Source organism: Thermus composti, assembly GCF_014647535.1.
GTDB lineage: Bacteria > Deinococcota > Deinococci > Deinococcales > Thermaceae > Thermus > Thermus composti.
On record NZ_BMPJ01000008.1, the window covers coordinates 1 to 88,044 of the forward strand.

The following is an 88,044-nucleotide window of genomic DNA, read 5'->3' on the forward strand; positions in this document are numbered from 1 at the left end:
ATGAAGTCACCCAAGAACTCTTGAAGCAGGCTAAGGGAGGGCGAGGAAGGAGTTTTGGGTAAAGCCCTGATGGAGCGCTTGCACCGGTTGAGGCCGTCATCTACCTCTTCGCCGGCGTCCTGATGGTGTTGGGGGCCGCTTACATTCTGCTTGGGGCCGTGGTGGAGGGGATTGTTCTCCTTGGTACGGTGGGATGGGGTATAGTCTCCCCGTGCGGTTTGCCGTTTCCATCTTGACGGCGGACTTTGGCCGGCTTCGGGAAGCGATCCAGGAGGCCGAGGCGGCGGGGGTGGACTGGATCCACCTGGACGTGATGGACGGGGTCTTCGTCCCCAACCTCACCTTCGGGCCCCTGGTGGTGGAGGCCATCCGGCATGCCACCTCCTTGCCTTTGGACGTCCACCTGATGATGGTGGAGCCGGAGCGCTACCTCGAGGACTTCGCCCGGGCCGGGGCGGACCACATCACGGTGCACTTTGAGGCCACCTACCACCCCCACCGGGCGGTGCAGAAGGTGAAGGAGCTGGGAAAGAAGGCGGGGCTTGCGGTGAACCCGGGGACGCCCCTGGAGGCCTTTGAGCCCCTTTTGCCCGAGCTGGACCTGGCCCTCCTCATGAGCGTGAACCCGGGCTTCGGCGGCCAGCGCTACATCTCCACCGCCACGGAGAGGCTTCGGCGCCTCAAGGCCCTGCGGGACCGGTTGAACCCCACCTGCCTCATCGTGGTGGACGGCGGCATCAACCGGGGCACCGTGGCCGAGGCCCGGCGGGCGGGGGCCGACGTGGCCGTGGCGGGGAGCGCCCTCTTCAACGAGAGGCCCTTGGCGGAGAACCTGCGGGCCCTGCGGGAGGCCCTGGCGGATGGCTGACCGGTCAGTATTATAGGGGTATGGAACCCCAAGTCCTCTACCGGATCACCTTCCTCTCCGGGCTTACCGAGGGGCCTGAGGGTTTTCCCCTCCTCTTGGTCACGGACATCCAGGAGGAAGACCCGCCCCGCTACCGCACCCGCCTCGCCCTCTTTGACGGCGGGCTCCGCTTCCTCACCCAAGAGGAGGCCCAGAAGCCCCGCTACGCCCACCCCTACGTCTACTTCCTGCGCCGGGTGGGGGAGAGGCAGGAGCTCTTCCGCCTGGACCTTAGGGGCGGGGAGGCGGAAAGGCTCACAAAGACCCCCGGGGTCCTGGACTACTGGGTGGGGCCGAAGGGGGAGGTGGCCTTCCTGGCCTTGAAGGAGGCGCCAAAGCCTGGCGCGCCCCGGGTCTACGAGGGCTGGCCCTTCAAGTTTGACGGCAAGGGGCTTTTGCCCGAGGGGAGGGTGGCCCTCTACCTCCTGGAGGAAGGCGAACCCCGCCTCCTCCTGGACCGCTACCCGTCCCCCAAGGAGCTGGCCTTCGCCCCGGAGGGGCTTTACCTGGTGATGCCCGAGGACGCCAAGGCCCAGGCCGAGGGGCGGGACACCCTCTACGCCCTGCGGGAGGGGCGGCTTGAGCGGGTGTGGGGCGGGGTGGGGCCCATCTTCGGCCTGGAGTGGAGCCCGGAGGGGCTTTTCTTCCTGGGCCACGCTTTTGAGCGGGGCGGGGGGACGGAGGCCAGGCTCTACCACTTCCGGGATGGGGAGGCCCGGGTCCTCTTCACGGGGAGCCTCTTAAACTCCCTAAATAGCGACCTCCGTTTTGGCCACCACTTCCAGGGGCCTAAGTGGGGTGGGGACGGAGTCTATCTGGTGCGCACCGAGGAGGGGAGGGCGAGGCTTTACCGGGTGGGATTGGACGGTAAGGCCCTGGCCTTAACCCAGGAAGGAAGCGTCCTTTCCTTCGCCCTCACCCCCAAAGGGCTTTTCCTCCTCAAGGAGGACTTCACCCGTCCGGCCCGCCTCGAGGGGCCCTTGGGCACCTACGACCCCAACGCCGGGGTTTTGGACCTGGCCGAGCCCCTTTACACCGAGTGGGAAAGCCCCGAGGGGCACCGGGTCCCGGGCTGGGTCCTCCTGCCCGAGGGGGAGGGCCCCCACCCGGTGGTCCTCTACATCCACGGCGGCCCCCACACCGCCTTCGGGGCCGCCCCCATGCTTGAGCTCCAGCTTTTCCGGGCCCAGGGCTACGCCGTGGCCTTCTGCAACCCCCGGGGCTCCACGGGCTACGGCCAGGACTTCGCCCTTCTGGAAGGGGCCTGGGGGGAAAGGGACGAGCGGGACCTCCTGGGCTTTTTGGACCACGTCCTTTCCCGCTTTCCCTTAGACCCCAAGCGGGTGGGGGTGGCGGGGGGGAGCTACGGGGGGTATATGGTGAACTGGCTCACCGCCCGCCACCCGGAGCGGTTTAAAGCGGCGGTCACCGACCGGAGCATCTGCAACTGGCTCAGCTTCTTCGGGGCCAGCGACATCGGGCCCCGCTTCACCTACCTGGAGCTTGCCGCCACCCCCTGGGAGCGCCCCGAGGTGCTCTGGGAGAAAAGCCCCTTGCGCCTGGTCCACCAGGTTAAGGCGCCCACCCTGGTGGTCCATTCCGAGGCGGACCACCGCTGCCCCATAGACCAGGGGGAGACCTGGTACACCGCCCTCTTCCACCTGGGGGTGAAGGCTCGCTTTCTTAGGGTCCCCGAGGAGGGGCACGAGCTTTCCCGCTCCGGTAGGCCCGACCGCCGCCTGGCCCGGCTTAGGGCCTATCTGGACTGGTGGCGGGAAAACCTCTAAGCCGAGGGGGCCGGGTGGAAACCCGGCCCCCCATCCCGGCCGAAGCGCCTTTCAGGGCTTAGGCCTGGTTTTCCGCCACCGGCTCGGGGATGGGGCCGAAGGCCTCCTCGTAGCGGGCCACGTTCTCCGCCAGGCTCCTAAGGAGGGCCTTGGCGTGCTGGGGGCTGGTGACGATCCGGCTCACCACGATGGCCCCCCCTTGGGGCTGGAGAAGGGCGAAGTCCAGGATGAACTCGTTCTTGGTGTGGGCGATGAGGGCCAGGTTGGTGTAGCGGCCCAGGGCCACGTCCTTGTCAATCTGAATGTCCAGTTTTATCTCGCTCATCTGAGGGCCTCCTCTAGCTTGGGTAGCGCCTTCTTGAGGGCGAGGCGCACCCGGCCCAGGCTCAGCACCCCGTCCAGGAAGAGGAGGAGGTGGTGGCCAGGCAGGGGCACCAGCACCAGCGCCCCTTCCGGGTACTCTACCATGACCTCCTCCACCTTTTCCTCCCCTAGGGTCTGGGCCAGGGCCTTGGCGGCGCCCAGGACCGTGGCCGACCGGGCGGAGAGGAGGGTGGCCTCGGGGGCCGTTTCCTCCCTTCGCTCCTCCACCACGAAGCCGTCCTCGCTGAGGAGGGCTACCGCCAAAACCCCCCGGGTGGCCTTGAGTTCCTTGAGGATCTCCTCCACGCCGGACCTCCTTAAAGGTTCTGCACCTTGAGGGCGATGCGGGATAGCTCCTGGCCGATGGCCTTGCGGTCCATGCCCCGCTCCACCACCGCCCCCAGGACGTAAGGCCCTATCCGCAGGGCCAGGACCTCCAGGTCGTCGGTGGCCAGGGTGAAGCGGCGCACCTCCCCGGCGAGGGCCTCCGCCAAGGGGGTCATGTGCCGCACCAGGCTGGCGAGCTCCGCCGCCAAGACCTCGGCAGGAGGGCTTCCCCGGCCCAGGGCCTCAATGACTAGGCCGTCCAGCCCGGTGAGCACCGCCCGCCGCACGCCCAAAGGGGCTAGGCTTTCTAGGTAGGCCATCCCACCACCTCCAGAAGCCGCCCGGCGGTTTTGGCCGCCTCGAGGCGGGCCCGGCCCAGGTTGGCCTCGGGGCTTAGGAGGAGGAGGAGAAAGAGCTCCTCCCGGGAGGAAGGGCCCAGCATCCGGGCATAGCCTACCACGGGATGCCCCCCCACCAGGAGCTCCTCCACCCGGGGGCTTCCCAGGCTTCCCGCGTAGGCGGAGCGGGCCTGGCGCAAAAGGGCGGCGTGCTCGGCGATGGCCGCCTCCAGGTCCACCCGCCGGCGCCGCACCCCTTCCACCAGAAGCCCCTCCAGGGTGCCAAGCCCGGCGGCGAAGGCCCCCTCCACCCGGTCCAAAAGCCCCTGGAGCGCCTCCTCCATCAAAGGGGTTTCCTCCCTTCCAGGGCCCGGCCCAAGGTGACCTCGTCCACGTACTCCAGGCTTCCCCCCACGGGGAGGCCGTAGGCCAGCCGGGTGGCCTTCACCCCCCGGCGTTTCAGCTCCTCCGCCAGGAAGAGGGCGGTGGCCTCTCCCTCCACGGTCATGGAGGTGGCCAGGACCACCTCCTCCACCCCTTCCAGGCGGTCCCAGAGGCTTTCTAGGTTGAGGTCCTCGGGGCCCACCCCCTCCAAGGGGTTTAAGGCCCCTCCCAGGACGTGGTAAAGCCCCCGGAACTCCCCGCTTCTTTCCAGGGCGAAGAGGTCGGCCACCGTCTCCACCACGGCGATCACGCCCCGTTCCCGGGAGGGGTCTTGGCAGATGGGGCAGGTTTCTCCTTCCGCCAGGTTGCCGCACACCCGGCAGACCCCCAAGGCCGCAAGTCCCTCAAGGGCCTCCGCCAGCTCCTTGGCCTCCTCCCGGTGGAAGGCCAGGTGGAGGGCCAGCCTCTGGGCGGTCTTGGGGCCGATGCCGGGGAGGCGGGAAAGGGCCCGGGAAACCCTTAGGAGGCCTTCGGGGTAGCGCATCTAGAAGAGCTTCCCCAGCATCTGGCCCACGCTTCCAAGCTCCCGGGCCATCTCCTTCTCGGCGAGCTCCTGGGCCTTCTTTTGGGCGTCCTGGATGGCCACCAGGAGGAGGTCCTCGAGGCCTTCGGGGTCGTCCTGGAAGGTGGTGAGGACCTCGGGCTTGAGCCGAACCCCCAGGATCCTCCCCTGGCCGTTGGCCTCCACCTCCACCAGGCCCTGGGCGGAGCCCACCACGGTCATGGTTTCCAGCCGCTCCTGGACTTCCGCCGCCTTCTTCTGGGCTTTTTGGGCTTCCTTGAGCAGTTTCTGCAGGTTCATCGTCTCTCCCTCTCAAGTATAGTGGAAGGCATGGAGCGCCCAAGAAGGCTTCGCGCCCCCCTCCTCAGGCCCTTGGTGGCGGAGGTGGACCTCGCCCCCAGGCACCTCATCCTGCCCCTTTTCGTCAAGGAGGAAGGGGAGCGGGAGGAGGTCCCTTCCATGCCCGGGGTCTACCGCCACCCCTTGAAGGACCTCCCCCGGGTGGGGGAGGCGGCTCTGGCGGCGGGGCTTGGGGGGGTGATCCTCTTCGGCGTCCTGCCTCAGGAGGCCAAGGACCCCTGGGGCAAGGGGGCCTACGCCGAGGAAGGGGTGGTCCAGCGGGCCATCCGCCTCCTCAAGGGGGAGTTTCCGGAGCTTCTGGTCATCGCCGACACCTGCCTTTGCGAGTACACCGACCACGGCCACTGCGGGGTGGTGCGGGAGGGGCCTTTGGGGTTTTACGTGGACAACGACGCCACCCTGGAGCTCCTCGCCAAGACCGCCCTCTCCCAGGCCCGGGCGGGGGCCGACGTGGTGGCCCCTAGCGCCATGATGGACGGCCAGGTGCGGGCCATCCGGGAGGCCTTGGACAAGGAGGGGTTTACCCACGTTCCCATCCTTTCCTACGCGGTGAAGTACGCCTCCGCCTTCTACGGCCCCTTTAGGGACGCGGCCCAAAGCGCCCCCCAGTTCGGCGACCGCGCGGGCTACCAGATGGACCCCAGGGCGGGGCTTTGGGACGCCTTGCGGGAGGCCCGGCTGGACGACCTCGAGGGGGCCGACCTCCTCATGGTCAAGCCCGCCCTGCCCTACCTGGACGTCCTTTATGCCCTTAAAGGGCGCTTCGCCAAGCCCCTTTTCGCCTACCAGGTCTCCGGGGAATACGCCATGCTGAAGGCCGCGGCCCTAAGGGGCTGGCTGGACGAGAGGAAAGCCGTTTTGGAGACCCTCTACGCCCTGCGCCGGGCCGGGGCCCAGGGGATCCTCACCTACTTTGCCCTCGAGGCGGCCCGCTGGCTCAAGGAGGCGTAGCCCTTTGGCTCGGGGCGGGGATGCCCCCGGTGAGGACCTCCTTCACCCGGCCGAAGAAACCCCCTTGGGGGCGTTTTTCCGGCCGCAAGGGGGGAAGCCCCAAGAGGATGAGCCCCGAGAGGGGGTAGGTGAGGGCGTCCAGGTAGAAGGCGTAGGCGGGGCCTACCCAGGCCACCAAAACCCCCGCCGCCCCCACGAAGAGCACTATGAGGAAGGAGGCTATGGGCCTCGAGGAGGGGGATCAGGGCCACCAAGGGGGCCCTGAGGAGGTCGGAGGCCACGAGGAGGGTCTTGCGGTCCTGGGTGTCGGCCCAGGCGGAAAGCAGAGGGGAAAAGACCACGGTGCCGAGGAGCTGGGTGCCCAGCACCAGGGAGACCCGGAGGACGTTTCCCGTGAGGAGGTAGACCAGGACCAAAAGGGCCACCCGGAAAAAGCCGGGTTTCGGAGAACCTTCATACTCCCCTTTTGGGGGGATTATAGCCAAAAATCAGATCAAAATATAGGCCACCCGCCTCCCCTCCCGGGCCAGGAGGAGGGTGCCCTCGGGGAGGCGGTAGACCAAGAGGTCCTTAAGCCGCCTGGGCACCTCCCCTGCCTGGCCCACGTAGACCACCTCGTCCCTGAGGCGTAAGGAGACCACCTTGCCCCCCACCCGGATGGCCTGGGGCTCCGGGGTTAGGGAGAGGAGGTGGACCTCGCCCCCCAGGGTCTCCCGGGTGGGGGGGCGGCGGCCCGTGTATTCCCGCAGGGCCTGGGCCAAGGCCTCCGCCTCCTGGGGGAGGCCCAGGGCCTGCCCCACCTCCCGGAGGAGGGGGAGGGGGTCGGTGGGGCCCAGGCGCTTTAGGGTGAGCTCCAGGCCCTTCCGGGCGAAGTCTAAAAGGGCTTCCTCCTGGGCCTTTTGGTACTTCTCGGCCAGGTCCGGGCCGAAGGCCTGGGGCTGGAACTCCCCTTTGAGCCTTGCGGAAAGGGCCCTGAGGAGTCTCAGGTGGGCGTAGGCCCCTCGGGGGTTAAGGAGGAGGGCCAGGACCCTTCCCTCGGCCAGAAGCTCGTAGAGGCGGAGGCTGCTTCGGGCCTCGAGGCGCAGGTGGAGGAGGTTGCCCTCCCGCACCGCCCAGACCTCGAGGTCCTCCCAGGGGAGGACCAGGCGGTCCTCCAGGGGGTGGTCCTCCCCCCCGAGGCCCAGGTGCCAGACCCCCTCTACCCGGCTTAGGGTGAGGACCAAAGGCCCCAAGGGGATTTTGCCGGGGAAGGGCTCCAGGGTGAGGGCCTCCTCCCGGACCTCCCCGGGCCCGGGGACCTCGGGCAGGGGGGTTTCCCCCTGGGGGGCGGGGAGGAGGTGGAGGAGGGCCAGGACCTTTTCCGCCGCCACCCGGAAGCGCCGCCTTTCCTCCTCCAGAAGGAGCTCCCGCCGCCTCTCCTCCTGGGCCTCCCGCTTGAGCCTTTCCTCGAGGCGGGCGATCTCCTGGGCGGTGGCCCCCAGGCTTTTCGCCTCCTCCAGGGCCTTTCTTAGGGAGAGGAGGTCCCGCTTGGGGGGGAGGCCGAAGGCCTCGTCCCACTCCAAAAGGCGGTGGAGGAGGCGGCGGAAATAGGTGCGGGTCTCCTCGGGGGGCAAGGGGAGGTCCTCGGGGAGGTGGAGGGCGGTCTCCAAAAACTCCATGAGGAGGGCCTCGGCCACCTTGGGGTCCTCCAGGTCCAAAAGGCTTTCCGAGAGGGAGGGGATGGGGATCGTGGGGGCGAAGCGGGAGAGGTTGAAGTCCCGCTTGAAGGTGGGCGCTTCCCGGTAGGCCTGGTAGTTTTGCAGGAGGGCGTAGATGAGCCTGAGTTCCTCCCGCCTTCCTTGGAGGAGCTCTTTGGCTCTGCTCCTCACCTCCCTTTCGGCCCATAGGGTCCACACCTTGAGGGCGAGGCGCCTTAAGGTATCCCTTTCGGAAGGGGCTTCGGGGACCTCCTCGGGAAGTTCCAGGGGGAGGTCTAAGGGGAGCGCTTGGGGCGGGGCCTCTTGGCCCCGGTGGGCCCGGAAGCGGGCGTCCGCCTGGCGGAAGCGCTTGGCCAAAGGCCCTGTGAGCCTGGCCCCGATGAGGTAGGCCCGAAGCTCCAAAAGGGCCCGCTTGCCCCCTTTGGGGGTCTTCCCCTGGAGGAGGTCTTCTACCCGGTACTCGTAGAGGTCCACCAGGTGGGCGAGGGGCTCCACGGCTCCATCCTACACGCCGGGGGCGTAAAATGGTTCCGATGCGCCTTGCCCCCCGCTTCCGCATGGCGGCGGTCTCCCACGTGGGCCGCCGAAAGAACAACGAGGACTTCCACCGGGTCCTCCTCTTGGAGGTGCCCCAGGGACACCTGGTCCTCTTGGCGGTGGCCGACGGGATGGGGGGGCTTGAGGCCGGGGAGTGGGCCAGCAAGGCGGCCATAGAGGCCCTCTCCGAGGCGGTGCGGGCCTACGGGGAGCAGTTGAGGAGCGGCCGGCCCGTGGTGGGGCTTTCCCGGGTGATGGAGAAAGCCTTTTCCCTGGCGGAAAGGCGGGTGCAGAAGGCGGCCCAGGAGCTTGGGGCCAGGGGGGTGGGCACCACCCTCACCGCCTTTCTCTACGCCGACTGGCTCAAGGAGGGGGTGGTGGGCCACATCGGCGATTCCCGGGCCTACCTCCTCAAGGGGGGAAGGCCCGTGCGCCTCACCGAGGACCACTCCTGGGTGGCGGAGCGGCTTAAGGAGGGGGTCCTCACCCCCAAGGAGGCGGAGCGCCACCCCTACCGCCACGTCCTCACCCGGGCCCTGGGCCTCCCCGAGGCCCGCTTTGACCTCATCCCCGTGCGCCTGGCCCCGGGGGAAGGGCTTCTTTTGGCCACCGACGGGCTTTACGGGGCGGTTCCCGAGACGGAGTGGCACCTGGGCAAGGACCTGCAGGCGGACCTCGAGGCCCTGCTTTCCGAGGCGCTCCGCCGGGGCGGGGACGATAACGTCACCGCCGTGGCCCTGAGGTTGGACGGATGACGGGGTTGCTTTCGGTGCTTCTGGTGGTGCTGACGGCGGCCTTGGCCGTGCGCCTCGCCCCTTGGCCCTTGGCCTTCCTCCTGGCCCTCTTCCTGGGGGTGGGCTTCGCCACGGGGGTGCGGGGAGAGGCGGTCCTTCCCGGGCTTGCCCTCCTCTTCGGGGGGCTCCTCGCCCCCCGGGTGTACTTTGGGCCCAGGAGGCGGCCCCGGCGGCCCCCCCGGCCCAAGGCCCCGAAGAAAACCCTGAGGACCTCGGAGGAAGTTCAGGTTCTCTCCCAGCGGTACGAGCTCCTGGAGAAGGTGGGGGTGGGGGGGATGGCCACGGTCTACAAGGCCAAGGACAAGAAGACGGGCCGCCTGGTGGCCCTTAAAATACCCCAGGAGCGGTTCCTGGGAGACCCCCGCTTCGTGCGCCGCTTCCACCGGGAGGCCGAGGTCCTCTCCCGGATGGACCACCCCAACATCGTCAAGGTCTACGAGCACGGCCAGGTGGACGGGGTCCACTTCATCGCCATGGAGTTTCTGGAAGGGGAGGGGCTGGACCGGCTCATTGAGGAAAGGCGCCTCAACCTTCACCAGGCCGCGGCCATCCTGGCCCGGGTGGCGGACGCCCTCAAGCACATCCACGCCCAGGGGATCGTCCACCGGGATATCAAGCCGGGGAACATCATGGTCCTCAAGGGGGCCCTGCGGGAGAAGGGGGTGGACCCCAGGGGGGTGCGGCTCATGGACTTCGGCATCGCCGCGGGGAAGGTGCTCACCCGCCTCACCATCACCGGGGCCCGCATCGGCACCCCCGTCTACATGAGCCCGGAGCAGGCCAAGGGGCAGAAGCTGGACCACCGCTCGGACATCTACTCCCTGGGCATCGTCCTCTACGAGGCCCTGACCGGCCAGCCCCCCTTCACCGGGGGGTACGAGACGGTGATCCACCAGCAGATCTTCCAGGTGCCCACGCCCCCCAAGCAGCTCCGCCCCGAGATCCCCCAGGGCCTTTCCGACCTGGTCCTGAAGATGCTGGAGAAAGACCCCGCCAAGCGCCCCACCCTGGACGAGGTGATCCAGGGCCTCGAGGGCCCCTGGGAGGAGGAAAAGGGCCTGCCCAAGCCTTGCTACCTCCTCCTGGGGGTGGAGGCCAAGCGGGGAAGCGTGCGCCTTGTGGACCTGGAGGGCACGGCGGCCAGGCTCCTTTCGGGAATCGGCTCGGCCCCGGGCCAGTTCCCCGCCCCGCCCTTGGCCGTGGCCGCCGACGCCGAGGGAGGGGTGTGGGTGGCCGTCTTTGAGCACGGGGCGAAGCTGGTCCACCGCTTCTCCCCCGAGGGCCGCCTCCTCCTCTCCACCGCCCCTTACGGGATGAAGCCGGGGGAGGTGCTCCTGCCCGTGGCCCTGGCGGTGGTCCAGGACACCCTCTTCGTCCTGGACGGGGAGACCGCCACCCTGAGCCGCTTTGACCTCCAGGGGGTCTACCAGGGCCGCTTCGGGGGCCAGGGCCCGGGGCGGGGCACCTTCAAGGACCCCAAGGCCCTGGTGGCGGCGGACGGCTTCCTCTTCGTCCTGGACTACGGCAACCGGCAGGTGCAGCGGTTGAGCCTCGAGGGCCAGTACCTCTCCCGCTATGCCTTCCGCAAGGGCCGGGAGGACGAGGCTTTGCGCCTCCTCTCCGGGGTTGGGGCGGGGGAGGGGCGGCTTTACCTCTACGACGCCGAGGCGGCCAAGGTGCGGGTCCTGGACTACGGGGGGAAGCTTTTGGGCTCCCTAAGCCTTCCCCTTCTGGAAGGGGAGGACCCCCGGAGCCTCGTGGACCTCCTGCCCCTAGACGGCGTCCTCTACGCCGTTCGGCGGGGGGCAAACCGCATCCACCGCCTGGACCTAAAGACGGGGGCGGCCCTTCCCCCCTTGGAGGCCTACGCCCCCGTGCGGGCCCTTTCCCTTTGGAGGAACCCCCGATGAGGGTGCTTATGGTGGAGGACGACCCCGGGGTGCGGGAAGCCCTCGCCCTGGGGCTTTCCCTGGAGGGGCACGAGGTGCGCCACGCCGAGCGCCCCCAGGAGGCTTTGGCCCTTCTGCCCTGGGCCGAGGCGGTGATCCTGGACGTGCTTCTGCCCGAGGGGGACGGGTTTTCCCTCCTTAAGGAGATCCGGGCCCGCTCGGAGGTCCCCGTCCTCATGCTCACCGCCTTGGACCAGGTGGACTGGCGGGTGAAGGGCCTTAGGGAGGGGGCGGACGACTACCTGGTTAAGCCCTATAGTCTACAAGAGCTTTTGGCGCGCCTCGAGGCCCTCCACCGGCGGGTTCGGAGGCGGGAGGAGGTCTTGAACTACAAGGACCTTCGCCTCTACCCCCGGCGCATGGAGGCCTACCGGGGGGAAAGGCGGCTTAACCTTTCCCCCAAGGCCTTCCTCCTCCTCAAGGCCTTCCTGGAGGCCCCCGAGGAGGTCCTTTCCAAGGAGGCCCTGATGCTTAGGGTCTGGGGGGAGGTGGTGGAGCCCGCCACCCTGGAGGTCCACCTCTCGGCCTTGCGGAAGGCCCTGGGGGAGCCAAGCCCCATCCAGACGGTGCGCGGCCATGGCTACCGCCTTTTCCTCCCTTAAGGGAAGGCTTCTGGCCCTCCTCCTCTTCGCCCTTATCCTCTTCCTCCTGCCTTTGGCCTGGCTTTCCGTCCGGGAGGCCACCCAGGCCGCCAGTGAGGACCTGAGGCGGGCGCTTTTCACCCGGCTTTACCTCCTCAAGGAGGAGGCGCCTGGGGAGGAGGCCCTCCTTTTGGAGCTTTTCCGCCTGGCCCAGCTCTTTGGGGGCGGGGTGGGCTTTTGGGTCCAGGGGGAGCGGGTCCAGTTCACCCAGGTGGAGGCCTGGCCCCTGCCCCCAGGCCTCGAGGCGGCCTTGGCGGAGGGCCGCCCCTACCAGGGGGTCTGGCGGGGGGCGCTCTACGTGGTCCTTCCTTGGGAGGGTGGGGGGTTTGGCCTCGCCGTGCCCTTGGAGGGGGTTTCCGCCCTGGGCCAAAGGCTTTGGCTCCTCTACGCCACCTGGGGTGGGGGGCTTCTCCTCTTGGTCTTCCTGGGGTCGGCCTGGGCCTTCGCTTGGGCTTTAAGGCCCCTGGAGCGCCTGGAGCGGGCCTTGAGGGAACGGGCCCCCGGGGAGCTTGCCCCCCTCCCCGATCCGGGGCTAGCGGAGCTTAGGCCGGTGGTGGCCGCCTTGAACGCTCTTTTGGAAAGGGTGGCGGGGCTTTTGCGGGAGCTTGCCGAGAAGGAGGCCATGGCCCGCCGCTTCGCCCGCCACGCCTCCCACGAGCTCCGCACCCCCCTCACCGCCCTCAAGGGCTACCTGGAGGTGCTCCGGCGCAGGCCTGAGCCCAAGGCGCTGGAAGGGGCCTTGCGGGAGGTGGGCCGGCTGGAGGGGCGGCTTGCCGGCCTTTTGCGCCTTTCCCAGCTGGACGCCGCCTCCTTGAACCCCAGGCCCTTGGACCTGAAGGCCTTCCTGGCCGAGCGGGGGGTGGCGGTGGAAGGGGAGGGGGTGGTCTTGGCGGACGCGGAGCTTTTGGCCCTGGCGGTGGAAAACGTCCTGGAAAACGCCCGCCGGCACGGGCGCCTGCCCGTGCGGGCTCGTTTGGAGCGGGAAGGAGGGGGGGTGTGGCTATGGCTGGTGGACTCGGGGCCGGGGTTTCCCCCCGAGCTTCTGCCCCGGGTGCTGGAGCCTTTTGTCCACGGGGGGCAGGGGACGGGCCTCGGCCTCGCCCTGGTGGCCGGGGTGGCCCGGGCCCACGGGGGCAAGGCGGTGGCGGAAAACCGGGGCGGGGCGGCGGTGGGGCTTTACCTGCCTTTGGCTTCCCTTAAGGTTTCCCCTGGTGCGCCCTTTGGGGAGGAGGGCTAGCCTGGGACCCGGAGGTGATGGGAATGCAAAGGACCCTTTTAGGCACCTTCCTCCTTCTCGTGGCGGGGCTTGCTTTGGCCCAAGGCGTGGACTACCGGGAGGCGGCCCGGGCGGCCTCGGCCTTGGCCCGGGTCCAGGCGGTGGCCCAGGGGGCGGGGGGCGAGGCGAAGCTTTTGGCCTGGGCCAAGGAGGTGCAGGCCCGGGCGGAGAAGAGCTACGAGGCCAAGGCCTACTTCAAGGCCACCCGGGAGGCCCAGGCGGCCCTTTTCCTCTTCCGGGCGGCCCAAGGGGAGCCTAAGGCCCAGGCCCCCGCGCCCCGTTGGGGCTTCCGCTGGGCCCCCCACATGGGCCTGCGCCACGGCTTCGCCCCGGGGCTTCGCCAGGGGGAGGGGTGGGCCGCCCGCCTGGCGGCGAGGGCCCAGCGGGCGGTGGACCGGGCGGAGAAGGAGCTCGGCTACTACCGGGGGCAGGACGCCTTGGTGAAGGAGCTGGTTGCCGAGGCCAAGGGGCGCCTGGACAAGGAACCTGGCAGGGCTTTCCTCCTGGCCCGGGCGGCCTTGGCCCTCATCTCGGCGGAGCGGGGGTTCTAGGCTAGGATGCGCCGGCTCGGGCCCCTCTTTCTCGCCCTTCTGGGCTTGGCCCTGGGGGAGGGGTCTGGGCCGGAGGCCGTTTTGGGGCGATGCTTCGGGGTGTTGCGGGGCCTCGAGGTCCAGGCCCTTTACCAAGGAGAAGGGGCCCTTCTCGTTCTCCTGGGTCAGGAAAAGCCCCTCCTCCTTTTGGCCTTGGAAGGGGGGAGGCCTTTCCCCTACCTGGGCCCGCCCCGCGGCAGGCACCTGGCTAGGCGCCCCCTGCCCTTTTTGCGGGAGCTTTCCCTGGCCCGGCGGGTGGTGGTCCTGCCCAGGGAGTACCGCTGCTTCGTCCTCCACCGGGGCCGGGTGGTGGGGGTCTTGCGCCTGGGGGAGGACCTTAACCCCCTCCCCTTGCCCGATCTCCCCTAGGAGAGGGCGCCCTCTCCTAGGCGGGAATACAATGCCTTTCATATGGAGCCCGGCCTGTATCCCGTCCTGGGTCCGCCCGCCTCTGGGAAGACCACCTTCGCCCTAGGGCTCGCTCTAGAGGCTTTGGGGGAGGGGAAGCGGGTCTACTGGGTGGGGCTTCCCCACCAGCGCCCCTATGTCCTCCGTCTTCTGGGGGAAAAGGGGGCTTTCTTAGGGCTAGAGTTCCTCTCCTTCCAGGCCCTTTACTACCGGGTTTTGGCCGAGGCGGGAAGGCTTGGCCCCCTGTTGCCGGGGGCGGGCCGGGTGGCCCTGGTGGGGGAGGCCTTGCGGCTCCTCTACGGGGAGCCCGCCCCGGGGGAGGCCCGCCTCTTCGCCCGGGCCATCGCCGAGCTCAAGCGCTTCGGCCTCTCCCCTTTCGCCCTGCCCAAGGAGGGGGAGGTGGGGCGGCTTAGGCGGGTCTACCTGGCCTACGAGCGGCTTAAGAGGAAGGCCTTGGACTACGACGACGTCCGCCACCTGGCGGGCAAGGTGCCCCTAAGGCTTTTCCCCGAGCCCGGGCTTGTGGTGGTGGACGGGTTCCGGGAGGTGGGGCCTTTGGACCTGGTTTTTCTGAAGCGGCTTTCCCGAAAGGTGCCCGTCCTCCTGGCCCTGGAACTCCTTCCCGAAGGGCTTAGGCCCTGGAAGACCCTTTCCCGAAGGCCCCTGAGGCAGGAGGTCTTGGCCCTGGCCAACCCCGTGGAGGAGGTGCGCCACCTCCTCCGGGCCCTGAAGCAGGCTCTGGCCCCCAAGGACTTGGGGGGCGAGGGGCTTCGGCCCGAGGAGGTCTTGGTGGTGGCCCCCGAGGCGCGGATCCCCGGGCTTCTCCTCCTCAAGGAGGAGTTCGGCCTGCCCCTCTGGGACGGGCGGGAGCGGTCCTTGGGGGAGACGGAGGAGGGGGCGAGGCTTCTCGCCCTCCTCAACCCCTTCCCCACGGGAAGGGACCTTCTCGCCTTGGGCTTTTCCGCCTTGGGGCGGAAGGCCTTGCGCCTGGGCCTCGTGGGGGAGGAGGCCCTCTTCCGCCTGGCCCGGGAGGAGGGGCTTCTTGAGGAGTGGGAGGCCTTTAGGGCCTTGCGGACCCCCGGGGAGGACCCTTTGGCCTGGGCGGAAGAGGCCCTGGAAAGGCTTGGGATCCGGGAAAAAGAGCCTTTCCTGGACCGGCTCCGCTACGCCCTCCGGGTGGCCCCCAAGGATCCCTTGCCCTGGTGGCGGAGCCTCCTTTTGGACGAGGCCCTTTCCCCGGGGCCCCCTGGGGGCGTGGAGGTCCTCCCTCCCCTTCGGGCCATGGGGGTGCGGGCCAAGCGGGCCTACGTCCTCTCCTTCCTCCCCGGGGCCTACGCCCTGGGGGAGCGGGAGGACTACTTCCTCTTGGAAGAACTCCGGGAAGAGGGTCTCCTCGCCCGGCTTCCCAAGAGGCTTAGGGGGCTTGACCCCCTTTTCTGGGAGGCCCTGGCCACCCGGGGGGAGGAGAACTTCCTCCTTTACCCCGAGGCGGGGCCTGGGGGGGCCTACCTGCCCCTCCGGCGGGGAAGCCGCCCCGACCCCTTGCCCCCCAGCACCCCCCTCGAGGCCCTCCCCGGGGAGGGCTTCGCCCCCCCCTGGCCCTCGGGAGGGGATGGGCTTCCCCGCCTCGAGGCCCTGAGGCGTTTTCTGGAATGCCCCTTCCGGGCCTACCTGGAGCGCTTTCCCTGGAGGGAGGAGGGCCCCTGGAGGCGGCTTGCCCGGGAGGGGAAGGCCCTGGAGGCCGATCCCCAGGTGGGGCCCTGGCTTCGGCGCCACCGGGACCACCTGGAGGGGATGCGCTTCTACACCCCTTGGCCTAGGGAGCGGTTCCTCCTCCTTCTGGACGGGGTGCGGTGGGAGGGGCGGGTCCTCCACCTCTACCGCCTCCTCCCCCAGGGGGCGGCGCCCGACCTGGAGCGGCGCTGGACGGAGTGGTACGCCCTGGGGCTTTTGCTTAGGAGGGAGGACGTGGAGGCGGTCTGGCTTTGGAGCTGGCCCTTTCTGGAGGACCCCAGGCCTTACCGGGCGAAGCCTTTCCGCAAAGGGGACCCCCTGCCCCGGCTTAAGGAGGTGCGGGAGGAGCTTAAGCGGGCCCTTGCCGGGTGGAAGAAGGGGGTTTTCCCGCCGCGGCCCGGGAGCCGGTGCTTCGCCTGTTCCTTCGCCGACATCTGTCGGAAGGAGGCCCTATGAGGCTTTACGTGGCCTCGGCGGGGACGGGCAAGACCACCGCCTTGGTGGGAGAGATCCTAGACCGCCTGCGCCAAGGCGTCCCCTTGAGGCGCATGGCCGCCCTCACCTTCACCCGCAAGGCGGCGGAGGAGCTTCGGGAGAGGGCCCGCCAGGCGGTGGCCGCCTGGGTGGAGACCCACCCCCATGACCCCAAGGCCCAGGAGGCCGCCCGGGAGGTCTACGGGGCGGTCTTCACCACGATCCACGGCTTTTTCGCCGAGGCCCTCCGCCACACCGCCCCGCTCCTCTCCTTGGACCCCGACTTCGCCCTCATGGACGAGCTTCTGGCCGAGGCCTTCTTCCTGGAGGAGGTCCGGAGCCTCCTCTACCTGGAGGACCAGGACCCCGCCTGGGAGGAACTCCTCCGGGAGCTTTACCGCAAGCGCCCCCTGGCGGCAAGGTTCTCCCCTTTGCCCGGGGCCGAGGAGGTGGTGGCCCTTTACGAGAGGGCCCTGGCCGCCTACCGCAGGCGCTTCGCCGAGGCCCTGGGGCCTGCGGACCTCGAGGCCTTGGCCCTCCGCCTGGTGGAGCATCCTGGGGCGAGGAAGCGGCTTGCGGAGCGCTTTTCCCACCTTTTCCTGGACGAGTACCAGGACCTAAACCCCGTCCAGGCCCGCTTCTTCCAGGCCTTGGAGGAGGTGGGGGTGGAGGTGGTGGCCGTGGGGGACCCCAAGCAGTCCATCTACCTCTTCCGCAACGCCCGGGTGGAGGTCTTCCGCCAGGCCCTGGCCCGGGCCGAGCGCCGGGTCCTGGACCGCACCTTCCGCCACGCCAAGACCATCGCCCGCCTCCTCAACCGCTTCGTGGCCCTCTTCCCCGAGGCGGAGCGGGTCCCGGTGGTCCCCGAGCGGGCGGAGGAGGGGCGGGTGGAGGTCCACTGGGTGGTGGGGGAGGGGGAGCTTGAGGCCAAGCGGCGGCAAGAGGCGCGCCTTTTGGCCGGGCGGCTTATGGCCCTGGCCCAGGAAGGCTACGCCTGGAGGGAGATGGCGGTTTTGGTGCGGAACCGGGCGAGCCTTGCCCCCTTGGAGCGGGCCCTTAGAGAGGCGGGGGTGCCCTACGCCCTCCGCCGGGGGCGGAGCTTCTTCACCCGCCCCGAGGTGCGGGACCTCTACCACGCCCTAAGGCTTTCCCTTCTGGAAGGCCCCCCTTCCCCGGAGGAGCGGCTTTCCCTTTTGGCCTTTCTCCGGGGGCCTTTTGTGGGCCTGGACCTAGGGGAGGTGGCCGAGGCCCTGCGGGCGGAGGACCCCGTGCCCCTCCTTCCCCCCTGGGTCCAGGAGAGGCTTCAGGCCCTCAAGGCCCTTTCCGCCCTAAGCCCCCTCGAGGCCCTGCGCCGCCTGGCCCGGGACGAGGCCTTCCTGAGGCGGCTTACCCCCAGGGCCCGGGCCAACCTGGACACCCTCCTCCTCCTGGCCGCTTCCGAGGGCTTTTCCGACCTGGAGGCCCTTTTGGACTGGCTCAAGGTGCGGACCCAAGACCCCGAGGCCGCGGAGCTCCCCGAGGGGGGGGAGGGGGTGAGCCTCCTCACGGTCCACGCCGCCAAGGGGCTGGAGTGGCGGGTGGTGGCGGTCTTTGACCTGGCCCGGGGGGACCGCCCCGAGGCACCCCCCCTCCTGGTGGGGCCCGAGGGGGAGGTGGCCCTCAGGGGCACCCCCGCCTACCGGGACCTTAAGCGGGCCCAAGAGGCGGCCGATGAGGAGGAGGCCCTCCGCCTCCTCTACGTGGCCCTCTCCCGGGCCAGGGACGTCCTCCTCCTCACGGGAAGCGAAACCCCGAGGCCGGGCCCCTGGGTCAAGGCCCTGGCCCGGCTGGGCCTTGGGCCCAAGGGGCAGGATCCCTGGGTGCGCCGCCACCCCCTCGCCGAAGGCGCCGCCGACCTCCCCCCGCCGGCCCCAGAACCCCCTCCAAAGCCCGCCCCTTACGCCTTCTGGACCCCCGGGCCCTCCCCCTGGCCCAAGGTCTTCTCCCCGAGCGCTTTAAAGGAGGCGGAGGCCCCTTTGCCCTTGGAGGAGGCGCTGGAGGGGGTGGCCTCCGCCTACGCCCGGGCCCTCGGCACCCTGGTCCACTACGCCCTGGCCCGCCACCTGGACCCCGAGGCCCCCGCCCTCGAGGCCCTCCTCCTCCAGGAGGTGGCCTTTCCCTTTAGCCCCGAGGAGAAAAGAATCCTCCTCGCCGAGGTGCGGGCCCTCCTCCGGAACTACCGGGCCCTCCTTGGAAGCGCCCTTCCTCCCCTGGAGGCCCGGGCGGAGGACCACGCCGAGCTTCCCCTGGTCCTCCCCTGGGGGGGTACGGTCTGGTACGGGGTCCTGGACCGGCTCTACCGGGTGGGGGAAAGGTGGTACCTGGACGATTACAAAACCGACCGGGAGGTGGACCCTTCCCGCCACCGCTTCCAGCTCGCCCTCTACCGGGAGGCGGTCCGGCAGGCCTGGGGCGTGGAAGCGGAGGCCAGGCTCGTCTACCTCCGCCAAAAGGAGGTCCACCCCTTTTCCCCGGAGGCCCTGGAGGCGGCGCTAAAAGAACTCCCCGGCCTTAGGCCGGGGAGGGAAGACCAGGAGGTCTAGCGCTTGGAGTACTGGGGCGCCCGGCGGGCCTTGTGCTTGCCGTACTTCTTGGGCTCCACCACGCGGGCGTCCCGGGTGAGGAAGCCCAAGGGCTTGAGCCTGGCCCGGTAGTCGGGGTTGTACTGGACCAGGGCCCGGGCGAGGCCCAGCTTGATGGCGTCAATCTGGCCGCTCTTGCCGCCCCCGCGCACGGTGATGTAGGCGTCAAAGCGGTCCAGGGCGTCCACCACCCGCAAGGGCTCCAGGGCGGCCACCGCCCGCACGATCCCCTGGAAGTAGTCCTGGAAGTCCAGGCCGTTTACGGTGACCTTGCCGCTTCCGGGCCTGAGGAACACCCGGGCCACCGCCTCCTTGCGCCTTCCGGTGCCGTAGTACTGCTCCATCACTTGACCTCCAGCTTCACGGGCTTCTGGGCCTGGTGGGGGTGGTCCGGCCCGGCGTAGATCTTGAGCCGCTTGAAGAGCTTCCGCCCCAAGGGCCCCTTGGGGAGCATGCCCTTCACCGCGTGCTCCAGTACCCGCTCGGGGTGGGTGGCCAGCATCTTCTCCAGAGGGATCTCCTTGAGCCCCCCCGGGTAGCCGCTATAACGGGTGTAGATCTTTTGCTTGAGCTTCTTGCCGGTGACGCGGATCTTGGCGGCGTTGACCACCACCACGAAGTCGCCCATGGGGAGGTTTGGGGTCCAGTCGGGGCGGTGCTTGCCCCTGAGCAGGGTGGCGATCTGGGTGGCGAGCCGCCCTAGGGTCTTGCCCTCCGCGTCAATGAGGACCCATCGGGGCGCAACCTCTTTGGGCACGTAGGTCTTGTTCAACTCAGAAAGCATCTCCAAGGCCCTCCTCTAAGCGCATCCCCGTTCTTGACGGGGGATCGGGGGACCCCGCAAGAACGCCAAAGGAAACTCTACCACATCCCAGGCCCTTTTGCCAGATGTGGTAGGCTAGAGTCCCGTGAGCGGGGTTTCCCAAGGGGCCAAAAGGCCCAGAAAGTACGTGTTTATCACCGGCGGCGTGGTCTCCAGCCTGGGCAAGGGCATCCTCACCTCCTCCCTGGGGGCCCTTTTCCGAGCCCGGGGCTACAGGGTCACGGCCATCAAGATTGACCCCTACCTCAACGTGGACGCGGGCACCATGCGCCCCTACGAGCACGGGGAGGTCTTCGTCACCGCCGACGGGGCCGAGACCGATCTGGACATCGGCCACTACGAGCGCTTCTTGGACATGGACCTCTCCCGGGGCAACAACCTCACCACCGGCCAGGTCTACCTCTCGGTGATTCAAAAGGAGCGCCGGGGGGAGTACCTCTCCCAGACGGTCCAGGTCATCCCCCACATCACCGACGAGATCAAGGAGAGGATCCGCAAGGTCTCCGAGGAGCAAAACGCGGAGATCGTGGTGGTGGAGGTGGGAGGAACGGTGGGGGACATAGAAAGCCTTCCCTTTCTGGAGGCCATCCGCCAGTTCCGCTTTGACGAGGGCGAGGAGAACACCTTTTACATCCACCTGACCCTGGTCCCCTACCTGGAGACCAGCGAGGAGTTCAAGACCAAGCCCACCCAGCACTCCGTGGCCACCCTAAGGGGCGTGGGGATCCAGCCCGACGCCCTGGTCCTCCGCTCCGCTAAACCGGTGCCGGAGGAGGTGCGCAAGAAGGTGGCCCTTTTCACCAACGTCCGCCCCGGCCACGTGTTTTCCAGCCCCAACGTGGAGCACCTCTACGAGGTGCCCCTTCTCCTTGAGGAGCAGGGCTTAGGCCGGGCGGTGGAGAAGGCCTTGGGCTTGGAGCCCGTCTTCCCCAACCTCTCCTTCTGGCAGGAGGCGGTGCGCATCCTGAAGCGCCCCGAGCGGACGGTGCGCATCGCCATCGCCGGGAAGTATGTGAAGATGCCGGACGCCTATCTGTCCCTCCTCGAGGCCCTGAAGCACGCGGGCATCAAAAACCGGGCCCGGGTGGAGGTGAAGTGGGTGGACGCCGAGGCCCTGGAGGCGGGGGACCTGGAGGAGGCCTTCGCCGACGTTTCCGGCATCCTGGTCCCCGGCGGCTTTGGCGTGCGGGGGATTGAGGGGAAGGTGCGGGCGGCCCAGTACGCCCGGGAGCGCAAAATCCCCTACCTGGGCATCTGCTTGGGGCTCCAGATCGCCGTGATTGAGTTCGCCCGCCACGTGGCGGGCCTCAAAGGGGCCAACTCCACGGAGTTTGATCCCTACACCCCCCACCCGGTCATTGACCTCATGCCCGAGCAACTGGAGGTGGAGGGCCTAGGGGGCACCATGCGCCTTGGGGACTGGCCCATGCGCATCCGGGAGGGCACCCTCCTCCACCGCCTCTACGGCAAGGAGGAGGTCCTGGAACGCCACCGCCACCGCTACGAGGTGAACCCCCTTTACGTGGACAGCTTGGAGCGGGCGGGCCTTGTGGTCTCCGCCACCACCCCGGGGATGCGGGGCCGGGGGGCGGGGCTCGTGGAGGCCATAGAGCTCAAGGACCACCCCTTCTTCCTGGGTCTCCAAAGCCACCCCGAGTTCAAAAGCCGCCCCATGCGCCCCTCGCCCCCCTTCGTGGGCTTCGTGGAGGCGGCCTTGGCCTACCAGGGCTAGGCCAGGGTCTGGGCGAACTGCCGGGCCACCCGGCCCGAGAAGCCCCTCTGCAGGGCGAAGCGGAGGGCTTCTTCCTCCTCCCCTTGGGTCAAGGGGCGGCCCAGGTGGTGGGCCACCGCCTTGAGGTAAAGGGCCCGGTCAAAGGGCGGGAAGGTGAGGACCAGGCCGAAGCGCTCGGAAAGGGCCAGGGTGTCCTGGAGCTCGTCCCAGGCCTTGGGGTCCTCCCCCGGCAGGGGGTTTCCCCCCAGGCGGCGCACCAGGTGGCGGCGGTTGGAGGTGGCCAGGAGGAGGACGTTTTCCGGGGCGCCCTCGAGGCTTCCTTCCAAGAGGGCCTTGAGGTGGTGGAAGGCCTCCCCCTCCGGGTCCAGGGAGAGGTCGTCCAAAAAGAGGAAAAAGCGGTGGGGGAGGAGGGAGAGCCTTTCCAAAAGGCTCTCCAGGTGGCCTAGGGCCTTGGGCTCCACCTCCACCATCCGGGCCCCTTCCAGGTGGAGGAGGCTTTTGGCGGCGGTGCTTTTGCCCGTGCCCCGGGCCCCGTAGAGGAGGGTGTGGAGGGCAGGCCTGCCCGAAAGAAAGCGGCGGGCGTTTTGCTCCAGGGCCTTTCGCTGGGCCTCGTAGCCCAAAAGCTCGTCCGGGCGGGGGAGCCTGGGCCTAGGGATGGGGTGGAGCGCCCCGTCAAAGCGGAAGGCCCGGTAAAGGGCGAAGGGCCAGGGCCCGTGGGTCTTTAGGACCTGGACCAAAGCCTCGGGGTCCCGGGTGAGGAGGGCTTTTAGCGCCGCCTCCTCCGCCGGGGTGGGGGGGCGCTCCCCGAGGCTTCCTAGGGGAAAGGCTTCCCGTCTTTCTTGGAGCCTGAGGAAACCCTCTTCCAGGTCCAGCCGGATGAGATCCAAGATCCCCGGAGTAGGCCTTAGGGCCCGCCAGGCCCAGGGGGCCTTGAGGAGGCTTTGGGCGAAGGCGTAGCCCCAGGGTTCACCCTGGGGCAGGTCCAGGTCCAAAAGCTGGGTGGGGGTTTGGGGCCAGTCCACGCCCCCATCATAAAAGCCCCCGGGCCTTCCCCGGGGGGCTTTGGTGGGCCGCACAGGACTCGAACCTGTAACCCACCGATTAAGAGTCGGTTGCTCTACCGGTTGAGCTAGCGGCCCAAACGCCAAAGGTTAGTCTAGCCCCCCCCCTTCCCCATTGTCAAGCACCGAAGACGTAAAGGAGGGCCCGTCCCGAGGCTACTTCCACCCGGATGGGCCCTAAGGCTTCGTTTTCCAGGGTGAGGGTGGTGGCCCTTAAGGGGGTTAGGGGAAGGTTCCAGCGGGCGCCCTCCACCTCCAGGGTGGCCTCGAGGTGGGGAAGGAGGCTGAAGGGGGTTTTGGAGGCCAGGGGGAAGGTGTGGGTTCCGGGAAGGAGGGGGTAAGCCCAAGCGAGCCCGTCGCTTAGGACCACCCGGAGCCCTTGCTCCGCCAGGGCGAAGGCTAAGGCCAGGTGGGCCAGGGTGTGGTCCAGCCGCCCCCCCAGGGCGCCCAAAAGGAGCACCTCTTCCGCACCCATCTCCAGGGCCTTCCGCAAGAGGGCCTCCCCGTCCGTGAGGTCCTTCTCCCGGGGAAGGACCTCCTTGGGCGCGGGGAGGGCCTCCTGAAGCCAGGGAGGGCTTGAGTCAAAGTCCCCGAGCCAAAGCTCCGGGACAAGCCCCAAGGCGAGGGCGTGCCGCCCCCCGGAGTCCGCCGCCAGGAGGCGGTAGCCCTTAAGCCTTTCCTTCAAGGCCTCCGTGGCCAGGAGGGGGCCGCCTAAGAGGAGGGCGAAGCGCTTCATCCTTCCAAAGTTACCGCCTGGGCCAGGTCCAGGTGGAGGCCCACCTCGGCGCCTTCGGGAGGGCCTTCCTGGACCTCGAGGTAAAGCCTCACCCCCTGCACCCGCACCCATAGCCCCACCCGGCCCCCGAAGAAGAGCCGCTCCTCCACCACCCCGCGCCAGGGGCCGCCCAGGGCCATTGCCTTGGGGGGTAGGAGGTGGAGGTGGGGAGGGAGGCCGAGCCGGGCGCTTTCCCCGGGGGAAAGGAGGTTCTTGTGCCCCAGGAAGCGGGCGGTCCAGGCGTCCTTGGGCCGGGCGTAGACCTCCTCCGGGGTCCCCACCTGGACGAGCCGCCCCTCCCGAAGAAGGGCCACCCTGTGGGCGAGGAGAAAGGCTTCCCCCTGGTCGTGGGTTACGAGGAGGGTGGTGACCCCTTCCTCCCTGAGGGTGCGGCGCAGGAAGAAGAGGAGCTCCTCCCGAAGCCTCAGGTCCAAAGCCCCCAAGGGCTCGTCCAGAAGGAGGAGCCTGGGCCTAGGGGCCAAGGCCCGGGCCAGGGCCACCCGCTGCTTCTCGCCGCCGGAAAGCTCCTGGGGGCGCTTTCTGGCGTGGGGGGTGAGCTCCATGCGCTTTAGGAGTTCCTCCACCCGGGCTTCCCGCGCCACCTTGGGCCAGCGGGCCTCCACCAGGCCGAAGGCGATGTTCTCCGCCACGGTGAGGTGGGGGAAGAGGGCGTAGTCCTGGAAGAGGAAGCCCACCCCCCGCCTCTCGGGGGGAAGGGGCGTGAGGTCTTCGCCTCGGAAGCGGATAAAGCCCCGGTCCGGCGCGAGGAGCCCGGCCACCAGCTTAAGCAGGGTGCTCTTGCCGCTTCCCGAGGGACCAAGGAGGGCCAGCACCTCCCCTTCCGCCACCCCTAGCTCCAGGGCCAGCCGAAAGCCGGGAAAGGCCTTCTCCAGGGAAAGCTCCAGCACCCCCCCATTAAAGCAAAGGCCCTGGGGAACCCCGGGCCCAAGGATCCTTCCCCCTACTTCAGGCCAAGCTTCTTCCGCTCCTCGTAGACCTGCTGGGGGGTGAGCTTCTTGGCCCGCAGGGCCTTCACTTCCTGCGCGGTGAAGGGCTTAAAGCCCTTGACCTTCTTGTTGTCCCCCCAGGCGGTGGCGATGTGGTTGAGGATGGCGGCGATCTCCTCGTCCTTAAGCTGGCCGAAGCCGGGCATAACGCCGTTGTACTTCATCCCCTTCACCTCAATCTGCCCCTGGAGGCCGTAGAGGAGGACCTGGATCAGGTACTCCCGCCCGCCCTTGGCGTTCAGGATCTCCGCCACATGCCCGGCCAGGGGCGGGAAGGCTCCGGGGAGGCCTTGGCCGTTCGGTTGATGGCAGGCCGCGCACTGGGCGTAGAGCTTGGCGCCGTCCGCCTGGGCTAGGGCTAGGCCGCCGAGAAGGAGGAGCGCCACAAGGGTCCGCTTCATCTTTACCCTCCGGGGTATAGTGTAGTTTTGCTCCTTGCGCGTTTCAAGAGGCGGCGGGGTCAGGGGTTTAGGAGCATCTGGCTCACCCTGCCCTAGGATGGGGGTATGACGCTTTCCCTGACGGCGGCCTTTTTGGCGGGGGTGCTCTCCTTCCTCTCCCCTTGCGTGCTTCCCCTCGTCCCCACCTACCTCTTCTACCTGGGGGGGGAGCGGGGGCGCCCCCTCTTCAACGCCCTCTTCTTCATCCTGGGCTTTGGGGCGGTCTTCTTCCTCCTAGGGCTTCCCTTCACCCTCCTTGGAGGGCTTCTCTCTGAGCACCGACAGACCCTGGCCCGCGTGGGCGGGGTGGTCCTCGTCCTCTTCGGCCTCTACATGCTGGGCTTAAGGCCCAGGTGGGGGGTTTCCCTCCGCTACGAGGGGGAGACCTCCCGCCCCTTGGGGGCCTTCCTTCTTGGGGCCACCCTGGGCCTGGGCTGGACCCCCTGCATCGGCCCCATCCTGGGGGGGATCCTCACCCTGACGGCGGTGGGGGGCGGGGTCCACCTCCTTTTGGCCTACATCCTGGGCCTGGCGGTGCCCTTTTTGCTGGTGGCCCTCTTCGCCGACCGCCTCAAAGGGTGGCTCAGGCGGGCGGGCCGGCTTTCCCACTACGTGGAGGTGCTGGCGGGGGTGGTCCTGGTTTTGGTGGGGGTCCTCCTCTTCACCGGCTCCTTCACCGCCCTCAACACCTTCTTCCTGCGCATCACCCCCGAGTGGCTCCAGAGGTACCTCTAGGACCTTTGTCCCCGGAGTCTTCGCCTAGACTGGTGGAGGCATGCTCTTGCGCCTCGAGGCCGTTTCCAAGCGCTTTGGCCAGGACTGGGTTTTTCGCGACCTAAGCCTTTCCCTAAAGCGGGGAGAGGTGGTGGCCCTCTTGGGCCCGAATGGAAGCGGCAAGACCACCCTCCTCCGCCTCATGGCGGGGCTTCTTAAGCCCACGAGGGGGCGGGTGGTGCGCCAGGGGCGGGCCCTTTTCCTCCCCAACCCCCCCGCCTTCCACCGCCGCCTCACCGCCCGGGAGCACCTCCTCTTTGACCTGGGCTTCCACGGGGTGGCGGGGGACTGGGAGGCGGCCCTGACCCGCTTCGCCCTCCCCCCGGACCTTCCCCTCGCCGCCTTCTCCAGCGGGATGAAGAAGCGCCTTGCCCTTGCCCGCCTCCTCCTCCTTAGGCCCGACCTCTGGCTTTTGGACGAGCCGGAGACGGCCTTGGACCAGGAGGGGCGGAAGCTCCTTCTGGAGGTCTTGGAGGAGGCCCGGAGGGACGCCGGGGTGGTCCTCGCTACCCACGACCGGGCCTTGGCCGAGGCGGTGGCCGACCGGGCGGTGGGGCTGGGGGCGGCGTGAGGCGGGTCTGGCTTTTGGCCCTTAGGGACCTCCGCCTCGAGGTGCGGGACCGCGCGGGGGTCCTCTCCGTGCTGGCCTTCTTCGGGGTGATGCTCTTCGTCATGGCCCTGGCCTTGGGGCCGGAGGAGGCCCCCTTGCGCCGGGCCGCCCCCGGGGTCTTGTGGGTGGCCTTGGCCTTCATGAGCACCCTCCTCGCCACCCGGGCCTTCGCCCTGGAGGTGGAGGAAAACACCCTAGACGACCTCCTCCTCACCCCCGGGGGCAAGGAGTGGGTCTACCTGGGCAAGCTCCTTTTCCAGCTTCTCCTCCTCCTTCCCCTTTCCGCCTTGGCCCTCCTCCTTTCGGCGGGGCTCTTTTACCTGCCCCTGGCCCGGGCCCCGGCCCTCCTCCTCACCCTGGCCCTGGGGGTCTTGGGCTACGCCAGTGTGGCCACCTTCTACGCTGGCCTATTGGCCCGGCTTAGGGGGCGGGAGGTCCTTCTGCCCCTCCTCCTCTTCTCCCTGGTGGTGCCCGTGGTCCTGGCTTCGGTGCGGGCCACGGTGGGGCTTGCGGAGGGGCTTCCCCTGGAGGAGGTGGCCCCTTGGTGGCAGCTTCTTTTGGTCTTTGACCTGGTCTACATCACCGCCAGCGCCCTCCTCTTTCCTCTGGTGCTGGAGGGGTAAGGGGGTTTACAGAAGCTTCATCCTACCTGGCTATGCTGGTTTTTGGGGGTTAAAAGATGCTGAAGACGCAAACGCCGAGCCGCCCCGATGCCCTCACCTGGGTCTTCCTGGGGCTTGGGCTCTTGCTTTTGCCCCTTGGGCTTTACCTGGCCCTCGCCGCCCCGCCCGACGTGAACCAAGGCTATCTGGTGCGCATCATGTACCTGCACGTGCCCACCGCCTGGGTGGGATACCTGGCCTTTTTCGTCACCTTCCTCTACTCCCTCCTTTACCTCTTTCGCCAGGACCCCCGCCACGACCGGGTGGCCCTGGCCAGCGCCGAGATCGGCCTCGTCTTCATGGGCCTCGCCCTGGTGACGGGGATGCTCTGGGCAAGGCCCACCTGGGGGGTCTACTGGACCTGGGAGCCTAGGCTCACCACCACGGCCATCCTCTTCGCCGTCTACCTGGGCTACTTCCTCCTGCGGGGGGCCATTGAGGACCCCGAGCTTCGCCGCAAGGCGGCGGCGGCCGTGGGCGTTTTGGGCTTCCTCAACGTGCCCATCAGCTACATGTCGGTGAAGTGGTGGCGGAGCCTGCACCAGACCCAGTCCATTGACCTCACCACGGGCCGGATCCACATGGACCCCGCCATGCTCCAGGCCCTGCTTTTCAACCTCCTGGTCTTCACCCTGCTCTACCTGGGTTTCACGCGCTTTAGGGCCATGGTGGCGGCCCTGGAAGAAGCGAAGGAGGAGGCGTGATGGGAGTCTTCGTCGCCTGGGTCTATGTGCTCACCTACCTCGCCGTCTTCGGCTATTTGGCCTACCTCTTCTGGCGCTATAGGAGGGCGCGGTGAGGGGGAAGTACCTTCTTGGCATCCTGGTCATCCTGGGCGCCCTGGGGTACATGGTCTTCGGGGGGCTTGGGCGGAACCTGGTCTACTTCCTCACCCCTTCCGAGTACCTCCAGGACCAGGCCAGGTACCAAAACCGCTCTGTGCGCCTGGGGGGGTTGGTGAAGCCGGGCACCGTTCAGTACGACAAGGACCGGCTGGAGCTCCGCTTCGTCCTCACCGACGGGGTGGCGGAGGTCCCCGTCCTTCACAAGGGCACGCCCCCGGGGATGTTCAAGGAGGGGCAAGGGGTGGTGGTGGAGGGGCGCTTCCAGGAGGGGGTCTTCCAGGGGACCAACCTTCTGGTGAAGCACTCGGAGGCCTACCAGGCCCCCAAGGAAGGCTGGACCCCGGAGGAGGTGCGCAAGCTCATTGAGGAGGCCCAATGACCCCGGCTCTTCTCGGCAACCTAGGCGTGAGCCTCACCTTGGCCTTTAGTCTCCTGGGCCTGGGCCTTTCCCTCCTCGCCTACCTCCAGGGGGATGGGCGTTTCCTGAAGGGGGCAAAAAGCCTGGTCCTGCCCGCTTTTCTCGCCGCCTCGGCCGCCTTCCTTGCCCTGGAGTGGGCCCTCCTCACCCACGACTTCTCCTTGGCCTATGTGGCCAGGAACCACTCCACCAAGGACCCCCTCTGGGTGACCCTGGTGACGCCTTGGGCGGCCCTGGAGGGGAGCATCCTCCTCTGGGGCCTCCTCCAGACCCTCTACACCCTGCTCGCAAGCCGCAAGCTCTTGGACCCCTGGCGGGCCTCCCTGGTCCTCGCCGTGCTCTTCGGCATCCAAGTTTTCTTCTTTGGGGTCATGGCCACCATCGCCAGCCCCTTTGAGACCCTGCCCGACCCGCCTCCCGACGGCGTGGGCCCGAACCCCCTTCTCCAGAACCACTGGATGATGGCCGTCCACCCCGTCCTCATGTACCTGGGCTTCGTGGGCCTGAGCGTCCCTTACGCCTATGCCGTGGCGGCCATGGTCACCCGGCGCTACCAGACCTGGGTGGAGGAGACGCGCTGGTGGACCCTCATCGCCTGGGGTTTCCTCACCGCGGGGAAGGTGGCGGGGATGTGGTGGAGCTACGAGGTTCTGGGCTGGGGCGGGTACTGGGCCTGGGACCCCGTGGAAAACGCCAGCTTCATCCCCTGGCTCCTCGCCACGGCCTTCCTCCACACCGCCTTCGTCCAGCAGACCCGGGGGGCCTTCAAGACCTGGAACTTCGCCTTCGTGACCCTGGCCTTCGCCGCCACCGTCCTCGGCACCTTCCTCACCCGAAGCGGGGTGATCCAGTCGGTCCACGCCTTCGCCGAAGGCCCCGTGGGCCCCGCCTTTCTGGGCTTCTTCCTCCTCGCCACGGGCCTTGGCCTGGGCCTCCTTTCCCGAGTCTCCCGGGAGGTGCGGGACACCGCTCTTTTCCACCCCCTCTCCCGGGAGGGGGCGCTTCTCCTCGGGGCCTTTTTCTTCGCCGGATGGGCCCTCGTGGTGGTTCTCGGCACCTTCTACCCCCTTTTGGTGGAGGCCTTCACCGGGGCCAAGGTGAGCGTGGGGGCCCCCTTCTTCAACCAGGTTTCCGCCCCCCTGGGGGCGGGGATCCTCCTCCTCATGGGGGTGGGGCCCCTCCTCCCTTGGCGCAGGGCCCGGGAGGAGGTCTTGCGGAACCTCCTCGTCCTTCTCCTCGCCCTCGCCTTGGGGACCCTTTTGGGGCTTTCCCGCGGGTACGCCTTGGGGGCCTCCTTCGCCTTGGGGCTTTTCCTCTACAACGCCGCCGCCATCTATCTCCTTGCGCGGGAGGGGGTCTTGGCCCGGGTGCGGGCGGGGCTTTCTCCCTGGGGCTTTTTGGCGAACCGGAGGCGGGTGGGAAGCCTCGTGGTCCACTTCGCCGTGGCCCTCATGGGGCTTGGCATCGCCTTCAGCCAGACCTACCGCTTGGAGAGCGAGAAGACCCTCTACCGGGGAGAGGCTTGGGAGGCGGGGGGCGTGCGCATCACCTTCCAGGGGGTGCGGGCCCTGGACGAGGGGCGGCGCTTCGCCGTGGAGGCCCTTTTGGAGACCGACCGCTTCGGGGAGGTCCGGCCCAGGCTCCACTTCTACCCCCAGATGAATAGCCCCCTTCCCGCCCCCAAGGTGGTCTACACCCCGGGGAACGACTACTACTTCCTCCTCATGGACTTTGACCGGGAAAAGGGGGAGTGGGCCTCCTTGAGGCTCATCGTCACCCCCTTGGTCTTCTGGATGTGGGTGGCGGGGGGGCTTATGGCCCTCGGCACCCTTTACATCCTCTGGCCCGCGGCGCGGGCCGAGGAGGCCAAGGGGGTGAGCCCGGCGTGAGGGGGGGACTCTGGCTCCTCCTGATCCTGGCCCTTGGGGGCCTTTTCTGGTGGGGGATGCAGCGGGACCCTAGGGAGCTCCCCTCTGTCCTCGCCCAAGAGCGGAGGCCCGCCCCCGATTTCGCCCTCCCCCTCCTTCCCCCCTACCGGGCGGCGTGGGGGGAGACCTTCCGCCTCGCCGATCACCTGGGGAAAAAGCCCGTTGTGATCAACTTCTGGGCCAGCTGGTGCTACCCCGCCTGCTACGAGGAGGCGCCGGTCCTCGAGGCCTTTTGGCGCCGCCACCGGGACCAGGTCCTTTTCGTGGGGGTGAACTTCCAGGACAAGGAGCTCGAGGCCCTGAGGTTCATCGCCCAGTTCGGCCTCACCTTCCCCCAGGTTTACGACCCCCGGGGCCGGGTGGGGGTGGACTACGGGGTGCGCGGGGTGCCCGAGACCTTCTTCATTGACCGGGAGGGCCGGGTTTTGGCCCGGCACGCCGGGGCCGTGGACGAAGCAACCCTGGCCCGCTACCTAGAGGAGGCCTTGCGATGAGGTGGGTTCTTCTGCTCATGGCCTTGCTTCTTCCCGCCCTGGCCCAGGAAGGGCCACCCCCTGACCTTCCCCCGGAGGTCTTCCGCATCGCCCGGGAGCTCCGCTGCCCCGTCTGCCAGGGGGAGTCGGCGGCGGAGAGCAACTCCGGGGTGGCGGCGGAGATGCGCCGGATCATCGCCGAGATGCTTCGGGAAGGAAAAACGGAAGAGGAGATCAAGGCCTTCTTCGTGGAGCGGTACGGGGAGTGGATCCTCTACGCCCCCCCGAGGCGGGGAGTGACCCTTTGGGTTTGGGTGCTCCCCCTTCTTGGGCTTCTTCTCCTCGGCCTTGGCCTTTTCGCCTACTTCCGGCCTCGGCCCCTTCCCAAGGAGCTCCTGGAGGAGGCGGAGCGCCGCCTTAAGGAGCCGCCAAGATGACGGCCACCCTGCTTTTCCTCGCCCTCTTCCTCCTTGGCCTTTTCCTCGCCCTAAGGCCCCTTCTCGGGCCCAAAGAGCCTTTCCCCGAGCCCCCCAGGCGGGAGGAGCTTCTCCGGGAGCTAGAGGTCCTCAAGGAGGAGGTGGGGGCCCTGGAGGGAGAGGAAAAGAAGCGGGCCCTCGCCCGCATGGTGGAGGTGGAAAGGCTCTTGGAGGGCTACCGCCCCCCCGCCCCCCGGCCCTTCAACCCTTGGCCCGTGGCCCTGGTCCTGGGGGCGGTGGTCTTCCTCGGGGTAGGTCTTTGGCGCTACACCCTGCCCCGGCTTCCCGGGGAGACCCTCACCACCCAAAGGGCCGAGGCCCGGGAGCTTAGGGCTTTGGCGGAAAGGGCCCAAAGGACGGGGGCGGTGGAGGATCTCTTGGCCTGGGGCCGTAAGGCCTACGAGCTCCAGGCCTTTGACCAGGCGGCGGAGGCCTACCTAGAGGTTCTCAAGAAGGATCCCAAGAACGTGGAGGCGGTGCGCCGGGTGGGGATCCTCCTCTTCATGGGGGGGCGGCTGGAGGAGGCCCGGATTTTCCTGGAAATCGCCCAGGGCGCCGACCCCAAGGCCGCCGAGGGCTGGCTTTTCCTGGGGAACCTCTACTTCCAGGAAGGGCGGATGGAGGAGGCCATCGCCGCCTGGGAGAAGTACCTGGAGGCCGGAGGCGAGGCCCGGGAAAGGGTGGAGGCCCTGATCGCCATGGCCAAGGCCCAAGCTCAAGGGGGAAAGGACGGGAGGAGCGTCTACCAGGCCCGCTGCGCCGCCTGCCACGGGGCGCAAGGGGAAGGGGGCCTAGGCCCAAAGCTTAAGGGAAACCCCATCCTGAAGGCTCCGGAGGCGGTGCGGGAGATCGTCTTAAAGGGCCGGGGGGCGATGCCCGCCATCCCTCTTTCCGAGGAGGAGCTTAAGGCCCTTTTGGACTACCTGGGTAGCCTGTAGCCATGAAGCGGCGCGACCTCTTCTTCTACCTGCCCGTGGCGGTGGCCGGGGGGTTTTTCGCCTGGTTCGGGGTGCGCACCTACAACCTCCGCTTCCGCCCCCGTCCCGAGGCGGGAAAGCCTACCTGGAAGGAAGGCCCAAGGGTGGCCGTGGCCCGGCGGGGGGAGCTTGGGGTCTGGGAGGCGAAGCCCTTCGCCTACCCCCTTCCCTTGGGGGAGCTCAAGGCCTTCCTCCTCCGCCTTCCCGAGCCCGCTCCTGGGGGGCTTTCCCTGGGGGAGGAGCACTACCTGGCCCTAAGCCGCATCTGCACCCACCAGGGGTGCACGGTGAACTTTGTCCCCGACCCCGAGGCGGCTTCCCTCCTCTACAACTTCCGCTACGAGAGGCCCTTTCTGGGCTGCCCCTGCCACTTCGGGGCCTTTGACCCCCTTTTGGGGGGAAAGGCAGTGTACGGGCCGCCCCGCTTTCCCCTGCCAAGGCTTCGCCTCGAGGCGGAAGGGGAAACCCTCTACGCCACCGGGCACGAGGTGCCCTTGAGGCCCATGGAGGGCGGTTAGCCCTTGAGGCGCACCCTTACGAAGCGGTCCTTGCCCCTTTGCAGGATGCGGGGCCGGGAGAGGTCCACCTGGAGGTTCGGGTCGGTGATCACCTCCCCGTCCATCCTTAGGCCCCGGTTCTGGATGAGCCTCCTCGCCTCGGCGTTGGAGGGGGTGAGGCCCGCCAAGGTGAAAAGCCTCGCCACCCAGATCCTGCCCTCCTTGAGCTCGGAGGGGGGGATTTCCACCTCGGGGAGCTCCTCGGGGATGCCTCCTTTCGCCACCTCGTCGTAGCGGGCTTCCGCCTTGCGCACCGCCTCGGGGCCCGCCTCCTTGTCCTTTCCCAAGGCCTCCCAGGCGTAGCCCAGGCTCTCGTAAAAGGCCCGGTCTATGCGGGCGGGGATCTGGGGTAGGGCGTAGGCGGCGGTGAGGAGGCGGGCGAGGACCCTATGGGCGGGGACGGGGCCCGCCTTGAGAAGGGCTTCTATTTCCTCGTCCTCCAAGTCCGTGAGGAGGCGGAAGTAGCTCGGGAGAAGGGGGTCGGGCACCCGCATGAGCTTCTTGAACATCACCTCCGGGGGCTCGGTGAGGCCGATGTAGTTGTCCAGGCTCTTGCTCATCTTCTCCCGGCCGTCTAGGCCCACGAGAAGGGGCATGAGGAAGCAGACCTGGGGGCTTTGCCCGTAGGCCCGCTGCACCTCCCGGCCCACCAGGAGGTTGAAGCGCTGGTCCGTGCCCCCCATCTCCACGTCGGCTCTTATGGCCACGGAATCGTAGGCCTGGGCGAAGGGGTAGAGGAACTCGTGTAAGGAGATGGGAATCCCCGCCTCGTACCGCTTCTTGAAGTCCTCCCGTTCCAGCATCTGGGCCACGGTCATGAGGGAGGTGAGGCGGACCACCTCCTTGAAGGTGAGGCCTTCCAGCCACTCGGAGTTGTAGCGGAGCTCAAAGAGGTGGGGCTCCTGCCTTAGGATCTTCCCCGCCTGCTCCACGTAGGTCTTGGCGTTTTCCCGGGTCTCCTCGAGGGTGAGGGGGGGCCGGGTCTTGGAGCGGCCCGAAGGGTCCCCGATCATCCCGGTGAAGTCCCCGATGATGAGGACCACCTTGTGCCCGAGTTCCTGGAAATGGCGCATCTTCCTCAGGACCACCGCATGGCCCAGATGGAGGTCTGGCCGCGTGGGGTCGGCGCCGAGCTTCACCGTGAGGGGGCGTCCTTCCTTGAGCTTGGCGAGAAGCTCTTCCTCGGGGATGATTTCCTCGGCCCCCCGCTTGAGGAGGGCCAGGGCCTCTTCCGGGGTGTGGCCGGTGCCTGCCATGTGCCCAAGTATACTTAGACCAATGCGGAGCCTGCTGGTGTTGGCCTTGGCGGCCCTGGGCCTTTACTGGTACGCGGAGCGGTACGGCTTGGCCGTGGGCTACCCCCCCTTTTTGCCGGTCTTCTACTGGAAGTACACGGGAGAGGCCCGGTACCCCGTCCGGGTCACGGGGCTTTACGATGCCCTCAAGGTGAAGGTCTCGGGCAAGCTTTCCGAGGGAAGGCTAAGGGTCGTCCTCCTCAAGGACGGCCGGGAGGTGGGGGAAAGGCGGTATAGCGGCGCCTTCCAGGAGGAGGTGCGTTTTGGCGTGGCCCCCGGGGACTACCTGCTTCGCTTTGAGCTGGAGGAGGCCAAGGGCCAGGTGCGCTACGACTGGGTGGCCACCAAGTTTGCCCCTTAGGGCGGGGGTGTGCTACACTTAGGCCTGGTCTGCCCCTTGGGGGCACAAAGGGGAGAACGATGGCGCAGAAGAAGCCCAAGAGGAACCTTTCCGCCCTGAAGCGGCACCGGCAGTCCTTGAAGCGCCGGCTTCGCAACAAGGCCAAGAAGTCGGCCATCAAGACCCTTGCCAAGAAGGCCATCCAGCTGGCCCAGGAGGGCAAGGCGGAGGAGGCCCTCAAGATCATGCGCAAGGCCGAGAGCCTCATTGACAAGGCGGCCAAGGGTTCCACCCTCCACAAGAACGCCGCCGCCCGGAGGAAGTCCCGGCTTATGCGCAAGGTCCACCAGCTCCTTTCCGCCCAGGGGCTTAGCGCCTAAGGAGGAGGCATGGGTAAGGGCGACCGTCGCACCCGTAGGGGCAAGATCTGGCGGGGCACCTACGGCAAGTACCGGCCCCGGAAGAAAAAGAAGTAGCCTCGAGGGGCCTTTCCCCTAAGGGGCTACCCCCGTTCCTTAGGCGGGGGTCTCTTCCTTTTCTAGCTCCCAGGTGAGGTCCCGGAGGAGCCAACCCCGGCCCGGGGGGTTCAGCTCCCCGGTGCTGAGCGCCCGGACCAGGTACCGGCGCACCAGGGAGAGGGGGACCCCTTGGGCGAGGATCTCCCCTAGGTTCCGGCTTCCGTCCAGAAGGGAGAGGAGGCTATCAAACTCGTCCAGTGTTTTGCTCCGCCGCCCCTGGTGGCGGATCCTTAGAGCGTACCAGGCGTAGCGGCGAAGGGGGTAAAGGTCTCCTTCCCGCACCCCCATGTAAGCCCGCTCCATGGCGATGAGGAGGGGGACACCCCAGGCCTTGGCGGCGGCGCGCACGCTTTTGCCCCCTTGGAAGACCTCGTAGGGGGGCGTGGGGCGGAGGGCTTCCAGGACCCGGCTTGGGGAGTCCACCAGGGTGCGGAACCGGTCCCACTCGTCGTTCACCCGGGCCCACTCCCCGAGAAGGGGGCCAAAGGGCATGAGGGCCTGGGCTTCGGGCACGGGCCCGGGCTGGAAACGGAAGCTCCCCTCCTTGGGGTAGAGGGGGAAGGTGAAGAGGGCCTCGAGGCCCTCCCAGTCCAGGATGGACGCCGCCACCACCTCCCCGTGGGCGAACCTTAGGGTGAGGGGTAAAGGCCCCACCCGCACCTCCAGGGCCCCGGAGCGCCGGTGGGTGTGGATGAGTTCCAGGACTTCCGTGAGGGGAATGGCGCTCAGGTCTCCTTCCAAAGGTATCCCTCCCCGATGCCTAAAACCAGGATACGCCCTTCGCCCCGGTAGCCTTCCAGGGCCTGGACCACGGGCGCCTCTTGGCCTTCTTGGACCAAAGCCGCCAGGGTGGGGCCGGCCCCGCCCACGAAGGCGGCGAGGGCCCCGGCCCTTAAGGCCTCCTCTATGGCCTCTAGGACCCCAGGCATCAGGTGGGCCCGGCGGGGTTGGTGGAGCCGGTCCCGGCAGGCCTCCCGCAGGGCCTCGAGCCGCCCCGAGTAGAGGGCGGCGGGCCAGAGGGCGCTTCGCGCCAGGTTGAAGAGGGCGTCCTCTAAGGGCACCTCCTGGGGCAGGGCGGCCCGGGCCAAGGGGGTGGGGACCGCGTAAGGGGGCACGGCCAGGACGAAGCGCACGCCTTGGGGCCTGGGCAGGGGGATGGCGAGGAGGGGGTCGCTTAAGGCGGCCACAAACCCCCCGTAGACGGCGGGGGCCACGTTGTCGGGGTGGCCTTCCAGCTGGGCGGCCACCCGGAAGACCCCTTCCCGGCCGAGCCTCCCCCCGGAGAACCGGTCCGCCAGGGCCACTCCTGCCACTAAGGCGGCGGAGGAGCTTCCCATCCCCCGGGCAAGGGGGATGGGGTTGAAGGCCCGCACCCGCAAAGGGGGAGGGTTTAGCCCCAGGGCCGCCATTCCCGCCCGGAAGCCTTGGCGGATGAGGTTGTCTGTGCCTTCCACCTGGCCTTCCCCCTCGTAAAGGAAGGCGTCTTCCTGGGCGGGCTCGGCCTCCACCTCGAGGTAGAGGTCCAGGGCCACCCCCAAGGCGTCAAACCCCGAGCCCAGGTTGGCTAAGGTGGCGGGGACATAGAGGCGGGGCAAAGGCTCCATAGATCCCGCCCCAGCATACCAGGAAGGGGCCTACACCCGGGAAAAGGGCCAGGGGGCCCGCCCCTCCGCCAAAAGCTTTCTCGCCCAAGGCAACGCCTCCGCCACCTCGCGGGCGAGGAGCCCCACCCCCTTCTCCTCCGCCAAAAGGTCCCCGGCGAGGCCGTGGAGGTAAACCCCAAGCCTCGCGGCCTCAAAAGGGGGAAGGCCCGCCGCAAGAAGGGCGGCGATGGCCCCCGCGAGGACGTCCCCCGTGCCCCCGGTGGCCAGGGCGGGGTTGCCCGTGGGGTTTAGGGAAAGCCGCTTGCCCTCGGCCACCACCGTGGGGTTCCCCTTGAGGACCACGGTGAGGCCAAAGCGCTCGGCGAGGGCTTGGGCCACCCCCAAGGGGTCCTTGCCCACCTCCTCTGGGGAAACCCCCAAAAGCCTTCCCGCCTCCCCGGCGTGGGGGGTGAGGACGGCGGGAAGGCCCGCCTTCCGGTAGGCCTCCGCCACCTCTGGGTGGAGGGCGTCCGCGTCCAGGACCGTGGGGAGGCCCGCCTTGAGGGCTTCCAGCGCCCAGGCCTTCCCCCAGGGGCCACCCCCCATCCCCACCGCCAGGGCCTCCACCTTGAGGGGGGGAAGGGTAGGGGAGGAAACAGGGTGGAAGACCGCCTCTAAAGGCTCCAAGGGAGTCCCTTCCGGCGCCACGAGGTGCACAAGCCCCGCCCCCATGCGGTAGGCCCCCAAGGCCGCCAGGAGGGGGGCCCCGGCGTAGCGGAGGCCCTCCCCCCGGTACCCCCCCAGGACCCCCACCCGGCCCACGCTCCCCTTGTGGGCGGTGAGGGGGCGTTTGGGGAGGAGGGGCCTTAGGGCCTCGGGGGTGGCCACCTGGGGGAGGTCTTCCCGCTCCAAAAGGGGTTTAGGCAGGCCGATCTCCGCCAGGTAAAGCTTCCCGCAGGCTTCCCGCAGGAGGAGGTGGGGGGTCTTGAGGGCGGCGAAGGCCACGGTGGCCGTGGCCCGGACGTGGGGCGCATAGGGAAGCCCCGAGGGGAGGTCCAGGGCCAGGATGGGGAGGCCCGAGGCGTTCATTCCCTCCACCAGCCCGGCGTAGAAGCCCGAGAGGGGCCCCTTGAGCCCGGTGCCGAAGAGGGCGTCCACCAGGACCTCGCCCGGGCCGAAGGAGGCCTCCTCCAGGGGGCGGACCTCGAGGCCGTGGGCCAGAAGGGCCCTCTTGGCCAGGAGGGCGTCCCCTTCCTGCCCCTCGGCGGCGAAGACCCGGACCCGCACCCCCTCCAAAAGGAGGTGCCGGGCCAGGACAAACCCGTCCCCTCCGTTGTTCCCCTTGCCCGCCAGCACCACGGCGGGGACTTTGCCGAAGAGGTCCAGATAGACCCGGGCCGCCTTCATCCCCGCCCACTCCATGAGGAGGAGGCTAGGGTAGCCTAGGGCCACCGCCTTCCCGTCCGCCTCCCGCATGGCCTCGGGGGTGAAAAGCCTCATGGGCCTAGGATACCCGGGCTAGGATGAGGGGGATGGAAGGTCTTGCCGAGGCGAGGAAGCGGCTGGCCCAGGCCCAAAGGGTGGCGGTCCTCACGGGAGCGGGGATCTCCAAGCCCTCCGGCATCCCCACCTTCCGGGACGCCGAGGGCCTTTGGAAGAACTTCAATCCCTTGGACTACGCCACCCCCGAGGCCTACGCCCGGGACCCGGAAAGGGTGTGGGCCTGGTACGCCTGGCGCATCCAGAAGGTGCGGGAGGCCAAGCCCAACCCGGCCCATCACGCCCTGGCCGAGCTGGAAAGGCGGGTTTTGGCCCGGGGGGGAAGCTTCCTCCTGGTCACCCAGAACGTGGACGGCCTCCACGCCCGGGCGGGAAGCCAGAACCTGGTGGAGCTCCACGGCAACCTCCTCAGGGCCCGGTGCGAGGCCTGCGGGAAGCGGTTTCCCTTGCCCGAGGCCTTCACCCCCCCTCCCCTCTGCCCGGCCTGCGGCCAAAGGGCCCGGCCCGACGTGGTCTGGTTCGGGGAGCTTCTGCCGGAAGGGGCCTGGGAGAAGGCGGAAAAGGCCTTCGCCGAGGCCGACTTCGCCTTGGTGGTGGGCACCAGCGCCGAGGTGGAGCCTGCCGCCTCCTTGGGCCGGATCGCCTTCGCCTCTGGGGCCTACCTCGTGGAGGTGAACCCCGAGCCCACCCCCCTTACCCCCTTGGCCCACCTTTCCTTGCGGACGGGGGCGGTGGAGGGGATGGAGGCTTTGCTTGCGGGATGGTCCTGAGGGTTTTGGCCGACCTTTGCACCCTGGCTCGAGGCGGGGTGGTCCTCCTGGTCCTGGGGCAGGTGGGCCAGGGGCCGGAGGCCCTTTCCCAGGTGGTCCGTCTCCTTCTTCTGGGCTGGACCCTGGACGTGTTGGACGGTCTTTTGGCGCGGGCTTCCCGCAGGCCTTCCCCCTTGGCCTTTTGGGACTACCCCCTGGACGCCGGCCTCGCCTGGGCGGGGTGGGCCTACCTGGTGGGGGCGGGCCTGGTGCCCCCAGGCCCCGGGTGGGCTTGGATGGTGGCCGCCCTGGTCCTCCTTCTCCGCTACCCCAACAAAAGCCTTTCCATGCTCCTCCAGGTGCCCGCCACCTTCGCCCCCTTCCTCTTCGCCCGCACCCTGGCCCCGGAGGCCTTTCGGGAGGCCCTGGTTTGGGTCCTGGCCATGCTCCTTCTGGACGGGAAGCGCTTTCTAGGGGTGATCCGGGAGTTTCTGGAAGGGGTGGGCTTTGGGCGGCAGGCTTAAAGCCTGGGCTAGTCTTCTCGGCGGCCCCGGAAGGCCAGGCGGAAAGGCACCTCTCTTAGGCCCAGGTCCTCGCCGATGCGGTTTTTCAGGTAGTTCTCAAAGGCCCGGGTGACGAACTCCGGATGGTTCACGAAGAAGACGAAGGTGGGCGGGGCTACCTCGGGCTGGGTGGCGTAGAGGATCTTGAGGGGTTTGCCCTTGAAGTTGGGCATCTGGACCCGGGTGGTCCACACGCCCACCCAGCGGTTGAGCTCGGCGGTGGGGACACGGGTCTGGTTGAGTTCGTGGAGGCGCACCGCCTCTCGGAAAATCCGGTCCAGGTTCTGTCGCGTCAGGGCGGAGGTGAAGACCCGAGGGAGGTGGTCCAGGTGGGCGAGCTTTTCCCGAAGGAGGCGCCGCATCTTGGGGGCGTCCTCCTTGTTCGCCAGGTCCCACTTGGTGATGACCAAAAGGACGGGCTTGCCCCGGTCCAAGGCCTCGTTGGCAAGTTTAAGCTCCCGGTCCCCCACCTGGAAGGGGTCCACCACGAGGAGGACCACGTCCGCCTCGTCTATGGCCTTAAGGCTCCGCCGGATGGCGAGCTCCTCCACGAGGCTTTCGGGCCGCTTGCGGATCCCGGCGGTGTCCACCAGGACGAAGCGCTGGCCGCCGAAGAAGAACTCCACGTCAATGGCGTCCCGGGTGGTGCCCGGCTCCTCGGAGACGATGACCCGCTCCTCCCCCAGGATGGCGTTGAGGAGGCTGCTTTTCCCGGCGTTGGGCCGGCCCACGATGGCCAGGCGGATGGCCGCCACCTCGGGCTCGGTGTCAATCTGCTTGACGGGGAGGCGCTGCCAGATGGCCTCTAAAAGCTCCTCCAGGCCCCTTGCGTGCTCGCTGGAGGTAGGGATGGGGTCGCCGAAGCCTAAGGCGTAAAGGGGTCCTAGGTAGGCCTCGTGCTGGGGGGCGTCCACCTTGGTGGCCACCAGGATCACGGGCTTGCCCTTCTTGCGCAGGTACTCGGCCACCTCGTAGTCCGCCTGGGTGAGCTCGGCCCGCCCGTCCACGGCGAAGAGGACCACCTCGGCGTCCTCCAGGGCCCGGTCCACCTTCTCCTGGATCTTCTTCTCCCATTTGTCCCCGGACCAAAGCCCCCCGGTGTCCACCAGGAGGAAGCGGCCCCGGTCGGTTTCCACCACGCCCTCTTTGAGGTCGCGGGTGACGCCGGGCACGTCCGCCACCACCGCGCTCCGCTTCTTTAGGAGGCGGTTAAAAAGGCTGGACTTGCCCACGTTGGGCCTACCCACGATGACGACCTTGTGCATCCTCACCCCACGAAAAGGGGGTGGGAAGGCCCCACCCCGTTTGCTCCTAGTGTACCACACGGGGTATACTTCCTGGGATGCGAAGGCTTGCGGGATGGGTCCTTAGGCGGCTTGGCTGGCGCTACCACATGCCGCCTCCTCCGGAAGGAAGCTACGTCCTCATCGGCGCGCCCCACACCTCCAACTGGGACTTCTTCGTGGGCATCCTGGCCCTTTGGGCTCTGGGGATACGGGCCAGGTGGCTTGGGAAAAAAGAGCTTTTCCGGCCGCCTTTGGGGTGGCTCCTTAGGCTCCTTGGGGGGATCCCCGTGGACCGCTCCAAGCGGAGCAACCTGGTGGACCAGGTGGCGGAAATCCTTAAGCGGGAGCGGCTTGCCGTCCTCATCACCCCTGAGGGCACCCGGGGAAAGGCCCCCTACTGGCGCACGGGGTTTTACTACATGGCCTTGAAGGCGGGGGTGCCCATCGCCTTGGGGTACGCCGACTTTCGCAGGAAGGAGGTGGGCATCGGGGGCTATCTCTACCCGACCGGGGACATCCGCCGGGACTTCGCCGCCATCCGGGCCTTCTACCAGGACAAGGTGGGCCTTAGGCCGGAAAAACAGGGCCCCATCCGCATCCAAGAAGAGGTGGAGGAGCTGGCCTCGGATTAGGGGCGTGGGGCCTTTTCCGGGCTTAGCCGGGAAGGATCCTATATGATGTCTCCATGGAACAACCCACCCCTTCCGATCAGGAGCGGACCTGGGCGGCGGTGGCCCACCTGGCCCCCCTCGTGGGGTATTTCGTCCTGATCGGCCAGATCCTGGTGCCCCTGGCCATTCTCCTTTGGGGGCCCAAGACCCCCTTCGTCCAGGCCCACGCCAAGGAGTCTTTGAACGGCCAGATCACCTACACCCTCTACGGGCTTGGAGTTTTCCTTTTGGCCTTGACCGTGGTGGGGATCGTCCTGGCCTTGCCCTTGGGGCTTGCCCTTTTGGTTTTGGTCCTTTGGAACATGGTCCAGGGGGCCTTAGCGGCGGGGCGGGGCGAGGTGTACCGCTACGCCCTCATCCTCCGGCTGGTGCCCTAGCCTCGAGGACCACCACCGCCAGGGCCAGCCCCCGCTCGTGGCTTAGGGTGAGGTGGGCCCGAAGACCCTCCCTTTCCAGGGCCTGGGCCAGGGAAGGGGCGAAGCGGAGGACGGGCCTTCGCCCCTCCATCCCCACCCAGACCGCCTTCCAGGGGAGGCTTTCCGGCCAGCATTTCTGGAAGGCCTCCTTGGCGGCGAGCCGGGCGGCGAGGCTTGGGGCGGGGTCTTGGTGGCGGAGGGCGTAGGCCACCTCCTCGGGGTGGAAGAGGCGCCTTAGGGCTTTCTCCCCGTGGCGTTCCAAAAGCCGCCGCACCCGGCCGATCTCCACCAGATCCGCCCCCAAAGCCCGGATCACGGCTCCATTGTACGGGGGCCTTGCCTGTGCTAGGGTACGTGGGTGCTGCCCAAGGCCTTCCTCTCCCGCATGGCGGCGCTTTTGGGCGAGGAGTTTCCCGCCTTCCTCAAGGCCCTCACCGAGGGGAAGCGCACCTACGGCCTCCGGGTGAACACCTTGAAGCTTTCCCCGGAAGCTTTCCAGAGGATCTCCCCCTGGCCCCTGGAGCCCATCCCCTGGTGCCCGGAGGGGTTTTACTACCCCGAGGAGGCCCGGCCTGGCCCCCACCCCTTCTTCTACGCCGGCCTTTACTACATCCAGGAGCCGAGCGCCCAGGCGGTGGGGGTCCTCTTGGACCCGAAGCCGGGGGAGCGGGTCTTGGACCTAGCGGCGGCCCCCGGGGGCAAGACCACCCACCTGGCGGCCCGCATGGGGGGAAAGGGGCTTCTTCTGGCCAACGAGGTGGACGGGAAGCGCCTGAGGGGCCTTCTGGAGAACGTGGAGCGCTGGGGGGCGCCCCTCGCCGTGACCCAAAGCCCCCCCAGGGCCTTGGCCGAGGCCTATGGGGCCTACTTCCACCGGGTCCTGTTGGACGCCCCCTGTTCGGGGGAGGGGATGTTCCGGAAGGACAGGGAAGCGGCGCGCTACTGGGGGCCCTCGGCGCCCAAGAGGATGGCGGAGGTGCAGAAGGCCCTTTTGGCCCAGGCGGCGAGGCTCGTGGGGCCTGGGGGGGTGTTGGTCTATTCCACCTGCACCTTCGCCCCCGAGGAGAACGAGGGGGTGGTGGCCCATTTCCTCAAGGCCCACCCGGACTTCCACCTGGAGGAGGCCCGCTACCACCCCCTCTTCGCCCCCGGGGTGCCGGAGTGGGGGGAGGGGAACCCGGAGCTCCTCAAGACCGCCAGGCTCTGGCCCCACCGCCTCGAGGGGGAGGGCCATTTCCTCGCCCGCTTTCGCAAGGAGGGGGGGGCCTGGAGCACGCCGCGCCAGGAACGCCCTTCCCCCCTCTCCCCGGAGGCCGCGCGGGCCTTGAAGGGCTTCCTGGAGGAGGCGGGGCTTTCCTTGGAAGGCCCCGTCCTGGACCGGGCGGGCCACCTCTATCTTCTTCCCCAGGAGCTTCCCGCCCTTTCCGGCCTCAAGGCCCCCGCCCCCGGCCTCTACCTGGGCAAGGTGCAAAAGGGCCGCTTCCGCCCCGCCAAGGCCCTGGCCTTGAGCTTCGGGGCCACCTTCCCCTGGCCCGAGGGGCTTCCCCGCCTCCCCCTCCTCCCCGAGGACCCCAGGGCCTTAGCCTTCGCCACGGGGGAGGGGGTGGTTTGGGAGGGGGAGGATACCCCCCTGGCCTTGGTGGTCCTGAGGACCCCTTTAGGGGACTTTCCCCTGGACTTCGGCAAGGCCAAGGGCGGGGTGCTCCGCCCGGTGGGGGTGGGGCTTTAGAGGAGGCCTTCCTCCCTGAGGAGGCGTTGCCACTCGGCGTAGGCCTCCTTAAGGAGCCCCTCGGGGAGGGGGCGCACCACCAGCCGCCCCGGGGCCAGGGGGACCACCCAGTGGAGGGTGTCCGCCCGCTTCTTCTTGTCCCGGAGGAGGTAGGGGAGGAGGGCCTCCCAGGGGATGGAGGAAAGGGCGGAGGGGCTAAGCCAGCGGAGGAGGCGGAGGACGAGGCCTGTGAGGTCCTCCCCGCCCAGGGCCTTGCCCAGAAGGGCGGCGTAGAGGAGGCCGTAGGCCACGGCCATTCCGTGGGGGAGGGCGTGGCGCGTCTTAGCCTCCAGGGCGTGGCCCAGGGTGTGGCCCAGGTTGAGAAGCCTCCGTTCCCCTTTCTCCAGGGGGTCTTTCTCGGTGATGGCCACCTTCACCGCCACCGCCCGGGCCAGGTAGGCCTCGAGGCGGGGGCTTTGGGGCGCGAGGCCCTCCACCCCTAAAAGGGCCTCGTCCCCGGCGATGAGCCCGTGCTTGAAGGCCTCCACGAGCCCCTCCTTGAAGACGGCTTCGGGGAGGGTCCTGAGGGCTTTAAGCTCCGCGTAGACCCCTTGGGGGAAGTGGAAGGCCCCCACCAGGTTCTTCCCCTCGGGAAGGTTGAGGCCGGTCTTGCCCCCCACGCTGGCGTCCACGATGGCCAGGGTGGTGGTGGGGAAGGCGAGGTAGGCTACGCCCCGCAGGTAGGTGGCGGCCACGAACCCCCCCAGGTCCGTGAGGGTCCCGCCTCCCACCACGAGGAGGGTGGCGTCCCGGGGAAGGCCCCTTTGGGCCAGGAAGGAGAGGACCTGGCCGTAGGTCTCAAGGCTTTTGGCCCCCTCGCCCCCTTCCAGGCCCAGGCGGTGCTTGGCGCCCAGGGCCTCGGCCACCTCCAGGGCGAAGGCCTCCACCTTTTTGTCGTAGAGGAGGGCCAGGGGGCCCTCCGCCCGCACCTCTTCCAGGACGCCCTCCCCGATCAGGATGGGGTAGGGTACGGGTTCACGCACGCTTAGCCTTTGCATACGTCCAAAGCTTGGCCACCACCTCGGCCACCACCTCCTCCACCCGCCTCCCATCGGTGATCACGTGGAGGGGGGCCTCCCGGTAGATGGGGGCCCGGGCCTCCAGGAGGGTGCGGATCCTTTCCAGGGGGTTTTCCACCTGGAGGAGGGGCCTTTCCCCGGGCTTGCGGAGGGTTCTTTCCAGGATGGTCTCCGGGCTCGCCCACAGGGCCACCACCGGGCCCCTTTCCAAAAGGGCCTTGCGGCTTTCCGGGTCTAAAAAGGTGCCCCCGCCCAGGGAGAGGACCAGGAAGTCCTTTCCCACAAGCTCCCGCACCGCCTCCTTCTCCATCTGCCGGAAGGCCTCCTCTCCTAGGTGGCGGAAGATGTCGGGGATGGAGATCCCGGTACGCCTTTCAATGTAGCGGTCCAGGTCAATGAAGTGGAGCATGAGCGCCCGGGCGAGCTCCCGCCCGATGCGGCTTTTCCCCACCCCCATGAAACCCGTGAGGGTGACAAAGGTGGCGGGACGGGGGACCTCGAGGCGGGCCATGGACCTATCCTAGTAGCGGAGGACCCGTTCCCGGTAGCGGGCCACCCGCTCCTGGATCTCCTCTAATGTATCCCCACCGAACTTCTCCAGGTAGGCCTGGGCCAGGACGATGGCGGAGAGGGCGCAGAGGATGACGCTGGCCGCCGGCACCGCCGTGGTGTCCGAGCGCTCCCTGGCGGCGTCTTTTGGCTCGTGGGTCACCACGTCCACGGTGGGAAGGGGCCTCATCAGGGTGGCGATGGGCTTTAAGGCGGCCCGGATCACCAGCTCCTCCCCCGTGGTCATCCCCCCTTCCAGCCCCCCGGCGCGGTTGGTCTTCCGGTAGAAGCCCCGCTCCGGGCTCCAGTAGATGGCGTCGTGCACTTCCGAGCCCCGCTTCATGGCGTTCTCAAAGGCGGGGCCGATCTCCACCCCCTTCACCGCTGGGATGGAAAGGGCCATCTGGGCGAGCCTCCCGTCCAGCTTCCGGTCCCAGTGGACGTGGCTCCCAAGCCCCGGCACGAGCCCCCGGAAGCGGGCCTCAATCACCCCTCCTAGGGTGTCCCCCTCCGCCTTGGCCTGGTCAATGCGCCGGATCACCTCGGCCTCGGCCTCGGGGTCGGTCATGCGCAAGGGGCTTTCCTCAATGCGGGGGACGAGCTCCCAAGAAAAGGGCACCTTGGACCACACCCCCGCCATCCCCGGCACGTACCCCACCCCCTCCACCCCGAGGAGGGAGAGGAGCTTCAGGGCCACCGCCCCCACCGCCACCCGCATGGCGGTCTCCCGGGCGCTGGCCCTTTCCAGCACGTCCCTTAGGTCCTTGTGCCCGTACTTCATGCCTCCGGCGAGGTCGGCGTGGCCCGGCCTGGCCGCGGTGAGGGCCCGCTTGCGGGGCTCGTTCCCCGGGGCCGGGTCCATGATCTCGGCCCAGTTTTTGAAGTCGGCGTTTCTTATGGCCAGGGCCACGGGAGCCCCCGTGGTCCGCCCGGCCCGCACCCCGGCCCGGAACTCCACCCGGTCGGTCTCAATCACCATGCGCCGGCCCCGGCCGTAGCCCTTCTGCCGCCTGGCAAGCCAAGGGTTGATGTCCTCCTCGGTAAGGGGAAGCCCGGCGGGAAGCCCTTCAATGATGGCCAGAAGCTCGGGGCCGTGGGACTCGCCTGCCGTGAGAAACCTCATGGGGACATTGTAAAGGGGGGCGGGACCTTCCCGCCCCCCTCGCCTTTAAGGGGCCTACGGGTTTTGGGCGATGGGGCGCAGGATGTCGGCGGTGATCACCACCAAAAGCTCCTTGTCGGTGGTTGCGTTGGTCCGTTGCTTGAAAAGCTCCCCGATGAGGGGGATGTCCATGAGGAGAGGCACCCCTTGCTGGCTTTGGCTGGACTCCTGGGAGGTGAGCCCTCCGAGGACCACGGTCTGGCCGTCGTTGATCCTTAGGGTGGTGGTCACCACCTGCTTGGTGAACCGGTCCACGTCCCCGTCCACGGGGTTCCGTTGGACGTTCCCCGAGACCTCCGCCGTCACGTTGAGGAGGATCTGGCCGTCGGCGGTGATCTGGGGCGTGACCTCCACGATAAGGCCCACGTCAAAGGGGACCCGCTCCACCTGGTCGTTCACCACCCGCCGGATGAAGAAGGTTTCCCCCGATTGCAGGCGGGCGGTCTGGTTGTTGAGGACCGTCTGGTTCACGTCCCGGAGGGCCCGGGAAAGCCCCTGTTGTTGCAGGGCGTCCAGGGTGGCCAAGATGTTGAGGGCGGCGAGGCTTTTGGTGGAGTCAAAGATCAGGGAAAGCCCCGAGTCCAGGATGCTGGCCACCACGTTCCCCCCGGCGATGGTGTTCCACTTGAGGCCGAGGTTGTGGGAGAGGGTGCTTTGCACCTCCTGGATCCGCACCCTGAGGTTCACCTGGGGCACGGGCTGGTCCAGCTTGGGGATGAGGCCTTCCACCAGGGCGAGGTCCTCCTGGGTGCCGGTGACGATGAGGGTGTTGGTGCGCCCGTCCGCCACCACCGTGGCCTGGTGGGTGGGGGCCTGCTGCCCTTGGGCCTGGTTCTGGGCCTGCCGGGCCTTGAGGGCCTCCTGGAGGACCTGGGCAAGCTCGGTGGCCTTGGCGTTGGAGAGCTGGTAGGCCCGCTGGAAGAGGGGCGGGCCCTGCTCGGGGGCGCGGTCAATCTGGGCGAGGAGGCTTTCCACCTCCCTAAGCTGCGCTTCCGTGCCCCGCACCGAGAGGACGGGCTGGCCCGGGACCGTCTGCACCACGATCCCCGGCACCTCCCGGGCCAGGAAGGGGGCCACCTTTTCGGCATCGGCGTAGCGCAGGGGGTAGAGGCGGCGCGCCGTGGCCTCCTGGGGGGCCTGGGGGGCCACCTGGGGCGTGTCCACCGCCTTCAGGAGCTCGGCGAAGAGGGCCTGCTCCGCCTCGGGGGCCTCGAGGAGAAGGGCCTTGGGGTTGCCGGGGATGCCTTCCAGGCGGGCACCCTTTAGCTCCTTCTCCAGGAGGGGCTTGAGCCGGGTTTGGGCCTCCTCGTAGGTGAGGTTCTGCAGGGCGTAGACCCGGCGGACGGTCTTGGGGATGTCGGCGGCCTTCAGGAGCTCGCTCAGGCGGGCGTGGTCCTCCTCGGTGGCCACCACGATGGCCCTTTGGGGGTTGGTGGGCACGGGGGTGATCTGGGCCCCGGGGACGCGGGCCTGGAGGAAGGAGAGGAGTTCGGGGAAGGTGGCGTAGGTGAGGGCGTAGGTCCTTTCCACCTGGGGCTTGGGGGCGGTGAGGGCGGGGAGGGGCCTGAAGTCAATTCCAGCCCGCTTGAGGATGTCGGAGAAGCGCTCGTGCTGCTCCGGCGTGGCCAACACGGAGAGGATGGCCTTGAGCCTACCCCCTTCCTCCACCACGATCCAGTTGGCGCTAAGCCCCGCCGCCTCCCGGGAGAGGAAGGGTAGGAGGTCGCCTTGTACCCAGGCCTTGGCGGCCTCCACGCTGGAGAGCTCCTGGGTTTGGCCTGTCTGGTCCTGGATAACCCGCCGGTAGGCGGCTTCCGGGATGCCCACCAGGTAGGGCCTGCGCTCGGCCGCCCCGGCCCGGCTTGGAGCGTCCACCAAGGCGGTGATCACCTGGGTGGGGGCCACCACCACCACGTCCGGGGGCAGGAAGAGGTAGTCCAGCCCGAACTGGGCCCCGTAGGTGGCGAAGAGGAGGTCCCACACCTCCCGGAAGGGCTTGCCCTGGAAGTCCAGCTTGATGTTGGGAAGGGGGGGCTGGGCTTTGGTGGGGTCCCCGCTTGCGTCGTAGGCCCGGTAGATGAGGGGTTGGAGGCCCACGCTTCTCGCCAAGGCCTCGAGGACCACGTCCAGTGGCAGGGTGAACCCGGCCCGGGCCTGGCTTTCCGAAAGCCTCAGGTTCACCGGGGCTTCAAAGCGGGCTTCCTGGGGGAAGGTCCCCGCCAGAGCTAGGCCAAGGGCCATAAGGGCCCAAACCAGGGGCTTCATAAGGGCGTTCTTCATGGCTCACCTCCAACCTGCGAAAGGGATGGCAGTTTTAGTTCCAAGGTCTCTTGCTTTAGGGCGAGTTCCACCCGATCGGCTTCTACACGGCGCACCACCGCTTCCGTGCCGGGGATGGGGCTTCCTGCGGGCAGGACCAGGTAGCCTTCCTTGCTCTCCAGGATGGCCACGCTCACGGGGCCCAAGAGGGTACCCGAGAGCTTCAGTCCTTTTTCCGCCACCAGGGCTTGAAGGGGGGTTGCCCCGGTCCGGGGAGGGGTTTCCCCTGGGGTCGGGCTCTGGCTTTGGGGCAGGGGGGTTTCCACCAGGGCGGTGGGGGGCGTGGGGGCCACCCGGGGTTCGGGGACGGTGGGGGGCAGGCTGGCCTGGGGCCTTGGGGTGAGGACCTTGGGGGCGGGGAGGGCCCCGGAGAGGCCGGGAAGGGCGCGGGTGGGGCTTGGAGTGGGGGTTGGGAGCTCCCTAGCCTGGACCTGCACCGGGGGTGCGGAGGGTACCGGGGTGGGCCTGGGGGCGGAGGTAGCGGGCGGCGCGGGCGGGGCCTCCACCACCAGGGGGACGAAGGGGTTCGGGGGCGGGGTTTCTCGGCTTCGGGGCACGGGAAGGGGGGCCGGGGTGGGTTGCTGGGGCGCGGACGCTTCCGCCGAGGGGGAAGCGGCCTGGGGCTTTTCTTCCTGGGAGGGCGCGGGGGTTTCCTCGGGCCCGGCCAAAGGCGGGATGGGGGGCGCCTCGAGGGCCGGAGGAGGCGTGGCCTGGGAGGGGGCTTCCCCGGGGGTCTGGGTGGGGAGGAAAAGGCCCACGTACCAGAGGCTCACGGCGGCCACCAAGAGAAGCCCCGCCAGGAGGATCTTGGTGGATTGGGGAAGGTTTTTCCAGACCCCAAGCAGGCGTTGCAGGCGCTCGTTCACTGCCCACCTCCTTCGGCTTTGGCCTCGAGGTCTTTGGCCAGCATGTAGAGGGTGAGGGTGAGGCTGGTGCTGAGGGTGGGGTTGGCTTCCTGGCCTTGCACGTTCAGGTTGATCCCCGAGAGGGAGCTAAAGCGGGAGAGGCTTTCCAGCCTTCTTAGGTAGGCGTAAGTCTCCGGGAAAGGCGCTTCCAAGGAAAGGGCCAGGTTCACCGCCCGCACCTCGGGCACCGGGGCCGAGGTGGGGGAGCGGGTGAAGGAGCGCACCACGACCCCACTCCGGACCGCCTCCCCCAGGATCTCCGAGAGCACCTGGGCCAAGCGCTCCTCCTGGGGAAGCGCCCTTAGAAAAGCCTGCCTTTCCGCTTGGAGCTCGGCGATGGCCCGCCTTAACTCGGGGAGGGCCCGCTGGGCCTGGCGCCCCCGGTCCCGCTGGGGGATGAGGGTTTGGATCTCCTGCCGCACCGCCTCGGTTTCCTGGCGGAGGGGGGCGATGAGGAGGAAGTACCAGAGGAGGGCCACCCCAAGGGTGAGGGCGATGGCCAAGAGGGCCCATTCCCGCTGGCCGAGTCTAGCGAGCACCTTCCTCACCTCCCACGGCCCCGATGCGGGCGCTAAAGGTGTAGACCCCTCGGTTTTCGTCCAGGGAGGCACCCTGAAACTCTATGCCGAACCGGGGCGAGGTTTCAAAGGCCTGGATGAAGCGCACCAGGGAAGTCTGGCTAGCCGCTTCGCCCTGGAGGGCGAACTCCACCCGGATACGCTTGCCGTCGTAGAGCCCGCTTTGGGCCTGCTGGTTGGCCTCCTCCTCGGTGATGGCCCTGAGGCCCACGGAGCGCAGGGCCACGGGGAAGCGCCCGCCCTCCCGGGGAATCTGGTTGATGAAGGCCGCCAGGTACTCCGACCAGGGTACGAAGTTTTTCTGTAAGGACTCCCGAATGGCTAAGAGCGCCTCCAGGGCCCTCCTCTCCTCCTGAAGGCGGTTTTGCTCCTGGATGAAGGGCCTCAAAGCCTCCACCTCCGCCCGCAGGGCATCCCGCTCCTCCCTGGCCAGGGAGAGCTCGGTGTAGGCGGTGTAGTGGAGGAAGGCCAGGCTTAGGAAGACCACCAGGGCGAATAGCCAAGCGGCGAGCCTCCACCAGCCCGGCTCCACCCGGCGGCGAAGGTTTTTGGGGAGAAGGTTAAGCCTAATCAAGGGGGCTCACCCCCCTTAGGGCCAGGCCCACGGGCACCATGTACTCGGGGGCTATTTCGGAGAGCTTCTCGGGGTCAAAGCGCCTGGGGTCCACCTGGATACCCTCCCAAGGGTTTGGCGTGGTGAAGTTGATGCCCAGGGTGTCGGTAAGGAGCCCCACAAGGCCCCGCAGGCGGCTCCCGCCTCCGTAAAGGTACCCTACCTCCGGGCTTAGGTCCCCAAGCTGCACCCGGAAGAACTCCAGGCTCCGGCGGATCTCCTGGGTCAGGTCCACCAGGACGGGCCGGATGGCGTCGTAGATCTTGGCGGGGCTGTAGCGCTCCCGCTCGGCGTCAAAGTCTAAAAGCAGTTCCTCGTCCTCGGTGGGAATGGTGGCGAGGCCGTAGGTGCGCTTCACCTCCTCGGCGGATAGAAAGTCCAGGCCGAAGCTTCTGGCGATGGCCTCGGTGAAGTCTTTGCCCGAAAGGGAAAGGATGCGCACGGCCAAGGGGCGCTCCCCTTGGAGCAGGACGAGGCTTGTGCTTTCCGCTCCGATCTCCACGGCCACCGCCACCTGTTCGGGCTCCTGGAGGAGCCGGTTTTCCAGGGGGTAAAGCCCGGCGAAGGGTTTCACGTCCAGGACCACCGGGGTGAGGCCCGCTCCTTTCAGGGCCTCTATGAGCCCAGCCACCGCTTCCTGGCGAGCTGCCCCCACCATGACCTCCACCTGCTCCCCTTCCGCCACCTCGGAGAGGGGCTTTAGGGGGGCGAAGTCTAGGACCACCTCGTCTATGGGAAAGGGGATGTACCGCTCCGCCTCCCAGCGCACCGCCTCCTCCATCTCCTTAGGGGGCATTTTGGGCACCTGGATGGTCCTGAGGATCACGCTGGGGTTGGGGACGGCGCTCACCACGTAGCGCTTTTTGGTGCGGGCCTCGAGGAGAAGCTCCCGGATCTCCTGGGCCAGGGTGGCGGGCTCCGCCACCACCCCGTCCACCAGGGTCCCCGGGGGAATGGGTCGGCTGGCGAAGGCCCTCAAGGTGGGCGGGCTCCCGGAGATATCCACCAGCTTCAGGCTACTGGCCCCGATCTCCAGCCCCAGCGCTTCCACGCGGGGTTTTAATAGATTGCTAAAACCGGAGAACACCTTGCCTCCTTCCTCGTCAGGAAATCCTTAGCAAACCTCTACCTTCACCATATTAAAGCCCTGCCTTTAATGTATAGCGTAACCCACCCCTACCTGTACGGGGTGGGTTGGTTCCCCAAAGGTTTTTACAGGTTTTTCAGAGCTTGGATTACCGCCTCGGTGAAAGTTTCCGTGGTGGCGTTGCCCCCGAGGTCGGGAGTCCTAGGCCCGTGTTCCAGGACCTGGTCCACGGCCCGTTCTACCTTTTGGGCCGCTTCCTTCTCCCCCAGGTAGTCCAGCATCATGGCGGCGGAGAGGATGGTGGCCGTTGGGTTGGCGATGCCTTTGCCAGCGATGTCCGGGGCGGAGCCGTGGACCGGCTCAAAGACCGCCGTGGTGTCCCCGATGTTGGCGGAAGGCGCCAGGCCCAGCCCTCCCACGAGCCCGGCGGTGAGGTCGGAGAGGATGTCCCCCAGGAGGTTGGTGGTGACGATCACGTCAAAGCGCTCCGGGCGCATGACGAGCTGCATGGCGCAGTTGTCCACGATGATGTCCTGGACGTTGACCAAGGGGAAGTCCCTGGCCACCTCCCGCACCGTGTCCAGGAAAAGGCCCTGGGTTATGGGGAGCACGTTGGCCTTGTGGGCGATGTGGAGGGTCTTACGCGGGCGGCTTTCCGCTAGTTTGAGGGCCACGCGCCCGATCCGCTCGCTGGCCTTCTTGGAGATCACGGCGTCGGCGATGGCCACGTCCAGGTAGCGCCTTTCCTGCTCCACGTAAAGCCCCTCGGTGTTTTCCCGGACGATGATGAGGTCCACCCCGGGGCGGCTTCCCGGGATGGGGCGGCTTTTGGCGGGGCGCACGTTGGCGTAGAGGTCCAGCCGGCGCCTAAGGTAGCGGATGGCCCCGAAGAAGCCGGGGACCTTGCGGGTGGGGCTGGTGGCGGCCCCGAAGAGGGTGGCGTGGCAGGAGAGGATCTTCTCCACGGTTTCCTCGGGGACGGAGGTCCCTCTTCGCTCAAAGGTCTCCCACCCGGCCTCGGCCTCCACGAACTCCAGGGGAAGCCCCGTGGCCTCGAGGACCCTCCTGGCGGCCGGGACCACCTCGTGCCCGATGCCATCGCCCTCTATCAAGCAGATTCGGTACGCCATGCTTCCTCCCGATCGGGGGTATCCCCCGTGCGAAATATACACTACACCGGACCTCCAGAGGCTACCCCCGCCCCAAAAGAAGGAGCCAGACGAGGCTTAGAAAGACCAGCACCCTAAGGGCCTTGCGCCGCAAGGAAAGGCGGGGGCGCCCCGCCCGCAGGGCCCCTTCCACCACCACCCCGGCGATGCCCAAGAGGATGAAGAGGTCCCCCGGGCTCACCACCTTCCTCAAGGGAGGCAGGGGGATGACGTCTCCCAGAAAGGGGAGGCGGGCCTTTTCGTCTAGAAGGGTATGGACCGCGTCCCCTTGGGTCCGGAGGAGGTCCGCGAACTCCCCGATGCCCGCCCGCTTTAGGGCCTCGGCGCTCACGGGCATGTGCCCCCCGTTGGCGAAGATGACCAGGGTGTTGAGAAGGAGGCCCAAAAGGACCGGGTAGAGGCTTTTGAAGTGGCGGTTCTGGTAAAGCCCGTAGCCCACCAGAAGGAGGACCAAAACCTTGGCCAAAGGCCCCGCCCAATGGGGTTGGAAAAGGCCCCGGTAGGTGCCGTAGGCTAACCCCCCCTCCAAGAGGGCGGCCAGGAGGAAGGCCCAGGGTGCCCGGAGGTCTATTCCTCCGAGGTCCTTGGGCCGGGCTCCGAGGGCGAGGGCGAGCCCGAGGCCGAAAAGAGCTGCGGCGAGGTAGAGCGTGATACCGATCCCCCCTTTGCTTCCAGGTAGGCTTGGCGGTCGCGCCAGATGGGGTTCTGCTCCCACAGGGCCTTGAAGATGGGGACAAGCTCCGGGTCAAACTGGTGCCCGGAAAGCTCCAGGATCTCCGCCAGGGCTTCCTCGGGGCTTTTGGCGGGGCGGTAGGGGCGGCCTGCGGTCATGGCCTCGTAGGCGTCGGCCAGGCCCACGATGCGGGCCTCCTCGGAGATCTTGTGCCCGGCCAGGCGCTTGGGGTAGCCCCGGCCGTCCCAGCGCTCGTGGTGGTGGAGGATGACGTTGTAAACGAGGTTGCCAAAGGCCACCTTCCGGGCGGGGGAGAGGAGTTCCACGCCCCTTTGGGGGTGGCTTTGGATGAGGGCGAGCTCTTCCGGGGTGAGGTTTCCCGGCTTGAGGAGGACGGCTTCGGGGATGGCGATTTTGCCGATGTCGTGGAGCCTGGCCGCCCGGTAGATCTCCTGGGCCTTGGCCTCGTCCCCGTAGAAGGCCTTGGCCAGATCCCGGGAGATGTCCGCCACCCGCTCGGAGTGGAGGCGGGTCATGGGCTCCTTGGCCTCCAAGGCGTTCATAAGGAGCTCCAGGGTGGTGTCAAAGGCCTCTTCCAGGCGCACCTTCTCGTCCCAGTAGAAGCGGCTGTAGTAGAGGGGGATGAGGAAGAAGAGCACCGTCCAGCCCCCCCAGCCCGCAAGAAGCGGCGTCTCGTAGGCCCGGGCCAGGAAGAGGGCGAGGGGGGAAAGGAGGATGTAGCTGAGGGCTACCCACCCCATGTTTTTGCGCCATATTTCCCGGAGGGAGGTTTGGCTGTCCAGGTGAATGACGAAGGCAACCAGGCTGGTGTTAACGGCGAAGAAGGAGATGGAAGCCGCTGCCATGCCAACCCCGTCGCTCAGATCCCACCTCCCCAAGAAGAGGGGGTTTTCCTGAGCTAAGGTCCACACCAAGGCGGCTACGGCGGTTGCCAACCCGTCTTGAGAACGATTGAAGAGCACCTTGTACCATGTGTTTCTGTCCCATTGGGCTAGGAAGGCCACCAATGGAGCTACCCAAGGGGGGGTTAGGACTACTAGAGCCAGAGCGAAGAGAAAAAGCTGGCTCATGCTAGCGTTGAGGGGTAGCCGGACCTCTACCCTCACACTCCAGAAAATCAGCAAAGCCCAAAAAATCAGGTCCCAGAGCCCAAGTTGAAGGGGCCTGTCTTTGTACTGCCAGTACAACCAAAGCTCCAGGAGAACAAAGCCGAGGAAGGTGGCTAAAACAAACAGAAGCACCCGAACAGGGGGTACTTCTAAGGAGCTGGTCTGGACAGGTCCCTTAGATTCTTGGGACTCCACGTTACAAAAATAGCACACCTTTTGAAAATGAAAAAGCTGGCCAGGTTACTGGCCAGCCTCTTTTACTTCCAGTGAAAGCCAGCCCCAGCCGCGAGCCCGAGAGCGATCAGAGAGCCGAGCAGAACCAACACACGAGCGATCAGCTTCTTCATCTTCATCCCTCCTTTTCTTCCGCTTCCGGGGGGTCGGCCCCGTTTGCTTGTCTTTCACTTTAGGGGGGGCTGGCAATACTGTCAAGAGGTGAAGAATAGGTATGAGCACGGCAAAAATTGCATGTGCTTGCACAAGTTTTTGTAATTGATCAGGCTAGCATAGCCAGCTTAGCACCCTAAGGGCTAGCTGGCAAAGGGCTTAAGAGGGTTTAGCGGGAGGGATGGGCTTTGGGGAAAAAAGGGGCTACCCCGCAAGGGCGCGCGGGGAAGAAGGAAGCGGGATGAGGTGAGATGCGAGGACGCGCGGGCAATTTAGCAGCAAATTCAAGGGAAATACTTTTAGAATACTCGCCCCTGGAACCCCCATGGAATGCTCCTCGGAATACCGGTTCGGTTCCCACCTCCCTTAGGGGAGAGTTTAACAAAAACCCCGCCCCGAAAGGGGCGGGCGCTTGGTGCCGAGGGGCGGAATCGAACCGCCGACACTGCGATTTTCAGTCGCATGCTCTACCAACTGAGCTACCTCGGCGTGGCGGCCCCGACGGGACTTGAACCCGCGATCTCCCACGTGACAGGCGGGCGTGTTGACCAGGCTACACCACGGGGCCTTGGGTTGTTGCCGGGTCGGGGGCGTCCGACCGGGCACTTAGGATAATAGCCGGGGGAAGGAGAAGTGTCAAGGTGGACCTGGAGCGAGGTCTTCGCCTTCCACCGCACGCGCAAGGGGATCGGGGAGCGAAGCCTTTTGGTGGATCGGGGGGAGTCGGGGTATAGGAACGCCTTTCTGCCCGATGGCCGCATCCTCTACATGGGGGAGGGCAAGCGGGGCCACCAGGAGCCTGTAGGGGGCAACCTGAGGCTTCTTCGTGCCCACCGGGAGGGCACGCCCCTTAGGGTCTTCCTCCGGGAAAGGCCCGGGGTGTGGCGGGATCTGGGGTGGTACCGGGTGGAGGGGTGGCGGTATGCGCTTCTTTCCGAGGAGGGCCGCTACGTCTACTGGTTCACCCTTGCGCCCGGTGGATGCGAAGGAGCCCTTTGAGGGTGAGGTCCTCGTCCACCACGTCAAAGGAGGGGCAGAGGTCCTTGAGGGTCTCGGCGAACCCCCCCGTGGCGATGACCAAAGCCTCCCCGGCCTCCTCTTTAAAGCGGCGCACCATCCCTTCCACCAGGGCGGCGTAGCCCAGGACGAGCCCCGAGCGAAGGGCCTCGAGGGTGTTCTTGCCCACCACCCCCTTGGGGGGCACCAGGTCTATGCGGGGGAGCTTGGCGGTGCGGGCGGCGAGGGCGTCGGCGGCGGTCTGGGGGCCGATGGTGATGGCCCCGCCCAGGTAGCGGCCCGGGGCCTCCACCAGGTCAAAGGTGGTGGCGGTGCCGAAGTCCACCACGATGTAGCGGCCCGTGGGGCTCGGGTAGGCGAGGGCCCCCACGGCGTTCACCAGGCGGTCGGCCCCGGCTTCCTTGGGGTTTTCTATGAGGACCTCGAGCCCGGTGCTTTCGGCGTCCACCACCCGGGCCTTCACCCCAAAGAGCTTCTCTATGGCCCGCTTCATCTCCCGCTCCACCGGGGGGACCACGCTGGAGAGGAGGGCGGCCGTGGGCGGGGGGAGGCCCTCGAGGGCGAAGAGGTTCTTAAGGAGGACCCGGTACTCGCTTTCCATCCGCATCCGGTCGGTGTGGATGCGGAAGTGGGCGACGAGCTCCTCCCCGGCGAAGACCCCAAGGGCGGTGGAGGTGTTGCCGATGTCCACCGCAAGGAGCATCTAGCCTTCCCCTTCCTCCCCCTCCCAGGGCTCCAGGACCACCCGGGTGGTGATCTCGGCGTTGAGGCTGGCGGAGACGGAGCAGTACTTGGTGTGGGAGAGGTGGACGGCCCTTTCCAGGGCCTCGAGAGTCACCCCCGGCCCCGAGGCGATGTGGGTCACGGTGATGCGGGTGTAGCGCCTGGGGTGGGTCTCGGCCCTTTCCCCCTCCACCTCCACCCGGTAGCGGGCCAGGGGCTGCTTCTTCTTGCGCATGATGTCCACCACGTCGTAAGCGGTGCAGGCCCCTAAGGCCATGAGGAGGAGTTCCATGGGGCGGGGGCCGGTGGCGGGCTGGTCCCCGTCAATCATCACCTTGTCCCCCTGCTCGTTCACGCCCAGGAAGCGGTGCCCCACGATCTGGTGAACCACGACCTTCTTCGTCATGAGCCGGATTTTACCAGGCCCTCATCCAAGGGACTAGAATGGGGCGTGGATGCGCCTTATCGCCCTGGTTTTCGCCCTTTTTTGGAGCCTAGGCTACGCCTTTCCCCGAATTGGGGTCCACGAGGGCTTCACCCGGATCGTCTTTGACCTGCCCTCGGAGGAGGTGCGCCACACCCTAAAGCGGGGGGAGGACCTCCTCGAGGTGGTGCTTTTGGGCCTGAAGGCCCTGTCCAAGGAGGAGGTGGTGAACTCCAAGGAGGTGGCCTCCGTCCAGGTCCTCCCGGAAAAGGAGGGGGTCCGGGTCCTCATCCGCACCAAGGGGCCGGTGGAGGTCGCCCTTTCCCGCTACAAGGGCCCCGAGCGCCTGGTCCTGGACATAAGCCTCGCGTCCAAGGCCACCGCCCCTCCTCAGCCGCCGAAGTCCAAGCCCCCCGACCCCCCTAAGCCCGTGGTCCTCCTGGACCCGGGGCACGGGGGGGTGGACCCAGGGATGGTGGGCTACGTGGTGGAGAAGGAGGTGGTCTTGGACGTGGCCCTCCGCTTAAAGCGCCTCCTGGAGCGGGAGGGCATAGAGGTCCGCCTCACCCGGGACAAAGACGCCCACCTTTCCCCCGACAAGCGGGAGGACCTCTCCCGGCGGGCGGCCATGGCGGATAGCTCCCGGGTGAACCTCTTCATCTCCATCCACGTGAACGCCACGCCCACCCACACCGCCCAGGGGGTGGAGGTCTACTACTTCGGCCGGGCCCAGGACCCCAGGGTCCTAGCCCAGGTGATCCGGGAAAACGGCGGCGGGGAGGTGGGCAGGCGGCTCACGGAGGAGGCCCAGGGGGTGGCGGAACGGATCCTCACCGACATCGTGGCCCAGGCCAACCAGCGCTACAGCCAGCGCCTGGCGGAGACCCTGGGCCGCAAGCTCTCCCAGGCCACGGGAAGCCCCTACCGGGGGAGCTTCCCCGGCGACTTCTTCGTCCTCCGCTACGCCAAGGTGCCCGCCGTCCTGGTGGAGATCGGCTTCGGCGATCACCCTTCCGAGGGGCGGCGCCTCGCCCAGGCGGCCTACCGGGAAAAGGTGGCCCAGGGGCTTCTTTCCGGGATCCTGGCCTTTTTGGCCAACGGGGCCTACGCCCGCTAAAAGGGGAAGGCCTCTAGGGCCTCCTTCGCCGTGGGAAAGCGCTCTTTAGGGTTTTTGGCCAGGAGGCGGCGGAGGTAGGCCGCCTCCTCCTGAGCGAGGTGGGGCAGGGGCGGGGCCTCCTTCTTTAGGTGGCCCAGGAGGACCTCCTCGGGGCTTCCCACGAAGGGGTGTTCGCCGGAGAGGATCCAGTAGAGGATGACACCGGCGGCGTAGACGTCGGCCTCGGGGCCCGGGCTTTGCCCCAGGACCTGTTCCGGGGCCAGGTAGGGCAGGGTGCCCAGGCGCAAGGGGCGGCGAAAGGCCTCCCGGGCCGGGCCTGAGAGGTCAAAGTCCAGGAGCCTGGCCTCGTCGGTCCCCGCCACGATGATGTTTTCCGGCTTCACGTCCCGGTGGACCAGGCCCTTCTCGTGCATGTGCCCCAGGGCCAAAAGGAGCTGGCGGAAGACGGCAAGGGCCCGCTCTTTCCCGGGGCGGCGGAGCATCCAGCGGCCCATCTCCTCCCCTGGCGCGTAGGACAGGAGGAGGGCAGGGCCTTCCTCCAGGTCCAGGGCTTCCAGCACCGGGTTCAGGTTGGGGTGGGAAAGCTGCTTTCCCACCCAGAACTCCCGGTCCCGCCGGGCCTGGGTGCCCTGGGGGAAGACCTTGAGGGCGTAGGGGGCGCCGAAGGGGTCAAAGGCCAGGTAGACCCGGGCCAGGGCCCCGTGGGCCAGGGGCCGCACCACCCGGTAGCGGCCCGAGAGGGTTTTGCCCACCAGGCTCACCGCCCCCACTATACCCTCAGAAAACCCGGGTACCATGGGCCCATGCGCGGCCTCGTGCTTTCCGGAGGCGGGGCGAGGGGGTTTGCCCACATCGGCGCCCTGGAGGTCTTCGTGGAGGCGGGCCTGGACTTTGAGGTGGTGGCCGGGGCAAGCATGGGGGCCATCGTGGGGGCGCTTTTCGCCGCGGGGAAGAGCCCTCGGGAGATCCTGGAGCTCGCCCGGAACACCCCGTGGCTCGGGATCCTAGGCTTCTCCTGGCGGGAGGCCCTCTTCTCCCGGGGGCGGCTTAAGCGGTACCTCGCCGAACACCTGCCCCAGGACTTCGCCGACCTCAAGCGCAAGCTCGTGGTCACGGCGGTGGAGGTGCGAAGCGGGCGGGTGGTCTACCTCTTCCAGGGCGACCTGGTGAGCGCGGTCTTGGCCTCGGCGGCCCACCCCCTCCTCCTCAGGCCGGTGTGGCGGGAGGGCCTCCTCCTCTTTGACGGCGGGGTCCTGGACAACCTGCCCGTGGACGCGGCCAGGTTCTTGGGGGCGGAGGAGGTCTGGGCCGTGGACGTGACCCCGGAGCGGAGCGTGGAAAAGCCCCCCGAGGGGGTTTTGGGTCTCGCCCTCAGGGCGGTGGACCTGATGCAGCACCACCTCACGGCAAGCCGCATGGCCCTTTACGCCCCCGAGGTCTACCTTAGGCCCGAGCTCGGGGAGGTGGCGGTGCAGGATTTCCTCCGCCTCGAGGAGGCGGTGGAGGCAGGAAGACAGGCTGCCAGGCGCCTTTTGGAAGGTAGAGAGGGTAGAGTGGGGGAGGTATGAAGGCCTTTTGGGATTACCTGTTCAAGGAGTGGTTCCGCCAGGTGGGGGAGGCCCTCCTCGTGGCCTTTTTGGTCACCACCTTCGTCTTCACCACCGTGGGGGTGGTGGGGCAGAGCATGTACCCCACCCTGAGGAACGGGGAGCGGGTCCTGGTGCCCAAGTGGGAGACCTGGCTCGTGCGCCTGGGGCTTTGGGAGTGGAAGCGGGGGGAGATCGCCATCCTGAAGCCCCCCGAGGGCACCCCCTTTTCCACCGCCCACTTTCCCGTTTTGGGCTTTTCCTTTCGGGCTTTCTTCATCAAGCGCATCGTGGCCGTGCCCGGGGACGAGGTTTACGTGGACCGGGGGGTGGTGTACGTGAACGGGAAGCCCCTGGCGGAGACCCACATCACGGACCGGATCGCCCCCTGGCCCGACTCCTTCCCTGGGGTGTGCTACGAGGGGGGGCGCCTCACCCGGATCATCACCCAGCAGGGGGACTTTCCGGTGGACCTCCTTCCCGCCTACCTGAGGCCCCTTAGGGAGATGCTCCTTCCCCCTTCGCAGGAGACCCTGGCCCGAAGCGCCCTCGGGGAGGTGTGCGAGGTGGGGCGGATCAAGCTGAAGCCGGGGTATTATTTCGTCATGGGGGATAACCGCACCTTAGGAGGCTCGGAGGACTCCCGGACCTTTGGCCCCATCTCCGTGGAGAGGATCGCCGGGCGGGCGAGCTTCGTGTGGTGGCCCGTCTTCGTGCGGGAGGAAGGGGGCTTGCGCCTGAACCTCCGTAGGCTTTCCCCCCCTGAGGCCTACCGGCTAGAGTAGGACCGCCACGATGAGCCGCCCGGGCCCGTGGACCCCCTTCACCATCACCTGGCCGATGTCGGCGCTTTTGGAAGGCCCGGAGTGGAGGCCTAAGGCGCTGGGGAGGCTTTGGAGGTCCTGGAGGGCCTCGAGGAGGCTCCCGTAGACCCTTCCCGCTTCCACGAAGACCAGGTGGGTGGGGGGAAGGAGGTGGACCCTTCGGCCCTCCTCGCTGGAAAGGGCCACGCTCCCCGTTTCCGCCACAGCGAAGAGGGCCCAGGAGACCCCCAAGGGGGCTTCCTCCGGGGGTAGCTCGGGGAGGGGGGGCCTGAGGTCCTGGGGGAGGGTTTTGCCGAAGGTGGCCCCGGGAAGCCCCTCGGCGAGGCGTTGGGCGAAGGCTTTGGCCTCTTCCCGGGGAAGCTTCATGGCTTCGGCCCCGTTTTCCTCTAGGCGCCTCAGGAGGAGGTCCACGGGGTCCTCGGCGAGGGGGGTGTGGGGATGCTCGGGGAGAAGGGCCTTGGGCCTCTCCTTGAGGGCCCGTCGCACCCGGGCGAGGATCCTGGTCCTAGCCTCCACGCTCCACCTCCTTCCAGAGCTCGTGGAAGGGCTTGGGGCTTGGCTTTAAGGGGCCCCTTCCCTCCGTCCAGGCCCTGAGGAGGGGGAGGAGGTCCTGGGGGAGGGGGAGGCCCCTTAGGGCCTTGGAGAAGAGGCGGTAAAGGGCGGGGCTTTCCATGACCTTGCGGAAGGCCTTCATGGCCGCTTTTTCCCAGGAGGGGGTGAGGCCCTCCGCCACCGCCCGGTGCCGCCAGGTGAGGAGGAGCTTGGGGATGGGGATCAGGACGGGGCAGGCCTCGAGGCAGGCCCCGCAGAGGCTGGAGGCGTAGGGCAGGGGGTAGGCCTCCTCCAAGGAGAGAAGCCCGGGGTCCAAAACGGCCCCGATGGGCCCCGAGTAGACGTAGCCGTAGGGGTGCCCCCCAGTCTGGCGGTAGACGGGGCAGGCGTTGAGGCAGGCCCCGCAGCGGAGGCACCTCAGGGTCTCCCAGGCCTCGGGGTCGGCGAGGAGGGCGGTGCGGCCGTTGTCCACCAGGACCACGTGGACCTCCTCGGGACCTTCCTCCCCTTCCCTGGCGGGGCCTTGGATCAGGGAGACGAAGGTGGCGAGGCGCTGCCCCGTGGCCGCCCGGGCGGTGAGGGGAAGGAAGAGGGCCAAATCCTGAAACCGGGGAAGGAGCTTTTCTATCCCCACGAAGGCCACGTGCACCTTGGGGAGAGAGGTGGAAAGGCGGATATTTCCCTCGTTCTCCATGAGGGCCAGGGTGCCGGTCTCCGCCACCAGGAAGTTGGCCCCGCTAATGCCAAGCTCCGCCGTGAGGAAGGCCTCCCTTAGGACTTTGCGGGCCACCTGGGCCAGGGCCTCAGGGGGGGCGTCCAAGGGGGTGCCGAAGCGCTCGTGGAAAAGCCTCTGGATCTCCTCTAGGGAGAGGTGGATGGCGGGGCCCACAATGTGGCTTGGGGGCTCGCCCAGAAGCTGGATCAGGTACTCCCCGAGGTCGGTCTCGTAGACCTCCACCCCCAGGGATTCCAAAAGGGGGTTCACCCCAAGCTCTTCGGTGAGCATGCTCTTGGCCTTGACCGCCCGCCTCACCCCGTGCCTTTGGACCACCTCCCTTAGGACCCGGTGGGCGTCCTCGAGGGTCTCCGCCCAGTGGACCTGGACCCCGTTTTCCCGAAGGCGCCTTTCCGCAAGCTCCAGGTAGTGGTCCAGGTGGCTTAGGACGTGGTCCTTCACCGCCTTGGCCCTTTCCCGCCAGGCCCCGATGGACACTTCCCCGTAGGCTCTCAGGCGGTTCCTCTCAAAGTGGAGGGTAGCCCCGGTGACCGCTTCCCGCACCCCGGGCTTTTCCCGAAGGAGCCTCGCCGCCTCCTTGGGGTAGAGCTTGGCCTTAGCCCGCATACGCCTCCCAAAGAAGGGTGGCCAGGGGGGCCACCCGGATCCCTTGGCCCTTCTTGGCCATGCGCCCTGCCAGGTGGAGGAGGCAGCCCGCGTCCGTGGAGGTGAGGACCTCGGCCTTGGGCAGGGTGGCGAGCTTCCGGTCCGCCATGGCCAAGGAGACCTCGGGGAGCTTCACCGAGAAAAGCCCCCCGAAGCCGCAGCACTCCTCCGCCGCCTCCCAGGGGAGAACCTCGGCCCCGGCGTTTTTGAGGAGGAGAAGGGGCTCCTCCCGCACCCCGAGCTCCCTTAGGGCGTGGCAGCCGGGGTGGTAGGCCACCTTCCTCCCTTTAAGCCCCTCCCCGAGCTTCTCCACCCCGAGAACCCGCACCAGGAACTGGGAAAGCTCAAAGGTCTTCTCCGCCATGGCCAAAGCCTTCCGGTTTCCCGGAAGGAGCTCGGGATAGTGGTTTTTCACCATGCTGGTGCAGCTTCCCGAGGGTAGGACCACGTACTCCGCCTCCTCAAAGACCTCGAGGGTCCTTTTGGCCAGGGGCCTCGCCTCGTCCCAGTACCCGGCGTTGAAGGCGGGCTGGCCGCAGCAGGTCTGGCCCTGGGGGAAGTCCACCTCCACCCCCAAGGCCCTGAGGAGCCGCACCGCCGCCACCCCGGCCTCCGCGTAGAACTGGTCCGCCAGGCAGGTGATGAAAAGGGCCACGCGCATCTGCCCACAGGATACTCCCTTTTTCCCTTGGACTGGGTCTATTCCTCGGGAAGAAGGGGGAGGCGCACCCGGAAGACCGTGCGGCCGGGCTGGCTTTCCACCTCTATCTCCCCGCCGTGGGCCTTGGCGATGGCGTGGGCGATGGCGAGGCCGAGCCCCGTGCCCCCCCCGGGCCCCCGGGCGAAGCGCTGGAAGAGGCGGGGGAGGAGGTCTTGGGGGATCCCGGGGCCTTGGTCCTCCACCTCCAAAAGGGCCCAGTCCCCCTCTCGGCGAAGCCGCACCCCAACCCCTTCCTTCCCGGCGGCCCGCACCCCGTTGGCGATGAGGTTGCGCAAAAGCTGCAAAAGCCGGTCCGGGTCCCCCAGGACCTCCAGGGCCTCCCCCTGGAAGCCCACCCCCTGCTCCCGGACCGCCTCCTCTGCCAGGGCCTTGAGGTCCACGATGAAGAGGTTGAGGCTCCGCTCCGCCTCTCCCCGGGCCAGGGCCAGGAGGTCCTCCACCAGGCGGCGCATCCTTTCGGCGGTCCTCTGGGCGGTGGCCAGGGCCTCGAGGTCTTGGGGGTTCCGCCTTAAGCGGTCCAGATGGCCCAGGAGGACGGTGAGGGGAGTCCTTAGCTCGTGGCTCACCTCGGCCAGAAAGGCCCGCTCCCGCTCCTTGGCCTCCTTTAGGGCTCGGAGGAGGGCGTTCACCGCCTCCACCATGCGGCCGAACTCGTCCTTGGGGAGGCTTAAGGGAATGGGGTCTAGGCGCTCGGGGCTTCGGGCGGCGATGGCCTGGGCGGCGGCCTCGAGGGGGCGGGCCGCGAACCGGGCGGCCAGGTAAAGGAGGCCCGTGCCCAAGGGAAAGAGGAGAAGAAAAGCCTCTAAAAGAGCCTGGCGAAGGGCGAAGAGGGCCTCCTCCACGGGGGCGGTGTCCGCGGTGAGGGCGAGGAGGCCCAAGGGGGTGCGAACGAGGGCGGCGGCGAAGCCCTCCTGCCAGAAGACCCTAGGCGCTTCCCTCGCCCTTTGGAGGAGCGGGGGAGGCAGGCGGTGGCGGGGCTCGGTGAGGATCAGGGGCTCCCCGTCCTCCCGGTAGAGGTGCAGGAAGACCCCCCCGGTGGTGAGGAGAAGGCCCGCCCGGCCCTGGCGGTAGGCCTCCGCCACCTTGGCGGCGTCCTGGAGGAGGGTGGCCTCGAGGCGCTCCCTGAGGCTTCCTTCCACCCGCCTTCCCGCCAGGTAAAGGCTTGCGGAGAGGAGGAGGAGCCAAAGGAAGCCGAACCCTAAGAAGAGGCGGGAACGGAAGCTAAGGGGCATCCCCCTAGCCTTCCTCCTCTCCCCGGCCCGGGCGCACGGCGTAGCCCACCCCCCGGACCGTGCGCAGGTACCCGTAGGCCCCCACCTCCCGCAGCTTGGCCCGTAGGTTGGCCATGTGGACGTCCAGGACGTTGGAGTCCTTGCCGAGGGGCCTGCCCCAGATCCTCTCCTCAATCTCCAGGCGGGGGAAGACCCGGCCCGGGCGGCTCATGAGGAGGTGGAGGAGGTCAAACTCCTTGGGGGAGAGGCGCACCTCTTCCCCGGCGAAGAAGACCTGCCGCCGCCTGGGGTAAAGCTCCAGCCGCCCCACCGATAGGACCTCGCTCCCCTCCTTGTGCCGGAGCTGCACCTGGATCCGGGCCAAGAGCTCGGCGGGGTGGAAGGGCTTCACCAGGTAGTCGTCGGCCCCCTCGGAGAGGAGCCCCACCTTGCGCTCCACCGCATCTTGGGCGGTGAGGACCAGGATGGGGGTGTCGTCCGTGGCCCGGATCCTGCGGGCCACCTCGGCCCCGTCCAGGTCGGGCAGGCCCAGGTCCAGGACCACCAGGTCGGGCTTGCCTTCCCGGTGGCGGATCAGGCCTTCCATGCCGGTTTTGGCCCACTCCACCTGGAAGCCCGCCTCCTTAAGCTCCAGCTCCACCAGGCGGGCCACCTCGGGGTCGTCTTCTATGAGAAGGATCTGCTTCATGGCCAAAACCTTTCCGGAAGGACGAGGCGGTAGAGAAGGAGGAGTTCCCTTAGGCTCCACCGCTCCCTTCCCTGAAGGAGCCAGACATCCCCTCGGTCGGCGATCCCCTGGAAGGCCTGGGGCCCTCCCCCGGGGAGGACGAGGAGGAGGCGCACCTCCTGCCCGGGCCGGGGGGGTAGGGGTTGGGAAAGGGGAACCAGGCGCCCCCTTTCCACCCGCCAGGCCCCGTGGAGGGTGCGGAGGTCGGGGGAAAGGAGCCGGATCTCCGTCCCCTCGGGTAGGGAGGGGCCGAAAAGGGGGGGTGGGGCGGCCCAGGCCAGGCCCAGGAGGAGGAAAAGGCAAAGCCCTAGGCGCATCGCCCCCATTCTAGCGGGCCTCCTCCGGGCTTCGTGGGAGGGAGGTTAAGGGGCCTTGGGGTTTTTCGGGGAGGAGGAACCCCGCCGAGACCACGTACTTCAGGGCCTCTTCCACGCTGATCTCCAGGGGGATGACCTCCTCCGAGGGCACCAGGATCACCATGCCGCTTGCGGGCACGGGGCTGGTGGGTACCAGGACGGCGGTGTACCCCTCGGGCAAAGGGGGAAGCCTGCGGTTCACGGGCTGGACCACGAAGCAAAGGGTGTAAAGGCCCCGCCTCGGGTACTCTATGACCGCCGCCCGGCTGAACTTCACCTCCTGTTGGCCGAAGAGGGTGTGGGCGATCTGCTGAACGGCCTTGTAGATGTCCCGCACCAGGGGAAGGAGGAGGAGGGAGCGCTCCAAGGACTGGAGAAGCCTCCGCCCCAGGTAGTTTTCCGCCAGGGTGCCCACCAGGTAGATAAGGACCGCGGCCAGGAAAAGGCCCACGAAGGGGAGGAGGGGTTGGTAGGGCCGGGGCACCTCCAGGTCCAAAAGCCGCAGGAAGGCCTGGATGTACCCCCCGGAGTAAGTGTAGACCCAGCCCAGGAAGTAGAGGGTGACCAGCAGGGGAAGAAGGGTGATGAGCCCCGTGAGAAAACGCTGGCGGAGGCGCATGGTTTTTAGTTTACGCCATGGCCTCCGCCTAGGCCCTAGCGGCCTTCGCCCCGGCTTTCCGCCAGCTCCTTGAGGCCCTTTAGGTCCTTGAGGAGGATCTTCCCGTAGCCGGAGCGGATGTACCCCTCCCGGGCGAGCTCCCCGATGACCTTGGTGACCGTCTCCCGCACGCTCCCCACGGCGGCGGCCAGCTCGTCGTGGGTGGCCCGGAGGACCAGGCCCTCCTCTTCTTCCTTGGCCAGGGGGGTTTCCGCAAGCTCCAGGAGGGCTGCCGCCATGCGGTTCTTCAAGCGCTGGGTGGCCAGGCGCTCAATGCGCCGGTAGGACTCGGAGAGGGCCTGGGCCAGGTGGGCCACCAGCTCCAGGAGGGTTTCCGGGTCGGGCTCGGCTAGGGGCTCGGCCACCACCTCGGTCACCGCCTCGGCGAAGTAGGTGCGCTCGGTGCCGGAGAGGGCTTCCTCCCCGAAGTACCCCCCGGGGCGTACCAGGCGGAGGGTGAGGGCGTTCCCCTCCTCGTCCACCGCCTCGAGGCGCACCAGGCCCTCCACCACCCGGAAGACCCGGTCCTTGGGGCCCGGCACCCCGGGGTAGAGAATGACCTCGCCGGGCTTGAAGCTTACGGTCTCGCGGGCCTTGGTCATGGCGTCCTCCTCACCCCCAGGCTAGCACGGGGGCGGGATTTTGTAAACCTTTGGGTTGCAAAAATCCTACCCGCCCAAAGGGCGCTTCCGGGCCACGGGCAGGAGGCGGTCCGTGGCGATCTCGGGGGTCTCGCCCCGCTCCTTAGCCCTCTCCGCTTCCAGGGCCGCCCAGAAGAGGGCCATCTCCCAGACGGCCCGGAGGCGTTCCTCTAGGGGCACTTCCCGCCACTCGGCCCGGTCGTCGGGGGGGGCCTCGAGGGGAAAGCGGCGGGCGATGGGGGGGATCTTTCTCATGGCCCTAGCTCCCCACGGGCCGGCCGAAGGCCCGCTTCAGGGTCTTGAAGTCCTCGGGGTGAACCACGTAGACCTTGACTCCCTCCACCTCCCGTTCCAGGGCCCGAAGAAGCGGCGGATGGCGGCGAGGACCCTATCCGCCTCCTTGGCGTCCACCCAGAGGTCCAGGTCCTTGGTGAACCGGGACCTTCCGAAGAAGGCCAGGGCGTACCCCCCGATGACCAAAAACCGGGCCCCTTCCTGGTGGAGGGCCCGGAGGAAGTCCCGCATGTCCTGGGTCATCCCGTGTTCTCCCGGAGCCAGGCCAGGTAGGGCCCGTGCCCCTCGGCGATGGGGAGGGCCACGATCTCGGGGACGGTGTAGGGGTGGAGGGCCTGGACCCGCTCCCGGAGCCTGGGGAAGGCGTGGGTGGTGGTCTTGACGATGAGGAGGAGTTCTTTATCCTCCACCACCTCCCCCTGCCAGCGGTAAATGGAGGTGAGGCCGGGGACGATGTTCACGCAGGCGGCCAGGCGCTCCTCCACCAGGGCCTTGGCGATGGTCCTCGCCACCTCCTCGCTGGGCACCGTGATGAGCACGACCTCTTCCATCACTTTTCCTCCTCCACCACAAAGGCGCTCGCCACCTCGTCGTCCTCGGGGAGATTCATCACCTTGACCCCGGCGGTGGGGCGGGAGTACTGCCGGATCTCGGCCACGGGGGTGCGGATGGCGAGGCCCTTGCGGGAGAGGACCAAGAGGTCCTCCCCGCCCCGGACCTTGAGCAGGGCGGCGAGCCTCCCCACCTTGGGGGAGACGGCGTAGGTGATGACCCCCATCCCGCCCCGGCCCTGGAGGGGGTACTCGGAAAGGGGCGTGCGCTTGCCGTAGCCTCGGGTGCTCACGGAGAGGAGGTCCACCATCTCCCCAGGTTTCACCACCACCAGGGAAACCACGCGGTCTTCGGGCTTCTTGAAGCGGATGCCGATGACCCCCTGGCTGTCCCGGCCCGTGGCCCGCACCTCCTCCAGGGGGAAGCGGATGGCCTGGCCCTCGGCGGTGGCCAGGATGGCCTCATCCTCGAGGTCGGAGAGGGCGACCCCCACCAGGCGGTCCCCCTCCTGAAGCCTTATGGCGATAAGCCCCGCCTGGCCCAGGTTCTGGTACTCCTTGAGGGCGGTGCGCTTGATGAGGCCCTGCTCCGTGGCGAAGACCAAGAAGCCCTCCCCGTCCAAGCCCCGCACGGAGAGGAGGGCGGCCACCTCCTCGTCCTCGGCGAGGGGGAGGAGGCTTTTCACGTGGACCCCCCGGGCCTGGCGGCCCAGCTCAGGAAGCTCGTAGACCTTGAGCCGGTAGACCCGGCCCCGGTTGGTGAAGAGGAGGAGGTCGTCGTGGGCGTCGGCCACGAAGACCTGGGTGGCCTCGTCCTCCTCCTTGGTCTTCCCGGCCAAAAGGCCCTTCCCCCCCCGCCCCTGGGCCCGGTAGCCCTCCAGGGGGAGGCGCTTGAGGAAGCCTTGGGCGGTGAGGGTGATGACCATGGGCTCGTCCTCAATGAGGTCCTCGGGGTTGAAGTTCTCCTCAAACTCGGTGATGAGGGTGCGCCTGGGGTCCCCGTACTTCTCCTTGACCCGGAGGAGGTCGGCCTTGACCTCGGCCAGGAGGCGGGCCTCGTCCTCGAGGATCGCTCTCAGGCGGGCGATCTCCTCCATGAGCCCCCGGTACTCTTCCAGAAGCTTCTCCCGCTCCAGGGCCACCAGGCGCTGGAGGCGCATGTCCAGGATGGCCTGGGCCTGGACCTCGGTGAGGCCAAAGCGCTCCATGAGGGCGGCGCGGGCCTTGGGGGCGTCCTCGGAGCCGCGGATCAGGGCGATGACCTCGTCAATGTGATCCAGGGCGATGAGGAGGCCCTCCAGGACGTGGGCTCTTTCCTCGGCCTTCTTCAGCTCAAAGAGGCTTTTCCGCCGCAGGACCTCCTTCCGGTGGTCCAGGTAGTGGCGCATGAGGTCCAGGAGGGAAAGGACCTTGGGCTCCCCGTCCACGATGGCCAGGAGGTTCACCGTGAAGGAGGTCTGCAGGGCGGTGTGCTTGTAGAGCTGGTTCAGGACCACCTGGGGGTTGGCCCCCCGCTTGAGCTCAATGGCGATCCTAAGGCCCTGGCGGTCGGACTCGTCCCGCAGGGCCACGATGTCCTCAATTTTCTTGGCCTTGACCAGGGCGGCGATCTGGGCGATGAGGCTCGCCTTGTTCACCTGGTAGGGGATCTCCGTGACCACCAAGACGGGCCTTTGCCCCTTTTCCTCCACCCGCACCTTGGCCCGCACCTTGAGGCTTCCCCGGCCGGTGGCGTAGGCCTCCTTGATGCCCTTCCGGGAAAGCTTCCCCCCCGTGGGGAAGTCGGGGCCGGGGAGGTGGCGCATCACCTCCTCCAGGGTGATCGTGGGGTTCTCAATCATGGCCACCAGGGCGTCCACCACCTCGGCGAGGTTGTGGGGCGGGAGGCTTGTGGCCATGCCCACGGCGATGCCGCTCGCCCCGTTCACCAGGAGGTTGGGGATGGCGGCGGGCAGGACCTCGGGCTCCTTGAGGGAGCCGTCGTAGTTGGGGCGGAAGTCCACCGTCTCCTTGTCAATGTCCAAAAGCATCTCCGCCCCGATGGGGGAAAGCCTCGCCTCGGTGTAGCGCTGGGCGGCGGGGGGGTCGCCGTCTATGGAGCCGAAGTTCCCCTGGCCGTCCATGAGGGGGTAGCGGAGGTTCCAGGGCTGGGCCAGGCGCACCAGGGCCTCGTAGATGGCGGCGTCCCCGTGGGGGTGGTACTTGCCCATGACCTCGCCCACGATCTTGGCGCTTTTCACGTGCTTGCGGTTGGGCAAGACCCCCTCCTGGTAGGCGCCGAAGAGGATCCGCCTCTGGACCGGCTTGAGCCCGTCCCGCACGTCGGGCAGGGCCCGGTCCACGATGACGGACATGGCGTAGTTGATGAAGCTTTGCTTGAGTTCCTCGGTGATCTCTACCGGAAGGATCTGGGCCATAGTCTCCTCGTTGGGCGAAGCAACGCCTTTGCCCAGTATACCACGTTAGGGCACGGCTTTGGCCTCGGGGGGACGCTTGTTTTTTAAACGAGCTCTATATTTTCGGAATCGGGCACCCTTCCTAGACGCCCCTTGGTTTTGGCGCTGAGAGCGCCCTTGGGCGCTTAGCCTCCTACCTCGAGGGTCTCCGCCAGGTAGAGAAGGGCCAGCTTGTAGGAGAGGATGCCGAAGCCGGAGATGATCCCCCGGCAGGCCCCGGCGGTGACCGAGTGCTGGCGGAAGGGCTCGCGGGCGTGGAGGTTGGTGAGGTGGACCTCCACCACGGGGAGGGGCTGGGCCCGGATGGCGTCTAAGAGGGCGTAGGAGTAGTGGGTGAGGGCCCCGGGGTTGAGGACGATCCCCAGGAAACCCTCCTGGTGGGCCTGCTGGACCCACTCCACCAGCTGGCCCTCGTAGTTGGTCTGGCGGAAGGCCACCCCAAGGCCAAGCTCCGCCCCCCAGGCCTCGCAGAGGGATTCCAGCTCCTCGAGGGTGGTGTGGCCGTAGAGGTGGGGCTCCCGGGTGCCCAGGAGGTTCAGGTTGGGGCCGTTCAGGATCAGGACCATGGCAGATCCTTGCCCAGGATACTAAAGGCGAAGGAGGGAGAGGACCTCCACGTGGTGGGTGAAGGGGAAGAAATCGTAGGGGCGGGCGAAGGCGAGGCGGTAGCCCCCCTGGACCAGGGCCCCCACGTCCCGCGCCCAGGTGGCGGGGTCGCAGGACACGTAGAGGATCTCCCGGGGCCGGGCCTTAAGGAGGTAGGCCCGCACCTCGGGGGCAAGGCCCGAGCGGGGCGGGTCCACCACCACCAGGTCAAAGGCGCCCAAGGCCTCGGCCTTGCGGGCGTCCGTGCGGAGGAAGCGGACGTTCTCCACGCCGAGGCGCTTCCGGTCCATCTCCCCCCGGCGCACCGCCTCCTTGCTGATCTCCACCGCCACCACCTCCTGGTAGCGGGGGGCGAGGAGGAGGGAGAGGAGGCCGCTTCCCGCGTAGAGCTCCAGGGCCCGCCTTCCCCCCGCTACTAGCGTGCGGGCCTCCTCCAGGAGGGCCCCCGCCGCCAGGGGGTTCACCTGGCTGAAGCTTTCCAGGCTCACCGTGGCCTTTAGAGGGCCGAAGGCCTCGAGGAGGGTGCGCTCCCCGGCGAGGGGCGTGACCCTTCCCCGAAAGCGCCCCTTGGGGGAGGGCTCGGCCCAGACCACCCCGGCGAACCCCTCCTTCACCAGGGCCTTGGCGGGGCGCTTCAAGGCCTCGGGGCTTCCCCCGATGAGGCCGAGGAGGACCTTGCCCTCTAGGAGGCTTCCCCTGAGGGCCACCTCCTCCACGGGCAAGGGCCAAAGCTTCAGCACCCCGAAGGCCCAGGCCAGGGGCTCGGCCAGGAGGGGGTCTTCCTCTAAGGGGTGGAGGGCGTGGCTTTCCGGCAGGCGGTAGGCCAGGCCCCCCAAGGGGTGGCGGGCGTACTGGGCGGCGGTGCGGTAGGCGAGGGGCCTGGGGGAGGGTTGAATGGGGGCCAGGGGGGCCTCCAGCTTGGCGATCCGCTCCAGGGCGTCCCGGACCAGGCCTTCCTTGAGGGGGAGCTGGGCCTCGTAGGCCAGGGGCAGGTCCGCCGAGGGGGGAAGGGGCTTAGGGTAGCGGGCGGGGTGGGGCTCTAGGATCTCGGGGGCCTCCAGGAAGAGAGCCCCCTTTTGCCGCTTGGGCTCCCCCCGCACCAGCTCCCCGGGGAGGGCCCCCTTCACCAGGACCACCCCCCTTTCGGTGCGGGCCAGGCCGTACCCCCCGGGTACCAGTTTCTCCACGCGAAAGGTCAGCACGCCTCTACCCTAGCCCCTTTGGCGCTATGATGGAAGGGTGATCCGGGTTCTTCTGGCGGACGACCACGCCCTTTTCCGCCAGGGGCTGAAAAGCCTTCTGGAGGCGGAGGGGGACTTCCGGGTGGTGGGGGAGGCCAAGGACGGGTGGGAAGCGCTCAGGTATGCCCTGGAGACCAAGCCCGACGTGATCCTCATGGACATCCAGATGCCAGGCCTGGACGGGGTGCAGGCCACCCAGGCCATCCTCCGGGAGTGGCCCCAGGCCAAGGTCATCATCCTCACCATGTACCGCCAGGATGTCTATGTCTTTGAAGCGGTGAAGGCGGGGGCCCGGGGCTACCTCCTGAAGGACGCCGACGCCAGCGAACTCATCGGGGCCATCCGCCGGGTTCACGCCGGGGAGGTCCTTCTGGATGCGGAGCTTGCGGGCCACATCATCCAGGACTTCCGGGCCAAGAAGGAGGCCCGGGCCCCCATGCACGCCGAGCTTTCCGAGCGGGAGGTGCAGATCCTCAGGCTGGTGGCCCAGGGGTACACCAACCTGGAGATCGCCGCCGAGCTCGGCCTTTCGGAGAAGACGGTGCGCAACCGCCTTTCCGAGATCTTCCAGAAGCTTCACCTCAATAACCGCACCCAGGCCGCCCTTTACGCCATCCGCGAGGGGCTGGCCCAGCCCGAGCCCGAGGAGTAGGTGGACCCCGTAAGGCACCTCCTGGAACTCGCCCCCCTTTCCGAGGAGGGGCGCGCCCGGTACGTGGCCCGCCACCTGGCGGGGGCCCGGCGGGACGGGGTGGGAAACGTCTTCGCCGGGGAAGGGGAGGTGTTGCTCCTCGCCCACCTGGACTCGGTCTTTCCCCCTGGGCCTTGGCGCTTTCAGGGGGAGCGGCTCTACGGCCCCGGGGTGGGGGACAACGCCAGCGGCGTGGCCGTCCTCCTCTCCCTGCCGGAGTTGCCCGGGGTGGTGCGGGGCTTCACCGTGGGGGAGGAGGGCCTTGGCAACCTGAAGGGGGCGCGGGCCCTGGTGGCCGCCTTAGGGCCCAAGGTGGTGGTGGCCGTGGACGGCTACCTCCCGGGGGTTGTGGACCGGGCCTTGGGCTCGGTGCGCTTCCGGGTGCGCTTCCTGGGCCCCGGGGGGCACGCCTGGGGGGACCGGGGCGCCCCTAACCCGGTCTTCGCCCTGGCCGAGGGGTTAAGGGTTTTGGAGCGCCGGGTGGCGGGGCGGGAGGGGGTGAGCTTAAACGCCGCGGGGCTTCGGAGCGGAGAGGCGGTGAACGCCATACCCCAGGAGGCCTCGGCCCTTCTGGAGCTTCGGGCCCTGGACCCAGGGGCCCTGGAGGCCCTTTGGCGGGAGGCCCGGGCGGACCTGGAGGAGGTGGCCCGCCGCTACCGGGTGGGTCTTGGCCTCGAGGTCCTGGGCCAAAGGCCCGCGGGGAGCACCTTCACCCCCAGGCTTAGGGCGGCGGCCGAGGAGGCCTTGAGGGCCATCGGGGAGAGGCCCCTCTTCCAGGCGGCCTCCACCGACGCCAGCGCTGGGGTGGAGCGGGGGATCCCCGCCCTGGCCCTTGGGGTCTACCGCGGGGGTGGGGCCCACACCCCGGAGGAGTGGGTTCTTCCCAAGAGCCTTTGGGAGGGGAGGCGGGTCCTCCTCGCCTTTCTCAAGGCCCTTGGCGTAGGATAGGGCGTATGCGCGTGGGCTTGGTGCAGGGCTTCCTTTCCCGCCGTTATTTGGGCTTTTGGGAAGCCTATCTGGAGGCTTTGGGGGTGGAGGTGGTCCGGGCCAACACACCTCCCTCCCCGGTCCCCTTCTGCCTCCCCGTCCAAGGGCTCCTCGCCCAGGTGGAGGCCCTCAAGGAAAGGGGCGTGGACTACCTCCTCCTTCCCGACCTCCAGGACGGGGTGGAGTCGGAAAAGGGGGGTGGGCAGTGCCCCTGGCTTTTGGACCTGGAGGCCGCCCTCCTCCGCTACTTCCCGGGGCTTCCCCCGGTGCTTAAGGTCCCGGCGGAGCTTTCCGAGCGGGTCTTGGGCCGGGCGGGGGAGGTGGGGCAGATCCTCACCCAAAACCCCATGCTGGTGGGGCGGGCCCTGGACCGGGTGCGCTACCTCCTCAAGCCCCCTCCTCCCCTCAAGACCCCCCAGGGAAGCGTGGGGATCGTGGCCCAGCCCTACCTCCTCGAGGACGAGGCCTTCCGGGAGGAGGTGGCCAAGGCCCTAGCCCGGGTGGACCTTTTGCCCTACTTCCCCGACCTGCCCCCCGAGAAGTTGCGGGAGGAGGGGGACCGGCTTTTGCCCATGGACCTTCCCACGGACCGGGAGCTTGTGGGCATGGTCCACTACCTCCACCGCCTGGGCCGGGTGAAGGGGCTTCTCCTGGTGGTCTCCTACGCCTGTCCTCCCATCCCCGGCCTCCTCCGCCGCGCCGCCCGGAGGCTTACCAAGCCCCACCGCCTGGTCACCTTGGGGGAGGACTGGAGCGAGGCCCTTCTGGGCTTAAAGGCGGAGATGGAAGGGGGCGGGGCGCGCTAAACTGGGGTTATGACCGGGCGGTCAGTCTCGCCCCTCCCGCGGCTTTGGCCCTTCCTTAGGCCCTACCTTTTCCGCTACGCCCTTGGGGTCCTGCTGGGCCTTTTCTCCATCGGCTTCTTTGTCCTCTCCCCCTACTTTTTGCGCCTGGCGGTGGACGCGGTGGCCCAAGGGGAGCCTTTCGGGCGCTACGCCCTCCTTCTGGTGGGCTCCTCGGCCCTCTCTGCCCTCCTTTCCTACCTCATGCGGCGCCTTTCCGTGGTGGCGAGCCGAAGGGTGGAGTACGAGCTGAGGAAAACCCTCTTTCACCACCTCCTCCTTCTGGACCGGTCCTTCTACCAGAGGACCCGGGTGGGGGACCTGATGAACCGCCTGAACACTGACCTCTCCGCCGTGCGGGAGATGGTGGGCCCGGGGATCCTCATGGGGAGCCGGCTTTCCTTTTTGGTCCTCCTGGCCTTTCTCTCCATGTACGCCGTGAACCTCCGCCTGGCCTTTTACCTCACCCTTCTCCTCCCCTTGATCGGCGTGGCGGTCTTCTTCCTCCTGCGCCTCGTGGACCGCCGCTACCGGGAGGCCCAGGAGGCCTTTGACCGGATCAGCACCTTGGCCCAGGAGGCCTTTAGCGGCATCCGGGTGGTGAAGGGCTACGCCCTCGAGGCCCGGATGCTCTCCCGCTTCCAGGCCTTGAACCAGGTTTACGTGGCCAAAAGCCTAGCCCTGGCCCGGGTGGAGGGGCCCATGCACGCCCTTTTGGGGTTTCTCATGGGCTTCGCCTTCCTCACGGTCTTGTGGGTGGGCGGAGGGATGGTGGTCCGGGGGGAGATGAGCGTGGGGGAGCTGGTCCAGTTCAACGCCTATTTGGCCCAGCTCACCTGGCCGATCCTGGGGCTTGGGTGGGTCCTGGCCCTTTACCAAAGGGGCCTCACCAGCCTGAGGCGGCTTTGGGAACTCCTGGACGAAAGCCCGCGCATCCGCGACCAGGATCCCTTGCCCCTGGCCCCCGAGGACCTCACGGGGGAGGTGCGCTTTGAGGGGGTGGGGCTACGCCTTGGGGGAAGGTGGGTGCTTAAGGGGCTCACCCTCACCGTGCCCGAGGGCATGACCCTGGGGATCACCGGGCGGACGGGCTCTGGGAAAAGCCTTTTGGCCGCGCTGGTGCCGAGGCTTTTGGACCCCACGGAGGGCAGGGTCTACGTGGGGGGGTACCCCGTGGAACGGATCCCTTTGGCCACCTTGCGGAAGGCGGTGGGGGTGGTGCCCCAGGAGCCCTTCCTCTTCAGCGAAACCCTTAAGGAGAACATCGCCTTCGGCCTGGACGAGCCGGACCCCGAGCGGGTGGCGTGGGCGGCCCGGCTCGCCGGCATCCACGAGGAGATCCTCTCCTTCCCCAAGGGGTACGAGACCCTTTTGGGGGAGCGGGGGGTGACCCTTTCCGGGGGGCAGCGGCAGCGGGTGGCCTTGGCCCGGGCCCTGGCCAAAAGGCCTAAGATTCTCATCCTGGACGACGCCCTAAGCGCCGTGGACACGGAAACCGAGGCCCGGATTCTCCAGAGCCTGAAGACGGTTCTGGGGCGGCAGACCACCTTCCTCATCTCCCACCGCACCGCCACCCTGCGCCACGCCGACTGGATCATCGTCTTGGACGGGGGAAGGATCGTGGAGGAGGGGACCCACGAGCACCTCCTAAAGGCCGGGGGCCTTTACGCGGAGATGGACCGCATCCAGCGGATGGAGGTGGAGGAATGAGGGAGGAGGACGCCTACACCAAGGCCTTTGACCGGGAGCTCTTCGCCCGCATCCTGGCCTATGTCCGCCCCTACCGGTTTTGGGTGGGGCTCGCCCTCCTCTTTCTCCTCCTCACCACCCTCACCGCCGCCCTCACCCCCCTCTTCTTCAAGTGGGCCATTGACGAGGCCTTGGTGCCTAAGGAACCCAAGCCCCTCGCCGAGCGGTTCGCCCTCCTCCTTTGGGTGAGCCTGGGCTTTTTGCTGGTGCGGGGGGTGAACTTCGCCGCCACCTACGGCCAGACCTACCTCATCCAGTGGGTGGGGCAGCGGGTCCTCTTTGACCTGAGGAGCGCCCTCTTCGCCAAGCTCATGCGCCTCCACCCGGGGTTTTACGACCGGAACCCCGTGGGCCGCCTCATGACCCGGATCACCTCCGACGTGGACGCCATCAACCAGTTCATCACCGGGGGGCTTGTGGGGGTCATCGCCGACCTCTTCACCCTCTTGGGCCTTTTGGGCTTCATGTTCTTCCTCAACGCCAAGCTCACCCTGGTGGTCCTCCTGGTGACCCCCGTGCTCCTTTGGATCACCGCCTGGGTGCGCCGGGGTATGCGCCAGGCTTACCGGGAGATGCGCTTGAGGCTTGCCCGGGTGAACGCCGCCCTCCAGGAAAACCTCTCCGGGGTGGAGACCATCCAGCTTTTCGTGAAGGAAAAGGACCGGGAGGCCCGGTTTGACCGCCTGAGCTGGGACCTCTTCCGGGCCTGGGTGGAGATCGTCCGCTGGTTCGCCCTCTTCTTCCCCGTGGTGGGCTTCCTGGGGGATCTGGCGGTGGCGGGCCTCCTCTACTTTGGGGGCGGGGAGGTGGTGCGGGGGGTGGTCTCCCTGGGGCTTCTCGTGGCCTTCGTGGACTACACCCGCCAGCTCTTCCAGCCCCTCCAGGACCTCTCCGACAAGTTCAACCTCTTCCAGGGGGCCATGGCCAGCGCCGAAAGGATCTTCGGCGTCTTGGACACGGAGGAGGAGCTTAAAGACCCCGAGGACCCCAGGCCCATCGCCCGCTTCCGGGGGGAGGTAGAGTTCAAGGACGTCTGGCTCGCCTACACCCCCAAGGGGGTGGAGCCCGGGGAAGGGGACTGGGTCTTGAAGGGGGTTTCCTTCCACATCCGCCCCGGGGAGAAGGTGGCCCTGGTGGGGGCCACGGGGGCGGGGAAGACCAGCGTGGTGAGCCTCATCGCCCGCTTCTACGACCCCCAAAAGGGCCAGGTCCTCCTGGACGGGGAGGACGTGCGCCGCTACCGCCAGGAGGAGCTTAGGCGGCGCATCGCCATCGTCCTCCAGGACCCCTTCCTCTTCTCGGGGACGGTTCTGGACAACCTCCGCCTCTTTGACCCTTCCATCCCCGAGGAAAGGGTGGTGGAGGTGGCGAAGTTTTTGGGGGTGCACGAGGCGATCCTGCGCCTGCCCCAGGGGTACCACACCCCCTTGGGGGAGCGGGGGGCCGGGCTTTCCACGGGGGAGAAGCAGCTTCTCGCCCTGGTGCGGGCCCTTCTGGCAAGCCCCGATGTCCTCCTGATCCTGGACGAGGCCACCGCCAACGTGGACTCGGAGACGGAGAGGCGCCTTCAGGAGGCCCTCTACAAGGCCATGGAGGGGAGGACCTCCATCCTCATCGCCCACCGCCTCTCCACCATCCGCCGGGTGGACCGGATCCTGGTTTTCAAGAAGGGGCGCCTCGTGGAGGAGGGGACCCACGAGGCCCTCTTGGCCAAGGGGGGGTACTACGCCACCCTCTACCGCCTCCAGTACGCGGAGGAGGTATGACCTACGGGGAGGCCTTGGCCTGGCTTTACGCCCAGCGCCGCCGAGGGGAAAGGGGCCTTGGGCGGGTGCGGGCCCTTTTGGACCGGCTTGGAAACCCCGAAGGGGCCTTCCAAGCGGTTCACGTCCTGGGCACCAACGGCAAGGGGAGCGTGGTAGCCTACCTCGAGGCCGCCTTCCGCGCCTCAGGCCTCGCCTACGGGGCCTACACCAGCCCCCACCTTCTGGACTTCCGGGAGAGGATCCGCACCCACCTGGGCCTTATCCCCGAGGAGGAGGTGGCGCGCTTCGTGGCCTGGGCGAGGGAGGAGGCCTGGGCGGAGCCCCCCGGCTTCTTTGACCTGGCCACCGCCCTCGCCTTTCACCACTTCCGGGAAAGGGGCGTGGCCCTGGCGGCGGTGGAGGCCGGGGTAGGGGGGGAGAAGGACGCCACGAACGCCCTTTCCCGGGTGGTCCTCACCGTGCTCGCCAACGTGGGGGAGGACCACCTGGAGGCCCTTGGGGGAAGCCTTCAGGCGGTGGCCCGGGAGAAGGCGGGGGCCTTCCGGGAAGGGGTCCCCGTGGTCACGGGGGCGAGGGGGGTGGGCCTGGCGGTGGCCCGGGAGGTGGCGGCGAGGAGAGGGGCTCCCCTTTACGTCCTGGACCCAGAAGACCCCCTCTTCGCCCTTCCCGCCCCGCCTGGCCTCAAGGGGGCCTACCAGGAGGAAAACGCCCGGCTGGCGGCGGCCGCCTTGAGGCTTTTGGGCTTTCCCGAGGAGGCCATCGCCCAAGGCCTTAAGGAGGCCAAAAACCCCGGGCGCATGGAGCGCTTCCTTTGGGAGGGGGTGGAGGTCTACCTGGACGGGGCCCACAACCCCCCGGCGGCGGAGGCCTTGGCCCGGGAGTTCTGGGGCTACCACCTCGTCTTCGGGGCCTTTCCCCGCAAGGACGTGCGGGGGGTTTTGGCCCACCTTTTGCCCAAGGCGCAAAGCGTCCGCTACGCCCGGGCGGGGGAGGGGGCCTTGGGGCCCGAGCTGGGGACCCCCTTCTTTGAGGACCCCTGGGAAGCCCTCCTCCACGCGGTGGGAAGGGCCCGGGAGGACGGGCTTCCCGTCCTCTGCACGGGTTCTTTGTACCTGGTGGGGGCGCTAAGGGGGCGGCTTATTCCCTCTCCTCCGCCAGCACCCTCCCCTGGGGATCGGTGAAGATAACCCGCTGCACCTTCCTAAGCTCCAGGATCACGTAGGGGCTGGTGAGGGCCTGGGTGACGATGGCCCCCGGGGGAGGGGTGTGGAGGGCCAGGACCACCCGGGCGGTGCCCCCGGCGTAGGTGACCCCGGCCACCTCGAGGCGGTACCCCCCCGTGGGCTTAAGCCCCCAGAAGAAGGCGGCCACGCTCCGGGTCCGGAAGTCCACGCTGGGGGCCGGGGGCCGAGGAAGGCGGTTGCCCACGGCCAGGTTCCAGATCTCCAGGAAGCGGCTTGGACTGTTGGCCAAGAGGGCCTTGGGCGCTTCCTCCTGGTAAGCGGCGTTGCTGCCCCGGTCCAGGATACGGTAAAGGGTCTCGGGCGGGCTCACAATCTTCACTGGAAGGCCATACTGCACCTGTAGGGCGCCGAGGCGGTAGCCGTCGGGGGCGGGGTCCAGGGGGAGGGCCGGAAGGACGGGTTCGGCCAGTTCAAAGAGCGCCACCTGCCGCCCGCCCCGCCGGGCCAGAACCTCCCGGAGGACCACCTGGGTTTCCGGTCCGGTGAGGGCGTAGAGGTCCGGGGTCCGGTAGGTGGCGGGCTGGACCAGGGTGCGCCGCTCCCCTTCCTTGAGGCTTCCCGTGAGGCGCACCCAGCCCACCCCGTCGTAAAGCCAGGTGGCCCGGAGGTCGGCGAGGGCGCGCACCTCCACCAGGCTGCCCGAACCCCCCCGCACCGCCTGGGCCAAGGGCCTTAAGGCCGGTTTCGTCTCCCGGAGGAGGGGCTGGCCGTTCACCCATAGGGCTCCGGGCACGGCCCATAGGTTTTCCCCTTGGGGCCTTTCCAGCCTCAGGGTCTCCCGGCCCAGGCGCACCTCCCGGGGCTCCCCGTAGAAGTAGGTCCAGCGCTCCGTGGCCTCGGGGAAGAGAAGCTGCACCTCGGCCACCCGGTAGCCCGAGCCCTGGAGCACCTGGCAGGCGGAAAGGAGGGGGAAGAAAAGAAGGGCCAAAAGCGCCTTGCGCATGCCCCCATCTTACCCCAGGGGGAAGGGGGCGGTTTTTACCCTTCCTTTAGCGGCTCCGGGGGTCCAGGGCGTCCCGGAGGCCGTCCCCCAGGAGGTTGAAGGCGAGGACGGTGAGCATGATGAAAAGCCCGGGGAAGATCATGGTCCAGGGGGCGTTCATGGCGTAGCCCCCCTTGAAGCTGTCGGCGATCATGGCCCCCCACTCGGGGGCGGGGGGCTGGGCCCCAAGGCCCAGGAAGCCCAAGGCGGCGGCCTCGAGGGTGGCTGTCCCGATGGACAAGGTGGCCTGGACCACGAGGGGGGGCAGGGTGCCCGGGAGGATGTGCTTGAAGAGGATCCGGCCATTGCCCGCCCCCAGGGCGACGGCCGCCTGGACGAAGTCCTGCTCCCTGAGGGAGAGGACCATGGAGCGGGCCAGGCGGATATAAACCGGCACCTGGACGATGCCGATGGCCAGCATGGCGTTTTGCAGGCTGGGTCCCGAGACGGCCACGATGGCGATGGCCAAAAGGGTTCCCGGGAAGGCCAAAAGGAGGTCGGCGAGCCAGCCGATGAAAAGCTCCGTCCGGCCCCGGTAGAACCCGGCTAAGAGGCCGAGAAAGGTGCCCAGGAGGAGGCCGAGGCTCACCGACACCACCCCCACCTGCAAGGAGATCCGGCTCCCGTGAAGGACCCGGGTGAACACGTCCCGGCCCAGGTGGTCGGTGCCGAAGGGGTGCTCCAAGGAAGGGGGCTTGAGCCGGTTCAGGTAGTCCCGGTCGGTGCTGGGATCGTAGGGGAGGAGGAGGGGCACAAGGAGGGCGAGGAGGAGGAGAAGCCCGGTGAGGACAAGCCCCACCTTGCCCGAAGAGGACTTCAGAAAGCGCCGGAAGGCTTGGCGGGTGGGTGTTTCCATGGTTTCACCGGTACTGGATGCGGGGGTCCAGAAGGGCGTAGGAGAGGTCCACCAGGAGGTTGACCAGGACGAAGGCCGTGGCCACCACCAGGACACCGGCCTGGACCACGGGGTAGTCCCGGTTCAGGATGCCCTCGTAGATGTAGGAGCCGATGCCCGGCCAGGAAAAGATGGTCTCCGTGAGGATGGCCCCGCCCAGGAGGGTGCCAAACTGCAGCCCGATGATGGTGATCACCGGGAGGAGGGCGTTTTTGAGGGCATGCTTGAAGATCACCTGGCGCTCGGCCAGGCCCTTGGCCCGGGCGGTGCGCACGTAGTCCTGGGAGAGAACCTCTAGCATGGCGCTCCGGGTGATGCGGGTGAGGATGGCCAAAGGGATGGTGCCCAGGGTGAGGGCAGGGAGGAGGAGGTGCCTCAGGGCGTCCCAAAAGACCTGGAAGTTGAGGGTGAGGAGGCCGTCCAGGATCAGGAAACCGGTGAGGGGTTTGAAGTCTATGGCCAGATCGGTGGAAAGCCTTCCCCCCGTGGGGAGCCAGTGCAGGTTCACGGCGAAGAGGTAGACCAAAAGGAGGCCCAGCCAGAAGACCGGCATGGAGACCCCAAGGAGGGAAAGGCTCATGGAGAGGGTGTCCAGAAGGCTATTCTTCCTTACCGCGGCCAAAATCCCCACGGGGATGCCCAGGACCACGGCCACCAGGGTGGCGGCCAGGGCCAGCTCAAAGGTGGCGGGCCAACGCCTTTTGAGCTCCTCCGCCACGGGAATGGTGGACACGGCGCTTGTTCCCAGGTCCCCCGTGAGGACGTTCCTCACGAAGGTGAGGTACTGGACGTAAAGGGGCCGGTTCAGGCCCAGCTTCTCCCTGAGGGCGGCCAGCTGTTCCGGCGTCCCCCGCTCCCCCAGGATGGCCTGGGCGGGGTCGCCGGGGATGAGCTGAAGGAAAAGGAAGACGAGGAGGGTGATGCCAAAGAGGACGGGCACGAGGCCCAAGAGACGGCGGAAAAGGTAGCTCCACATTTTCTGGCCTCAAAAAGCCCGGACCCCCCGAAGGGGGCCCGGGGGCGAAGCGCCTAGCGCTTCTCTATGGCCTCAAAGGACTCGGAGCCCAAGGGGCTTGGCACCCAGCCGCTGATGTTCTTGCGCTTGGCCAAAAGGGGCTGGGAGTGGACGATGGGGATGCGCAAGGCCAGGTTGAAGGTGAGTTCGTCCGCCCGTTGGTAAAGCCGCTTGCGCTCCTCCAGGTTGGGCGTGGTGGCCGCCTTGGTGAGGAGGTCGCCCAGCTCCTTTACGCAGAGGGGCTTGCGGGTGCTGTCAAAGAGGTCGCTGATGGGGCAGGCGAAGTGGGGGTCATAGAAGTTCTGGGGGTCGCCGTAGTCCCCGGTCCAGCCCAGCATGTAGGCCTGGAAGCCCGGGGCCTGCTTGCGGTCGTTGAGGTAGCTGGCCCAGTCCTTGGTCTGGAGCTTCACCCGGATGCCGATGGCCGAGAGGTCGGCGGCCATGGCCTCGGCGATCTCCTTGGGGGTGGGGAAGTAGGGTCTAGAGACGGGCATGTACCAAAGCTCCAGGTCAAAGCCGTTGGGGTAGCCCGCCTCCGCCAGCAGGGCCTTGGCCTTCTGCGGGCTGAATTCGTAGTCCGTGACCTTAGGGGATTGATAGGCCTTCATGGGGGGCGGGGTGAAGTGGCCGTCGGTGAGCCCCAGCTTGCCCCAGAAGGCTTGGACGATGGCCTTCTTGTTGATGGCCATGGCGATGGCCTGGCGCACCCTGGGGTCGGAGAGGGGCTTGTAGCCGGGGTTCAGGGCCAGGTAGCCCACATTGAAGGAGGGGCGGAGGACGGGGTCCAGGTTGGGGTCCCGCTCCACATCCTGGAGGTTGGCCGGGGGGATGTCGGTGGTGAAGTCAATGGTCCCCGCCTTCAAAGCGGCCAGGCGGGCGGCGGGATCCTTGATCACCCGGAAGACCACCCGGTCCACCTTGGGGAAGCCCTTCTTCCAGTAATTGGGGTTTTTCTCCAGGACGATCTGCTCCCCGGGCCGCCACTCCACCAGGCGGAAGGGCCCCGTGCCCACGGCGCTCCCCGTGGGGGAGCCGTAGCGGCTGCCATTCTTCTGGATGGCGGCGGGGCTGGCGATGCCGAAGTACCCCGAGGCGATGGCGGCGGGGAAGGCGGGGAAGGGCTGGTTGAGGACGAAGCGGATCGTGTACTTGTCCACCACCTGGATTTCCTTCAGGATGGAGGTGGGTTCCCCTTTGGAACCGCCGAACAGGTAAGGCCAGATCTCATACCGGGCGGCGGCGTCTATGCGGGTGGGGTTTTTGGGGTCCCACCAGCGCTCCACGTTGAACTTCACCGCCTCGGCGGTGAGCTCGGTGCCGTCGTGGAACCTCACCCCTTGGCGAAGGCGGAAGGTCCAAACCTTGCCGTCTTGGGAGCTGAACCAGCTGGTGGCGAGGCCTGCGGTGACCTCGGTGGACCCCGGCTTGAAGGCCACCAGGGTGTCGTAGATCTGCTGCTGCACGTAGATGGAGATGCCGTCGGTGATGTTGCCGGGCTCGAGGCTCACCGGCTCCCCGTTGGACCCGAAGACCAGGGTCTTCTGGGCCATGCCCAGGCTCAGGGCGAATGCCAAAAGGCCGACAAGCGCTTTCTTCATAACCGCTCCTTTCCGGGGTCGCCCCCCTTGGGAACCACGGGAAGAGTATACGCCCCCCTCGGAGGGGGTGCAAGCCTTCCCCCTGGGGGCTATCCTTCGCCCAGGTAGGCCTTTTGCACCTCGGGGTTTTCCGCAAGTTCCTTGGCGGGGCCAGCGAGGGTGATCTCCCCCGTGGCGAGGACATACCCCCGGTGGGCGACCTGGAGGGCGAGGCGGGCGTTCTGCTCCACGAGGAGGATCGTCCGCCCCTCCTGGTTAAGCTTTTGGATGATCTCAAAGATGAAGTCCACCAAAACGGGGGCGAGGCCCATGGAAGGCTCGTCCATGAGGAGGATCCTCGGGTTTTGCATCAGGGCCCTTCCGATGGCCAGCATCTGCTGCTCCCCGCCGGAAAGCGTCCCCCCCTTCTGCTGGCGGCGCTCGTAGAGCCGGGGAAAGAGCTGGTAGACCTGCTCTTTCCGCTCTTGGACCACTTTTCGGTCATTTTCCAAATAGGCCCCGATTTCCAGGTTCTCCTCCACCGTGAGCCGGGGAAAGATCCGCCGCCCCTCGGGCACATGCCCCACCCCAAGGGCCACGATCTCGTGGGCGGGGAGGCGGTGGATGGGCCTGCCCTGGAAGAGGATCTCCCCCTGCCTCGGCTTCACCAGGCCGCTGATGGTGCGTAAGGTGGTGGTCTTCCCGGCGCCGTTGGAGCCGATGAGGGTGACGATCTCCCCCTCCTCCACCGTGAGGGAAATGCCTTTCAAGGCGTGGATGTGCCCGTAGTAGGTGTGGACGTTCTTGAGCTCCAGGAGGCTCATGCGGCACCTCCCGCGGCCCCCCGGCCCAGGTAGGCCTCAATGACCCGGGGGTTTTTGCGCACCTCCTCGGGCTTTCCTTCGGCGATCTTGGAGCCGTAGTCCAGCACGGCGATCCGGTCGGAGATGCGCATCACCAGGCGCATGTCGTGCTCAATGAGGAGGATGGTGAGCCCTCTTTCGCTGCGGATTTTCAGGATGAACTCCTGCAGGGCCTCCGTTTCCTTGGGGTTCATGCCCGCGGCGGGCTCGTCCAGGAGGAGGAGCTTGGGCTTGAGGGCGAGGGCGCGGGCGATCTCCAGCTTCCTCTGCTCGCCGTAGGGGAGGTTGCGGGCGAGCTCGTCCTTGCGGTGGAGGAGGCCCACGTACTCCAGGAGGCTCAAGGCCTCCTCCAGGGCCTTCCTCTCCTCCTTACGGGCGAGGGGGGTGCGGAGGAGGGCGTGCAGGTAGGGGACACGGGTGTGGATGTGCCGCCCCACCAGGATGTTCTCCAGGACGGTCATGGCCCCGAAGAGGCGGATGTTCTGGAAGGTGCGCCCGATGCCCAGCTTGGCCGCCTTGTCGGGTGTACTGCCCGTGATGTCCTGGCCGAGGAAAAGGATCCGGCCTTCGTCCGGGGTGTAGATCCCTGTGAGGAGGTTGAAGAAGGTGGTCTTGCCCGCCCCGTTCGGGCCGATGACGGAGAAGATCTCCCCCTCGTTCACCTCCAGGCTCACCTGGTTCACGGCCACGAGCCCGCCGAAGCGCTTGGTGACCCCTTGGACCTCGAGGACCTTCATGCCTCCTCCTCCAGCTCGGCCCGGTGGCGGGCCTCGGGGATCAGGCCTTGGGGCCGGTAGATCATCATCAGGATGAGGATAAGCCCGAAGACCAGCCTCTCGTACTTGGCGGGGTCCACCTGGCTTGGGATCCAGGGGAGGCTGGTGCGGACGAACTCGCTAAAGGTCTTGAGGATGTCCAGGTTGAGGATGGTGAGGGCGGCCGCCCCCAGGATGGCCCCGGGGATGGAGCCCATCCCGCCCAGGATCACCATGGCCAAAATGGTGATGGAGGCCAGGAGGGTGAAGGACTCGGGGGAGACGAAGGTGCGCTGGGCCCCGTAGATCACCCCCATCACCCCGGAGAAGGCCGCCCCGGTCATGAAGGCGATGAGCTTGGTGGGCAGGAGGGGGATGCCCATGGCCTGGGCGGCGATCTCGTCCTCGCGGATGGCCACCCAGGCGCGGCCGAAGCGGGAGTTGGCCAGGTTGACGTTGGCCAGAACCACGAGGCCGATCATCACCAGGACGAGGAGGTAGAAGAAGAGCTGGTAGTCCGTGGTCTCGTCCAGCCGCACCCCCAGGGCCCCCATGAGGCTACGGAACCAGTCAATGGGGGGGCGGCCCACGGGGGTGATCCCCTGGGGCCCGTTGGTGATGTTGATGGGGTGGTCCAGGTTGTTGGCCAGGATGCGCACCACCTCGCCGAGGCCCAGGGTGACGATGGCCAGGTAGTCCCCCCGAAGCCTCAGGGCGGGGAGGCCGATGAGGAGGCCGGTGATGGCCGTGGTGACCACGGCGATGAGCATGAAGAGGTACATGTACTCGCCGGGCAGGGGGAAGTTGCCCTGGAGGAACTTCCCCGCCTGGGGAGAGCCGAAGATGGCCCAGGTGTAGGCCCCCACGGCGAAGAAGGCGGCGTAGCCCAGGTCTAGAAGCCCCGCCATCCCCACCACCACGTTGAGGCCCAAGGACATGGCGGCGAAGATGCCGATCTGGATGCCGAGCTCAAAGATGAAGGTGTTGGCGAACCCGGCGATGGGCACGGAGAGGAGGAGGATGGCGAGGCCCAGGGCCACCCGGATCCCGCGCGGGATCCGGGGGAGGGTGGTGAGGGCCACGAGGATCCCCACGAGGCCGATGAGGCCCAGGGTGTTGCCGGAGCTCCGCAGGAAGAGGGTGAAGGCCAGGGTGAGGAGGGCGAGGTTGAGCGTCCGCACCCGGGGCTCGAGCCGGGCGAAGGCCGCCACCCCCAGGGCCCCCAGGCCCAGGAAGGCGGTGAGGGTGTTGGGGGCGAGGAAGGAGAGGAGGAGGAAGACGAGGCTTAGGGCGAGGGAGAGCAGGCTCATACCTTCTCCTTAACCATCTGGCCCAGGAGGCCTTGGGGCCGGAAGAGGAGGATGAAGACGAGGATGAGGAAGGCCACCACGTCCTTGTACTCCGCCCCGAAGTTACCGGCGGTAAGGATGGGCAGGTAGGTGCCGAAGAAGTTCTCCAGCTGGCCCAGGACGAGGCCCCCCAGCATGGCCCCGGGGATGTTGCCGATCCCGCCCAGGACCGCTGCGGTGAAGGCCTTGATGCCGGGGAGGAAGCCCACGTAGGGGTTGATGGTGGTGTAGATGAGGGCGAAGAGGACCCCGGCCACCCCGCCCAAAGCGCCGCCGATGAGGAAGGTGCGGGAGATGATCTGGTCGGGGTTGATGCCCATGAGGCTCGCCGTGGAGAGGTCCTGGGCCACGGCCCGGATGGCCATCCCCAGCTTGGTGCGGTTCACCAGATAGGTGAGCCCTAAGAGCATGAGCACGGAGACCACGATGACGATCACCGACTTGGTCTGGATGAAGATGGCGCCCCCGAAGAGGGTGAAGGAACCCTCGAGGTCCGGCATGGTGCGCATGCGCAGGAAGAACTCGTTGTGCCAAAGCCCTTCAATGAGGCGCACCAGGTCCTGGAGGAAGAAGCTTACCCCGATGGCCGTGACCAGGGGCACGAGCCGGTTGGTGGTGCCCCGCCTCCGCAAGGGGCGGTAGGCGAGCCGCTCCACTAGGATGGCGGCGAGGCCTGCCACCGCGGCGCCCACCACCACGGCCACCGCCAGGAGGAGGTAGCCGTTAGGGATCAGGGGCGCCAGGTAGCGGAAGACCTCCACCCCGGCCACCGCCCCGATCATGAAGATCTCGGAGTGGGCGAAGTTGATGAGCTCCAAGACGCCGTAGACCATGGTGTACCCCAGGGCGATCATGGCGTAGATGAAGCCCAGGATGAAGCCGTCAAAGAGCACCTGGGGTAGCAGGACCAGGATCTGCTCTAGCAAGGCCGCCTCCTTTTTCCCGCCGAGGGGGTGGCTCCTTTTGGAGCCACCCCCTTTAGGCTTAGGCCCTTAGGGGCCTACTTCTGCGGCGCCGCCACCTCAACGACCTTGATGAGCTTGTTGTCGGCCCAGTTGCCGGTGCCGGCCACCTGCATCACGAAGTACTTGGCCTTCTTGATGTCGCCCTTGTTGTCAAACTCAATGGTGCCGATGATGCCCTCGAGCTTCACCTTGCGCACCTCTTGGGCCACCTGGGCCCGGGTGGGCTTCTTGCCGCCGTTGGCCTTGATAGCGTTCTCCAGGGCGGTGAGGATCACCCGGGCGGCGTCGTAGGCGTAGATGCCGAAGCTCTCGATGTCCTTCCCGTACTTGGCCTTGAAGCGCTCCGCCAGGGCCTTGGCCTGGGGGAAGGCGGAGACGGGGCCGGCCACCGTGGTGTAGTAGGTCCCCTTGGCGTTTTGGGAGCCCGCCAGGCGCTCAAACTCGCTGGAGCCCAGCCCGTCGCCGCTCATAAGGGGTATGCGCAGGCCCCGCTCGCGGAGCTGCTTGGCGAAGGGGCCGATCTGGCTGTAGATGCCCCCGAAGTAGACGAGCTGCGGGTTCTGGGCCCGGATATGGTTGATGATGGGCACGAAGTTGGACTGCTCCTCGGTGCCGGTGAAGGCCACCGCCCGGCCGCCCAGGGCCTCAAAGCAGGACTTTACCCACATCTCCGTTTCGTGGTAAATCTCCCCTTGCGGGCGCAGCCCGTATCTGGTACC

General features: G+C 67.8%; 96 protein-coding genes, 3 tRNA genes and 1 pseudogene. 40 read left to right on the plus strand and 60 right to left on the minus strand.

Annotated elements, in window-relative coordinates; translation table 11 throughout:
* The first annotated feature begins 193 nt into the window (after positions 1-193).
* Together rpe and IEX93_RS04170 are read left to right on the plus strand one after the other, a co-directional pair.
* Positions 194-868, plus strand: a complete 675-nt coding sequence (rpe, locus tag IEX93_RS04165; RefSeq protein WP_188846797.1) for a ribulose-phosphate 3-epimerase — start codon at positions 194-196, stop codon at positions 866-868.
* A 20-nt stretch (positions 869-888) separates the two neighbouring features.
* Positions 889-2,694, plus strand: coding sequence for a S9 family peptidase (locus tag IEX93_RS04170; protein ID WP_188846799.1), 1,806 nt, complete (start codon positions 889-891; stop codon positions 2,692-2,694).
* A gap of 58 nt (positions 2,695-2,752) precedes the next feature.
* Here the strand turns inward: IEX93_RS04170 and IEX93_RS04175 are convergent, their stop codons facing one another.
* Genes IEX93_RS04175 through IEX93_RS04200 form a run of 6 tightly spaced genes read right to left on the minus strand, consistent with a single transcriptional unit; the run spans position 2,753 to position 4,968 of the window.
* Positions 2,753-3,019, minus strand: coding sequence for a DUF3467 domain-containing protein (locus IEX93_RS04175; protein WP_188846801.1), 267 nt, complete (start codon positions 3,017-3,019; stop codon positions 2,753-2,755).
* A complete protein-coding gene (locus tag IEX93_RS04180) occupies positions 3,016-3,363 on the minus strand; it encodes a roadblock/LC7 domain-containing protein (RefSeq protein WP_188846803.1) in 348 nt (115 codons plus the stop codon). Before IEX93_RS04180 ends, IEX93_RS04175 begins: the two co-directional genes overlap by 4 nt.
* Before the next feature lie 11 nt (positions 3,364-3,374).
* The gene (locus IEX93_RS04185; RefSeq protein ID WP_188846805.1) at positions 3,375-3,704 is read right to left on the minus strand and encodes a roadblock/LC7 domain-containing protein; all 330 of its coding nucleotides are present in this window, start codon (positions 3,702-3,704) and stop codon (positions 3,375-3,377) included.
* A complete protein-coding gene (locus IEX93_RS04190) occupies positions 3,692-4,066 on the minus strand; it encodes a roadblock/LC7 domain-containing protein (protein WP_188846807.1) in 375 nt (124 codons plus the stop codon). The genes IEX93_RS04185 and IEX93_RS04190 overlap by 13 nt, the downstream gene beginning before the upstream one ends.
* Positions 4,066-4,650 (minus strand): recombination mediator RecR, encoded by a 585-nt coding sequence (gene recR / locus IEX93_RS04195; protein WP_188846809.1) that lies wholly within the window; start codon positions 4,648-4,650, stop codon positions 4,066-4,068. The genes IEX93_RS04190 and recR overlap by 1 nt, the downstream gene beginning before the upstream one ends.
* Entirely contained in the window at positions 4,651-4,968 is a 318-nt protein-coding gene (locus IEX93_RS04200) for a YbaB/EbfC family nucleoid-associated protein (protein WP_188846819.1), read from the minus strand.
* Positions 4,969-4,998: 30 nt separating this feature from the next.
* Between IEX93_RS04200 and hemB the strand changes: the two genes are divergently transcribed.
* Positions 4,999-5,979 (plus strand): porphobilinogen synthase, encoded by a 981-nt coding sequence (gene hemB, locus IEX93_RS04205; RefSeq protein WP_188846821.1) that lies wholly within the window; start codon positions 4,999-5,001, stop codon positions 5,977-5,979.
* A 31-nt stretch (positions 5,980-6,010) separates the two neighbouring features.
* Here the strand turns inward: hemB and IEX93_RS04210 are convergent.
* Together IEX93_RS04210 and IEX93_RS04215 are read right to left on the minus strand one after the other, a co-directional pair.
* Positions 6,011-6,464 (minus strand): annotated as a pseudogene (locus tag IEX93_RS04210) (hypothetical protein); the annotation flags it as partial.
* A gap of 3 nt (positions 6,465-6,467) precedes the next feature.
* Positions 6,468-8,171, minus strand: coding sequence for a hypothetical protein (locus tag IEX93_RS04215; RefSeq protein ID WP_188846823.1), 1,704 nt, complete (start codon positions 8,169-8,171; stop codon positions 6,468-6,470).
* 38 nt (positions 8,172-8,209) lie between these two features.
* Here IEX93_RS04215 and IEX93_RS04220 point away from each other — a divergent pair, with 38 nt between their 5' ends.
* Genes IEX93_RS04220 through IEX93_RS04255 form a run of 8 tightly spaced genes read left to right on the plus strand, consistent with a single transcriptional unit; the run spans position 8,210 to position 18,661 of the window.
* The gene (locus tag IEX93_RS04220; RefSeq protein WP_188846825.1) at positions 8,210-8,968 is read left to right on the plus strand and encodes a PP2C family protein-serine/threonine phosphatase; all 759 of its coding nucleotides are present in this window, start codon (positions 8,210-8,212) and stop codon (positions 8,966-8,968) included.
* Entirely contained in the window at positions 8,965-10,917 is a 1,953-nt protein-coding gene (locus IEX93_RS04225) for a protein kinase domain-containing protein (protein ID WP_188846827.1), read from the plus strand. Before IEX93_RS04220 ends, IEX93_RS04225 begins: the two co-directional genes overlap by 4 nt.
* A complete protein-coding gene (locus IEX93_RS04230) occupies positions 10,914-11,558 on the plus strand; it encodes a response regulator transcription factor (protein ID WP_188846828.1) in 645 nt (214 codons plus the stop codon). The genes IEX93_RS04225 and IEX93_RS04230 overlap by 4 nt, the downstream gene beginning before the upstream one ends.
* Complete coding sequence (locus IEX93_RS04235; protein ID WP_188846830.1) at positions 11,533-12,834, plus strand: sensor histidine kinase; 1,302 nt, start codon at positions 11,533-11,535, stop codon at positions 12,832-12,834. Before IEX93_RS04230 ends, IEX93_RS04235 begins: the two co-directional genes overlap by 26 nt.
* Before the next feature lie 23 nt (positions 12,835-12,857).
* A complete protein-coding gene (locus tag IEX93_RS04240; protein WP_188846832.1) occupies positions 12,858-13,424 on the plus strand; it encodes a hypothetical protein in 567 nt (188 codons plus the stop codon).
* A 6-nt stretch (positions 13,425-13,430) separates the two neighbouring features.
* Complete coding sequence (locus IEX93_RS04245; protein WP_188846834.1) at positions 13,431-13,832, plus strand: hypothetical protein; 402 nt, start codon at positions 13,431-13,433, stop codon at positions 13,830-13,832.
* Between the two features lie 42 nt (positions 13,833-13,874).
* Entirely contained in the window at positions 13,875-16,061 is a 2,187-nt protein-coding gene (locus IEX93_RS04250) for a hypothetical protein (protein WP_188846836.1), read from the plus strand.
* A complete protein-coding gene (locus tag IEX93_RS04255; protein ID WP_188846838.1) occupies positions 16,058-18,661 on the plus strand; it encodes a UvrD-helicase domain-containing protein in 2,604 nt (867 codons plus the stop codon). Before IEX93_RS04250 ends, IEX93_RS04255 begins: the two co-directional genes overlap by 4 nt.
* Here IEX93_RS04255 and rpsI read toward each other — a convergent pair.
* Both rpsI and rplM read right to left on the minus strand, forming a co-directional pair.
* Positions 18,658-19,044: a 30S ribosomal protein S9 gene (rpsI, locus tag IEX93_RS04260; RefSeq protein WP_188846840.1), complete on the minus strand. Its 387-nt coding sequence runs from the start codon at positions 19,042-19,044 to the stop codon at positions 18,658-18,660. The two genes, IEX93_RS04255 and rpsI, sit on opposite strands and share 4 nt — an antisense overlap.
* On the minus strand, positions 19,044-19,484 hold the full coding sequence (gene rplM / locus IEX93_RS04265) for a 50S ribosomal protein L13 (RefSeq protein ID WP_229906091.1): 441 nt from the start codon (positions 19,482-19,484) through the stop codon (positions 19,044-19,046). The genes rpsI and rplM overlap by 1 nt, the downstream gene beginning before the upstream one ends.
* Before the next feature lie 124 nt (positions 19,485-19,608).
* Here rplM and pyrG point away from each other — a divergent pair, with 124 nt between their 5' ends.
* On the plus strand, positions 19,609-21,255 hold the full coding sequence (gene pyrG / locus IEX93_RS04270) for a CTP synthase (protein ID WP_188846841.1): 1,647 nt from the start codon (positions 19,609-19,611) through the stop codon (positions 21,253-21,255).
* Here pyrG and IEX93_RS04275 read toward each other — a convergent pair.
* The 5 genes from IEX93_RS04275 to cycA form a co-directional block, all read right to left on the minus strand.
* Positions 21,252-22,277 carry a DUF815 domain-containing protein gene (locus tag IEX93_RS04275; RefSeq protein ID WP_188846843.1) on the minus strand — a complete coding sequence of 342 codons (1,026 nt, stop codon included), beginning with the start codon at positions 22,275-22,277 and terminating at the stop codon, positions 21,252-21,254. The genes pyrG and IEX93_RS04275 overlap by 4 nt on opposite strands.
* A 41-nt stretch (positions 22,278-22,318) precedes the next feature.
* Positions 22,319-22,394 (minus strand) — tRNA-Lys (locus IEX93_RS04280).
* Positions 22,395-22,434: 40 nt separating this feature from the next.
* A complete protein-coding gene (locus IEX93_RS04285) occupies positions 22,435-23,052 on the minus strand; it encodes a thiamine diphosphokinase (RefSeq protein ID WP_188846845.1) in 618 nt (205 codons plus the stop codon).
* Entirely contained in the window at positions 23,049-23,999 is a 951-nt protein-coding gene (locus tag IEX93_RS04290; RefSeq protein WP_188846847.1) for an ABC transporter ATP-binding protein, read from the minus strand. The genes IEX93_RS04285 and IEX93_RS04290 overlap by 4 nt, the downstream gene beginning before the upstream one ends.
* A 53-nt stretch (positions 24,000-24,052) precedes the next feature.
* Complete coding sequence (gene cycA / locus IEX93_RS04295) at positions 24,053-24,499, minus strand: cytochrome C-552 (RefSeq protein WP_188846849.1); 447 nt, start codon at positions 24,497-24,499, stop codon at positions 24,053-24,055.
* Positions 24,500-24,604: 105 nt separating this feature from the next.
* Here cycA and ccdA point away from each other — a divergent pair, with 105 nt between their 5' ends.
* The 10 genes from ccdA (at position 24,605) to IEX93_RS04345 (ending at position 32,219) form a co-directional block, all read left to right on the plus strand.
* Positions 24,605-25,273 carry a cytochrome c biogenesis protein CcdA gene (gene ccdA, locus IEX93_RS04300; RefSeq protein ID WP_188846851.1) on the plus strand — a complete coding sequence of 223 codons (669 nt, stop codon included), beginning with the start codon at positions 24,605-24,607 and terminating at the stop codon, positions 25,271-25,273.
* Positions 25,274-25,313: 40 nt separating this feature from the next.
* The gene (locus IEX93_RS04305) at positions 25,314-25,883 is read left to right on the plus strand and encodes an ABC transporter ATP-binding protein (RefSeq protein ID WP_188846853.1); all 570 of its coding nucleotides are present in this window, start codon (positions 25,314-25,316) and stop codon (positions 25,881-25,883) included.
* Entirely contained in the window at positions 25,880-26,545 is a 666-nt protein-coding gene (locus IEX93_RS04310; RefSeq protein WP_188846855.1) for a heme exporter protein CcmB, read from the plus strand. Before IEX93_RS04305 ends, IEX93_RS04310 begins: the two co-directional genes overlap by 4 nt.
* Before the next feature lie 56 nt (positions 26,546-26,601).
* Positions 26,602-27,288 (plus strand): cytochrome c biogenesis protein CcsA, encoded by a 687-nt coding sequence (ccsA, locus tag IEX93_RS04315; protein ID WP_188846865.1) that lies wholly within the window; start codon positions 26,602-26,604, stop codon positions 27,286-27,288.
* A 91-nt stretch (positions 27,289-27,379) separates the two neighbouring features.
* Positions 27,380-27,808, plus strand: a complete 429-nt coding sequence (gene ccmE / locus IEX93_RS04320; RefSeq protein ID WP_188846867.1) for a cytochrome c maturation protein CcmE — start codon at positions 27,380-27,382, stop codon at positions 27,806-27,808.
* Entirely contained in the window at positions 27,805-29,736 is a 1,932-nt protein-coding gene (locus IEX93_RS04325; RefSeq protein WP_188846870.1) for a heme lyase CcmF/NrfE family subunit, read from the plus strand. The genes ccmE and IEX93_RS04325 overlap by 4 nt, the downstream gene beginning before the upstream one ends.
* Positions 29,733-30,269, plus strand: coding sequence for a TlpA family protein disulfide reductase (locus IEX93_RS04330; protein WP_188846872.1), 537 nt, complete (start codon positions 29,733-29,735; stop codon positions 30,267-30,269). The genes IEX93_RS04325 and IEX93_RS04330 overlap by 4 nt, the downstream gene beginning before the upstream one ends.
* Positions 30,266-30,685: a cytochrome c-type biogenesis protein gene (locus tag IEX93_RS04335; RefSeq protein WP_188846874.1), complete on the plus strand. Its 420-nt coding sequence runs from the start codon at positions 30,266-30,268 to the stop codon at positions 30,683-30,685. The genes IEX93_RS04330 and IEX93_RS04335 overlap by 4 nt, the downstream gene beginning before the upstream one ends.
* Positions 30,682-31,662 (plus strand): c-type cytochrome, encoded by a 981-nt coding sequence (locus tag IEX93_RS04340; RefSeq protein ID WP_188846876.1) that lies wholly within the window; start codon positions 30,682-30,684, stop codon positions 31,660-31,662. The genes IEX93_RS04335 and IEX93_RS04340 overlap by 4 nt, the downstream gene beginning before the upstream one ends.
* 2 nt (positions 31,663-31,664) lie before the next feature.
* Complete coding sequence (locus IEX93_RS04345) at positions 31,665-32,219, plus strand: QcrA and Rieske domain-containing protein (protein WP_188846885.1); 555 nt, start codon at positions 31,665-31,667, stop codon at positions 32,217-32,219.
* On the opposite strand, the gene tyrS is transcribed toward IEX93_RS04345, so the two are convergent.
* Positions 32,216-33,514 (minus strand): tyrosine--tRNA ligase, encoded by a 1,299-nt coding sequence (gene tyrS, locus IEX93_RS04350; RefSeq protein ID WP_188846887.1) that lies wholly within the window; start codon positions 33,512-33,514, stop codon positions 32,216-32,218. The two genes, IEX93_RS04345 and tyrS, sit on opposite strands and share 4 nt — an antisense overlap.
* A gap of 22 nt (positions 33,515-33,536) precedes the next feature.
* On the opposite strand from tyrS, the gene IEX93_RS04355 reads away from it, so the two are divergent.
* Genes IEX93_RS04355 through IEX93_RS04365 form a run of 3 tightly spaced genes read left to right on the plus strand, consistent with a single transcriptional unit; the run spans position 33,537 to position 34,369 of the window.
* Positions 33,537-33,914, plus strand: a complete 378-nt coding sequence (locus IEX93_RS04355) for a hypothetical protein (protein ID WP_188846889.1) — start codon at positions 33,537-33,539, stop codon at positions 33,912-33,914.
* Between the two features lie 59 nt (positions 33,915-33,973).
* On the plus strand, positions 33,974-34,273 hold the full coding sequence (gene rpsT, locus IEX93_RS04360; protein ID WP_188846891.1) for a 30S ribosomal protein S20: 300 nt from the start codon (positions 33,974-33,976) through the stop codon (positions 34,271-34,273).
* A 9-nt stretch (positions 34,274-34,282) separates the two neighbouring features.
* Positions 34,283-34,369, plus strand: coding sequence for a 30S ribosomal protein THX (locus IEX93_RS04365; protein WP_188847011.1), 87 nt, complete (start codon positions 34,283-34,285; stop codon positions 34,367-34,369).
* A gap of 39 nt (positions 34,370-34,408) precedes the next feature.
* Here IEX93_RS04365 and IEX93_RS04370 read toward each other — a convergent pair whose 3' ends face one another.
* From IEX93_RS04370 to IEX93_RS04380, 3 genes are read right to left on the minus strand one after another with little or no spacing between them, the layout of a single operon-like run.
* A complete protein-coding gene (locus IEX93_RS04370) occupies positions 34,409-35,152 on the minus strand; it encodes a DUF4388 domain-containing protein (RefSeq protein WP_188846893.1) in 744 nt (247 codons plus the stop codon).
* Entirely contained in the window at positions 35,137-36,015 is an 879-nt protein-coding gene (gene thrB / locus IEX93_RS04375) for a homoserine kinase (protein ID WP_188846895.1), read from the minus strand. The genes IEX93_RS04370 and thrB overlap by 16 nt, the downstream gene beginning before the upstream one ends.
* Before the next feature lie 30 nt (positions 36,016-36,045).
* Positions 36,046-37,494: an NAD(P)H-hydrate dehydratase gene (locus IEX93_RS04380; protein WP_188846897.1), complete on the minus strand. Its 1,449-nt coding sequence runs from the start codon at positions 37,492-37,494 to the stop codon at positions 36,046-36,048.
* A 32-nt stretch (positions 37,495-37,526) separates the two neighbouring features.
* On the opposite strand from IEX93_RS04380, the gene IEX93_RS04385 reads away from it, so the two are divergent.
* The gene (locus tag IEX93_RS04385; RefSeq protein WP_188846899.1) at positions 37,527-38,264 is read left to right on the plus strand and encodes an SIR2 family NAD-dependent protein deacylase; all 738 of its coding nucleotides are present in this window, start codon (positions 37,527-37,529) and stop codon (positions 38,262-38,264) included.
* A complete protein-coding gene (locus IEX93_RS04390; protein WP_188846901.1) occupies positions 38,255-38,767 on the plus strand; it encodes a hypothetical protein in 513 nt (170 codons plus the stop codon). Before IEX93_RS04385 ends, IEX93_RS04390 begins: the two co-directional genes overlap by 10 nt.
* A gap of 8 nt (positions 38,768-38,775) precedes the next feature.
* Here the strand turns inward: IEX93_RS04390 and der are convergent, their stop codons facing one another.
* The gene (gene der, locus IEX93_RS04395; protein WP_188846903.1) at positions 38,776-40,071 is read right to left on the minus strand and encodes a ribosome biogenesis GTPase Der; all 1,296 of its coding nucleotides are present in this window, start codon (positions 40,069-40,071) and stop codon (positions 38,776-38,778) included.
* Between the two features lie 77 nt (positions 40,072-40,148).
* Between der and IEX93_RS04400 the strand changes: the two genes are divergently transcribed.
* Both IEX93_RS04400 and IEX93_RS04405 read left to right on the plus strand, forming a co-directional pair.
* Positions 40,149-40,724, plus strand: coding sequence for a 1-acyl-sn-glycerol-3-phosphate acyltransferase (locus IEX93_RS04400; protein WP_188846905.1), 576 nt, complete (start codon positions 40,149-40,151; stop codon positions 40,722-40,724).
* Positions 40,725-40,777: 53 nt separating this feature from the next.
* Positions 40,778-41,140 (plus strand): DUF4870 domain-containing protein, encoded by a 363-nt coding sequence (locus IEX93_RS04405; RefSeq protein ID WP_188846907.1) that lies wholly within the window; start codon positions 40,778-40,780, stop codon positions 41,138-41,140.
* On the opposite strand, the gene IEX93_RS04410 is transcribed toward IEX93_RS04405, so the two are convergent.
* Positions 41,118-41,495: a 4'-phosphopantetheinyl transferase superfamily protein gene (locus IEX93_RS04410; RefSeq protein ID WP_188846908.1), complete on the minus strand. Its 378-nt coding sequence runs from the start codon at positions 41,493-41,495 to the stop codon at positions 41,118-41,120. The genes IEX93_RS04405 and IEX93_RS04410 overlap by 23 nt on opposite strands.
* A 42-nt stretch (positions 41,496-41,537) precedes the next feature.
* Between IEX93_RS04410 and rsmF the strand changes: the two genes are divergently transcribed.
* On the plus strand, positions 41,538-42,908 hold the full coding sequence (gene rsmF, locus IEX93_RS04415) for a 16S rRNA (cytosine(1407)-C(5))-methyltransferase RsmF (RefSeq protein WP_188846910.1): 1,371 nt from the start codon (positions 41,538-41,540) through the stop codon (positions 42,906-42,908).
* Here rsmF and IEX93_RS04420 read toward each other — a convergent pair.
* The 13 genes from IEX93_RS04420 to IEX93_RS04480 form a co-directional block, all read right to left on the minus strand.
* Positions 42,905-43,945 (minus strand): 3-dehydroquinate synthase, encoded by a 1,041-nt coding sequence (locus IEX93_RS04420; protein WP_188846912.1) that lies wholly within the window; start codon positions 43,943-43,945, stop codon positions 42,905-42,907. The genes rsmF and IEX93_RS04420 overlap by 4 nt on opposite strands.
* Positions 43,923-44,477 (minus strand): shikimate kinase, encoded by a 555-nt coding sequence (locus tag IEX93_RS04425; RefSeq protein WP_188846914.1) that lies wholly within the window; start codon positions 44,475-44,477, stop codon positions 43,923-43,925. The genes IEX93_RS04420 and IEX93_RS04425 overlap by 23 nt, the downstream gene beginning before the upstream one ends.
* A 9-nt stretch (positions 44,478-44,486) precedes the next feature.
* The gene (gene aroC / locus IEX93_RS04430) at positions 44,487-45,638 is read right to left on the minus strand and encodes a chorismate synthase (protein WP_188846923.1); all 1,152 of its coding nucleotides are present in this window, start codon (positions 45,636-45,638) and stop codon (positions 44,487-44,489) included.
* Between the two features lie 54 nt (positions 45,639-45,692).
* Positions 45,693-47,957 carry a secretin GspD/PilQ domain-containing protein gene (locus tag IEX93_RS04435; protein ID WP_188846924.1) on the minus strand — a complete coding sequence of 755 codons (2,265 nt, stop codon included), beginning with the start codon at positions 47,955-47,957 and terminating at the stop codon, positions 45,693-45,695.
* On the minus strand, positions 47,954-48,862 hold the full coding sequence (locus IEX93_RS04440; RefSeq protein ID WP_188846926.1) for a competence protein: 909 nt from the start codon (positions 48,860-48,862) through the stop codon (positions 47,954-47,956). Before IEX93_RS04440 ends, IEX93_RS04435 begins: the two co-directional genes overlap by 4 nt.
* On the minus strand, positions 48,859-49,440 hold the full coding sequence (locus IEX93_RS04445) for a type IV pilus inner membrane component PilO (protein ID WP_188846928.1): 582 nt from the start codon (positions 49,438-49,440) through the stop codon (positions 48,859-48,861). The genes IEX93_RS04440 and IEX93_RS04445 overlap by 4 nt, the downstream gene beginning before the upstream one ends.
* On the minus strand, positions 49,430-50,053 hold the full coding sequence (locus IEX93_RS04450) for a flagellar protein FliT (RefSeq protein WP_188846930.1): 624 nt from the start codon (positions 50,051-50,053) through the stop codon (positions 49,430-49,432). Before IEX93_RS04450 ends, IEX93_RS04445 begins: the two co-directional genes overlap by 11 nt.
* Positions 50,046-51,179 carry a type IV pilus assembly protein PilM gene (gene pilM, locus IEX93_RS04455; protein ID WP_188846933.1) on the minus strand — a complete coding sequence of 378 codons (1,134 nt, stop codon included), beginning with the start codon at positions 51,177-51,179 and terminating at the stop codon, positions 50,046-50,048. Before pilM ends, IEX93_RS04450 begins: the two co-directional genes overlap by 8 nt.
* A 125-nt stretch (positions 51,180-51,304) precedes the next feature.
* Positions 51,305-52,309: a homoisocitrate dehydrogenase gene (locus IEX93_RS04460; protein WP_188846935.1), complete on the minus strand. Its 1,005-nt coding sequence runs from the start codon at positions 52,307-52,309 to the stop codon at positions 51,305-51,307.
* A gap of 61 nt (positions 52,310-52,370) precedes the next feature.
* Complete coding sequence (locus IEX93_RS04465; protein WP_229906092.1) at positions 52,371-52,877, minus strand: DUF5317 domain-containing protein; 507 nt, start codon at positions 52,875-52,877, stop codon at positions 52,371-52,373.
* Between the two features lie 38 nt (positions 52,878-52,915).
* Positions 52,916-54,364 (minus strand): HD-GYP domain-containing protein, encoded by a 1,449-nt coding sequence (locus tag IEX93_RS04470; protein ID WP_188846937.1) that lies wholly within the window; start codon positions 54,362-54,364, stop codon positions 52,916-52,918.
* A 587-nt stretch (positions 54,365-54,951) separates the two neighbouring features.
* Positions 54,952-55,027, minus strand: a tRNA-Phe gene (locus tag IEX93_RS04475).
* Position 55,028: 1 nt separating this feature from the next.
* A tRNA-Asp gene (locus IEX93_RS04480) sits at positions 55,029-55,106 on the minus strand.
* A 65-nt stretch (positions 55,107-55,171) separates the two neighbouring features.
* On the opposite strand from IEX93_RS04480, the gene IEX93_RS04485 reads away from it, so the two are divergent.
* On the plus strand, positions 55,172-55,537 hold the full coding sequence (locus IEX93_RS04485; RefSeq protein ID WP_188846939.1) for an SRA domain-containing endonuclease: 366 nt from the start codon (positions 55,172-55,174) through the stop codon (positions 55,535-55,537).
* Here IEX93_RS04485 and IEX93_RS04490 read toward each other — a convergent pair.
* Positions 55,500-56,258, minus strand: coding sequence for a type III pantothenate kinase (locus IEX93_RS04490; RefSeq protein ID WP_188846941.1), 759 nt, complete (start codon positions 56,256-56,258; stop codon positions 55,500-55,502). The two genes, IEX93_RS04485 and IEX93_RS04490, sit on opposite strands and share 38 nt — an antisense overlap.
* Positions 56,259-56,684 (minus strand): OsmC family protein, encoded by a 426-nt coding sequence (locus IEX93_RS04495; protein WP_188846943.1) that lies wholly within the window; start codon positions 56,682-56,684, stop codon positions 56,259-56,261.
* Between the two features lie 49 nt (positions 56,685-56,733).
* Here IEX93_RS04495 and IEX93_RS04500 point away from each other — a divergent pair, with 49 nt between their 5' ends.
* Positions 56,734-57,819 (plus strand): N-acetylmuramoyl-L-alanine amidase family protein, encoded by a 1,086-nt coding sequence (locus tag IEX93_RS04500; RefSeq protein ID WP_188846945.1) that lies wholly within the window; start codon positions 56,734-56,736, stop codon positions 57,817-57,819.
* On the opposite strand, the gene IEX93_RS04505 is transcribed toward IEX93_RS04500, so the two are convergent.
* The gene (locus tag IEX93_RS04505; protein ID WP_188846947.1) at positions 57,816-58,589 is read right to left on the minus strand and encodes a serine/threonine-protein kinase; all 774 of its coding nucleotides are present in this window, start codon (positions 58,587-58,589) and stop codon (positions 57,816-57,818) included. The two genes, IEX93_RS04500 and IEX93_RS04505, sit on opposite strands and share 4 nt — an antisense overlap.
* 33 nt (positions 58,590-58,622) lie before the next feature.
* On the opposite strand from IEX93_RS04505, the gene IEX93_RS04510 reads away from it, so the two are divergent.
* Both IEX93_RS04510 and lepB read left to right on the plus strand, forming a co-directional pair.
* Positions 58,623-59,387, plus strand: a complete 765-nt coding sequence (locus IEX93_RS04510) for a patatin-like phospholipase family protein (RefSeq protein WP_188846949.1) — start codon at positions 58,623-58,625, stop codon at positions 59,385-59,387.
* On the plus strand, positions 59,384-60,190 hold the full coding sequence (gene lepB / locus IEX93_RS04515; protein WP_188846951.1) for a signal peptidase I: 807 nt from the start codon (positions 59,384-59,386) through the stop codon (positions 60,188-60,190). The genes IEX93_RS04510 and lepB overlap by 4 nt, the downstream gene beginning before the upstream one ends.
* Here the strand turns inward: lepB and IEX93_RS04520 are convergent.
* From IEX93_RS04520 to IEX93_RS04585, 14 genes are all read right to left on the minus strand, one after another.
* Positions 60,182-60,745: a LutC/YkgG family protein gene (locus IEX93_RS04520; RefSeq protein ID WP_188846953.1), complete on the minus strand. Its 564-nt coding sequence runs from the start codon at positions 60,743-60,745 to the stop codon at positions 60,182-60,184. The two genes, lepB and IEX93_RS04520, sit on opposite strands and share 9 nt — an antisense overlap.
* Positions 60,735-62,123 carry a LutB/LldF family L-lactate oxidation iron-sulfur protein gene (locus tag IEX93_RS04525; RefSeq protein WP_188846955.1) on the minus strand — a complete coding sequence of 463 codons (1,389 nt, stop codon included), beginning with the start codon at positions 62,121-62,123 and terminating at the stop codon, positions 60,735-60,737. The genes IEX93_RS04520 and IEX93_RS04525 overlap by 11 nt, the downstream gene beginning before the upstream one ends.
* On the minus strand, positions 62,113-62,823 hold the full coding sequence (locus tag IEX93_RS04530) for a (Fe-S)-binding protein (RefSeq protein ID WP_188846957.1): 711 nt from the start codon (positions 62,821-62,823) through the stop codon (positions 62,113-62,115). The genes IEX93_RS04525 and IEX93_RS04530 overlap by 11 nt, the downstream gene beginning before the upstream one ends.
* A 38-nt stretch (positions 62,824-62,861) precedes the next feature.
* Positions 62,862-64,115, minus strand: coding sequence for a sensor histidine kinase (locus tag IEX93_RS04535; RefSeq protein ID WP_188846959.1), 1,254 nt, complete (start codon positions 64,113-64,115; stop codon positions 62,862-62,864).
* Between the two features lie 4 nt (positions 64,116-64,119).
* A complete protein-coding gene (locus IEX93_RS04540) occupies positions 64,120-64,803 on the minus strand; it encodes a response regulator transcription factor (RefSeq protein ID WP_188846961.1) in 684 nt (227 codons plus the stop codon).
* The gene (locus IEX93_RS04545; protein WP_188846964.1) at positions 64,800-65,159 is read right to left on the minus strand and encodes a hypothetical protein; all 360 of its coding nucleotides are present in this window, start codon (positions 65,157-65,159) and stop codon (positions 64,800-64,802) included. Before IEX93_RS04545 ends, IEX93_RS04540 begins: the two co-directional genes overlap by 4 nt.
* A 10-nt stretch (positions 65,160-65,169) precedes the next feature.
* Complete coding sequence (locus tag IEX93_RS04550; protein ID WP_188846966.1) at positions 65,170-65,817, minus strand: DUF502 domain-containing protein; 648 nt, start codon at positions 65,815-65,817, stop codon at positions 65,170-65,172.
* A 35-nt stretch (positions 65,818-65,852) separates the two neighbouring features.
* Positions 65,853-66,458 carry a helix-turn-helix domain-containing protein gene (locus IEX93_RS04555; RefSeq protein ID WP_188846968.1) on the minus strand — a complete coding sequence of 202 codons (606 nt, stop codon included), beginning with the start codon at positions 66,456-66,458 and terminating at the stop codon, positions 65,853-65,855.
* A 66-nt stretch (positions 66,459-66,524) separates the two neighbouring features.
* Positions 66,525-66,752, minus strand: coding sequence for a hypothetical protein (locus IEX93_RS04560; protein WP_188846970.1), 228 nt, complete (start codon positions 66,750-66,752; stop codon positions 66,525-66,527).
* 36 nt (positions 66,753-66,788) lie between these two features.
* Positions 66,789-67,034 carry a nucleotidyl transferase AbiEii/AbiGii toxin family protein gene (locus IEX93_RS04565; RefSeq protein ID WP_229906093.1) on the minus strand — a complete coding sequence of 82 codons (246 nt, stop codon included), beginning with the start codon at positions 67,032-67,034 and terminating at the stop codon, positions 66,789-66,791.
* The gene (gene cutA, locus IEX93_RS04570; RefSeq protein WP_188846972.1) at positions 67,031-67,342 is read right to left on the minus strand and encodes a divalent-cation tolerance protein CutA; all 312 of its coding nucleotides are present in this window, start codon (positions 67,340-67,342) and stop codon (positions 67,031-67,033) included. Before cutA ends, IEX93_RS04565 begins: the two co-directional genes overlap by 4 nt.
* A complete protein-coding gene (gyrA, locus tag IEX93_RS04575; protein ID WP_188846974.1) occupies positions 67,342-69,759 on the minus strand; it encodes a DNA gyrase subunit A in 2,418 nt (805 codons plus the stop codon). The genes cutA and gyrA overlap by 1 nt, the downstream gene beginning before the upstream one ends.
* Before the next feature lie 164 nt (positions 69,760-69,923).
* Positions 69,924-70,364 carry a type II 3-dehydroquinate dehydratase gene (aroQ, locus tag IEX93_RS04580; RefSeq protein ID WP_188846976.1) on the minus strand — a complete coding sequence of 147 codons (441 nt, stop codon included), beginning with the start codon at positions 70,362-70,364 and terminating at the stop codon, positions 69,924-69,926.
* A gap of 21 nt (positions 70,365-70,385) precedes the next feature.
* Entirely contained in the window at positions 70,386-71,606 is a 1,221-nt protein-coding gene (locus tag IEX93_RS04585) for a class I SAM-dependent RNA methyltransferase (RefSeq protein WP_188846978.1), read from the minus strand.
* Positions 71,607-71,643: 37 nt separating this feature from the next.
* Between IEX93_RS04585 and IEX93_RS04590 the strand changes: the two genes are divergently transcribed.
* The 6 genes from IEX93_RS04590 to IEX93_RS04615 are packed head-to-tail and all read left to right on the plus strand — an operon-like array spanning position 71,644 to position 78,861.
* Positions 71,644-72,297, plus strand: coding sequence for a response regulator transcription factor (locus IEX93_RS04590; RefSeq protein WP_188846980.1), 654 nt, complete (start codon positions 71,644-71,646; stop codon positions 72,295-72,297).
* Positions 72,298-73,284: a M20/M25/M40 family metallo-hydrolase gene (locus IEX93_RS04595; protein ID WP_188846983.1), complete on the plus strand. Its 987-nt coding sequence runs from the start codon at positions 72,298-72,300 to the stop codon at positions 73,282-73,284. It abuts the gene before it with no gap.
* A gap of 5 nt (positions 73,285-73,289) precedes the next feature.
* Positions 73,290-74,129, plus strand: coding sequence for a hypothetical protein (locus tag IEX93_RS04600; protein ID WP_188846985.1), 840 nt, complete (start codon positions 73,290-73,292; stop codon positions 74,127-74,129).
* A 9-nt stretch (positions 74,130-74,138) separates the two neighbouring features.
* Positions 74,139-75,875 carry an ABC transporter ATP-binding protein gene (locus IEX93_RS04605; protein WP_188846987.1) on the plus strand — a complete coding sequence of 579 codons (1,737 nt, stop codon included), beginning with the start codon at positions 74,139-74,141 and terminating at the stop codon, positions 75,873-75,875.
* Complete coding sequence (locus IEX93_RS04610; RefSeq protein ID WP_188846989.1) at positions 75,872-77,680, plus strand: ABC transporter ATP-binding protein; 1,809 nt, start codon at positions 75,872-75,874, stop codon at positions 77,678-77,680. The genes IEX93_RS04605 and IEX93_RS04610 overlap by 4 nt, the downstream gene beginning before the upstream one ends.
* Positions 77,677-78,861, plus strand: coding sequence for a bifunctional folylpolyglutamate synthase/dihydrofolate synthase (locus IEX93_RS04615; RefSeq protein ID WP_188846991.1), 1,185 nt, complete (start codon positions 77,677-77,679; stop codon positions 78,859-78,861). The genes IEX93_RS04610 and IEX93_RS04615 overlap by 4 nt, the downstream gene beginning before the upstream one ends.
* Here the strand turns inward: IEX93_RS04615 and IEX93_RS04620 are convergent.
* The 9 genes from IEX93_RS04620 to IEX93_RS04660 form a co-directional block, all read right to left on the minus strand.
* Positions 78,818-79,867: a protease complex subunit PrcB family protein gene (locus IEX93_RS04620; RefSeq protein WP_188846993.1), complete on the minus strand. Its 1,050-nt coding sequence runs from the start codon at positions 79,865-79,867 to the stop codon at positions 78,818-78,820. The two genes, IEX93_RS04615 and IEX93_RS04620, sit on opposite strands and share 44 nt — an antisense overlap.
* Positions 79,868-79,913: 46 nt before the next feature.
* Positions 79,914-80,762, minus strand: coding sequence for an ABC transporter permease (locus tag IEX93_RS04625; protein ID WP_188846995.1), 849 nt, complete (start codon positions 80,760-80,762; stop codon positions 79,914-79,916).
* 4 nt (positions 80,763-80,766) lie between these two features.
* Complete coding sequence (locus IEX93_RS04630; RefSeq protein ID WP_188846996.1) at positions 80,767-81,777, minus strand: ABC transporter permease; 1,011 nt, start codon at positions 81,775-81,777, stop codon at positions 80,767-80,769.
* 53 nt (positions 81,778-81,830) lie between these two features.
* Complete coding sequence (locus tag IEX93_RS04635; protein ID WP_188846998.1) at positions 81,831-83,414, minus strand: ABC transporter substrate-binding protein; 1,584 nt, start codon at positions 83,412-83,414, stop codon at positions 81,831-81,833.
* Between the two features lie 89 nt (positions 83,415-83,503).
* Positions 83,504-84,217, minus strand: a complete 714-nt coding sequence (locus IEX93_RS04640; RefSeq protein WP_188847000.1) for an ABC transporter ATP-binding protein — start codon at positions 84,215-84,217, stop codon at positions 83,504-83,506.
* Entirely contained in the window at positions 84,214-84,993 is a 780-nt protein-coding gene (locus IEX93_RS04645; protein ID WP_188847002.1) for an ABC transporter ATP-binding protein, read from the minus strand. Before IEX93_RS04645 ends, IEX93_RS04640 begins: the two co-directional genes overlap by 4 nt.
* Positions 84,990-86,321: a branched-chain amino acid ABC transporter permease gene (locus tag IEX93_RS04650; RefSeq protein ID WP_188847004.1), complete on the minus strand. Its 1,332-nt coding sequence runs from the start codon at positions 86,319-86,321 to the stop codon at positions 84,990-84,992. Before IEX93_RS04650 ends, IEX93_RS04645 begins: the two co-directional genes overlap by 4 nt.
* Positions 86,318-87,286 carry a branched-chain amino acid ABC transporter permease gene (locus tag IEX93_RS04655; protein WP_188847006.1) on the minus strand — a complete coding sequence of 323 codons (969 nt, stop codon included), beginning with the start codon at positions 87,284-87,286 and terminating at the stop codon, positions 86,318-86,320. Before IEX93_RS04655 ends, IEX93_RS04650 begins: the two co-directional genes overlap by 4 nt.
* Positions 87,287-87,360: 74 nt before the next feature.
* The coding region (locus tag IEX93_RS04660) for a branched-chain amino acid ABC transporter substrate-binding protein (RefSeq protein ID WP_229906094.1) at positions 87,361-88,044 on the minus strand (684 nt) is incomplete at its 5' end.

Bases quoted from the DNA above. Each gene is read 5' to 3' on its own strand.
- rpe (WP_188846797.1), top strand. From the start codon at position 194: ATGGGGTATAGTCTCCCCGTGCGGTTTGCCGTTTCCATCTTGACGGCG.
- IEX93_RS04170 (WP_188846799.1), top strand. From the start codon at position 889: ATGGAACCCCAAGTCCTCTACCGGATCACCTTCCTCTCCGGGCTTACC.
- IEX93_RS04175 (WP_188846801.1), bottom strand. From the start codon at position 3,019: ATGAGCGAGATAAAACTGGACATTCAGATTGACAAGGACGTGGCCCTG.
- IEX93_RS04185 (WP_188846805.1), bottom strand. From the start codon at position 3,704: ATGGCCTACCTAGAAAGCCTAGCCCCTTTGGGCGTGCGGCGGGCGGTG.
- IEX93_RS04190 (WP_188846807.1), bottom strand. From the start codon at position 4,066: ATGGAGGAGGCGCTCCAGGGGCTTTTGGACCGGGTGGAGGGGGCCTTC.
- recR (WP_188846809.1), bottom strand. From the start codon at position 4,650: ATGCGCTACCCCGAAGGCCTCCTAAGGGTTTCCCGGGCCCTTTCCCGC.
- IEX93_RS04200 (WP_188846819.1), bottom strand. From the start codon at position 4,968: ATGAACCTGCAGAAACTGCTCAAGGAAGCCCAAAAAGCCCAGAAGAAG.
- hemB (WP_188846821.1), top strand. From the start codon at position 4,999: ATGGAGCGCCCAAGAAGGCTTCGCGCCCCCCTCCTCAGGCCCTTGGTG.
- IEX93_RS04220 (WP_188846825.1), top strand. From the start codon at position 8,210: ATGCGCCTTGCCCCCCGCTTCCGCATGGCGGCGGTCTCCCACGTGGGC.
- IEX93_RS04225 (WP_188846827.1), top strand. From the start codon at position 8,965: ATGACGGGGTTGCTTTCGGTGCTTCTGGTGGTGCTGACGGCGGCCTTG.
- IEX93_RS04230 (WP_188846828.1), top strand. From the start codon at position 10,914: ATGAGGGTGCTTATGGTGGAGGACGACCCCGGGGTGCGGGAAGCCCTC.
- IEX93_RS04235 (WP_188846830.1), top strand. From the start codon at position 11,533: ATGGCTACCGCCTTTTCCTCCCTTAAGGGAAGGCTTCTGGCCCTCCTC.
- IEX93_RS04240 (WP_188846832.1), top strand. From the start codon at position 12,858: ATGCAAAGGACCCTTTTAGGCACCTTCCTCCTTCTCGTGGCGGGGCTT.
- IEX93_RS04245 (WP_188846834.1), top strand. From the start codon at position 13,431: ATGCGCCGGCTCGGGCCCCTCTTTCTCGCCCTTCTGGGCTTGGCCCTG.
- IEX93_RS04250 (WP_188846836.1), top strand. From the start codon at position 13,875: ATGGAGCCCGGCCTGTATCCCGTCCTGGGTCCGCCCGCCTCTGGGAAG.
- IEX93_RS04255 (WP_188846838.1), top strand. From the start codon at position 16,058: ATGAGGCTTTACGTGGCCTCGGCGGGGACGGGCAAGACCACCGCCTTG.
- rpsI (WP_188846840.1), bottom strand. From the start codon at position 19,044: ATGGAGCAGTACTACGGCACCGGAAGGCGCAAGGAGGCGGTGGCCCGG.
- rplM (WP_229906091.1), bottom strand. From the start codon at position 19,484: ATGCTTTCTGAGTTGAACAAGACCTACGTGCCCAAAGAGGTTGCGCCC.
- IEX93_RS04285 (WP_188846845.1), bottom strand. From the start codon at position 23,052: ATGAAGCGCTTCGCCCTCCTCTTAGGCGGCCCCCTCCTGGCCACGGAG.
- cycA (WP_188846849.1), bottom strand. From the start codon at position 24,499: ATGAAGCGGACCCTTGTGGCGCTCCTCCTTCTCGGCGGCCTAGCCCTA.
- ccdA (WP_188846851.1), top strand. From the start codon at position 24,605: ATGACGCTTTCCCTGACGGCGGCCTTTTTGGCGGGGGTGCTCTCCTTC.
- IEX93_RS04305 (WP_188846853.1), top strand. From the start codon at position 25,314: ATGCTCTTGCGCCTCGAGGCCGTTTCCAAGCGCTTTGGCCAGGACTGG.
- ccsA (WP_188846865.1), top strand. From the start codon at position 26,602: ATGCTGAAGACGCAAACGCCGAGCCGCCCCGATGCCCTCACCTGGGTC.
- IEX93_RS04325 (WP_188846870.1), top strand. From the start codon at position 27,805: ATGACCCCGGCTCTTCTCGGCAACCTAGGCGTGAGCCTCACCTTGGCC.
- IEX93_RS04335 (WP_188846874.1), top strand. From the start codon at position 30,266: ATGAGGTGGGTTCTTCTGCTCATGGCCTTGCTTCTTCCCGCCCTGGCC.
- IEX93_RS04340 (WP_188846876.1), top strand. From the start codon at position 30,682: ATGACGGCCACCCTGCTTTTCCTCGCCCTCTTCCTCCTTGGCCTTTTC.
- IEX93_RS04345 (WP_188846885.1), top strand. From the start codon at position 31,665: ATGAAGCGGCGCGACCTCTTCTTCTACCTGCCCGTGGCGGTGGCCGGG.
- tyrS (WP_188846887.1), bottom strand. From the start codon at position 33,514: ATGGCAGGCACCGGCCACACCCCGGAAGAGGCCCTGGCCCTCCTCAAG.
- IEX93_RS04355 (WP_188846889.1), top strand. From the start codon at position 33,537: ATGCGGAGCCTGCTGGTGTTGGCCTTGGCGGCCCTGGGCCTTTACTGG.
- rpsT (WP_188846891.1), top strand. From the start codon at position 33,974: ATGGCGCAGAAGAAGCCCAAGAGGAACCTTTCCGCCCTGAAGCGGCAC.
- IEX93_RS04365 (WP_188847011.1), top strand. From the start codon at position 34,283: ATGGGTAAGGGCGACCGTCGCACCCGTAGGGGCAAGATCTGGCGGGGC.
- thrB (WP_188846895.1), bottom strand. From the start codon at position 36,015: ATGGAGCCTTTGCCCCGCCTCTATGTCCCCGCCACCTTAGCCAACCTG.
- IEX93_RS04380 (WP_188846897.1), bottom strand. From the start codon at position 37,494: ATGAGGCTTTTCACCCCCGAGGCCATGCGGGAGGCGGACGGGAAGGCG.
- IEX93_RS04385 (WP_188846899.1), top strand. From the start codon at position 37,527: ATGGAAGGTCTTGCCGAGGCGAGGAAGCGGCTGGCCCAGGCCCAAAGG.
- IEX93_RS04390 (WP_188846901.1), top strand. From the start codon at position 38,255: ATGGTCCTGAGGGTTTTGGCCGACCTTTGCACCCTGGCTCGAGGCGGG.
- der (WP_188846903.1), bottom strand. From the start codon at position 40,071: ATGCACAAGGTCGTCATCGTGGGTAGGCCCAACGTGGGCAAGTCCAGC.
- IEX93_RS04400 (WP_188846905.1), top strand. From the start codon at position 40,149: ATGCGAAGGCTTGCGGGATGGGTCCTTAGGCGGCTTGGCTGGCGCTAC.
- IEX93_RS04405 (WP_188846907.1), top strand. From the start codon at position 40,778: ATGGAACAACCCACCCCTTCCGATCAGGAGCGGACCTGGGCGGCGGTG.
- IEX93_RS04420 (WP_188846912.1), bottom strand. From the start codon at position 43,945: ATGCAAAGGCTAAGCGTGCGTGAACCCGTACCCTACCCCATCCTGATC.
- IEX93_RS04425 (WP_188846914.1), bottom strand. From the start codon at position 44,477: ATGGCCCGCCTCGAGGTCCCCCGTCCCGCCACCTTTGTCACCCTCACG.
- aroC (WP_188846923.1), bottom strand. From the start codon at position 45,638: ATGAGGTTTCTCACGGCAGGCGAGTCCCACGGCCCCGAGCTTCTGGCC.
- IEX93_RS04435 (WP_188846924.1), bottom strand. From the start codon at position 47,957: ATGAAGAACGCCCTTATGAAGCCCCTGGTTTGGGCCCTTATGGCCCTT.
- IEX93_RS04460 (WP_188846935.1), bottom strand. From the start codon at position 52,309: ATGGCGTACCGAATCTGCTTGATAGAGGGCGATGGCATCGGGCACGAG.
- IEX93_RS04490 (WP_188846941.1), bottom strand. From the start codon at position 56,258: ATGCTCCTTGCGGTGGACATCGGCAACACCTCCACCGCCCTTGGGGTC.
- IEX93_RS04495 (WP_188846943.1), bottom strand. From the start codon at position 56,684: ATGACGAAGAAGGTCGTGGTTCACCAGATCGTGGGGCACCGCTTCCTG.
- IEX93_RS04500 (WP_188846945.1), top strand. From the start codon at position 56,734: ATGCGCCTTATCGCCCTGGTTTTCGCCCTTTTTTGGAGCCTAGGCTAC.
- IEX93_RS04510 (WP_188846949.1), top strand. From the start codon at position 58,623: ATGCGCGGCCTCGTGCTTTCCGGAGGCGGGGCGAGGGGGTTTGCCCAC.
- lepB (WP_188846951.1), top strand. From the start codon at position 59,384: ATGAAGGCCTTTTGGGATTACCTGTTCAAGGAGTGGTTCCGCCAGGTG.
- IEX93_RS04525 (WP_188846955.1), bottom strand. From the start codon at position 62,123: ATGCGGGCTAAGGCCAAGCTCTACCCCAAGGAGGCGGCGAGGCTCCTT.
- IEX93_RS04530 (WP_188846957.1), bottom strand. From the start codon at position 62,823: ATGCGCGTGGCCCTTTTCATCACCTGCCTGGCGGACCAGTTCTACGCG.
- IEX93_RS04535 (WP_188846959.1), bottom strand. From the start codon at position 64,115: ATGCCCCTTAGCTTCCGTTCCCGCCTCTTCTTAGGGTTCGGCTTCCTT.
- IEX93_RS04540 (WP_188846961.1), bottom strand. From the start codon at position 64,803: ATGAAGCAGATCCTTCTCATAGAAGACGACCCCGAGGTGGCCCGCCTG.
- IEX93_RS04545 (WP_188846964.1), bottom strand. From the start codon at position 65,159: ATGCGCCTAGGGCTTTGCCTTTTCCTCCTCCTGGGCCTGGCCTGGGCC.
- IEX93_RS04550 (WP_188846966.1), bottom strand. From the start codon at position 65,817: ATGCGCCTCCGCCAGCGTTTTCTCACGGGGCTCATCACCCTTCTTCCC.
- IEX93_RS04555 (WP_188846968.1), bottom strand. From the start codon at position 66,458: ATGACCAAGGCCCGCGAGACCGTAAGCTTCAAGCCCGGCGAGGTCATT.
- IEX93_RS04560 (WP_188846970.1), bottom strand. From the start codon at position 66,752: ATGAGAAAGATCCCCCCCATCGCCCGCCGCTTTCCCCTCGAGGCCCCC.
- IEX93_RS04565 (WP_229906093.1), bottom strand. From the start codon at position 67,034: ATGACCCAGGACATGCGGGACTTCCTCCGGGCCCTCCACCAGGAAGGG.
- cutA (WP_188846972.1), bottom strand. From the start codon at position 67,342: ATGGAAGAGGTCGTGCTCATCACGGTGCCCAGCGAGGAGGTGGCGAGG.
- gyrA (WP_188846974.1), bottom strand. From the start codon at position 69,759: ATGGCCCAGATCCTTCCGGTAGAGATCACCGAGGAACTCAAGCAAAGC.
- aroQ (WP_188846976.1), bottom strand. From the start codon at position 70,364: ATGGTCCTGATCCTGAACGGCCCCAACCTGAACCTCCTGGGCACCCGG.
- IEX93_RS04600 (WP_188846985.1), top strand. From the start codon at position 73,290: ATGCGCGTGGGCTTGGTGCAGGGCTTCCTTTCCCGCCGTTATTTGGGC.
- IEX93_RS04605 (WP_188846987.1), top strand. From the start codon at position 74,139: ATGACCGGGCGGTCAGTCTCGCCCCTCCCGCGGCTTTGGCCCTTCCTT.
- IEX93_RS04610 (WP_188846989.1), top strand. From the start codon at position 75,872: ATGAGGGAGGAGGACGCCTACACCAAGGCCTTTGACCGGGAGCTCTTC.
- IEX93_RS04615 (WP_188846991.1), top strand. From the start codon at position 77,677: ATGACCTACGGGGAGGCCTTGGCCTGGCTTTACGCCCAGCGCCGCCGA.
- IEX93_RS04620 (WP_188846993.1), bottom strand. From the start codon at position 79,867: ATGCGCAAGGCGCTTTTGGCCCTTCTTTTCTTCCCCCTCCTTTCCGCC.
- IEX93_RS04625 (WP_188846995.1), bottom strand. From the start codon at position 80,762: ATGGAAACACCCACCCGCCAAGCCTTCCGGCGCTTTCTGAAGTCCTCT.
- IEX93_RS04630 (WP_188846996.1), bottom strand. From the start codon at position 81,777: ATGTGGAGCTACCTTTTCCGCCGTCTCTTGGGCCTCGTGCCCGTCCTC.
- IEX93_RS04635 (WP_188846998.1), bottom strand. From the start codon at position 83,414: ATGAAGAAAGCGCTTGTCGGCCTTTTGGCATTCGCCCTGAGCCTGGGC.
- IEX93_RS04640 (WP_188847000.1), bottom strand. From the start codon at position 84,217: ATGAGCCTCCTGGAGCTCAAGAACGTCCACACCTACTACGGGCACATC.
- IEX93_RS04645 (WP_188847002.1), bottom strand. From the start codon at position 84,993: ATGAAGGTCCTCGAGGTCCAAGGGGTCACCAAGCGCTTCGGCGGGCTC.
- IEX93_RS04650 (WP_188847004.1), bottom strand. From the start codon at position 86,321: ATGAGCCTGCTCTCCCTCGCCCTAAGCCTCGTCTTCCTCCTCCTCTCC.